103 protein-coding genes and 1 tRNA gene (1 of these 104 cut by a window edge) are annotated in these 115,343 nt (G+C 35.2%); 31 read left to right on the forward strand and 73 right to left on the reverse strand.

Annotated features, from left to right (window positions below; genetic code table 11):
• Positions 1-103: 103 nt before the first annotated feature.
• Positions 104-177, reverse strand: a tRNA-Met gene (locus tag ACFOWM_RS05195).
• Positions 178-1,013: 836 nt separating this feature from the next.
• On the opposite strand from ACFOWM_RS05195, the gene ACFOWM_RS05200 reads away from it, so the two are divergent.
• On the forward strand, positions 1,014-2,123 hold the full coding sequence (locus ACFOWM_RS05200) for a lactonase family protein (protein WP_379707619.1): 1,110 nt from the start codon (positions 1,014-1,016) through the stop codon (positions 2,121-2,123).
• Between the two features lie 136 nt (positions 2,124-2,259).
• On the opposite strand, the gene ACFOWM_RS05205 is transcribed toward ACFOWM_RS05200, so the two are convergent.
• From ACFOWM_RS05205 to gatC, 3 genes are read right to left on the reverse strand one after another with little or no spacing between them, the layout of a single operon-like run.
• The gene (locus ACFOWM_RS05205) at positions 2,260-2,826 is read right to left on the reverse strand and encodes a cob(I)yrinic acid a,c-diamide adenosyltransferase (RefSeq protein ID WP_379707620.1); all 567 of its coding nucleotides are present in this window, start codon (positions 2,824-2,826) and stop codon (positions 2,260-2,262) included.
• A 5-nt stretch (positions 2,827-2,831) separates the two neighbouring features.
• A complete protein-coding gene (locus ACFOWM_RS05210; protein WP_379707621.1) occupies positions 2,832-3,548 on the reverse strand; it encodes an ABC transporter ATP-binding protein in 717 nt (238 codons plus the stop codon).
• 15 nt (positions 3,549-3,563) lie between these two features.
• Positions 3,564-3,854, reverse strand: coding sequence for an Asp-tRNA(Asn)/Glu-tRNA(Gln) amidotransferase subunit GatC (gene gatC, locus ACFOWM_RS05215; RefSeq protein WP_379707622.1), 291 nt, complete (start codon positions 3,852-3,854; stop codon positions 3,564-3,566).
• Between the two features lie 113 nt (positions 3,855-3,967).
• Here gatC and trpS point away from each other — a divergent pair, with 113 nt between their 5' ends.
• Entirely contained in the window at positions 3,968-5,026 is a 1,059-nt protein-coding gene (trpS, locus tag ACFOWM_RS05220; protein WP_379707623.1) for a tryptophan--tRNA ligase, read from the forward strand.
• Positions 5,027-5,079: 53 nt separating this feature from the next.
• Positions 5,080-5,715, forward strand: coding sequence for a deoxynucleoside kinase (locus tag ACFOWM_RS05225; RefSeq protein ID WP_379707624.1), 636 nt, complete (start codon positions 5,080-5,082; stop codon positions 5,713-5,715).
• Here the strand turns inward: ACFOWM_RS05225 and ACFOWM_RS05230 are convergent.
• The 3 genes from ACFOWM_RS05230 to ACFOWM_RS05240 are packed head-to-tail and all read right to left on the reverse strand — an operon-like array spanning position 5,712 to position 7,545.
• On the reverse strand, positions 5,712-6,365 hold the full coding sequence (locus ACFOWM_RS05230) for a response regulator transcription factor (RefSeq protein ID WP_379707625.1): 654 nt from the start codon (positions 6,363-6,365) through the stop codon (positions 5,712-5,714). The genes ACFOWM_RS05225 and ACFOWM_RS05230 overlap by 4 nt on opposite strands.
• A 49-nt stretch (positions 6,366-6,414) precedes the next feature.
• Positions 6,415-7,245 (reverse strand): sensor histidine kinase, encoded by an 831-nt coding sequence (locus tag ACFOWM_RS05235; RefSeq protein ID WP_379707626.1) that lies wholly within the window; start codon positions 7,243-7,245, stop codon positions 6,415-6,417.
• The gene (locus tag ACFOWM_RS05240) at positions 7,246-7,545 is read right to left on the reverse strand and encodes a hypothetical protein (RefSeq protein ID WP_379707627.1); all 300 of its coding nucleotides are present in this window, start codon (positions 7,543-7,545) and stop codon (positions 7,246-7,248) included. It abuts the gene before it with no gap.
• 896 nt (positions 7,546-8,441) lie between these two features.
• Here ACFOWM_RS05240 and ACFOWM_RS05245 point away from each other — a divergent pair.
• The 4 genes from ACFOWM_RS05245 (at position 8,442) to ACFOWM_RS05260 (ending at position 12,080) form a co-directional block, all read left to right on the forward strand.
• A complete protein-coding gene (locus ACFOWM_RS05245; RefSeq protein WP_379707628.1) occupies positions 8,442-9,107 on the forward strand; it encodes a response regulator in 666 nt (221 codons plus the stop codon).
• Positions 9,108-9,157: 50 nt separating this feature from the next.
• Positions 9,158-9,832, forward strand: coding sequence for a response regulator (locus ACFOWM_RS05250; RefSeq protein WP_379707629.1), 675 nt, complete (start codon positions 9,158-9,160; stop codon positions 9,830-9,832).
• 67 nt (positions 9,833-9,899) lie between these two features.
• Positions 9,900-10,748: an aminodeoxychorismate lyase gene (pabC, locus tag ACFOWM_RS05255; protein ID WP_379707630.1), complete on the forward strand. Its 849-nt coding sequence runs from the start codon at positions 9,900-9,902 to the stop codon at positions 10,746-10,748.
• A gap of 21 nt (positions 10,749-10,769) precedes the next feature.
• Positions 10,770-12,080: a cryptochrome/photolyase family protein gene (locus tag ACFOWM_RS05260; RefSeq protein ID WP_379707631.1), complete on the forward strand. Its 1,311-nt coding sequence runs from the start codon at positions 10,770-10,772 to the stop codon at positions 12,078-12,080.
• Here the strand turns inward: ACFOWM_RS05260 and ACFOWM_RS05265 are convergent.
• Together ACFOWM_RS05265 and mqnB are read right to left on the reverse strand one after the other, a co-directional pair.
• Entirely contained in the window at positions 12,077-12,922 is an 846-nt protein-coding gene (locus tag ACFOWM_RS05265) for a 1,4-dihydroxy-6-naphthoate synthase (protein WP_379707632.1), read from the reverse strand. The genes ACFOWM_RS05260 and ACFOWM_RS05265 overlap by 4 nt on opposite strands.
• Positions 12,919-13,551 (reverse strand): futalosine hydrolase, encoded by a 633-nt coding sequence (gene mqnB / locus ACFOWM_RS05270; protein ID WP_379707633.1) that lies wholly within the window; start codon positions 13,549-13,551, stop codon positions 12,919-12,921. The genes ACFOWM_RS05265 and mqnB overlap by 4 nt, the downstream gene beginning before the upstream one ends.
• A gap of 145 nt (positions 13,552-13,696) precedes the next feature.
• Here mqnB and ACFOWM_RS05275 point away from each other — a divergent pair, with 145 nt between their 5' ends.
• The 4 genes from ACFOWM_RS05275 to fabD all read left to right on the forward strand — a co-directional run bounded on the left by ACFOWM_RS05275 (position 13,697) and on the right by fabD (position 16,267).
• Positions 13,697-14,131 carry a 6-pyruvoyl trahydropterin synthase family protein gene (locus tag ACFOWM_RS05275; RefSeq protein ID WP_379707634.1) on the forward strand — a complete coding sequence of 145 codons (435 nt, stop codon included), beginning with the start codon at positions 13,697-13,699 and terminating at the stop codon, positions 14,129-14,131.
• A gap of 79 nt (positions 14,132-14,210) precedes the next feature.
• Entirely contained in the window at positions 14,211-14,627 is a 417-nt protein-coding gene (locus tag ACFOWM_RS05280; protein ID WP_379707635.1) for a 6-pyruvoyl trahydropterin synthase family protein, read from the forward strand.
• Positions 14,628-14,647: 20 nt separating this feature from the next.
• Entirely contained in the window at positions 14,648-15,244 is a 597-nt protein-coding gene (folE, locus tag ACFOWM_RS05285; RefSeq protein WP_379707636.1) for a GTP cyclohydrolase I FolE, read from the forward strand.
• Positions 15,245-15,376: 132 nt separating this feature from the next.
• Entirely contained in the window at positions 15,377-16,267 is an 891-nt protein-coding gene (fabD, locus tag ACFOWM_RS05290; RefSeq protein ID WP_379707637.1) for an ACP S-malonyltransferase, read from the forward strand.
• 68 nt (positions 16,268-16,335) lie between these two features.
• Here the strand turns inward: fabD and mdh are convergent, their stop codons facing one another.
• From mdh to ACFOWM_RS05305, 3 genes are all read right to left on the reverse strand, one after another.
• Positions 16,336-17,271 carry a malate dehydrogenase gene (gene mdh, locus ACFOWM_RS05295; RefSeq protein ID WP_379707638.1) on the reverse strand — a complete coding sequence of 312 codons (936 nt, stop codon included), beginning with the start codon at positions 17,269-17,271 and terminating at the stop codon, positions 16,336-16,338.
• A gap of 277 nt (positions 17,272-17,548) precedes the next feature.
• On the reverse strand, positions 17,549-18,040 hold the full coding sequence (locus ACFOWM_RS05300; protein ID WP_379707639.1) for a TlpA family protein disulfide reductase: 492 nt from the start codon (positions 18,038-18,040) through the stop codon (positions 17,549-17,551).
• Positions 18,041-18,100: 60 nt separating this feature from the next.
• Positions 18,101-18,646, reverse strand: coding sequence for a hypothetical protein (locus ACFOWM_RS05305; protein WP_379707640.1), 546 nt, complete (start codon positions 18,644-18,646; stop codon positions 18,101-18,103).
• A 203-nt stretch (positions 18,647-18,849) separates the two neighbouring features.
• Here ACFOWM_RS05305 and efp point away from each other — a divergent pair, with 203 nt between their 5' ends.
• From efp to ACFOWM_RS05335, 6 genes are all read left to right on the forward strand, one after another.
• Positions 18,850-19,416 (forward strand): elongation factor P, encoded by a 567-nt coding sequence (efp, locus tag ACFOWM_RS05310; RefSeq protein ID WP_379707641.1) that lies wholly within the window; start codon positions 18,850-18,852, stop codon positions 19,414-19,416.
• 261 nt (positions 19,417-19,677) lie between these two features.
• Positions 19,678-20,166: an acetyl-CoA carboxylase biotin carboxyl carrier protein gene (gene accB, locus ACFOWM_RS05315; RefSeq protein WP_379707642.1), complete on the forward strand. Its 489-nt coding sequence runs from the start codon at positions 19,678-19,680 to the stop codon at positions 20,164-20,166.
• Between the two features lie 99 nt (positions 20,167-20,265).
• Positions 20,266-21,603, forward strand: coding sequence for an acetyl-CoA carboxylase biotin carboxylase subunit (gene accC, locus ACFOWM_RS05320; RefSeq protein WP_379707643.1), 1,338 nt, complete (start codon positions 20,266-20,268; stop codon positions 21,601-21,603).
• A gap of 18 nt (positions 21,604-21,621) precedes the next feature.
• Positions 21,622-22,467, forward strand: coding sequence for a methyltransferase domain-containing protein (locus tag ACFOWM_RS05325; RefSeq protein WP_379707644.1), 846 nt, complete (start codon positions 21,622-21,624; stop codon positions 22,465-22,467).
• A 129-nt stretch (positions 22,468-22,596) separates the two neighbouring features.
• Complete coding sequence (locus ACFOWM_RS05330; protein ID WP_379707645.1) at positions 22,597-24,660, forward strand: alpha-ketoacid dehydrogenase subunit alpha/beta; 2,064 nt, start codon at positions 22,597-22,599, stop codon at positions 24,658-24,660.
• 163 nt (positions 24,661-24,823) lie between these two features.
• On the forward strand, positions 24,824-25,522 hold the full coding sequence (locus ACFOWM_RS05335; protein ID WP_379707646.1) for an SDR family NAD(P)-dependent oxidoreductase: 699 nt from the start codon (positions 24,824-24,826) through the stop codon (positions 25,520-25,522).
• On the opposite strand, the gene ACFOWM_RS05340 is transcribed toward ACFOWM_RS05335, so the two are convergent.
• Positions 25,519-26,172: an ABC transporter ATP-binding protein gene (locus ACFOWM_RS05340; protein ID WP_379707647.1), complete on the reverse strand. Its 654-nt coding sequence runs from the start codon at positions 26,170-26,172 to the stop codon at positions 25,519-25,521. The genes ACFOWM_RS05335 and ACFOWM_RS05340 overlap by 4 nt on opposite strands.
• A gap of 208 nt (positions 26,173-26,380) precedes the next feature.
• Here ACFOWM_RS05340 and ACFOWM_RS05345 point away from each other — a divergent pair, with 208 nt between their 5' ends.
• Positions 26,381-26,602, forward strand: a complete 222-nt coding sequence (locus tag ACFOWM_RS05345) for a DUF2795 domain-containing protein (protein ID WP_255154173.1) — start codon at positions 26,381-26,383, stop codon at positions 26,600-26,602.
• Between the two features lie 128 nt (positions 26,603-26,730).
• Here the strand turns inward: ACFOWM_RS05345 and ACFOWM_RS05350 are convergent, their stop codons facing one another.
• The 11 genes from ACFOWM_RS05350 to ACFOWM_RS05400 form a co-directional block, all read right to left on the reverse strand.
• The gene (locus tag ACFOWM_RS05350; RefSeq protein ID WP_379707648.1) at positions 26,731-27,168 is read right to left on the reverse strand and encodes a VOC family protein; all 438 of its coding nucleotides are present in this window, start codon (positions 27,166-27,168) and stop codon (positions 26,731-26,733) included.
• An 84-nt stretch (positions 27,169-27,252) separates the two neighbouring features.
• Complete coding sequence (locus tag ACFOWM_RS05355; protein ID WP_379707649.1) at positions 27,253-28,062, reverse strand: enoyl-ACP reductase FabI; 810 nt, start codon at positions 28,060-28,062, stop codon at positions 27,253-27,255.
• A gap of 220 nt (positions 28,063-28,282) precedes the next feature.
• Positions 28,283-29,935, reverse strand: coding sequence for a DNA repair protein RecN (gene recN, locus ACFOWM_RS05360; protein WP_379707650.1), 1,653 nt, complete (start codon positions 29,933-29,935; stop codon positions 28,283-28,285).
• Positions 29,936-30,023: 88 nt separating this feature from the next.
• Positions 30,024-30,494, reverse strand: coding sequence for an META domain-containing protein (locus tag ACFOWM_RS05365; protein WP_379707651.1), 471 nt, complete (start codon positions 30,492-30,494; stop codon positions 30,024-30,026).
• Between the two features lie 127 nt (positions 30,495-30,621).
• A complete protein-coding gene (dnaJ, locus tag ACFOWM_RS05370) occupies positions 30,622-31,782 on the reverse strand; it encodes a molecular chaperone DnaJ (RefSeq protein WP_379707652.1) in 1,161 nt (386 codons plus the stop codon).
• 45 nt (positions 31,783-31,827) lie between these two features.
• Positions 31,828-32,394 (reverse strand): nucleotide exchange factor GrpE, encoded by a 567-nt coding sequence (locus ACFOWM_RS05375; protein WP_379707653.1) that lies wholly within the window; start codon positions 32,392-32,394, stop codon positions 31,828-31,830.
• 97 nt (positions 32,395-32,491) lie between these two features.
• Positions 32,492-32,842, reverse strand: a complete 351-nt coding sequence (locus ACFOWM_RS05380) for a T9SS type A sorting domain-containing protein (RefSeq protein ID WP_379707654.1) — start codon at positions 32,840-32,842, stop codon at positions 32,492-32,494.
• A gap of 97 nt (positions 32,843-32,939) precedes the next feature.
• Positions 32,940-33,416, reverse strand: a complete 477-nt coding sequence (locus tag ACFOWM_RS05385) for a redoxin domain-containing protein (RefSeq protein ID WP_379707655.1) — start codon at positions 33,414-33,416, stop codon at positions 32,940-32,942.
• Positions 33,417-33,562: 146 nt separating this feature from the next.
• Positions 33,563-34,600 carry a PorP/SprF family type IX secretion system membrane protein gene (locus ACFOWM_RS05390; RefSeq protein ID WP_379707656.1) on the reverse strand — a complete coding sequence of 346 codons (1,038 nt, stop codon included), beginning with the start codon at positions 34,598-34,600 and terminating at the stop codon, positions 33,563-33,565.
• A 96-nt stretch (positions 34,601-34,696) separates the two neighbouring features.
• Entirely contained in the window at positions 34,697-39,505 is a 4,809-nt protein-coding gene (locus ACFOWM_RS05395; protein ID WP_379707657.1) for a PKD domain-containing protein, read from the reverse strand.
• A 174-nt stretch (positions 39,506-39,679) separates the two neighbouring features.
• Positions 39,680-41,176 carry a carboxypeptidase M32 gene (locus ACFOWM_RS05400; RefSeq protein ID WP_379707658.1) on the reverse strand — a complete coding sequence of 499 codons (1,497 nt, stop codon included), beginning with the start codon at positions 41,174-41,176 and terminating at the stop codon, positions 39,680-39,682.
• 89 nt (positions 41,177-41,265) lie between these two features.
• Here ACFOWM_RS05400 and ACFOWM_RS05405 point away from each other — a divergent pair, with 89 nt between their 5' ends.
• The gene (locus ACFOWM_RS05405; protein ID WP_379707659.1) at positions 41,266-42,366 is read left to right on the forward strand and encodes a Nif3-like dinuclear metal center hexameric protein; all 1,101 of its coding nucleotides are present in this window, start codon (positions 41,266-41,268) and stop codon (positions 42,364-42,366) included.
• A 20-nt stretch (positions 42,367-42,386) separates the two neighbouring features.
• Positions 42,387-43,142: a zinc ribbon domain-containing protein gene (locus ACFOWM_RS05410; protein ID WP_379707660.1), complete on the forward strand. Its 756-nt coding sequence runs from the start codon at positions 42,387-42,389 to the stop codon at positions 43,140-43,142.
• A 52-nt stretch (positions 43,143-43,194) separates the two neighbouring features.
• Here the strand turns inward: ACFOWM_RS05410 and ACFOWM_RS05415 are convergent, their stop codons facing one another.
• The 5 genes from ACFOWM_RS05415 to ACFOWM_RS05435 form a co-directional block, all read right to left on the reverse strand.
• The gene (locus tag ACFOWM_RS05415; protein WP_379707661.1) at positions 43,195-44,910 is read right to left on the reverse strand and encodes a vWA domain-containing protein; all 1,716 of its coding nucleotides are present in this window, start codon (positions 44,908-44,910) and stop codon (positions 43,195-43,197) included.
• 176 nt (positions 44,911-45,086) lie between these two features.
• Positions 45,087-45,626, reverse strand: a complete 540-nt coding sequence (gene hpt, locus ACFOWM_RS05420; protein ID WP_379707662.1) for a hypoxanthine phosphoribosyltransferase — start codon at positions 45,624-45,626, stop codon at positions 45,087-45,089.
• An 18-nt stretch (positions 45,627-45,644) separates the two neighbouring features.
• On the reverse strand, positions 45,645-46,631 hold the full coding sequence (locus tag ACFOWM_RS05425) for a glucosaminidase domain-containing protein (RefSeq protein ID WP_379707663.1): 987 nt from the start codon (positions 46,629-46,631) through the stop codon (positions 45,645-45,647).
• Between the two features lies 1 nt (position 46,632).
• Entirely contained in the window at positions 46,633-47,271 is a 639-nt protein-coding gene (locus ACFOWM_RS05430) for an O-methyltransferase (protein ID WP_379707664.1), read from the reverse strand.
• The gene (locus ACFOWM_RS05435) at positions 47,271-48,731 is read right to left on the reverse strand and encodes a sodium:solute symporter (RefSeq protein WP_379707665.1); all 1,461 of its coding nucleotides are present in this window, start codon (positions 48,729-48,731) and stop codon (positions 47,271-47,273) included. The genes ACFOWM_RS05430 and ACFOWM_RS05435 overlap by 1 nt, the downstream gene beginning before the upstream one ends.
• 284 nt (positions 48,732-49,015) lie before the next feature.
• On the opposite strand from ACFOWM_RS05435, the gene ACFOWM_RS05440 reads away from it, so the two are divergent.
• A complete protein-coding gene (locus ACFOWM_RS05440) occupies positions 49,016-49,552 on the forward strand; it encodes an LOG family protein (RefSeq protein WP_379707666.1) in 537 nt (178 codons plus the stop codon).
• On the opposite strand, the gene ACFOWM_RS05445 is transcribed toward ACFOWM_RS05440, so the two are convergent.
• The 6 genes from ACFOWM_RS05445 to ACFOWM_RS05470 form a co-directional block, all read right to left on the reverse strand.
• Positions 49,549-50,202 carry a hypothetical protein gene (locus tag ACFOWM_RS05445; protein WP_379707667.1) on the reverse strand — a complete coding sequence of 218 codons (654 nt, stop codon included), beginning with the start codon at positions 50,200-50,202 and terminating at the stop codon, positions 49,549-49,551. The two genes, ACFOWM_RS05440 and ACFOWM_RS05445, sit on opposite strands and share 4 nt — an antisense overlap.
• A 46-nt stretch (positions 50,203-50,248) precedes the next feature.
• Complete coding sequence (locus tag ACFOWM_RS05450) at positions 50,249-51,670, reverse strand: FAD-binding oxidoreductase (protein WP_379707668.1); 1,422 nt, start codon at positions 51,668-51,670, stop codon at positions 50,249-50,251.
• An 82-nt stretch (positions 51,671-51,752) separates the two neighbouring features.
• On the reverse strand, positions 51,753-52,781 hold the full coding sequence (locus ACFOWM_RS05455; protein ID WP_379707669.1) for a PorP/SprF family type IX secretion system membrane protein: 1,029 nt from the start codon (positions 52,779-52,781) through the stop codon (positions 51,753-51,755).
• Positions 52,782-52,793: 12 nt separating this feature from the next.
• The gene (locus tag ACFOWM_RS05460; protein ID WP_379707670.1) at positions 52,794-56,417 is read right to left on the reverse strand and encodes a DUF7948 domain-containing protein; all 3,624 of its coding nucleotides are present in this window, start codon (positions 56,415-56,417) and stop codon (positions 52,794-52,796) included.
• Positions 56,418-56,518: 101 nt separating this feature from the next.
• Positions 56,519-58,639 (reverse strand): ATP-dependent DNA helicase RecG, encoded by a 2,121-nt coding sequence (gene recG / locus ACFOWM_RS05465; RefSeq protein WP_379708261.1) that lies wholly within the window; start codon positions 58,637-58,639, stop codon positions 56,519-56,521.
• Between the two features lie 44 nt (positions 58,640-58,683).
• Positions 58,684-59,892, reverse strand: coding sequence for a DEAD/DEAH box helicase (locus ACFOWM_RS05470; RefSeq protein WP_379707671.1), 1,209 nt, complete (start codon positions 59,890-59,892; stop codon positions 58,684-58,686).
• A gap of 147 nt (positions 59,893-60,039) precedes the next feature.
• Here ACFOWM_RS05470 and ACFOWM_RS05475 point away from each other — a divergent pair, with 147 nt between their 5' ends.
• Entirely contained in the window at positions 60,040-60,873 is an 834-nt protein-coding gene (locus ACFOWM_RS05475) for a CvfB family protein (RefSeq protein WP_379707672.1), read from the forward strand.
• Positions 60,874-60,881: 8 nt separating this feature from the next.
• On the opposite strand, the gene ACFOWM_RS05480 is transcribed toward ACFOWM_RS05475, so the two are convergent.
• The 9 genes from ACFOWM_RS05480 to ACFOWM_RS05520 all read right to left on the reverse strand — a co-directional run bounded on the left by ACFOWM_RS05480 (position 60,882) and on the right by ACFOWM_RS05520 (position 71,483).
• Entirely contained in the window at positions 60,882-62,600 is a 1,719-nt protein-coding gene (locus ACFOWM_RS05480; RefSeq protein ID WP_379707673.1) for an ATP-binding protein, read from the reverse strand.
• A gap of 37 nt (positions 62,601-62,637) precedes the next feature.
• The gene (locus tag ACFOWM_RS05485; RefSeq protein WP_379707674.1) at positions 62,638-63,762 is read right to left on the reverse strand and encodes a sensor protein KdpD; all 1,125 of its coding nucleotides are present in this window, start codon (positions 63,760-63,762) and stop codon (positions 62,638-62,640) included.
• Between the two features lie 28 nt (positions 63,763-63,790).
• Positions 63,791-65,146, reverse strand: coding sequence for an outer membrane beta-barrel protein (locus ACFOWM_RS05490; RefSeq protein ID WP_379707675.1), 1,356 nt, complete (start codon positions 65,144-65,146; stop codon positions 63,791-63,793).
• Positions 65,147-65,166: 20 nt separating this feature from the next.
• Entirely contained in the window at positions 65,167-65,727 is a 561-nt protein-coding gene (locus tag ACFOWM_RS05495; protein WP_379707676.1) for a K(+)-transporting ATPase subunit C, read from the reverse strand.
• Positions 65,728-65,734: 7 nt separating this feature from the next.
• Positions 65,735-67,798 carry a potassium-transporting ATPase subunit KdpB gene (kdpB, locus tag ACFOWM_RS05500; RefSeq protein ID WP_379707677.1) on the reverse strand — a complete coding sequence of 688 codons (2,064 nt, stop codon included), beginning with the start codon at positions 67,796-67,798 and terminating at the stop codon, positions 65,735-65,737.
• Positions 67,799-67,964: 166 nt separating this feature from the next.
• Positions 67,965-69,665 carry a potassium-transporting ATPase subunit KdpA gene (kdpA, locus tag ACFOWM_RS05505; protein ID WP_379707678.1) on the reverse strand — a complete coding sequence of 567 codons (1,701 nt, stop codon included), beginning with the start codon at positions 69,663-69,665 and terminating at the stop codon, positions 67,965-67,967.
• Positions 69,666-69,695: 30 nt separating this feature from the next.
• On the reverse strand, positions 69,696-69,773 hold the full coding sequence (locus tag ACFOWM_RS05510) for a potassium-transporting ATPase subunit F (protein WP_379708263.1): 78 nt from the start codon (positions 69,771-69,773) through the stop codon (positions 69,696-69,698).
• Positions 69,774-69,776: 3 nt separating this feature from the next.
• Positions 69,777-69,986 carry a hypothetical protein gene (locus ACFOWM_RS05515; RefSeq protein WP_379707679.1) on the reverse strand — a complete coding sequence of 70 codons (210 nt, stop codon included), beginning with the start codon at positions 69,984-69,986 and terminating at the stop codon, positions 69,777-69,779.
• 141 nt (positions 69,987-70,127) lie between these two features.
• Positions 70,128-71,483: a sigma-54-dependent transcriptional regulator gene (locus tag ACFOWM_RS05520; RefSeq protein WP_379707680.1), complete on the reverse strand. Its 1,356-nt coding sequence runs from the start codon at positions 71,481-71,483 to the stop codon at positions 70,128-70,130.
• 1,043 nt (positions 71,484-72,526) lie between these two features.
• Between ACFOWM_RS05520 and ACFOWM_RS05525 the strand changes: the two genes are divergently transcribed.
• From ACFOWM_RS05525 to ACFOWM_RS05540, 4 genes are all read left to right on the forward strand, one after another.
• Positions 72,527-72,943: a hypothetical protein gene (locus ACFOWM_RS05525; protein WP_379707681.1), complete on the forward strand. Its 417-nt coding sequence runs from the start codon at positions 72,527-72,529 to the stop codon at positions 72,941-72,943.
• Between the two features lie 11 nt (positions 72,944-72,954).
• Positions 72,955-74,070, forward strand: a complete 1,116-nt coding sequence (locus ACFOWM_RS05530) for a hypothetical protein (protein WP_379707682.1) — start codon at positions 72,955-72,957, stop codon at positions 74,068-74,070.
• Positions 74,071-74,307: 237 nt separating this feature from the next.
• Positions 74,308-75,381, forward strand: coding sequence for a protein kinase domain-containing protein (locus tag ACFOWM_RS05535; RefSeq protein WP_379707683.1), 1,074 nt, complete (start codon positions 74,308-74,310; stop codon positions 75,379-75,381).
• Positions 75,382-75,383: 2 nt separating this feature from the next.
• Entirely contained in the window at positions 75,384-76,937 is a 1,554-nt protein-coding gene (locus ACFOWM_RS05540; protein ID WP_379707684.1) for a tetratricopeptide repeat protein, read from the forward strand.
• 654 nt (positions 76,938-77,591) lie between these two features.
• On the opposite strand, the gene ACFOWM_RS05545 is transcribed toward ACFOWM_RS05540, so the two are convergent.
• The 6 genes from ACFOWM_RS05545 to ACFOWM_RS05570 all read right to left on the reverse strand — a co-directional run bounded on the left by ACFOWM_RS05545 (position 77,592) and on the right by ACFOWM_RS05570 (position 89,748).
• Positions 77,592-77,798, reverse strand: a complete 207-nt coding sequence (locus tag ACFOWM_RS05545; RefSeq protein WP_379707685.1) for a hypothetical protein — start codon at positions 77,796-77,798, stop codon at positions 77,592-77,594.
• 803 nt (positions 77,799-78,601) lie between these two features.
• Entirely contained in the window at positions 78,602-79,297 is a 696-nt protein-coding gene (locus tag ACFOWM_RS05550; RefSeq protein WP_379707686.1) for a DUF5004 domain-containing protein, read from the reverse strand.
• A 4-nt stretch (positions 79,298-79,301) separates the two neighbouring features.
• A complete protein-coding gene (locus ACFOWM_RS05555) occupies positions 79,302-83,708 on the reverse strand; it encodes a DUF6443 domain-containing protein (RefSeq protein WP_379707687.1) in 4,407 nt (1,468 codons plus the stop codon).
• 33 nt (positions 83,709-83,741) lie between these two features.
• The gene (locus tag ACFOWM_RS05560; protein WP_379707688.1) at positions 83,742-84,257 is read right to left on the reverse strand and encodes a hypothetical protein; all 516 of its coding nucleotides are present in this window, start codon (positions 84,255-84,257) and stop codon (positions 83,742-83,744) included.
• Between the two features lie 17 nt (positions 84,258-84,274).
• Positions 84,275-88,267: a DUF5977 domain-containing protein gene (locus ACFOWM_RS05565; protein WP_379707689.1), complete on the reverse strand. Its 3,993-nt coding sequence runs from the start codon at positions 88,265-88,267 to the stop codon at positions 84,275-84,277.
• A gap of 26 nt (positions 88,268-88,293) precedes the next feature.
• Positions 88,294-89,748 (reverse strand): hypothetical protein, encoded by a 1,455-nt coding sequence (locus ACFOWM_RS05570; RefSeq protein ID WP_379707691.1) that lies wholly within the window; start codon positions 89,746-89,748, stop codon positions 88,294-88,296.
• Positions 89,749-90,092: 344 nt separating this feature from the next.
• Between ACFOWM_RS05570 and ACFOWM_RS05575 the strand changes: the two genes are divergently transcribed.
• The 5 genes from ACFOWM_RS05575 to ACFOWM_RS05595 all read left to right on the forward strand — a co-directional run bounded on the left by ACFOWM_RS05575 (position 90,093) and on the right by ACFOWM_RS05595 (position 93,252).
• Positions 90,093-90,680 (forward strand): hypothetical protein, encoded by a 588-nt coding sequence (locus ACFOWM_RS05575; RefSeq protein ID WP_379707692.1) that lies wholly within the window; start codon positions 90,093-90,095, stop codon positions 90,678-90,680.
• A gap of 148 nt (positions 90,681-90,828) precedes the next feature.
• Positions 90,829-91,584: a hypothetical protein gene (locus tag ACFOWM_RS05580; protein ID WP_379707693.1), complete on the forward strand. Its 756-nt coding sequence runs from the start codon at positions 90,829-90,831 to the stop codon at positions 91,582-91,584.
• A gap of 96 nt (positions 91,585-91,680) precedes the next feature.
• Positions 91,681-92,286, forward strand: coding sequence for a hypothetical protein (locus tag ACFOWM_RS05585; RefSeq protein WP_379707694.1), 606 nt, complete (start codon positions 91,681-91,683; stop codon positions 92,284-92,286).
• A gap of 14 nt (positions 92,287-92,300) precedes the next feature.
• Positions 92,301-92,549: a hypothetical protein gene (locus ACFOWM_RS05590; protein ID WP_379707695.1), complete on the forward strand. Its 249-nt coding sequence runs from the start codon at positions 92,301-92,303 to the stop codon at positions 92,547-92,549.
• A 70-nt stretch (positions 92,550-92,619) separates the two neighbouring features.
• Positions 92,620-93,252, forward strand: a complete 633-nt coding sequence (locus ACFOWM_RS05595; RefSeq protein WP_379707696.1) for a hypothetical protein — start codon at positions 92,620-92,622, stop codon at positions 93,250-93,252.
• 305 nt (positions 93,253-93,557) lie between these two features.
• Here the strand turns inward: ACFOWM_RS05595 and mnmE are convergent, their stop codons facing one another.
• The 23 genes from mnmE to nuoF all read right to left on the reverse strand — a co-directional run.
• Positions 93,558-94,928: a tRNA uridine-5-carboxymethylaminomethyl(34) synthesis GTPase MnmE gene (gene mnmE, locus ACFOWM_RS05600; protein WP_379707697.1), complete on the reverse strand. Its 1,371-nt coding sequence runs from the start codon at positions 94,926-94,928 to the stop codon at positions 93,558-93,560.
• 43 nt (positions 94,929-94,971) lie between these two features.
• Positions 94,972-95,991, reverse strand: a complete 1,020-nt coding sequence (locus tag ACFOWM_RS05605) for a bestrophin family protein (protein WP_379707698.1) — start codon at positions 95,989-95,991, stop codon at positions 94,972-94,974.
• Positions 95,992-96,030: 39 nt separating this feature from the next.
• Complete coding sequence (locus ACFOWM_RS05610; protein ID WP_379707700.1) at positions 96,031-96,513, reverse strand: hypothetical protein; 483 nt, start codon at positions 96,511-96,513, stop codon at positions 96,031-96,033.
• 101 nt (positions 96,514-96,614) lie between these two features.
• Positions 96,615-98,000 (reverse strand): HAMP domain-containing sensor histidine kinase, encoded by a 1,386-nt coding sequence (locus tag ACFOWM_RS05615; protein ID WP_379707701.1) that lies wholly within the window; start codon positions 97,998-98,000, stop codon positions 96,615-96,617.
• Positions 98,001-98,008: 8 nt separating this feature from the next.
• Entirely contained in the window at positions 98,009-98,686 is a 678-nt protein-coding gene (locus ACFOWM_RS05620) for a response regulator transcription factor (protein ID WP_379707702.1), read from the reverse strand.
• Positions 98,687-98,780: 94 nt separating this feature from the next.
• Positions 98,781-99,290, reverse strand: a complete 510-nt coding sequence (locus tag ACFOWM_RS05625) for an ExbD/TolR family protein (protein ID WP_379707703.1) — start codon at positions 99,288-99,290, stop codon at positions 98,781-98,783.
• A gap of 109 nt (positions 99,291-99,399) precedes the next feature.
• Complete coding sequence (locus tag ACFOWM_RS05630) at positions 99,400-100,197, reverse strand: energy transducer TonB (RefSeq protein WP_379707704.1); 798 nt, start codon at positions 100,195-100,197, stop codon at positions 99,400-99,402.
• An 82-nt stretch (positions 100,198-100,279) separates the two neighbouring features.
• Positions 100,280-100,828 (reverse strand): ExbD/TolR family protein, encoded by a 549-nt coding sequence (locus tag ACFOWM_RS05635; RefSeq protein WP_379707705.1) that lies wholly within the window; start codon positions 100,826-100,828, stop codon positions 100,280-100,282.
• Between the two features lie 26 nt (positions 100,829-100,854).
• A complete protein-coding gene (locus ACFOWM_RS05640) occupies positions 100,855-101,514 on the reverse strand; it encodes an ExbD/TolR family protein (RefSeq protein WP_379707706.1) in 660 nt (219 codons plus the stop codon).
• 56 nt (positions 101,515-101,570) lie between these two features.
• Positions 101,571-102,428: a MotA/TolQ/ExbB proton channel family protein gene (locus ACFOWM_RS05645; protein WP_379707707.1), complete on the reverse strand. Its 858-nt coding sequence runs from the start codon at positions 102,426-102,428 to the stop codon at positions 101,571-101,573.
• 296 nt (positions 102,429-102,724) lie between these two features.
• Positions 102,725-104,005, reverse strand: a complete 1,281-nt coding sequence (locus ACFOWM_RS05650) for an ABC transporter permease (protein ID WP_379707708.1) — start codon at positions 104,003-104,005, stop codon at positions 102,725-102,727.
• Positions 104,006-104,164: 159 nt separating this feature from the next.
• A complete protein-coding gene (locus tag ACFOWM_RS05655) occupies positions 104,165-104,758 on the reverse strand; it encodes a hypothetical protein (RefSeq protein ID WP_379707709.1) in 594 nt (197 codons plus the stop codon).
• A gap of 78 nt (positions 104,759-104,836) precedes the next feature.
• Entirely contained in the window at positions 104,837-105,895 is a 1,059-nt protein-coding gene (locus tag ACFOWM_RS05660; RefSeq protein WP_379707710.1) for a hypothetical protein, read from the reverse strand.
• 52 nt (positions 105,896-105,947) lie between these two features.
• Positions 105,948-107,360, reverse strand: coding sequence for an NADH-quinone oxidoreductase subunit N (locus tag ACFOWM_RS05665; RefSeq protein ID WP_379707711.1), 1,413 nt, complete (start codon positions 107,358-107,360; stop codon positions 105,948-105,950).
• Between the two features lie 80 nt (positions 107,361-107,440).
• On the reverse strand, positions 107,441-108,922 hold the full coding sequence (locus tag ACFOWM_RS05670; protein ID WP_379707712.1) for a complex I subunit 4 family protein: 1,482 nt from the start codon (positions 108,920-108,922) through the stop codon (positions 107,441-107,443).
• A 3-nt stretch (positions 108,923-108,925) separates the two neighbouring features.
• The gene (gene nuoL / locus ACFOWM_RS05675) at positions 108,926-110,842 is read right to left on the reverse strand and encodes an NADH-quinone oxidoreductase subunit L (RefSeq protein ID WP_379707714.1); all 1,917 of its coding nucleotides are present in this window, start codon (positions 110,840-110,842) and stop codon (positions 108,926-108,928) included.
• A gap of 58 nt (positions 110,843-110,900) precedes the next feature.
• Positions 110,901-111,233, reverse strand: a complete 333-nt coding sequence (gene nuoK, locus ACFOWM_RS05680) for an NADH-quinone oxidoreductase subunit NuoK (RefSeq protein ID WP_379707715.1) — start codon at positions 111,231-111,233, stop codon at positions 110,901-110,903.
• Between the two features lie 2 nt (positions 111,234-111,235).
• Positions 111,236-111,817, reverse strand: coding sequence for a hypothetical protein (locus ACFOWM_RS05685; RefSeq protein WP_379707716.1), 582 nt, complete (start codon positions 111,815-111,817; stop codon positions 111,236-111,238).
• Positions 111,818-111,851: 34 nt separating this feature from the next.
• A complete protein-coding gene (locus tag ACFOWM_RS05690; protein ID WP_379707717.1) occupies positions 111,852-112,349 on the reverse strand; it encodes an NADH-quinone oxidoreductase subunit J family protein in 498 nt (165 codons plus the stop codon).
• A gap of 9 nt (positions 112,350-112,358) precedes the next feature.
• Positions 112,359-112,910, reverse strand: coding sequence for an NADH-quinone oxidoreductase subunit NuoI (nuoI, locus tag ACFOWM_RS05695; protein WP_379707718.1), 552 nt, complete (start codon positions 112,908-112,910; stop codon positions 112,359-112,361).
• Positions 112,911-112,969: 59 nt separating this feature from the next.
• The gene (gene nuoH / locus ACFOWM_RS05700; protein ID WP_379707719.1) at positions 112,970-114,019 is read right to left on the reverse strand and encodes an NADH-quinone oxidoreductase subunit NuoH; all 1,050 of its coding nucleotides are present in this window, start codon (positions 114,017-114,019) and stop codon (positions 112,970-112,972) included.
• A gap of 34 nt (positions 114,020-114,053) precedes the next feature.
• Positions 114,054-115,190 (reverse strand): 2Fe-2S iron-sulfur cluster-binding protein, encoded by a 1,137-nt coding sequence (locus ACFOWM_RS05705; RefSeq protein WP_379707720.1) that lies wholly within the window; start codon positions 115,188-115,190, stop codon positions 114,054-114,056.
• A gap of 111 nt (positions 115,191-115,301) precedes the next feature.
• On the reverse strand, positions 115,302-115,343 hold the 3' portion of the coding sequence (nuoF, locus tag ACFOWM_RS05710; RefSeq protein WP_379707721.1) for an NADH-quinone oxidoreductase subunit NuoF. Its footprint extends 1,314 nt past the window's final position; the window shows 42 of its 1,356 coding nt (coding positions 1,315-1,356); the start codon falls outside the window, past its right edge; it ends in the stop codon at positions 115,302-115,304.

Genomic DNA, 115,343 nt, shown 5'->3' on the forward strand with positions numbered 1-115,343 from the left:
GTAATGTTTGTTATATGCAACTGAGTACAAAACATAAACTGTAAATGACATGGTGCGAATTATTTTTGCATAAAAAAGCTCAAACTTTTTAGTTTGAGCTTTGTATCGGGGAGCAGACTTGAACTGCCGACCTTCGGGTTATGAATCCGATGCTCTAACCAACTGAGCTACCCCGACATTTTTTCCAAGTTTTCATTTCTAGCAGACTTGTACTGCCGTCCGCCGCGGCGGATATGAATCCGATGCTCTAACCAACTGAGCTACCCCGACATTTTTTCCAAGTTTTCATTTCTAGCAGACTTGTACTGCCGTCCGCCGCGGCGGATATGAATCCGATGCTCTAACCAACTGAGCTACCCCGACATTTTTTCCAAGTTTTCATTTCTAGCAGACTTGTACTGCCGTCCGCCGCTGCGGATATGAATCCGATGCTCTAACCAACTGAGCTACCCCGACATTTTTTCCAAGTTTTCATTTCTAGCATACTTGTACTGCCGTCCGCCGCTGCAGATATGAATCCGATGCTCTAACCAACTGAGCTACCCCGACATTTTTTCCAAGTTTTCATTTCTAGCATACTTGTACTGCCGTCCGCCGCTGCGGATATGAACCCGTTGCTCTAACCAACTGAGCTACCCCGACATTTTTTCCAAGTTATCATTTCTAGCAGACTTGTACTGCCGTCCGCCGCTGCGGATATGAACCCGTTGCTCTAACCAACTGAGCTACCCCGACATTTTTTCCAAGTTTTCATTTCTAGCAGACTTGTACTGCCGTCCGCCGCGGCGGATATGAATCCGATGCTCTAACCAACTGAGCTACCCCGACTTCATTTCAAAACAATACAAATATTATTTCGCAGTTTTGAGCGGCAAAATTACAATATTTAGTTAGAACTACCTCATTTTTTTACAAAAATATCTACAACCCATTGATTTTTATTACTTTCATTTTTTTTACCAACTTATTATTTGCATTACAACAAACATCCAAAACGCCAAAAATTGCCAATCATGAAATTAATTTGTTTTCTATTATTAATAAGTTACACTGCTACAGCACAAAAAAATTTCTTGATAATAGGCACCTATACTTCTGGTAAAAGTGAAGGTATTTATGTGTATGAATTTGATAGCAAAACGGCTGATTTTAAAAAAGTAAGCAGCATTGCTTCTCCCAACCCATCGTATCTATCCATAAGTAATGATCAAAAAAAAGTGTATGCAGTTTACGAAGAAGGTAATAACAATAATGTAGGAGGCAGTGTAGCCGCATATCAATTCAATAAAACAAATGGCACTTTACAATTACTAAGCAAACAACTTACTGGTAGTGATCACCCATGCTATGTAGCGGTTGATAAAACTGGTAAATGGGTTACGGCTGGCAATTATACAGGTGGTAGTATTTCTGTTATGCCTGTTGATGCAAATGGAATGTTAGGTAAAGCTACTGTTACCCAACATTTTGGGAGTAGTGTAAATGCACAACGCCAAGATAAACCACATGTACATTGCACCTATTTTTCAAAAGATGGTAAATATTTATTGGTACCAGATTTAGGTATTGATAAAGTAATGATTTATCGTTTTAATAAAAAAAATGGTACACTTACACCTGCCCCACAACCTTTTGCTACGGCTATACCTGGTGCAGGACCACGACATATTATCATTGCACCCAACAATAAGTTTGCATACTTAATGCAAGAATTAAGTGGCGTAGTAACTGCCTATAAATACAACGATGGAAGATTAACAAATATTCAAAATATTAGTGCTGCACCACAAGGATTTACTGGTTATATGGGTAGTGCTGATATTCATATTTCGCCTGATGGTAAATTTTTGTATTGTAGTAATAGAGGCGAAAGTAATAGCATCACTATTTTTAAAATTGATGCCACTACGGGTCGGTTACAATTTGTAAACAACAGCAGTTGCTTAGGTGAAGCCCCACGAAATTTTAATTTTGATCCATCAGGAAATTTTTTATTGGTAGCTAACCAAAAATCAGATGCTATCAATATTTTTAAGGTTGATAAACAAACAGGACTTATTATTAATACCGGTAAATTAATTGAAGTTGGCAACCCCGTTTGTTTAAAATGGATTACACAGTAAAACACCTACAAAGCTGATACATGCAAAAATGATGCACCTAGCCCAGATTGTAATGAAAGCCGTTCGCAAAAGCGGCTGTAATGAAAAGCTGGAAACCGCTGTTGCTATTGCAACTTATGTTGATGCTCCAAAAAAGTTACTTTTTAATACGAGGCACCCAAGCAACCTCTGGGGCTTGCAGTAAATGACCTACATAACGAGCCATTGTAAACAAATGATCACTGAGTCTATTCATGTATTGAATAACCAACGGATCAACAAATTCATTTACTTCTTGCAAATGCACACACAATCGCTCTGCTCTTCGGCATATACAACGGGCTACATGCAAGGTAGAAACAGCTGGGTGGCCACCTGGTAAAATAAATGATTTCATTTCGGGTAAAACCTCCATCATGGCATCAATATCTTTTTCTAAATATTGCACATCAGACTCGTTAAGGTCGGGTATTTTCAATGCTGACTCTTTTTCAGGATCGCAAGCCAATGAAGCACCAATGGTAAATAATCGATCTTGTACTTCTTTCAAAACCGAGTTACAATGTGCATCTGTTATTAAATCATTGCACAACCCTATGTAAGAATTTAGTTCATCTACCGTTCCATAACACTCAATACGAATATTGCTTTTAAGCACTTTGGTGCCGCCAATTAAACTGGTTTTACCAGCATCGCCTGTTTTGGTATATATTTTAAATGCCATGTTTATTATTGTGTGATCAAAGTTGGAGTTGCGTTGAGTTTATCGGTTTCAATTAAGCCATCTTTCAAACGAATAACCCTTCTTGCAAAACCTGCAATATCTTCTTCATGGGTAACCAATACAATGGTGTTACCATCATTATGTAAACGTCCTAAAATATCCATGATTTCATGTGATGTTTTAGAGTCTAAATTACCTGTTGGTTCATCAGCTAAAATAATGGCAGGGTCGTTAATAAGTGCCCTTGCAATAGCCACACGTTGGCATTGACCACCACTGAGTTCATTTGGTTTGTGGTGCATTCTATCTTCGAGCTTTACTTTACGTAATACTGCTTCTGCCCTTTCCATGCGTACTTTTTTATCAACACCACTATAAATTAATGGCAAAGCCACATTTTCTGCAGCGGTTAAACGAGGCAATAAATTAAACTGTTGAAATACAAACCCAATATCTTTATTACGAACACTGGCCAAATCATCATCTGGCATGCGACTTACATCTTTTCCATTTAAAATATACCTACCAGCAGTAGGCGAATCTAAACAACCCAAAATATTCATTAAGGTTGATTTGCCGCTACCACTTGGCCCCATAAGTGCTACATAATCATTTTTAAAAATATCCATGGTTATGCCTTTCAGCACAGGCAACTCTTGCTTTCCTAAAAAGTAACTTTTTCTAATAGCTTGTAATTGCAGTATGGGTGTATCTGTTGGCATGGGTTTTAGTTAAGTTTACTTTTTTATTACTTTAGGCACTACAAAATATGGCGCCTTTGATTGTGCTGCATTGTGCAATGCCGCTTCGTTAGAAATGCTACCTTGCAATACATCGTTACGCATTACGTTAACCGCATCCGTCATGTGCAACAATGGTGTAACATTATCGGTATTTACTTCGTTCATTTTTTCAATGAAGCCTACCATATTTTGTAAATCAACTTTAATTTTTTCAGCGGCGGCTTCATCAAATTTTAATTTTGATAAATGAGCCAATTTTGCCACCATTTCATTGGTAATTTCCATTGTACAAATTTATGGTTTTAAAAGTAGTGTAAGGTTGATTTTATATAGACGGAAAACAATGAATATGGATAATATGCTGAACTTTTTAAATTAATGATACACAAAGGTCAAAAATGGGCACTAGATTTTATTATCTTCGCCGCAATAAATACAACATGACGGAACTAATAAAAAATGATGATAAAAAAATAGTTATGAGTGGCATAAGACCAACCGGTTTTTTGCACCTTGGTAATTATTTTGGAGCTATACGCAACTACGTAAAAATGCAGCACGAGTTTGAGTGCTATTTTATGGTGGCCGATTTACACTCACTTACCACACATCCTGATACTGCTACACTTAAACAAAATGTATATAGGGTTATCGCTGAAAATATTGCTTGCGGATTAGACCCTGAAAAGGCTGCATTTTATTGCCAAAGCCATGTAAGAGAAACAGCTGAATTGTATTTGTATTTAAACATGCTGGCTTACAAGGGAGAGCTTGAAAAAACTGTAACTTTTAAAGATAAAGTAAGGCAAAACCCCGATAACGTAAATGCAGGTTTACTCACCTACCCTGTATTACAAGCGGCAGATATTATTATTCACCGTGCTAGTTATGTGCCCGTTGGTAAAGACCAAGAGCAACATTTAGAAATGGCTCGAAATTTTGCGAACAGGTTTAATCACCGCTATGGCCCTGTGTTTCCGGAACCTCAAGCATTTAATTACAATGCTGCATTGGTAAAAGTACCTTCTTTAGATGGTACAGGTAAAATGAGTAAAAGCGAAAACGAAGCTGCAACTTTATATTTGGCAGATGATGATGATACTATCAGAAAAAAAATTATGAAGGCTAAAACTGATGGTGGCCCCACAGAAAAAAACTCCGTAATGCCTGATTATATTGAAAATATTTTTAGTTTAATGGCGCTTGTCTGCAGTGCAGATAAAATTGCTAAATACAAAAACGATTATAACGAAGCCAATATTAAATACGGCGATTTAAAGAAAGAGTTAGCAGAAGATATGGTAGCTTTTATTACACCAATAAGGCAAAAAGCCAAAGATATTTTAGATGATGAAGCAGGCATTAAAAAATTGATGAAATTAGGTGCTGATAAAGCAAATGAGAGTGCTCACAAAACCATGAATTTGGTTAGAACAGCTATGGGAATGAATTATTAAAACATTGCGGTAATGAAATATTTACCTCATTAAAAAAAATTGTATTTTAGATAATGGCCAAAAATAAAAAACCAAAACATATTGCTATTGCAGGTAACATAGGTGCAGGCAAAACTACTTTAACTGAAATGTTGAGCAAACATTATAAATGGATTCCTCAATTTGAAGATGTTGACCACAACCCTTACTTAAATGATTTTTATGAGGATATGCCTCGTTGGAGTTTCAACCTCCAAATTTTCTTTTTAAACAGCAGGCTCAATCAACTTTTAGAAATTCAAAGAGGTACTGAAACCGTTATTCAAGATAGAACCATTTACGAAGATGCTAATATTTTTGCACCTAACCTGCATGATATGGGGCTTATGGGAAAACGTGATTTCGAAAACTATTACAAGTTTTTTGAAACCTTAAAAAGTATGGTACAACCGCCTGATTTATTGATTTACCTTAAAGCATCTGTACCAACACTTGTATCGCAAATACAAAAAAGAGGAAGAGAATATGAAGAAAATATCAGACTTGATTATTTAAAAAAGCTGAATGATTATTACAATGGCTGGATAGATAATTATAAAGAAGGTAAACTATTAATTATTGATGCAGATACAAACAAGTTTGCAGAAAATGAAAACCACTTCGGTGAAATTATTTCAGGTATTGATGCACAGCTGTTCGGTTTATTTTAATCGAGCAGCCTATTTTTCATGGCGTAAAAAACCAATCCAACTGAGTTTTTAACGCCAAAACGCTCCATAAGCCTGTCTTTTATTGCTTCAACGGTACGGGCACTAATAAACATTTTAGCAGCAATTTCTGTTGCAGTATATTCCATACATACCAACATCAACACTTCTTTTTCTCTTTCACTGAGCACAGCTTCGCTGGCTAACGAAGGGTTAAATTTTTGTTTGCTGTAATTCTTCTTTATTAAAATTCTATTCACAAAAGGGCTTAGGTAAAAGCCTGTTTTTTTAACATCATTAATGGCTTTGTATACTTCGGCTGGGTCAGCATTTTTTAATAAATAACCTGCAGCACCACAATCCATTAAATGGCCAACAAAGCGATCATCTTCATACATCGTTAATATAATCACTCTAATATTGGGGTATAATTTTGTAATGGCTTTGGTTGCATCAATGCCATCACGTAAAGGCATTTTTAAATCGCACAAAATAATCTCTGGCATAAATTCTGGGATTTTTTCGAGCAAATCATCCCCATTTTCAGCCTCCATTACAAATCGTAAATTGGTATATTGCCGCATAGAAAGTATAACACCCTTTCTAAATATTTTATGGTCATCTGCAATTGCAATTTTTATTTCTGGCAACATGTATGCAAAATAAACAAATGTGTTAAAAAAAAAGAAAATCTTTTGAAGATTATGCAATGGCATTTTTAGGAATCTCTAAAGTGATTTTGTAGTAGGTTTGACTAGCATCTAACTCAAACAAAATTTTACTACCCAACACTTTCATTCTACTAGCAATATTTTTTAAACCCAAGCCATTGCCTAAGTAGTTTAGTTTTTCATATTCAGCTTGTACCAAGCCTTTACCATCATGGTGTATTCTTATGTACACATTATTGTTGCTCACATTTTGGGTAAGATGAATGAAGCCGGCGTTGCTATGCTTTAATATATTATTGATCAGTTCCTGAACTACCCTAAATACCATCATTTCGCTTTCGGGCTTAAGGCGATCACGATAATCATGAAAACGAGCCGATGCTTTAATAACACCACTACCATTAATTTTTTGAAATAAATCGCTAGTAGCACTTTCTAAACCAAAGTTTTTTAGCGTTGGAGGCATTAAGCTATGGCTTATATTTCTGATGAGCTGTATAGCATCGTCAATAATTTGTTTTGCACTAAAAATACTTTGTATTTGTTGTGCTTTATCTTGGTTTACTAGGTTATCATTTAAATACAACCTTACAGTGGCTAAAAGCGGACCAGCATCATCATGCAAATCAGCAGCAATACGTTGGCGTTCTTCTTCTTGAAATCGTATACTTGCTTTTAAATAGATTTCTTGTTTTTCTTCTTCCAAGCGTTTCATTTCGTTATGATAACGAATAACTTTACGCTGGTGTATAGTAACAAAAATAATAATGACTATTGCTAAAATTAGCATAGCAGCTGAACCTATGAGCATGAGCTTGTTTCCAATAAGCGAATCAGACGCTTGCAATAAATACATATTCATCTAAGCGTTGGTTGAGTAATTTTGGTAAATATTATCGTCTAAAGATATATTATCGGGCACTTTTAATTCGTTGGTTTCTTTATCAATGTACTCAGTTGCTAATAATGCAAATGAAATAATTAAATCTTTGATAGTATTTACTACAAAGAATATTAATCGCATTTGAGTTAAAAATACTTTATCGGTATTATTGTTCACAAACAAAATATAAAAAAAGTTACCAGTGAAGTACAAAAATAATCCAACACATATCCAAAATGATATAGATTGGTACAAAGGATAATCCGTAACAATCTTCATTTTTTCGTAGAAATAATATATAAGTAGAAAAATAAAAATGATAAATTCTAAGAGAAAATGATAGTTATTTTGAAAGAATATTATGTTTACAATAGTAAAAATTGTAAAAACAGGCACCAGGCATATAATTAACCTTTTAAGTATAGTGGAACGTAATAAATAATAAAAAAATGAAGAGAGGATTAAATATTCAAGAACAATGTATGAATTAAGTACATACGCCGTTAAACCTGCTATTGAGTAATAACGAATAGTAATTAATAATGAAGCAGATATAAATAATAGGAGGGTGTAAATAAAAAAAGCCTTTAAGTATTTTGTGTTTATTTTCTTTGAAAAAAAAATACAAAATATTAAAGGTAGTAATTCTAATGAATAGATTATGTAAAATAGATTTTTCAGGTTTTGGTAGTTTAGGTTTTCCCAAATTTAACCAAACATTCACTATTTACAAAAAAATTCTATCCAAAGATTAAATCAAATACTAATTCTGATAAAGCGATTAACATTTTTTTAAGTTTTTTGTGGTTTAGTGAATTTTAAATTCTGATGTAAACTTGCAACTTTACGTACTATTACGCAACAGGGTGTGTAGAAATACGTATTTGAACAAAACCTACAAAAGCCTTTACCAATAAGCATTTGAGTATATTTTTCACAATTTACAAAACCAATAAAAAGGTAAAAACACATACTCAAAACAGTAAATTTACTATTCAAATATACGTAATATTACTTCGTGTTTTACCATAATTTTCTGTAACTTTCAGTTTTACAACAAAAGTTATTAACAGGGTGTTTGTAATAGTTTCGTAATAAAAAAAATATGCCCAATAAAAATTCGTTAAAACCGTATATATTTACTATTCTTTTAACAATATCTGTTTGATAAACAAATGGCGAACGCTAACCAAATCAAAATAGCCATAGCTGACGATCACAAAATTTTTCGTGACGGCATAAAAATGGCGCTATCTGATAAAGAAAATCTTAAAATACTTTGGGAAGCTGAAGACGGTAAGGATATGATGCATAAAATATCTATCAAAATGCCGCAAGTATTACTCATGGATATTAGGATGCCAGAAATTGATGGCATAAATGCCATTCAAATTTTACGTAAAGAATACGAATCAATAAAAATCATCGTTTTAACTATGTACGATGATCAGCAGATGATCAGTAAAATGATGGAAATGGGTGCCAATGCCTATTTAACCAAAACCACCGATCCAGAAGAAATTTATGAAGCCATACTCACCTGTATGAATGATGATTATTATTTTAATGATTTGGTGAATAAGGCTGTTATGGGGAAATTAATGCAAAAAAAGAATGTGCGCCAACATTATGCCGACAGTTTGCCCATTACATTTAATGAAAAAGAAATCAAAATTTTACAACTTTTAGCAGAAGATAAAACAACAGAAGAAATTTCAAAAATTATTTTCTTGAGCCCTCGAACAATAGAAACCATTCGCCAAAATATGAAATCGAAAGTGAATGCAAAAACAATCGGCGGTTTAATTATGTATGCTATGAGAAATAAAATAATAGAATAATAAAATTGAAACAAGTGTATGTGTTTCAAAATAACCATCAAAATAATAACATGAATCAAGAAAAACAGCCTATAAAAGTGATCATTGCAGATGATCATGTATTGTACAGAGCTGGTGTGAAAACCGCATTAAGTCAAAAAAAAGATATTGAAATTATTGCTGAAGCTGATAATGGTATGCACCTCATTAACGTACTAAAAACAATGAGTGCAGATGTTATTTTGCTCGACATTCAAATGCCTGTTATGGATGGCATACAAACTTTACCTGAAATAAGAAAAGTTTGTCCGCAAGCAAAAGTGATCATGCTAACTATGATGGACGATCATAGTATGATCACCAAACTAATGGAGATCGGCGCAAATTCTTACTTATCAAAAACAAGTGATAGTGAAGTTATTTACGAAGCGATTATTACTTGCCATAACGATGAGTATTATTTTAATTCGCTCACCAACCAAGCTTTACTTACTAATTTAAAGCAACGTAATGTGCAAATGCCACAACAAATGGTTACACCTGAGGCTCAACTCAACGAAAAAGAAACGACCATTTTACGTTTAATGTGTGAAGAAAAAAGTACTAAAGAAATTGCTGATATTGTTGATTTAAGTCCACGTACAGTAGAAGCTTTAAGAGATAAGTTAAAAGTAAAGACAGGTGCTAAAAGCACTGCTGGCCTTATTTTATATGCTGTAAAGCATAAAATAATTGAAGAAATGTAAAAGTGTTAATCATTTAATATTGAAATAAAAAATCTTCCTCCACGGAAGATTTTTTATTTTTATACCTATGCCTTACATCAATTACAATGGAAAAATATTTGAAGATGATACAGCTATTATAAAAGCCAATAACCGTGGTTTACGCTATGGCGACGGTATTTTTGAAACCATCAAATTAAAAAACAATCAATTAATATTAGCTGATGAACATTTTGCTCGTTTATGGAAAGGTATGCAAGCCCTACAATTCGAAATCCCCAAATTACTGCGTCCAGAATCATTAAATGATCAAATAATTCAATTAGCTAAAAAAAATAAATTAACAAACGCAAGAGTTAGACTCACCATTTTTAGAGGCGAAGGCGGCATATACGATGCAAAAAATAACACACCACAATACATCATTGAAGCCATTGCACTACCAGAAAGTGGGGATGTGTTAAACATGAACGGCTTACAACTCACCATATTTAAAGATGCTAAAAAGTCAATAGATGCATTTAGTAATTTAAAAACAAATAATTATTTGCCTTACTTTATGGGTGCCATGTTTGCTAAAAAAAATCACTGTAATGATGCCCTCATTGTAAATTGTAACGAGGCTGTTTGCGATAGTACTATTGCGAATATTTTCATCATAAAAAACAACTGCATTTACACCCCATCGCTCAAGCAAGGCTGTGTAGCAGGCGTAATGCGTAAATGGCTCATTAGTACCTTAAAAGCATTATCATATAAAATTGAAGAAACTTGTGTAACCATAGAAGATGTATTGAATGCAGATGAAGTTTTTTTATGTAATTCTATTTATAATATTAGATGGGTAGCAAGTGTAAATGAAAAAAATTATAGTTCAAATACCATACAATCAATCGTACTTACACTCATAAATAAATATCCTGGCATATATTGCTAAATAAAAAATAATCTTTAGAAAATGAAGCAGCAAGTAACCATATGTTGGTTTAGAAGAGATTTAAGATTAACCGACAATGCAGCCCTTTATTATGCATTAAAAAATCATAAAAATGTATTACCCATTTTTATTTTTGATACCAATATTTTAGATAAACTTTCTGATAAGAAAGATGCTAGGGTACAGTTTATTTATGATACTATTACTAACATTCAACAACAACTAAAAGCTACAAAAAGTAGTTTACATGTGTTGTATACTACACCACAAAAGGCATTTAACGAACTATTACATACCTATCAAATTGATGCTGTATACACCAACCACGATTATGAAAAGTATGGCATTGAAAGAGATGCAGCTATCAATAATTTACTAAAGCAACACAACATACCTTTTCATACCTATAAAGATCAAGTAATTTTTGAAAAAGATGAAGTAGTAAAAGATGAAGGCAAACCATATACTGTATTTACACCTTACAGTAAAAAATGGAAAGCTACCCTAACCAGTTATCAATTTAAACCTTACCCTAACGAAAAATATTTTTCAAACTTTTTAAAAATCAACCCAATAGATGTACCTACACTACACGACATGGGTTTTGAAAAATCAACCATCAACTACCCTCCCACCGAAGTGGCTGATACTTTAATAAAACATTATCAAATCCAACGTGATTTTCCGGCAGTAGCAGGTACTTCTCATTTGGGCATTCATTTACGTTTTGGCACCATCAGTATTAGGCAGTTAGCGGCACATGCTCAATCGCTATCAGAAACCTTTTTAAACGAATTAATTTGGAGAGATTTTTATCATATGATTACATGGCATTTCCCATACATCAACGAAGGAAAGGCTTTTAAACCTGCATACGACAAAATTCAATGGAGCAATAACATGAATGATTTTGAAAAATGGTGTGCCGGACAAACAGGATACCCCATTGTTGATGCTGGTATGAGAGAATTAAACAGCACTGGTTTTATGCACAATAGGGTACGCATGATAACAGCTTCTTTCTTATGTAAACACCTACTTATTGATTGGCGTTTGGGTGAAGCTTATTTTGCCAGTAAACTACTCGATTTTGATTTTGCTGCAAACAATGGTGGTTGGCAATGGGCTGCTGGTAGCGGTTGCGATGCTGCCCCATATTTTAGAATTTTTAACCCTTACTTACAAACTAAAAAGTTTGATGCTGATTTAAAATACATACGCAAATGGGTGCCAGAGTTTGAAGGCTTTAATTATGTACCACCTATTGTTGAACATACGTTTGCAAGGGATAGGTGCTTAGCAACCTACAAGGCAGCTCTTGGTAATACCTAAGGTAACGGTACCATAAAATCTGTTGTTAATAAAGCAGTTGTTGGTTTGAGTTGATGGTATACTTCCATCAACTTTTTTATGGCGGCTACACCTCCTGTACCGAGGTTAATGGAGTATTTATTCACATACAAATCAATATGGCTTCGCATTACATCTTCACTCATTTCTTGTGCATGCAACCTTATATAATCATTTAATGCAGGGTATTTTGAAAAAGCATATTCAATACTTTGCTTTATTAAAAAATCAATTTTTTGTTGTAGTGCAGGTGCTACAGTTTTCTTAATTACGATACCCCCTAATGGTATAGGCTGTTGCGTAACCTTTTCCCAATAATCGCCCAAATCAGTTATTTTATATAACCCTTTGGCTGCATAGGTAAACCTATTTTCATGTATAATTACCCCCAACCCTTTACCATCTAAAACAAACTGCTCAATTTCATCATACCGTAAAAACACTTTATTGGTAGCATGAGGGTATGCCAATGAAAAGAGTAAATGTGCCGTTGTATTTTCACCAGGCACGGCTATTAAAGCATTGTTTATAGCAGCTTCATCCATGGCGTTTTTTGATATCAACAATGGTCCAACACCGCTACCTAATGCACTCCCACTATTTAATAAGTTGTAATGTTGCAACACTAATGGCAACACTCCATAACTCAACTTAGTCACCATCAATTTTCCCTCAATAGCCCATTGGTTAAGGGTTTGTACATCTTCTAACACAGGTTCAAATTGTAAATTACCTGTATTAATTTTTTGGTTTACCAATGCATCAAAAATAAAAGTATCATTGGGGCATGGTGAAAAACCAATAGGTATTATTTGTGCATTCATAATGGAGTACTTTGTAATTGAGTAATAATTTGTTGCAGATGATGATTGAGTGAAGTAATAGATTCTTTTATTTTCCAATTCGTTTTTACTCGTTCGCCCACATAATTACTAATACTTCTCAACTGTAAAAAAGGTATTTGTTGTTGCAAACAAACGTAATGAAATGCGGCACCTTCCATTGTTTCAATATCAGCATCAAACTTCTTTAAAAATAAATTGGTTTGGGTAATTTGGTCAGATACTGTATTCACCGTAATGGCATTTACCCAAGGCAAGTTTACATCAATATTATAGTGATTATGCAACCATCCATTTTTGTAAGGCTGTTCATCTGCTGCAATGAAGCCTTTTTCGAAAAGCGTAAAAAATTGGTCACGTTCATATATACCCAAATCTGCAAAAACATCGTTTTTTACAAGTACTGTATCACCTAAAGCTATACTATTTTTAAAGGTACCAGCAATGCCAGCTTGTATAACCATATTGTATTGCTGGGTTAGCAAGTGTTGGGTTAACTTGTACATACAAGCTGGTGCCCCAACACCTGTTATCAGTACTTCTACATTATTTTGTTGCGCTATAAAAGGTGCAATTTCCATTGCTGTTGCAGCTACGACCAATATTTTCATTTACAGAAATTTTAATAACCAAAAAACAATTTTTAATATTGAAAACCATATTAAAATATCACCAATATTATCATCACTACTTTGTAAATTCAAAAGGCAAAGTTAGTTGCATCTGTTTTTAAATTGTTGTTAATAGCTGCTAACTTTGCAAATTAATATTGAAGGAACAATGGTGTACATTACTAGAATTGAACATTTTAACGCAGCACATAAACTCTTTAACCCTAATTGGAGTAAAGAGCAAAATGAAGCGGTATTTGGTAAATGTGCCAATGAAAACTGGCATGGGCATAATTTTAATTTACACGTTACCTTAAAAGGTGAACCTGATGCCGATACTGGTTTTGTGTTTGATGCCAAAAAATTAAGCAGTATTATAAAAGAACATGTAATTGATGTAGTTGATCATAAAAACCTCAATATTGATGTTCCTTTTATGAAAGATAAAATTTGTTCTATCGAAAATTTAATTATCGGTATTTGGAACCAATTAGCCCCACACTTGCCTGCCACTGCTACTTTACATGCCCTAAAACTGTACGAAACAGACCGCATTTTTGTAGAATATTTTGGTGAATAATCAAATTTAAATTTTCTATATAAATCATATTTACTAATTTTACTAACGAACGTTAGTTAAAACAACAACAACACCAAATTTGAACAATAAAGTAGCCGTTTTTAGAAAAGAGCATTTTAATGCTGCTCATAGATTGCATAACCCTTTGTGGGACGATGCCAAAAACACCCAAATTTTTGGAAAATGTAACAATCCGCACTATCATGGCCATAATTACGATTTAATTGTAAGGGTTACCGGTGTACCGCAAGCTGAAACAGGTTATGTGATGGATACCAAAATATTAAGCGATATTATTAAGGACAATGTTATAGACAAGTTTGATCATAAAAACCTTAATGAAGACTGTACCGAGTTTACAAACATTAACCCAACAGCAGAAAATATAGTTATTGTTATATACAATATTTTACGCCCATTAATTAATGCGGAACTTGATTTACACCTCAGATTATACGAAACAGAACGCAACTTTGTTGAATACCCAGTTGCATAATTAATAAAGAAAAATACACAATGGCATATAAAAAAGTAGAGAGCTACGATCAAAACATTACAGATGCTCTCATAAAAAATTATAAAGACAATATCACATTATTAGGAGAAGATGCTGAGAGAGAAGGCCTCATTAAAACGCCTGAACGTATTGCAAAAGCAATGCAGTTTATTACCCAGGGTTATACGCAAGATGCCAAAGCCATTTTAGATTCTGCTAAGTTTCATGAAGATGTGAGTGAAATGGTGATTGTAAAAGATATTGAATTGTACAGTATGTGTGAACACCACATGTTACCATTTTACGGAAAGGCACACGTAGCATACATACCTAACGGCTATATAACAGGGTTAAGTAAAATCGCTAGAGTGGTTGATGTATATGCCCGTCGTTTACAAGTACAAGAGCGTTTAACACACCAAATTTTAGACGCTATTAAAGATTCATTAAACCCATTGGGCGTAGCAGTTGTTGTAGAGGCTTCACATTTATGTATGATGATGAGAGGCGTAGGTAAACAAAATTCTGTTACCACTACATCAGCCTTTTATGGACAGTTTGAACAACATCAAACCCGTAGTGAATTTATGAAATTGGTAACGGCCAAATTGCATTAATAAATTCAACTAAATATATAAAAAAGCGATACCAATTTTTAAGGTATCGCTTTTTTCGTTTAAGCAACCTTTCAAAAATCAAATTTTACCTATATTTTTGAACCTTACTACTCACCAAAATTAAAATCATACATGAAACATGCATATGTATTTCCTGGCCAAGGTGCACAATTTAGTGGCATGGGAAAAAATTTATATGATACCAATGCCGCAGCAAAAGCATTGTTTGAAGAAGCGAATGATATTTTAGGTTTTCGTATCAGCGATATTATGTTTACTGGGTCTGATGAAGATTTAAAGCAAACCAATATTACCCAACCTGCGGTGTTTATACATGCGGTTGCTGCATTTAAAAATATTGAAAATGCACAACCAGCAATGGTTGCAGGGCACTCACTCGGCGAATTTTCGGCACTTGTAGCTAACCAAACCTTATCATTTGCCAATGCTTTACAGTTAGTAGCTATTCGTGCAGCTGCTATGCAAAAAGCTTGTGAAGCTAACCCATCAACTATGGCGGCAGTGCTCAATTTAGATGATGAAAAAGTGGAAGCTATTTGTAAACAAGTGGCTGAAAGTACAGGCGAAGTAGTGGTAGCAGCCAATTACAACTGCCCCGGACAATTAGTAATTAGTGGCAGCATTGCTGGTATTGATGCTGCATGTATTGCAATGAAAGAAGCTGGTGCCAAAAGAGCATTGGTACTTCCGGTAGGTGGTGCATTTCACAGTCCGTTAATGATGCCAGCTAAAGAAGAATTAGCAGCAGCCATTCATAACACCACTTTTAACGCTCCTATTTGCCCCGTTTACCAAAATGTGGTAGCTGCTCCGGTGGTTGACCCTCAGGCAATAAAAGCAAATTTAATAGCACAATTAACAGGCCCTGTACGTTGGACACAATGCGTACAAGCCATGATAGCTGATGGTGCTAATGAATTTACTGAGTGTGGCCCTGGCAAAGTGTTACAAGGTTTAATCGGAAAAATTAATAAAGAAGTAGTAGCTACTTCGGTAAGCTAGTCCACAGTAACAAACAAAAAAGGGTCGCCATAAAGCCGACCCTTTTTTTATTTATGAAATGAAATATATTAAATGCTCAACGTACTCAACACGCTGTTCATACTTCTTACCGCATCTGCACTTTTTACAAACAATGCTTGCTCTTCTTCATTCAAATTATAATCTATAATTTTTTCCCAACCGTTTTTACCAATAATTACTGGCACGCCAATACAAATATCGCTTTGGCCATATTCACCTTCTAAGTATACGCAACAAGGCATAATTTTCTTTTCATCACGTACAATAGCTTCTACCAAAGCTGCACCTGCAGCACCTGGTGCATACCATGCACTAGTACCCAACAAGCCTGTTAAAGTAGCACCGCCTACCATAGTATCAGCAGCTACTTTTTTCAATGTATCAGCATCTAAAAAATGCGAAGCTGGTACACCACTGTATGTAGCCAAACGTGTTAATGGAATCATAGTGGTATCGCCATGGCCACCTACCACAACGGCTTGTAAGTCGTTAGGGCTACATTGCATAGCAGTACTTAAGAAATAACGGAAACGAGCACTATCTAACATACCACCCATACCAATTATACGATGCTTAGGCAAACCGCTTTCTTTCAAAGCTAAGTAAGTCATGGTATCCATTGGGTTACTTATTACAATAATGATACAGTCTGGCGAATATTGTAAAATGTTTTTAGTAACCGTTTTTACAATACCTGCGTTAATACCAATCAATTCCTCACGGGTCATACCTGGTTTACGAGGCACGCCAGATGTAATAACGGCAACCGTACTACCAGCTGTTTTAGTGTAATCATTGGTACTGCCAATAATGTTGGTATCAAAACCTTCAAGCTGCGCCGTTTGCATTAAATCCATTGCTTTACCTTCGGCAACACCTTCTTTAATATCAACAATCACCAGTTCATCACACAATTGTTTACGGGCAATATTGTCAGCACAAGTTGCACCTACAGCACCAGCGCCTACTACAGTTACTTTCATTTTGTATAAGTTTTAATTATTTGATGTTTTTGTGCTGCAAAGGTAATTAAATAAGGTATATCAGCACTGCAATAAACCAATGTTTCACCTTAGAAAATAGGGGCTTTCAACAGCTGCAAAATGGGAACATTTGCTCCGGCTATTCGCTATACCTGCACCGCTTTGGCGGCTGCGGTGCCGCTACTATCCGGCAGCCATTGGGCATTGTAACATTATTCATCATAAAAAATGCAGTACCTTCTTATATGTACTGCATTTTTTATGTAACGTTGCTCGTTTATAATTGTTTAGCAATATCTTCAAACTTTGCATCGCTATTGAAGGCAGCTTTAAATTGCCCTTTTTTATCGTATAAAAAAATAGCTGGGTAACTTTGTACTTCAAAAAAAGTTCCTAAAAAATAAGGTACATCAACACCAACGGTTATGTTGGGGTATTTCGCCAATTGATAATCTTTATAAAATTTTTGTACATAACTATAGGCAAGGGGTGTACTCATCACAATCTGCACTTTTTTAAATGCATCAAAATGTGCCAACATATCTTCAGTTGCATGCAAACAATGATCGCACTCGGGGCTAAATACCATAATAATAGTAGCTTTCTTTTTTTGTAAAGCCTCTTTTGTAAATGCTGTACTATCAGGTGCTACCATTAATTTGAACGGTGGTATGGTTGTAATGCGTTTATAGGCTGGCTCGGCAGGTGTTTGTGCTTTCACAATGCTTGCACTACAAATAATTGCAATAAAAAATAAAATACGTGTCATGTTAGCTGTTTTATACTTTGCAAATTAGGTGATTCGTTTTTTATAGATCGTTAAAAAACATCAAGCCTCTTTACTTCCTTTTTCACCTACAAACCATTGATCTTTATTTTTAAATAGCACATTAAAAGTGGTAAGCGAACCATAGCAACGGGTAATGTATTGTTGTAGGTTCACCTTATCTTCATCTGTTAATTTTTTATGGCTGTTAACGTTTTGTTCCAAAACCCTTAATCGATCTCTCAACATCACTATTTTATGAAAAAAATCTTCAATAGGCACTTCCTTAGGTTTAAGTGTTTTATCTGCAGTTTGTAGTAATAATGTGCCTCCTATCCACTTATCGCCCAATGGCACTATTTCACCAACACCATTCCACATTTGTAAAATTTGAAGCAGCGATTGTTCAACAGCAGCAGTAGTTTCAATAGCTGTGGTTACATTTTCAGGTATAATTTCATCGAGTTGATCATCATTTTTATCTATTTCTTTCACTCCCACATGAATAAATGAAATAAGGTAAGTGGCATATTTTACGCCTACAATTACACCCGGGCCGTGCAATGTATGCTGTAACCGAGTACCAATGCCTAATGTTAGCTGTTCCATTAAAATACTTTTGTACGAAATTAATTGTTTGCAAATTGTTTTTTAAAAAGAAAGTATACAAATCAATTACATTTTATAGGAGCTATTAAAAGTAAGATGTTACAACAATTCGCAAAATAATATCTAAAAAATACAAAATACAGCAGGTATCAACTTTTGAAAATATTTTACGCTACTTTTGCAGCCAATTAAATTACATTAAAATGGCAACTACAGCAGACATGCGCTCTGGCCTCATCATTAAAGTTGATGGCAGCTTATACACTGTTATTGAATTTGGTCAAAACAAAACTGCTCGTGCAGCAGCAAAAGTGTGGGCAAAATTAAAAGGTGTTGATAACACCCGTACAATTGAACAAACATGGAACTCAGGTGAAACCATTTACCCTGTTCGTGTTGAAAAAAAGGCATATCAATATCTTTATAAAGATGATACCGGTTATAGTTTTATGGATCAAGAAACTTTTGAACAAATAACTGTAGCTGAAAGTATGGTAGATGCACCACAATTTTTGAAAGATGGTCAAGAGGTTATGGTATCTATTAACGGCGAAACTGAATTACCAATGGCAGTTGAGTTACCTGATAAAGTTGTTTTATTAGTTACTTACAGCGAACCAGGCATGAAAGGTGATACTGCAACCAAAACTTTAAAACCAGCTACGGTTGAAACGGGTGCTACCGTAAACGTACCTTTGTTTGTTAACGAAGGAGAGTTAATTAAAATTAATGCTAAAACTGGCGAATATGTTGAAAGAGTAAAATCTTAATACATTATATACACATTTAAAAAATGGATAATTATGAAAATAGTTATCCATTTTTTTTAAACAATTTTACGGCAATAGCAAAAATAAAAAAACCTATATTTTGTTCATTTTTAAGCCAAAAATGTACATTTTTGAACGTTTTAATAGCAAAAAAGCAGCATTTATTGAATTTTATGAAAATAAAAATTTGTTGATTTGTGCAATCATTTGCTATCTTAGCCGCCCATTTCAATATTGAAATTAACCAGATAATGAACTAATATGGACATTAAACAAATTCAAGAGCTTGTTAAACTAATTAACAAAACTTCTATCGGCGAAATTACCATTGAAGAGGATGGCACAAAAATCACCATCAAACAAAAAAAAGACCCTTCTCAAAAAATATACACACAAGCTGCACCAGCTAATTACAGTGCACCAGCTGCTGCACCAGCAGTACCTACACCAACAGCAGCAGCACCTGCAGCGGCACAAGCGGCACCAGCAGCAGCGCCAAAAGCAGATAACCTTATTACCATAAAAAGCCCAATGATTGGTACTTTTTACCGCCAAGCTGGCCCAGAAAAACCATTATTTGTAAACGTGGGTGATGAGGTTGCTCCAGGTAAAGTAGTTTGCATTATTGAAGCAATGAAGTTGTTCAATGAAATTGAAAGTGAAGTAAAAGGTACTATCGTAAAAGTATTAGTAGATGATGCTAGTCCTGTAGAGTACGACCAACCGTTGTTTTTGGTGGAACCAGCTTAATGTGCCGCCATTTGTTTGCTAACGTTACAACATCTTACATAGATATATACCCGTTGGTACAAATGAGCCATTTTCAAATTTTCAAATCAAAAAAACAAAATGTTTAAAAAAATATTAATTGCCAATCGTGGTGAAATTGCCCTTAGGGTAATACGCACTTGTAGAGAAATGGGCATTAAAACCGTTGCTGTTTACTCTACTGCTGATAAAGATAGCCTACACGTAAAGTTTGCTGATGAAGCCGTATGTATTGGTAAACCAGCTAGTGCAGATAGTTACCTCAACGTAGCACATATTATGGCTGCGGCTGAAATTACCAATGCTGATGCAATTCACCCCGGCTATGGCTTTTTAGCAGAAAACAGCAAGTTTGCTAAAATTTGTGGCGACCATGGTATCAAGTTTATTGGTCCAACGCCAGAAATGATCAACTTAATGGGCGATAAGGTTACCGCTAAAGAAACCATGATTAAAGCAGGCGTACCTGTTGTACCCGGTGTAGAAGGTTTGTTGAAAGATGCTGCACATGCTAAATGGGCTGCCAATGAAATAGGCTACCCAGTTATTTTAAAAGCAACAGCAGGTGGTGGTGGTAAAGGTATGAGGGTGGTTTGGAACGAAAGTGAAATTGAAAAAAACTTCGATAATGCCAAAACTGAAGCTGCAGCCTCATTTAAAAATGATGGTATTTATATGGAAAAGTTTGTGGAAGAGCCACGCCATATTGAAATACAAGTTGCAGGCGACCAATACGGTAATGTTTGCCATTTAAGCGAACGTGATTGCTCAATTCAACGCCGTCACCAAAAATTAGTTGAAGAGTCACCTTCACCTTTTATGACAGATGAATTAAGAGAACGTATGGGTGATGCTGCTATAAAAGCGGCAAAAGCAATTAATTACGAAAGCGTTGGTACCATTGAGTTTTTGGTTGATAAACACCGCAATTTTTACTTCATGGAAATGAACACACGTATTCAAGTAGAACACTGTGTTACAGAAGAAGTAATTAACTACGATTTAATTAAAGAACAAATTAAAATAGCTGCAGGCGAAAAAGTAAGTGGTAAAAATTATTACCCTCAAATGCATGCCATTGAGTGCCGTATAAATGCAGAAGATCCATACAATGATTTTCGTCCGTCGCCAGGTAAAATAACCGTGTTACACCAACCAGGTGGCCATGGCGTAAGGGTTGATAGCCATGTATATGCTGGTTATGTGATACCTCCTTACTACGATAGTATGATTGCGAAATTAATTACCGTAGCACAAACCCGTGAAGAAGCTTGCGATACCATGTACAGAGCTTTAAGCGAATATGTAATTGAAGGTGTTAAAACTACCATACCATTTCATTTACAATTAATGCAAAATGAAGATTTTAGGAGTGGCAACTTCACCACTAAATTTTTGGAATCATTTAAAATGAAATAATGCCAAAAGCATGTATAAATGTTTTCAAATAAAGATATTGAGCAATATTACGATGTAAGTGCTACACATTACAACAAAGTGTGGAACTTAAAAAAAAGTCGCTCATTACACTACGGCTATTGGGATGCTACTACCAAGCATTTTCATGATGCCATGATGAACATCAACAAAATATTATCTACTAAAGCCAGCATTACTAATACACACCATGTGTTAGATGCTGGCTGCGGTATTGGAGGCTCCGCACTTTGGCTTGCAAAAAATATAGGTTGTAAGGTTACAGGCATTAGCCTCAGTGCTAAACAAGTGGCTACCGCTAATCAATTAGCTTTATACGAACAAGTACAACATATAGCTCATTTTGAGCAACAAGATTTTACCAATACTACATTTGCTGATGCTAGTTTTGATATTATTTGGGCCATAGAAAGTGTTTGCCATGCCCCACAAAAAGCCGCCTTTATTTCAGAAGCGTACCGTTTACTAAAACCTGGTGGCAAACTCATTATTGCTGATTTTTTTAAGAAAGACCAACTTACATTAAAAGATGCACAACTTATAAAAAGATGGGCCGAGGGTTGGGCAATTGATGATTTTGATACCAAAGAAAACTTTCATGAAACCCTAATACAGAAAGGCTTTCATAATATTGATGTAGCAGATGCCACTACCAATATAAAGCCTTCAGCTAAAAGATTGTATTGGGCTTATTTCCCCGGTGTTATAGGTGGCTGGTTATACCGTATTACACATAAAAAAGTAACAACTTTTGGTAAAAAAAATATTGATACTGCATACTTGCAATACACTAGTTTACAAAAGCACTTATGGACCTATCAAATTTTTTGTGGTACAAAACAATAACCAATAGTTTATCAATACAATTTTTCCTTTTATAGCTATTCAATTGCAGTAAAAAATAAATATTTCCATTTTACAGCACGTAAATTTGTACCCCAACACCATACGTTTTTAAAAACTAATAATACGCTCTTGGATACAGCCATTTTATTAAAAGCATTTGAACAAATGTGCCAAGCAAAAGCTATGGCAGCAACATACGAAGCTAACAGAACCATCTGCAAATATGTACACAGTACTAGCCGAGGGCATGAAGCTATTCAATTAGCCACGGCATACCAACTGCTCCCCTGCGATTATGTGAGTCCGTATTACAGAGATGAAAGCATAATGCTAGGTTTAGGTTTTGAGCCATACACCTTAATGCTACAACTATTAGCTAAAGGAGCTGATGTTTTTACAGGCGGTCGTTCTTACTACAACCACCCCAATTATAGAGGTGCTGATAAACCTACCATCATTCATCAAAGTAGTGCCACTGGTATGCAAGCCATACCTACCACAGGTGTAGCACAAGGTTTAAAATATTTATCACAAATTAATACAGCACTTTACAAAAAAGGGAACAATAATGAAACACCTATTGTAATTTGTTCATTAGGTGATGCCTCAGTTACAGAGGGTGAAGTGAGTGAAGCTTTTCAATTTGCCGCTTTACACCAACTCCCAATAATTTTTTTGGTACAAGACAATGATTGGGGTATCAGTGTAACATCATCAGAAGCCAGAACCTGCAATGCCTATGAATTTGTGGCTGGTTTTAAAGGCATCAAACGCATTAGTATTAACGGCTACGATTTTGAAGAAAGCTATAACACCATGCAACAAGTAGTGCATGATGTAAGGCAACATGTTACACCTTATTTGGTACATGCAACTGTTCCATTATTAGGGCACCATACAAGCGGTGTTCGTAAAGATTTTTATAGAACTGATGAAGATCTGGCTAAACACAGCATTACCGATCCTTATATTCATCTTAAAAATAAATTAATACAACAGGGCATTGCTGAAGCTGTATTAAATGAAATTGAAAACAACGCAACTACATTTATTCAACAACAATTTGATAAAGCAGTTGCTGCTGCAGAGCCTAACCCAAGTAGTGTAAGCGATCATGTATTTGTTGCAACACCTATTACTGCAGAAAAAGGTGAACGTTCACCTGCAAACAAAGAAAAAGTATTAATGGTAGATGCTGCTTTGTTTGCTATTAGAGAAATTATGGAAGACTACCAAGAAGCTATTTTGTACGGGCAAGATGTGGGTAGACGTTTAGGAGGTGTATTTAGAGAAGCCGCTACCCTAGCCGAACAATTTGGCGACCACCGAGTTTTTAATACTGCCATACAAGAAGCCTACATTATTGGCTCTACCGTTGGCATGAGTGCTGTGGGTGCTAAACCAATTGTAGAAGTACAATTTGCTGATTATATTTACCCAGGCTTTAACCAGTTGGTAACCGAAATTTCAAAAAGTAGTTATTTAAGTTGTGGAAAATTTCCGATACAAACCCTCATACGTGTACCCATTGGTGCATATGGCGGTGGTGGCCCTTACCATAGTGGTAGTGTTGAAAGTACTTTACTTACCATTAAAGGTATTAAAGTAGTTTACCCTAGTAATGCTGCTGATATGAAAGGGCTTATGAAAGCTGCTTTTTTAGACCCCAACCCAGTAGTTATGTTAGAGCATAAAGGTTTATACTGGAGCAAAGTACCCGGTACTGAAGATGCTAAAAACATAGAACCATCAAGAGACTATGTAATACCATTAGGCAAAGCAGCAACTGTATTAGCTGCTGACGCAACCAAAATAAATAATGGTGAAACATGTTGCATCATTACTTACGGTATGGGTGTGTATTGGGCTAAAGCAGCTGCCACCAATTTTGCAGGACAAATAGAAATCATTGACCTCAGAACATTGTATCCGCTTGATGAAGCTACTATTTATGCTGCGGTACAACAACATGGTAAATGTTTAATTTTGACAGAAGAACAACAAAATAATTCGTTTGCCGAAGCTTTAGCTGGCAGGGTTTCAAAAGCTTGTTTTAAATATTTAGATGCTGCCGTAGAAGTTATGGGCGCCCTTAATTTACCGGCTGTACCTATGAACGTAGCTTTAGAAAAAGAGATGTTACCCAACCCTGAAAAACTAACGGCAAGGTTACATCAATTGCTGTTGCAATAATTAAAAATTACTTGGCAAAGTTGCATAACCATTGCGAACGCTAAAAAATTGTTGTAATGTTATTAGTAACTTTTTCATGGTGGTTATTTTAAAATGTGATTGAATGATATATGGACCAACTGATATTAAAATAATTTAAACACACACTAATAAAAATTTGTTAATGAAAAATTACTTAGTAGTAGGCGCATCGTCGGGAATAGGACAACAATTAGCGCAAACACTTGCTGAAAGCGGTCATCAAGTATATGCTACATACAACAGCCACACACCTACATTACAACACAGCAATATTCAATACCATCCGTTCAATGTTATTGATGAAATAGGCACATTATCATTTTTACCTGAAGTATTAGATGGTGTAGTGTATTGCCCTGGTAGCATTAGTTTAAAACCTTTTGGTAGAATTAAGCCTGAAGATTTTACTGCTGATTATCAATTACAAGTAGGCGGACTCATTAAAGTATTACAAGCAAGTTTTACTGCACTCAAAAAAAGTACGGATGCTGCTGTTGTGGTATTTTCAACAGTTGCGGTACAAGTGGGTTTACCTTTTCATACGCAGGTAGCTTCATCAAAAGGTGCTATTGAGGGTTTAACCAAATCATTGGCTGCTGAATGGGCACCATCTATTAGAGTAAATTGTATTGCACCATCATTAACTGATACGCCTTTGGCAGCATCGTTGTTAAATACAGAAGATAAAAAAACGGCGAATGCACAACGTCATCCTTTAAAAAAAATTGGTACTGCTGCTGATATTGCAAATATGGCGGCCTTTTTATTATCTGAAAATGCAGGTTGGGTTACTGGTCAAATTTTTCATGTTGATGGTGGTATGAGTACATTAAAGATTTAAGGCACCATCAATCCATCTTTCATTACCACTACACGGTCACTCATTTGAGCCAAGGTATCGTTATGTGTAACAATTAAAAAAGTTTGTTGCATGGTATCTCTCAAATACAAAAAAAGTTCGTGCAATTCTTTCCCATTGGCACTGTCTAAGTTGCCAGTGGGTTCATCTGCCATAATAATTGCAGGGTTATTAATTAATGCCCTAGCAACGGCTACCCTTTGCTGTTCACCACCTGATAATTGACTAGGCTTATTATGTAAGCGATGCCCCAAACCTAATGTGGTGAGCAGTTCTTGTGCTTTATCGTTTACCACTTTTTTCTTTTTACCTGCAATCCACCCTGGTATACATACATTTTCAATTGCCGAAAACTCTGGCAACAAATGATGAAATTGAAAAATAAAACCAATTTCATTATTTCTAAACGAGGCAAGGGCATTGCGTTTCATTGCATCAACCCGTTGATTATTTAACCATACTTCACCGCCATCGGGCATATCAAGTGTTCCTAAAATATGTAATAAAGTACTTTTTCCTGCACCTGATGAACCAACAATACTTACAATTTCACCTTTAGCAATGTTTAAGTCAACACCTTTCAACACTTTTACATCGCCGTACGCTTTGGTAATATTTTTTGCCACTAACATCTGTCGAAAATAATTAATAAAAACGAGTTGTACATCATTGTATGTCAATATTACAAATGCGTTATCTAAAATTATTTAGGCAAGGTAATTGTTCATATGGCTTTAGCGGTTTGTTATATTAACATCAATAAAAATGATGTTTATAAAACACTTTTGGTTATTTCGTACGAACTGCTACATTTGCAAAAAATTAAACCCTTTACAGACGATGTTTTGGACACTAGAATTAGCATCTCATTTAGAAGATGCACCATGGCCGGCAACTAAAGACGAACTTATTGATTACAGTATTCGTAGTGGTGCTCCCATTGAAGTTATTGAAAACTTACAAGAGTTAGAAGATGAGGGTGACCTTTATGAAGGCTTAGAAGATATTTGGCCTGATTACCCAAGTCAAGAAGATTTCTTCTTCAATGAAGATGAATATTAATACTTACTAAGTACGTTCGTTACTAGTTAGCGCATTAAAAAACCTTTTGACAAGCAAAAGGTTTTTTGTGTTTTTTATACTTTCTTATTGTAAAGTAGTTATAAAGTTGGTACTACATCATTGATATGTTATGATGCTGTACCGACTACATTTACCATCCATTGTATACCATATTTATCTGCCAACATACCAAAATGGCTTCCCCAAAAACTTTCAGCGAAAGGCATTTCTACAATACCACCTTGAGCTAATGTGTTAAAAATATGCTCACCTTCTGCTTTATTAGCCGCCGTAACTGAAATGGTATAACGGTTACCCGTTACCAACTCTTGATCCATAAACTGCTCCCCCACATCGCTACCCATTAATACGGTGTGTTCACCAATAGGCAAACTTATTTGTATTATTTTATTAGCTGCACTTTCTGATAATGGATGTTCGGGATCACTTGGAAAATCTTTCATTCGCATAATACCGGTTATTTCACCACCAAAAACGGTTTGGTAAAATTGAAACGCTTCTTCAGTATTACCTTTAAAAAGTAAGTGTGGGTTAATTTGTGCCATATTCAAAAGTTTTGGGTTTAAAATAAAAAACTGATGATGAAGTTAACATTTCACCATCAGTTTCATATAAAAAATAAAAGCTATTTATTTTTCCATTTGGTCAATTACTGCACCGGTAACACCTGTGTTAGAAAAACCACCATCATGAAATAAATTTTGCATGGTAACCATTTTTGTTAAATCACTAAATAAGGTTACACAATAATTAGCACAATCTTCAGCACTAGCATTACCTAACGGACTCATTTTTTCAGCATATGAAATAAAGCCATCAAAACCCTTCACACCACTACCGGCTGTAGTACGTGTAGGCGATTGTGATACAGTATTAATTCTCACATGTTTTTTAACACCGTAATGGTAACCAAAACTACGAGCCACACTTTCTAACAACGATTTTGCATCAGCCATTTCATTGTAATCAGGGAAAACCCTTTGTGCAGCAATGTAGCTCAATGCCACCACACTAGCCCACTCATTCAAAGCATCATGCTTCATACAAGTGGCCAATACACGGTGCAAACTCATGCTTGATATTTCGAAGGTTTTTAAATTATGAACATAATCTATTTCAGTATAATGTTTGCCCTTGCGTACATTTAAACTCATACCTATTGAATGCAAAATAAAATCGAACCCACCACCAAAATGCTCTTTTGTTTTTACAATTAAATTTTCAACATCGTCCGCACTACTTACATCACAAGCAATTACAGGCGCATTAATTTTTTCAGCCAATTGGTTAATAGCGCCCATACGCATAGCTACCGGTGCATTGCTCAATACAATTTCAGCACCTTCTTCATGGCATTTTAATGCAGTAATCCATGCAATTGATTTTTCATCTAAAGCACCAAAAATAATTCCCTTTTTTCCTTTCAATAAATTATACATAGTAAGTGGGTTGTTTGATATGTTGTTTTTTACAAAAGCTAAATTAATTAATAATTTTTAAACCAAATTTTGGCGCTGTTTTCAGCTAAACTTTAGGTAACATTTGTTGGGGCTATTCGCTGCAAGTCCTCGTTGCACCGCCTACGGCTTTGCACTGTGGGCTTTTCGCTGCTATCCCCCAGCGTTTGATCGTTTGTACATGCAGCAACAGTGTACAGCCTTACAACATCATTTCCTTTGCGTTTTCAATAGCGGCTGCAGTAGGTTTTTCGCCACTTAACATTTGAGCAATAGCATGTACCCTATCGTTGGTATTGAGTAACCTTACAGATGTTTGCACTGCATTTTGTACCATTAGTTTGTAAACAAAATAATGAGCATCAGCCTTGGCCGCAATTTGAGGTTGGTGGGTTATGGCTATCAGTTGGTGAGTCGTGCTTAAATCTTTCATAATAATACCCACTTGTTTGGCAGCTTCGCCGCTTATGCCGGTATCAATTTCATCAAAAATTAAAACGGGTAGTTGTAACTTTTTAGCCACTAACGATTTTACTGATAACATCAACCTACTTAACTCACCACCACTAGCCACTTTATGCAATGGCTCAAAACGGTTACTTTTATTGGCATCAAATAAAAATTGTACTTCATCGGCACCAGTTGCAGTTAATGCCGTTTCATGCAACACTACATTAATTTGTGCATTGGGCATACCAATTTGTGTTAATAAGGCATTTACATTTTTGATAAAACCTGGCAGTTGTTTATTTCTGTTAACCGTAATTTTTTGGGCAATTGATGTTGCTTTTTGATGTAAGGCTTGGGTTTGCAGTTGTAACTTTTCAATAGCGTTACCAATATTTAACACGGTACTCAAACGTTCTTCAAGTGTTGCTTGTATTTCAAGTAATTGTGAGGTTGTAGTTACGCCATGTTTTTTAAGTAGTTTGTAACCTGCTGATAGGCGTTCATTCATTTCATTCAATCGCTCTGCATCATAATGAATACCATCATCTATACGTTCTAGTTCATCAGCAATATCTTGTACTTCTACCTGTGCACTTTGCAAACGTTGTTGCAAACCTTCAATATCACCATGGTAGGCTTTTAAATTACCAAGCTTTTGTGCCAGTGCTTTTAATTGTTGTGATAAGGGCTCCTCACCTGCTGCAATAGCACCGTAAATACTACTCAGTTGCTGTTTTACTGTTTCGGCATTGCTTAATAATTTCAATGCAGCTTCTACCTCTTCTAACTCATTTGGCTTTAAATGAATGGTGGTAAACTCTTCTAACAAAAATGTATTGTAATCAACTTCTTTATCGGCTTCGGCTTGCTGCAGTTGTAATTTTTCAAGCTGTTGTTTTGAAGTACTATATTGACCAAATACTTCCTTCAGCTGTGTTAACAAATCTGCATTATCAGCCAATGCATCAATCACTTCTCTTTGAAAATTAGTGGAGCCAATTTCGAGTGTATCAAACTGGCGGTGCAAATCAACTAAATGGCTGCTCAGTTCTTTAAGCTGCGATACGTTTACAGGGGTATCATTTACGAAACTTCGGCTTTTACCAGTCGCTGCAATTTCTCTACGTATAATAATTTCAGCATCAGCATCTAAATCATTTTCGGTAAAAAAGTGTTGTACAGCTTGGTTATGTTGCACAGCAAAGTAAGCTTCAACAAAACATTTTTTATCAACGTTTTTTAAAACCGTTGTATCGGCTCTTTTTCCTAAAACTAAATCTAAAGCACCCATTAAGATACTTTTACCTGCACCTGTTTCTCCAGTAATAATATTAAGCTTATCATTAAAATCAATAGTTAATTCATCAATGATAGCATAGTTTTGAATACGTAATTTCTGTAACATAATTGATGGCTCAAATTACACAATAATGCCAATACATCATAAAACAAGTACAGGTTTTAGGCATTTATTTTAAAGCGAATTTTAAATACTACTGCATGGGCGTTGCAGTAAAAGTGCCGAGCACCTTTTCATTATTTAACAAGGTTAAAGTATCAGTTTCTACTAACCACGTATTGGTATTTTCAAGCATTTGTAAAAATGACGTCTCTAAAATATCTGTATTTAAACATGCCATTTTTGTTGATACTAAAGGACCAATAGCGATTGTATTAAAACTTTTAAAACTAAAAGTGCCACTAAAATTATTACAGCCTGTGTTACCAGCTATACGTTGTTCGGTACCGTTTAAAAATTGTACAAATGCTTTAGATTGAACACTTTTACCATCAAGCGTTTGTAACATCCACTTTTTATTATATAATTTTTGACTTGTGCCTACCGTTATATCCATTGTATTTTCAGTATCAGGTATTGAGGGTTGGTTAATTTTTTTGGTTGAATCACAACTATAAAAAAATGTAGTAGTTAAAAGAGTTGCAATAATTAATAGCGGCTTCATAATATTTTATTTTATTTACTATAACAATGCTATTCAAAGCATAATAACATATTTAAAGTTCCTAAAAATTAGTTAACAAAAAAGCCTTGCAAACATTGCAAGGCTTTTAATATTAAGTTATTAGTTACTAGCTAAACATTTCTCTTACCTTATCAAAAAATGATTTCTCATTTTTTTCTGGGTTTGGTATAAAGTTTTTGCTGGTGCTCATTTTTTCTAAAATGGCTTTTTCTTCATCTGTTACATTTTGTGGTGTCCAAATATTTACCTGAATTAATTGATCGCCTTTTTCGTAACTATTTACATGTGGAAAACCCTTACCTTTTAATCTAAATATTTTACCACTTTGCGTACCTGCTGGCACTTTTATTTTTGCCCTACCATCAATTGTAGGCACTTCTACTTGTGTACCAAACACAGCATCAGGAAAAGAAATATGTAAATCGTACCCAACATTTAAACCATCTCTGGTTAAATGAGGGTGTGCTTCTTCTTCTATCAATACAATTAAATCGCCTGGTGTACCACCTCTTTCGCCTGCATTACCCCTACCTGTTACACTCAATTGCATACCTTCTTGTACACCTGCAGGTATATCAACGGTTACTGTTTCTTCGCCATAAACCCTACCTTCTCCTTTACAACTGGTACATTTTGCTGTAATGGTACTACCATCACCTTGACAATTTGGACAAGTGGTAACGGTTTGCATTTGTCCTAAAAAAGTATTTTGCACCCGACGAACTTGGCCGCTACCACCACAAGTTCCACAAGTTTGTAAACTGTTTTTATCTTTTGCACCCGACCCTGTACATGTTGTACATTTTACGTGCTTTTTTACTTTTATGGTTTTGGTAACGCCCTTTGCAATTTCTTCAAAATTGAGTTTCATTTTCACCCTAAGGTTGCTGCCACGGGTACCACGGTTGTTTCCGCCGCCCCTGCTTCTTCCACCACCAAAAAAGCTACCAAATGCATCATCACCCCCACCAAAAATATCACCAAATTGGCTGAATATATCATCCATATTCATGCCACCGAAACCTTGGCCACCACCTCTACCACCTGCAAAAGCGTTGTGGCCAAAGCGATCGTATTGTGCTTTTTTATCAGCATCGTTTAAAATTTCGTAGGCTTCCGCAGCTTCTTTAAACTTATCTTCTGCGGCTTTATCACCAGGGTTTCTGTCTGGGTGATATTGCATAGCCGTTTTACGATATGCTTTTTTTATTTCTTCTTGCGAAGCATTTTTTGATACGCCTAGTATTTCGTAATAATCTCTTTTCATGAAAAATAAACCTTAGCAATAACGCTAATTTGAAGTATTTATAAATTATTTTCCTACCACAACTTTTGCAAAACGAATTAATTTATCGTTCATATAGTAACCTTTTTGCAACTCATCAACTACTTTACCTGCTTTATCATCACCTGCTACTATTTCAGTAACGGCTTCATGTTTCTCCACATCAAAATCAGTATCAATACTTACCATTGGCACAATGCCTTTTTGTTGTAAGGTAGTACGTAACTTATTAAAAATAATTTGAACACCTTCTTTTACAACATTGATATCATCACTAGCAACAAGTTGTTTTTCGGCCCTGTCCATATCATCTGCAACTTCTAACAATGCTATCGCCATTTCTTTACCGGCTGTTTGCATTAAATCGATTCTTTCTTTTGCGGTACGACGTTTAAAATTATCGAACTCTGCTAAAAGGCGAATGTATTTATCTTTTTGTTCTTCAACGTCTGCTGTTAATTTTTCAATAGCATCGTTAGTATCGCCCTCTTCGCTAACAGCTTCAGGATTGCTTAAATGGGTGTTTCCTGGAATATCAGCGTCGGCATTAATGTTCATTTGAGCTTCATCCATTGTATTATTTGTATCCTGCATGTGTAATTACTTTTTAAAATGTGTGCAAATGTACAACAGTCAAACATTTTGCCAATGCAGGTTATCAGTCAAAATGACACCAATAAAATATAAATGATTAGTTTACGATAAGAATTTTGCCAGATTCGATGACAAAACCATTTTTATCAATCAATTGATAAATGTAAATACCTCTGTAAAACTTTTCGGCTTTTAAATCAATTGTAAGGAGAGAAGGCATATTTTTTACCTCATACATTTTCTTACCAATAGAATTTAATATTTGTATAGAAAATGACCTGCTGTAGCCTTTTTGAAATTCAAAATTGACTACAGTACTTGCAGGGTTGGGATAAGATTTTATAAATTTTGCTTGAGGGGAACCGTTGTCGTTTCCTATTTTAATTTGAGCAGAAGATGTAAAATTTATTCCAATAAGTAAAATGAATATGGTTATTAATTGTTTCAACTATGTAAAAATAGCAAAATGTTTAAATATAAAAAAATAACGAGTATACGCTTACATTATTGCAAAACGTATACCCATTTTTAAAATAAATAAAATTTTAACTCAAATGAGCCAATGTTGTATTGATGGCTTCAAAATTAGGTACATCGCCTGCACTTTCTAATACTTCAGCATATTGAATAATGCCTTGCTTATCAATGATGAAGGCGGAACGTTTGCTTACTCCTTTCATTGCCATATTAGTAAACGAAGCATATATACTTTCGTAAGCGGTTGAAACCTCTTTGTTAAAATCGCTTAATAGCGGAAAATTATAGCTTTGTTCTTCTTTGTATTTTGCTAAGGTAAAAACTGAGTCAACAGAAATACCTAATACGGCTGCATTGGCATTTTCATATTTAGCAATATCATCCCTTACACCACACAACTCAGCAGTACAAACGCCAGTAAATGCCATTGGAAAAAACAATAACAATACATTTTTTTGACCTTTAAAATCTGCCAAATTAACTTTTTTCATACCCGAATCAAATAAACTAAAATCGGGTGCGGTTGAACCTATTTGTAATGCCATAAAATATTTTTTTACAAATATACTTTAATACGCTTTGTGTGGATTGATTTTGTGCAACAATTAATGTTACAACATTATACAAAACAAAAACCCTGCTTTGCAGCAGGGCTTGTTATCCAAACAATCCATAAAACAAAAAACCGTTATTAAAACTTAGGGCATTTGGTAGCATTGAGGCTACTTCTAAATTTATCTAAAAACTTTTGATAGGTTAACGATAACTCAAAACCACCTCTACCGGTACTCACCCTCTTTAAACCTGATATATTTACATCATAACTTACTGCAATGGAAATAGGCCTTGTTTCTACCTTTACCACCGGTATAATAGCATCTTTTAATCGCATGTAGGCACCACCATGAATTAAAAATTTGGGGTTATCTGGGTCATCTAACTTTTGGGTATAAATGAGCCCCCCAATAATTTCAGTACTTACCCCTTGTTTTGAATAATCGCCCTGAAAAGTAACGTAACTGTAATCATTTGTACTCATACGAATACCAGCTGATGCTACCCATTTTGGTCGAGCTTCAATATTATAATCAGTATAAAAAGATGCCTTTTTTGATTTATTAAAGTGATGATAAGCTAAACCTATGTACAAATTATCATCTACATTATCGCCTAACTGAGTGTTTAAACTAACACCAGCAGTACCATCAAAATAACCGTATCCATTTTTGGTGAAAGTTTCACCAGTTGCCGAGCCTGGCACATAAGCTGTTCCATTAAATTGACTATTGGTAGTTATTTTACTTCTATCAATACTGCGTTGTACCCAACCAGCCATTAAAGCCATTGATAAATAGGTATTTTTTTCAGCACTGAGTGATTTGTGGTAATTTAACACAGGTAGTATTTGTGTAGATGTTAAATCAACCGTACCGGCTTTATCGTACAACACTTGTCCGCCCAATGTTACATAATCATCTGTTTCGCCTACACCTATTTTAAACTCAGCATTTACTGAGCCTGTATGGTAAGCATTTGTAACGCTGTTCCATTGTGAACGATACACTGTTTGCACCCTTACATCGCCAGAAAATAAGCCAGCCAAAGCAGGGTTACGTAATAAAGGCGTTTCAAAAATTTGAGAGAAATGTATATCCTGCGCCCTTACTAAAGTTGCCATGCTCAATGCAAGCATAGTAACAAGTAAATATTTTTGTAAAAATGGCTTCATACTAATAATTGTGAAATTATTGATTTGGATATTGGTTTTATATTAAACGTGTTTTTTATAAAATTGTTTTATAAAAAAGCAACTATTTATTAACAATTATAGTATCAAAGCAATATTGCCTTTATACATCATGGTAGTATTGTTTTCACATTGAATTTCAAATACGTACACATAAACATCGCTACCTAATTTTTTGCCTTTATACGTACCGTCCCAACCTTTACTAGCATCATTTGCAGCAAAGCTATAACGTGAGAAAACCTCTTGCCCCCAACGGTCAAAAATTCTTGCTTGTTTAATGGTAAATAAACCGGTACCACGTGGGTAAAAAACTTCGTTAGCTCCATCACCATTAGGGGAGAAAGTATTTGGTATAAATACATTTGCACCGTTACAAAGTACTATAATATTAACTGTAGCGTTGGCCGTACACCCACCAGCATTTGAAACGGTTACTTTATACTGCATATCAGTAGTTGGCCTTATGTTTATTGAAGGGTATACATTACTCACTACGCCTAAACTTGGTGTCCAAACAACATTGGTTACATCGTTTGAAATGGTTGGAGTTAGTGTAATGGTTTGTCCTACATTAATGGTTTTATCAGCACCAGCCGTAACTGTTGGTATTGGATATACTTTTACAGGGAAATAAGCTGTATCCTTAAAACAATTTTTATCATCAGTACCTACAACCATGTAGTTTGTAGTTGTACTTGGTGTTGCAGTAACTGTTGCACTTGTGGTATTATTTAAACCTGTTGATGGGCTCCAGATATAACTAGCAGCGCCAGAAACATTTAAAAGTGCTGACTGCCCTTTACACAAAGTATCGCCACTTCCTCTTTGCATTTGAAACGGATATTTTACTGAAACTTTTATAACATCCGTATTACTACAACCTTGTGCTGAATAACCTGTTACGGTATACTCTCTTACAGAATCTGGCGTAGCAATTGGTGTGGCACAATTGGTACAGTTTAGCCCAATTGATGGCGACCAAGTGTAAGTAGCTGCACCCGTTGCTGATATAGGTTGACCAGTACCTTGGCAAATGGTGATATCATTTACTGCCACTACTGTTGGTTTAGCAAAAGCTTCAACTGATACGGTGGCAGTATCTTTACAACCGCTGCTATTGGTAGCATACATAGTTGCCGTATATATGCCACTGTTATTAAATGTTGTTGAAAAATTAGGAGTGTTCCCTTGCAAACCATTACTCGTTTCATACTGATAGGTAACAACTGATGTATCAGCATTTACCAATGTTGCATTAAAACTTGCAGTGAGTGGCATACAACCGTTGTTTGGTTGCGTAAAACTCAACTCTGGGGTTTTTACAACTTTAATAGGTACTGTTGCAGCAACTGTATTGTTACAACCTAATGTTGTATTAGCTGTTAAAGTTGGTGTATAGGTTCCAGTAGTAGCATAAAAATGTGTTGGATTTATATCTGTTGAGGTAGTACCATCACCAAAGTTCCAAGTATACCCTATAATATTATCATTACTTATAGATGCATTTGTAAATTGAATAGAACCGCTGTTACATCTCAATGTAGTATCAACCGTAAACAATGCCTGTACGCCAAATACCTTAATTGTGTCTATACCTTGTATAGGAACAGTACAACCAGCAGCATCTTTTAAAATCATTTTTGGAATATATATACCTGGTGTTGCATAGGTATGCGACAACATAGAATCAGTTGTGGCAATTGTATTACCATCATTAAAATCCCAAATAAAAGATAATCTATCTTGTGTGGTTGCAGTAAAATTAACGACAAGTGGACTACAACCAGTTAATGCAGTATAAGTGAAATTACCTTGTGGACCTCTTACTACAATTCGCCTAGTTTTTGATGTTACACAACCACCCGGACTTGTAATGGTTAATTTTGAAAAATAAGTACCAGGCGTATTATACAAATGCGATGGATTGGCTACTTGCGATGTACTACCATCACCAAAATCCCAAACATAGGTATCATAATTGGTAGATGTGTTGGTGAATTGCACCACTAAAGGCGGACAAGTACTTACAGAATCACTCACTGCATAGTTAGCAAAAGGCGTATTTATTTTGATGTACTGGTTTCTAATTTGTTGTGAAGTACAACCATACTGATCTGTAATATCTAATTGTATAGTATAGTTGCCATCTGCTGCGTATTGATGTGTTGGCTCAATTTGCGTACTCGTATTACCATCTCCAAAATGCCACACAAATGTCAATCCTGGACCAGTACTTTGGTTTAAAAAGTGAACGGGTTTGTTAGGACAAGATACTGTATCAATACTTGAAAAACTTGCTTGTGGTTGCGATATTGTCAATAAATTCAATTTGATAATACTATCCAAACAACCTGCCGCATCTTTAACAATTAAACTAACAGGGTAAATACCTGGAGCATTATAAGCATGTTGAAATGGAGGTGCCGTTAAAGTATCAAAAATATTGTCACCATAGTTCCAATACCAATGTGTAATTGCATTTACACCATCTGTTATTGATTGGTCAGTAAAACTGATGCTACTTTGCAAGCAACTTCCTACTGATGATGGTACAAAAGCTGCAGTTGGACCATTTACTCTGATGTAATTTGGGCGAACGAGTGTATCAGCACAACCATTGCCGTCAGTGATAATTAAACGAACACTGTAATTACCTGGTGTTGTATATGCATGGTTAACGCTAGGACCTCCAAATGCTGTTGTACCATCACCAAAATCCCAACTATAGGTAGCAATTGACGGTTGCGCTTGTTGTGATGTTGCATTAAAAGTAACCGGTATGTTTTTACAAGTAATGGGTGAAACAGCGGTAAACTGTGCCACTTCATCAGCAATTAAAACATTATATACTTTGGTATAGTCGCAACCGGTTGTATAATTTTTTACAAATAATGTAACTGTGTAAGTACCCACAGCAGCATAAGTGTGTGTAGGTTCTTGTAAAGTAGATGTAATGCCATCTCCAAAATTCCAATTCCATTCATCCGCACCTATTGATAAATCCCTAAATGTTCGAGTATACTTATTTACGCAATTTGTTTGGAATGAAAAATTAGCAATGGGTGCTTTAATATACACAAAATTGTTGAGCACCAAAGTATCATTACATCCGTTATTTGATACAACTAATGTTACATTGAAATAACCGGTATCGCTATATTCATGGTTAGGGTTTTGCACATTAGATTGTGCTCCATCTCCAAAAAACCATTGCCACGTGGTTGTAGGTAAAGTATTGGTACTTAAGTTTTGAAAACTAATTGGCAAGTTGGCACATGAAATTCGTGGGGTTGCGTCAAAATTAGCGATTGGTTTAATAGTAGCTATAACGCCATTGTTTACAATTACAGTATCAATACAACCATTTGTAGTTGTAACAATTAATTGTATGTTGTAACTACCTGCAGAAAAAACATGGGTAGGGTTGGTTTGGTTTGATGTGGTACCATCGCCAAAATCCCATTGGTAAGATGCTATTGGATCTGTACTATTAATACTTCCAGCAAAAGTTACACTTAATGGGGCACAGCCTTGTTGCGGTAAATTATTTATAGATGCAACAATAGGTGCAATATTGATATAATTTGTTTTCACCAAAGTATCGCTACAACCGTTACTATTGGTAGTTATTAATGTAACAGTATAGCTACCAAAAGTAGTATAAGTGTGTGTTGGGCTTGTTAATGTAGATGTACCACCATCACCAAATAACCATTGGTTAGTTACATTACTTGTACTGGTATTATTAAATGACACTGTTAATGGTGCAGAACAAGAACTAGTTGTATTTGCTACAAATGAAGCGGTTGGTTTGGGTAGCACTGTTACAGAATGCGTTATATTATCAGAACAGCCTCCAAAGTTGCTAACCAAGGTAACATTATAAGTACCTGGTGTGGTATATATTTTTATTGGATTTATTTGAGTTGATGTTGTAGCATCACCAAATGTCCAACTAACACTAGAAGGGTTAGGTGTTGAAGTGTTGGTAAATGTGATTGGATCACCTACACAAATTGTTGCTGGTGTTGTAAAATCTGCATGTACTGTACCAACACTTAATAAATTATTTTTAATGATGGTATCTCTACAACCGGTGCTATTCGTCACAATGAGTTGTACTGTAAAACTACCAGCTGTTGTGTAAGTATGCGAAGGGTTAGCCGATGTAGATGTTCCCCCATCGCCAAAATTCCATTGATAGCTCAATACTCCTGTACCAGTTGATTGGTTTTGAAATATAATGGTTTCGGGTAATGAGCAACCCGTAGGGGTACTATTGGTAAAGGCAGCTGTAATTCCGGTATTGGTTACAATATAATTTGCCTTTGTGAGTGTTTTTGAACAACCTGTTGAATTTGTTATTATTAGTGACACATTAAAACTACCTGCTGCTGTATAAATATGTGAAGGGTTTTGTTGGGTAGAGGTATTACCATCGCCAAAATCCCAAAACCAACTACTAATAGAGCCACTTCCAGGTGTACTACCATCAGTAAATTGAACATTTAAAGGAAAACAACCCGTAAGCGGCGTTGCTGTAAAAGCCACCGTTGGTGCAGCGTTAACGGTTATATATTGAACTTTTGTAATTGAATCTTTTGTACCTGCAGCATTGGTAATCACCAATTTTACAGTGTAAGTACCCGGGGTAAAATAGGTTGTTGAAGGGTTTTGTAAGTTAGAAATTGTGCTATTACCTAAATTCCACTGCCATTGGGTTGCACCGCCTGTTGACTGGTCAGTGAAGTTTACTACCAAAGGAGCACAACCTGACACAGGTGTGGCTGTAAACTGAGGCACTAATTGTGCGTTGGTTACAATAACTATAAAAGTACACAATACTGTTAAGTATATATACTTTAAGAGCGAATTGGCGCCCATTGGATTAATTTTAAGTTTGTTTGGATGGTTGGATGCCGCAACCCGGCTTAAACCAATAACTTAAAACTTTGAAAAAAATTGTGTAAAATGTTTAAAATTCTATAAAAAAGCTATTTTTTAGAAAAATTCTTACAAAACCATGATTTTTATAACTACTTTATGACCAACAAAGTATTAAAATTCGTAAAGTGTTCCGTATTTTTTTGATGCATAATCGATGAAATATTTACTGTTTAAAAACGACCCTGTTGCTTGTTTACATAATTCTGCTGATGTATAAAACCTTCCATATGGGTAAATGTTTTTTTGTAACCACTCCCAAATTGCATTTGTAGTTCCATTTGCAATACTATTTTCTATTGTGGGATGTTGCTGTTGAATGGTATGAAAAAGTTGAGCAGCATATAAACTGCCTACACTATAGGTTGCAAAGTAACCAAAGCTACCATGGCTCCAATGTACATCTTGCAAACAGCCATGCACATCATCGGTAACTGTAATACCTAAATATTTTTGATACAACTCATTCCAATAACTAGGAATATCTTTTGCCTGCATGGTGCCTTCAATCAACAATTTTTCTATTTCGTAGCGTATCATCACATGAAAATGGTACGTTAATTCATCTGCCTCGGTACGTATAAATGAAGGTGCTACTTTATTAATGGCTTTATAAAACTCGTACACATTTACATCATTAAATTGTGTTGGAAATACCTTTTTTACTTGTTCAAAATGATGTTGCCAAAATGCTAAACTTCTACCAATATTGTTTTCCCACAACCTACTTTGGCTTTCATGAATACTTAAGCTACAATATTCACCTAAAGGCAGTCCGTATTGATTTTCGGGTAAACCTTGTTCATACAATGCATGGCCTCCTTCATGTATGCAACTCCATAACATGTTACTAAATTCATGTTCATCAATACGAGTGGTAACCCTTACATCATTGCTACTAAAATTGGTAGTAAAAGGGTGTTCGCTTATATCTTGCCTACCTGCTTCAAAATCAAAATGCATGGCCTTTAAAATATCAATACCTAGTTGCCATTGCTTATCTTTTTCAAAATGCTGGTGTAAAAAATCGGTATTAGGCGTTGGCTTTTTTTGTATCTGCTGCAACAAATGTGTGATTTGTGGTTGCAAATCTGCAAATAAGGCATCAACAATAGTGGTAGTAAGACTTCTATCAAATTCGCTCATTAAAGCATCGTAAGGATGTTTATCATACCCAATAAGTTGTGCTTCTTCTTTTTTAAGGTTGATGATGGTTTGCAGTGGTGCTTCAAAAACGTTGAAATCGTTGTGTTTACGAGCTTTTATCCATGCATGAAAACTTTTGTTTACAGCTTCACTCACGTTGCGAACAAAGTGCGATGGCAATTTTTTACTACGTTCATAATCTTCAAAACTCAATGCAACGTTTCGTTGTTGCTGTGCATTTAAAGTAACATCATTTTTTAAATGTTGTAACAAATGCCCCATTGCTTCGCTGGTAAATTGTTGGTGTGCCCATTCGGTTAATGTTGCTATTTGTCTACCCCTTGCATCATTTCCTTTTGGTGGCAAATAAGTTTCTTGATCCCATTGCAGCACCGCTCCAGCATATTTTATATCGCCAATTTTTTGAAGTTCCGTAACGTATTGTTGATAGCTAAATTGATTCATATTTAAAAGTAATCATCAAAAACGTACCTAACAAATTGAATGAAAATATATTATCAAACTACATTAAATTGAGGCTTTAAAGCATAACTATGATCATTAAAGATATTGTTGCATTTTTAGAAACCATTGCGCCAACCTCATTGCAAGAGAGTTATGATAATGCTGGCTTAATAGTAGGCAATGCCCAGCAACAATGTAGCGGTGCAGTTGTTTGTTTAGATGTTACTGAAGCTGTGTTAGATGAAGCGATTGCTCATCAATACAATTTAATTATTGCCCACCACCCCATTGTTTTTACTGGGTTAAAAAAACTTAATGGTAAAAACTATGTTGAACGTATTGTAATAAAAGCCATACAACACAATATTGCTTTGTATGCTATACATACCAATTTAGATAACGTATTACAGGGCGTTAATGCTGCAATTGCAGCAAAACTTGGTTTAACCAATACGCAAGTGCTACTGCCCAAAAATGCTATTTTACAAAAACTAGTTGTGTTTGTACCACAAACCCATGTATCAACTTTACAAGAAGCCTTATTTAAAGCAGGCGCTGGTAATATTGGTCACTACAGTGAATGTAGTTTTACAAGTACTGGTATAGGTAGCTTTAAACCTGGTGATAACACTAACCCGTACATTGGTACTATAGGTGAAAGGTATACTGCTGAAGAAGTAAAGCTAGAAGTGGTATTTGAAAGCTGGCAACAAGCCAACATTGTTACTGCTATGGTACAAAATCACCCTTACGAAGAAGTTGCATACGAAATTTATACGCTGCAAAACACCTATCAGCAAATTGGTAGTGGTTTAGTAGGGCAATTAACTACTGCTATCACTGAAACAACTTTATTAGCATTGTTAGGCCAACAATTTAACCCACATTGCATAAAGCACACACAAAAAACTGGTAAACCAATACAAAAAATTGCCCTATGTGGCGGCGCAGGTAGCTTTTTAATTGCACAAGCAAAAGCGGTAGGTGCAGATGTATATATTACAGCTGACCTTAAATACCACGAATTTTTTGATGCTGATAATCAACTCTTATTGGTAGATATTGGCCACTATGAAAGTGAACAGTTTACAATAGAACTACTATTTGAACTTTTGAGTAATAAATTCCTTAACTTTGCACTCCTTAAAACGGGTGTGAACACTAACCCTGTTCAATATTTCGTTCCATAAAAATTAAAAAAAGGCATAAAATGGCAGCAACTAAAGAATTTTCAGTAGAAGAAAAGTTGATTTCACTGGTACGTTTGCAAAAAATTGATAGTAAACTGGATGAAATTCAGGTACTAAAAGGCGAATTACCAATGGAAGTAAAAGATCTTGAAGACGAAATTGAAGGGTTACATGCACGCCAAACAAGGGTTGAAGAAGAAATTAATGGCATTACTGAGTTTATTGAGCAACGCAAAGCTGCAATTGTTGAAGCACAAGCTTTAATTAAAAAGTACGAAAAGCAAAGCGAAAACGTAAAAAATAGCCGTGAGTTTGAAGCAATCAATAAAGAAATTGAAATGCAACAACTCGAAGAAAAATTATGTGAAAAGCACATTAAAGATGCTAATATTGAAATTGCAGAAAAAGCAAAACAATTAGAAGCTGCTAAAAAAGCAGTAGCTACTAAAGAAGCTAATTTAAGTGGCAAAAAAGGCGAATTAGAAAAAATTATTGCAGAAACTGAGAAAGAAGAAACACACTATAACAAAGAAGCTGCAGCTGCTCGTTTACAAGTTGAAGAAAGATTGTTATTAAGCTACGATCGTATTCGCAAAAACTACCGCAATGGTTTATCTGTAGTGGCTGTTGAAAGAGATAGCTGTGGTGGATGTTTCCATGCAATACCTCCACAAAAACAAAGTGAAATTAAATTACGTAAAAAAGTAATGGTTTGCGAAAACTGTGGTCGTATTTTAGTTGATGCAGAGTTGAACGACGGTATTGAAGTAAAATAAATTAATCTTAAAACTACACATTCAAGAGGTTGCTTTAGCAACCTCTTTTTATTTAAAACAAATTTTTCTTTTTCTTTTTTTTAGGTTCATAAATATTTACAGCTTGTTCCACTAGTGCTAAAAATGCTGTTTGTAAATAATTTTGATGATCAATAGCAGCTTGTGTTATTGCTTTCACTTGTTGCCAACTAATATGTTTTACAAAGGGTGATAATTTTAGCTTTAAACCAAATAATGCAATGGCGGCAGCCAACTGGGCATCTTTAAAATACTCGTTTTGGGTTTTACTAGTAATACTGTAATTAACCATTTTGTATTGTTGTGTAGCATCCTTTACATCATGATACTTTAATTGCAAAGTGGCCATGTTAAGAAGGGAATCGTTACTATTGGGGATAATTTCAAATATGGCAAAAGTGCTGCTACCACTGCCAATTTCGCCACCATCTACATCACTTGTGGCATCTTGTATGGCTTCCCTTTTATTATCGAACCCTATAAGTTTATATTGCTGAACAGCATCAGCATTAAATTCAATATTGATAAAAGCATCATCTGCTACTGCATACATGGTTTCAGTAATTTCATGCACCAATACTTTTTCAGCTTCTTGCAAATTATCTAAATAAGCATAATTACCATTACCTCTTTTTGCCAATGTTTGCAGCTTTGAATCTTTTAAATTACCCATTCCAACACCTAAACAAGTTAAATAAATGCCTGTTTGGCGTTGTTTTGTTATTAATGCATCAAGGGCTTTTTCTGAGGTTTGTCCTACATTAAAATCACCATCTGTAGCAATAATAACCCGGTTGTTACCACCCGGTATAAAATTGTCTGACGCCAATTTATAAGCAGCTACTATAGCAGCCTCACCGGGGGTATCACCAGCAGCTTGCAGCTTTTCGATTGCATCAATAATGTATTGTTGTTCGCTACCAAATGTGGGTGCTAACCAAGTGCCTACTACCCCACCATACGTTACAATGGAAACTTTATCAACCGGTCGCATATTTTTTACAAACAGCTGAAATGCTTCTTTCAACAACGGTAACCTATTGGGCATATCCATGCTTCCAGAAACATCAATTAAAAAAACGATGTTACTAGGAGGTAACGTATCAATATTAATTTTTTGAGCACTAATATTAAGGCACAATAATTTGTTTTGGTTATTCCATGGGCAATCAACTACCTGATGCATTACTTTAAACACTTCATTTTTTGAAGGTTGTTGGTACCCAATATTGAAATAATTAATGAGCTCTTCTATACGAACAGCATCGGGTGGCACCATACTATTACCATTAATAAAACGCCTCACATTGCTGTACGATGCCTTGTTTACATTCAATGAAAAACTTGTGTGTGGAAATTGTTGTGCTTTTACAAACTCGTTTTCAATGAGTTTAAAATAGGTTTCATCACTTACGTATGGATTGTACCTTGTATTACGTTCCGCATTTTTAGTAAATGAAATAAGCTTGGGCTTATTGATAGCCACTGTTGCACCATCATTTTTTAAAATAATTATTAAAGGCTGTTGGGCTGTTATAAGTAAAGTTTGCTTTTCAAAACCAGCTAATACAACATCTATAGTATCAATTGTATTTTTCGATACCATTTCAAACATGCCTAACACGTTGGTGTAAGCCGTACTGCTATTTGATTTTATTGTTATTTTAACTTGCTGTAACGGTAATTTTTTGCTGTTATAAACTGTTCCCTTATATACATACTGGGCCTGAACTGTAATTGCAGCAAGCATGAGTAAGCAATATATTATTTGCTTTTTCAAGATGTTAGTTATGGTTTTACCGGTTAATTACACTGAGTAACTATGGCTTATTAATTAAAACGTATGCTTTACAAAAACATTGTATTCGGTGTAACGTAGTACTAATATAAGCAAATTATTTTTTTAGTGTATTAACAACAATTCTACTATCCATCAACCAACGTGTAAATTTCTTTAAGATTTCTGGCCAAGCCATCATAATCTAAACCATAACCTAATAAAAATTTATCAGGCACATTAAACCCTAAATAATCAATTGTTACAGGGTGTGCTAATGCTTCTGGCTTATGTAGTAAAGCCACAATTTTTAATGATGTAGGTTGTTGATTGGCTAACTGCGGTAAAAACTCATACAATGTTTTGCCAGTGTCAACAATATCTTCAATGATGATTACGTGCCTATCTGTTAAAGTAGCATCTAAACCAATAGAAGTGATGACTTGCCCAGTACTTTTAGTGCCTTTGTAGCTGGCCAATTTTATAAAACAAATTTCAGCATCAATAGTAAGCTCCTTAAACAGGTCAGAAGCAAACATAAATGAGCCATTTAAAATGGCTATAAACAAAGGTTTTTTACCTTCATAATCTTTATTAATTTCAGCACCCAACCGTTTAACTTGTTCATCTATTTGTGCTGCAGTTAAATAAGGAGCAAATTTTTTATCGTTGACTTGTATAATTGACATGTACTTTTTTATAAGATGTTAATTTGATATTGATGATGGCCTCAATTTAATTTTTGTTCCTTTTTTAATCATATCATTTTCGTTAAGACCATTGTATTGCGCTATCATTTTTAATTGTACGCCGTTGTTTTGAGCAGCATCGTACAAACGTTCATTTTGTAATACAGTATAAAAATCTCTATTTCCTTGTTTTGCTTTACGTTCAAGGTAAATCAGTTGATCGGCTTTTAATAAACCATCGTTCATCAAATCATTATAATCTAATAGCTTTTGCAAATCAATATTTGCAGCAGTTGCAATAGCCAATAGTGACATGCCTTTTGTTGCAAAAACCACTTTCAAACCATTAACTTTAGTATTGCCTAAATCAACAGGTGTAGTGCTGGTAGGCAAGGTTACCGGTTTAATATTGCTTGTAGATACAACGGGTTCAACCATTTCAACTACCGCTTTTTGCTCAGTAACAATTGGTTTGGTATTTACAGCAACATCTGTAACAGTACCTAATTGATCATACTGTTGTAAATTATATTTTTCAATATTACTAATTACAATTTGTGGATACTTAGGGTTGGTAGCATAACCTGCCTTTCGTAAACCATAAGCCCAGCCTTTATAATCGCCTGGCGCTAACTTAAATAAATCAGCATACCTTGGTGTATTGCGTAAATAATCGCTATGATCTTTATAGCTATCTAATGCTGTAGGGTATTTTCTAAAACATTCATCAGGTGCATCATCAGTATGTGTTACGCTTTCACCTTTCCAGGTGCTTTTACATTTAATGCCAAAGTGGTTATTTGATTTTTTTACTAAGTCACTATTACCACTTTCTGTTTCTAAAATACCCTGTGCTAATGTAACAGATGCTGGTATACCCACTCGTTGCATTTCAGCTATGGCGGCATCTTTATACATAGCAATATATTCCTCAGGTGTAATTTTTTGAGCCGCCGCAGTAACACCAAATGCAATAAAACTTATAATCAACAAAAATTTGTACATACTATTTCTTTCTTATTAAAGTAATACCATCTCTTATGGAAACAATTACTTGTTCCGTTCTTTCATCAAGGGCCACATGTTGGTTAAATGCATCAATTGCTTTTGCATTTTTTCCCGTTATATTTTCGTCCAACACTTGTCCGTGAAACAATACATTGTCCACTAACAAAAATCCTCCCTGTTTTATATAAGGCAAAGTTAATTCGTAATAATCAATATAACTCAGTTTGTCGGCATCAATAAAAACCAAATCCCAGGTTTCTTGTAACGTAGGTATAATTTCTTTGGCATTACCCACATGCAATTTAATTTGTTGCTTGTAGGGTGATTGACTAAAATATTGTTGTGCGGTATGTGCATCTGCTGCTCTTAATTCAATAGTATGTAACAAGCCGTTTGGCTGCAACCCTGTAGCCAAACACAAGGCGCTAAAACCAGTAAAAGTGCCTATTTCAAGCACTTTAAAAGGCTGTGCCATTTTACTAATAAGTTGTAAAAATGTGCCTTGCACAGCCCCACTTACCATATGTGCATGAGGGTGATTGGCATAGGTATCTTTTAAAATTTGTTGTAACAAAGCATCGGGTGCCGTGGTATATTTTTCAATATACGCTTCCGCTTGTGGGGCTACAATATCCATTATGCAATATTTTGAGGTGCTGCTTTTTTTGAAATGATGTATAACCCTGCAAATGTAATAAAGCCATTGAGCAACAATAATTCTGAACCAATTTGCACATCGCCTAACAATACTTTTTGGTAGGTATCAATTACAAAACATATAATAGGGGCCGCTATACAAATAATTGGTACTATGGTATCATTTACTGTTCGTTTGGTTAAAATACCAAAAGTAAATAACCCCAATAACGGACCGTAAGTGTATGCAGCAACTTTTAAAATTACCCCAATCATACTTGGGTTGTTTATTTTATAGAATACCAACACAAATAATAAAAACAACCCTGCAACGCCTAAATGCACTTGCTGCCTTAATTTCTTTTTAGCGGCATCAGTCATGCTTGTATTTCGTTGCATACCAATTATATCAATACATATTGATGAGGTTAGTGCAGTAATAGCTCCATCAGCACTCGGAAACAAAGCTGATATCAATGCAATAATAAAAATGATAGATACAAATGATGGCATGTGGTGTAACGCAATTTCCGGAAACAATTTATCACCAGTAACGGTTATGCCTTGCTGTGCTCCATACAAATGCAACAAGCCTCCTAAAAATAAAAACAATACTAATACCGAAACTAAAATGATGGATAGTGTAATTATATTCTTCTGCGAATCTTTCAAACGCTTTACTGATATGGTTTTCTGCATCATTTCTTGATCCATACCCGTCATTGTAATCGTAATAAATGCACCAGCTAAAATTTGTTTCACAAAAAATAATTTACTAGCTGGTTCTGTGAAAAATATTTTTGAGTACCCCTTTTCACCCATTGCTTGCCAAGCCTCTCCTACATTCATATTCATAGCATACAAAATATATACAACACACACTACTAGTCCAGTCAACATAAACGATGTTTGTAGCGTATCTGTAAACACAATTGTTTTTACGCCACCTTCGTAGGTGTAAATTAAAATCATCAATAAAATAATAAGCGTAGTTACCCAAAACGGCACATGTAACTCAGCCAATATAGCATCTTGCAAAATTTTTACCACCAAATACAAACGAGCCGTTGCACCTAAAGTTCTGCTTAAAATAAAAAACGATGCCCCAGTTTTATACGATTGAAAACCTAACCTCCCATGCAAATAATTATAAATAGAAGTGAGGTTCAATTTATAATACAGTGGCAGCAATACGTAAGCTACCACTACATACCCAATTAAATAACCAATGGCAATTTGAAAGTAGGCAAAAGCTTCTTTACCCACACCACCAGGCACACTTACAAACGTAACACCCGATAATGATGTGCCTATCATACCGAAAGCCACGAGCATCCAGTTCGAATTTTTATTACCAATAAAAAACGAATCGTTGTTACTATTTCTGCTAGTGTACCAAGCCACACCAAGCAATAATAAAAAATAGCCAGCAACAAATAATAACAAAATAATAGGCGACATATAATTTAAACTTTTCTAAATTTTAATTTTTGTAGGGGCTCATTAACCATTGCATACGTATCAACATTTGTTACCGCTATTCGTTGCAAGTCCTCATGCAGGGCACTTACATAGCCCATGCATTCCGGGCTTTCCACTGCTATCGGTGAGCCATGCAACATAGTACTTTATTCAACTTTTGTTGAATCACAAATGCAATATTGTTTATTCAAATAAAATTAATGTATCAAAGGCATGAAAATAGGCAAAATCTTTGTGTCTTTGCATAATAATTAAAAAAGCACATGAGTTATAAAGCAATAGCCGTTTTTTGTGGTAGCAAGGTGGGCAACAATCCTTTATATGAAGCACATACCATAGCATTAGGACAACTACTAGCCGAAAAAAACATACGTGTAATTTATGGAGGTGGTAACAAGGGGTTAATGGGCGCTGTAGCCAATGCAGCCTTAGCAAACAATGGTGTAGTAACAGGCATTATACCTGAATTACTGAAAGATAGAGAACATTTACATGGTGCCCTTTCAGAAACTTTTGTAGTAGATGGTATGCACAGCCGTAAAAAAATGTTATACGAAAAATGTGATGCTGCTATTATTTTACCGGGTGGCTATGGCACGTTAGATGAAGTATTTGAAATGCTCACTTGGAACCAATTGAACATACACAGCAAAAAAATATTCATTTTAAATACTGCTGGTTTTTATGATCATTTAATGGCACATGTAACCAAAATGTATGATGATGGCTTTTTATATACACACCCAATTGAGCAATTAACCATTATTAACCACCCCGATGATTTAAGACAGTATTTTTAAAAACGTTCTCTTCGCCTATTCTTACGACCTCTATCACTGTATTCAAACAGTGCAACATTAATTCCTGCTCTAATAATTGGTGTTAATCTTCCAAGTTGATCTACATAAGGTGAATTTGCATTTTTAGCTACATCAAATAACACCGAAAAATAGTAAAATGACTTACCATCTTCATAACGACCGTTGGCAAAACCAGGCCCCACCAAAAAACTACCAACACTTCTTGTTTCTTTAGACGGTAAAAAATTACCATTATTAGCAGGTATATATTTTGATGTTAAAAAATTTTGTTCGTACTGTGCATGTGCAAATAAAAATTTAACTGGGTATACTCTTATAAAAGCACCGGGACCAATTACTGATTGGCGCAACTTATCGCCTAACTCAGCAAAATCTCTATACGATACATAATTATAATTCAACGATACGGCCACATCAAGGTATTTATTTAAACTATAACCAAAGTATGGCCCTACACCTACATTAAAACTACCCGAACCAAATCCTAATGCGACTGTACCCCCAGCAAATAATTTTGATTTATCAAACCCCTTTGTTGATACTTCGTCATCATCATCTTTACTCGATTGTGCAGTGACGGTGGCCAATGAGAAACTTATAAATAATATTGCTAACAATGCTTTTTTCATAAATACTTTTTTGAGATATGGTTAGATGTTGAAATGAGGGTTTAGTTTAGTGAGCATCAAAAATTTTTCCGCTATTTAAAATATTGTTTGGGTCAAATACTTTTTTAATACCCCTCATTATATGCAAAGTAATGTCATCAAAAACGATGGGTATATATTCTTTTTGTATTAATCCAATACCATGTTCGCCACTAATGGTACCACCTAATGACTTCACCAATTCGAACAATGCTTTTAAAGCTGGTATTACATCGGGGTTATTTAAACTGTAAATACTACCGGGCTTTTTAATACGTACATGTAAATTACCGTCACCTGCATGGCCATAACAAACCACATCAAAATTATACTGGGTACGCAAAGCTTTTACACCTTTAATAAGCGCAGGTAATGCAGCCCTCGGCACAACAGTATCTTCCTCAATAGTATACCCATCAATTTTAACAGCTTCAGCAACACGGCGACGTAATTTCCATAACGCTGCTTTTTGTTGTGCATCATCAGCAAAATATATTTCACCACAGTCAAAGTCCATTAAAACTGTTCCAATGGCTTCCATTTCTTTCATTAATACTTCAATATCATTACCATCAACCTCAATAATTAAATGTGCTGCCACATCATCGCCAATTGGTATGGTAGTATTGTCAATATATTTACTCACAATTCGTAGTGCATCTACCTCAACCAACTCCAAAGCACTCGGTGTAAAACCTGCTCTAAAAATAGCACTTACTGCTGCACCTGCTTTTTCTAAATCGTTGAAGGGTACTAACATCAACAAATCGTATTGCGGATGCGGTATCAGTTTCAACACAATTTTAGTTACAATACCTAAAGTGCCTTCACTACCTACCATTAGCTGTGTAAGATTATAACCTGTGGCATTTTTAAGCACATTGGCACCTGTCCAAATAATGTCACCTGTTGGTAACACTACTTCTAAATTCAACACATAATCTTTTACCACACCGTATTTTACTGCTTTAGGGCCACCACTATTTTCAGCAATATTTCCCCCAATAAAACAGCTGCCTTTACTACTTGGGTCGGGTGGATAAAACAATCCTTTTTCCTTTACAGCATTTTGCAATACTTCAGTAATAACACCTGGCTCTACGGTAACTTGTAAATTGCGTTCATCAATTTCAATAATGTTGTTCATACGTTCAAATGACAACAACACCCCACCAAAATGAGGTAAAGCGCCCCCACTTAAACCCGTACCAGCACCCCTTGGCGTAACAGGTATTTTGTGTTGGTTACAAATTTTCATTACAGCGCTTATTTCTTCGGCTGTACGTGGCTTAATAACGATGTCAGGTAAAAAATAAAGATTTTCTGTTTCATCTTTAGCAAATACATCTAAAGTTTCATGATCAGTAAACACAAACGACTCTCCCACAATTGCTTTAAACGCCGCCACATTTTGTTGAAAAATAGATAGCTCAGTAGTTGCTATAGACATGTAAATTTTATTTATTTCAAAGTTGCAAATAAATAGCAATCGCACAAAGAAAAGTTATGCGTAAAATGTTAATAGCATGGTATTAAAATCGAGGACAAAGGGTTTGCCTATCAACATTACCAGGGTAAAAGCCTTTTTTAATAATACTAAATTCAAAAGCACCTCTGTAATTATTGAAACTACGCAGTGTTGATACAGTAGCATCGTAACTAAATGTGAAGCTAATATTTTTTGTTTCGAAACCGGCAGTTGGTATTACAGCATCTTTATTACGATAATACAAACCAAATATGAGTTGACTTTCGCCATACTCTGCTAAATTATAATTAGCATTAATACCGCCGCTTAACTCCACTGCTTTTGCTTGCGTTGTGAAATAAACATTGGGCCTAATTATAACCCTTGGGTTCACTTTAAAAATACCGTTCAAAAAACCAATATGGCGAATAGGAATACGACCAGCATCTGTATTATCGCCAAAAAAAGTTTCTCTTGGTTTATTAACGTGCATTATAGAATACCCAGCGTTAATGTAAATATCTTCTTGTGGAAAGTAAGCATAGTTAACACCTGCTTGCAAATCAAAGTAATCAACATTAATGTTTGTAAAAGCTACAGTGGTTGGCAATGTGCCATCAAAGAAATTACCATTGAATTGGTCAGGAAATTTAAGGTTGGTAGGATCAACTCGTTTTGAAGCATAGCCTAAATTAAACCCAGCACTCAATAAACTACTTAGCCCTAACATTTGGTGATAAGCCACTGAACCATAAAATTTATCTGATCGCAAACTACCACTACCAGCTTTATCACTTAAAATTACACCACCAACACCTAACCAACCATTTTCTAGTTTATCTCTAAACAATTGAGCATCGGCCCAAGCACTCATAGTTTTATAGGGCGCATTTAAAATACTACTAAATTGATTTCGATAATTAACCCCCAACCTATAATCAGCATCAGGGATAAAGCCCGTGTTTGCAGGGTTTGTTGTGAGGGGCGAATTATAATATTGAGAAAAATGAATATCTTGTCCGTAAGCCACATCAATACTACACAACAGTGCAATAGCGCCAGTTAATTTAAGTATGTTTTTCAATAACCTCATCTCTAAAAATTTTTAACGTAACAAAGTAATATCACCTGTTTTCCTCACTTTTCTACCATCTGTCAATTCTGCATCTAACGTATAAGTATACACATCATTGGGTTGCAACTTGCCTTTGTAAGTTCCATCCCAACCTTGCTTTTTACTAGTTGATTCAAATATTAATTGACCCCAACGATTATAAATACGCCATAACATTTTACCGATACCAAAACCTCTTACAGTTACCACTGCATTTTCGCCAAACCTGCCAGGTGTAAAGGCATTGGGTACATCTAATAATGGATTGATTAACGTTTCTACCCTTAAATTAAACGTATCGCTACAACCTGCCACACTAAAAGCAACAAGTTTTGCATCAAAAAACCCTGTTGAATTGTACTCATGTTTTGGGGCAAAGGCTGTAGAGGTTTCACCATCACCAAAAATCCACAAATAAGTATCAGCAGCTGTTGAAAAATTACTAAAGCTTACTGGCACGTTCACTTGCGGTGGGTTAGGTCCCCAACTAGCCAATGCTTGCGGTTTTGGAACTATTTTAATCTCAAAGAATTCAGAGGTATCTACTTTATTACATGTAGTAGAATCAAACGCAATTAAGCGATAACGATAGGTACCTACATTTTGATATACATGCGTAGGGGCAAATGCTGTAGAGGAGTTTGCCGCACCTGATGCAGGGTCGCCGAAATCCCACTGCCATGATAAACCACCTAAAGAATTATTGCTAAATGGCGCTGTAAAAGGAGCACAACCCAATGCAGGTGCTGATGGACGAGCATCTACTAATGGATTAATTCTTAAAGTATCAAGAAGTGAATCAGGCGCATTACAAAAACGAGGATCAATTACAAATAATTTTACAATATAGGTACCCGGACCCGGATACACATGTGTACGCACAGGTGTTAAGCCTGCGGTATCTTTGGGTGAACCATCACCATAATCCCACACAAATGATTGACCCGTAAATGATGAACCTGCTGTTGAAGTACTCGTATTGGTGAACTCATAGGTGCTGCTCGTACAAGGATCAAGCTTACGTTTGGTAAAACTAGGTATAACCCTATTAGTACCAGCGTTAATGGTGATGTAAGATGTATCTCTAAGATTACAAGTATTTAAATCTTCTGCAATTAATCGTACTACAAAGGTTCCTGGTGTATTAAATGTAAAAGATGTTTGTGGTACAGTGGTGGTTTGATCAACACCTGTAGGGTTTGCCGAACTATTAAAGTTCCAATAGTAAGTAACTCCTTTACGTATCAAATCTTGAAAATTTACTGCAAAAGGCACACACCCAATGGTATCATTTACAATGCCATTTGCTTCTGATTGAATTTGTGCACCAACCCCTGAAAAGTTCATATCGATTTTTACTGCCGCTTCATTACAAGCACTGCTGCCATTTAACCTAGCCCATGCACCAGGCGTTGTTGGAAAAGTAACGGGTGGTGTAGAAACCCTGCCACCGCAGTTGGCACAAAGCGCTTGATAAATAATACCGTTTGCATCAAACCGACTAGTACCACCATCCACATGATCACCTAAGCCACCAAACTGACCAAAATGCGAACCAAACAATTGGTTTTGTGCATCTTTACGTAATACAAATAAGTAAAAATCAGCTCCATCAGCTTGCGGAATATTCGGTAATGGATCAATTTCTGGCAAGTTGGCTGTATTGCCTGTTTGATAATTTTGGTTATTATTGATACCACCACCCCAGCCAGATACATACACATTTTCACACCTATCTACTAAAAAAGCAATTGGTGAAATGCTTGGTGACGGCGCATTTTTTCCAAAAATGGTTGAGTATACATAATTGGACAAATCAGGCTGTAATTTTGAAATAAATTGCTTGGCACCTGGTACACTATAAGCTGCATTAAGTACCGGCCAATTACCTTTTGTAGTACCCATTACATAAGGGAAACCTGCCCTATCTATTTTTAAACCATACACCAAATCATCGGCATTGGTACCCAAATAAGTTGTTCTTAAAAAAGTTCCACCATTAGGAGGTAATACAGTTACAAAACCATCAATACCACCTTGGGCTGTTGTACCAATAGTACCACCAGTACTGCCATTAAGGTTGGTACTTTCTGTAGCGCCACCAATAAAAATATTACCTGTTGTAGGACTAACGGCTGCTACAAAACAAGCATCGTTACCGGTTCCGCCAAAATAAGTAGAAAATATAATGCTATTTAAATCAGCTGCAAATTTTAAAATAACCCCATCTTGTGCACCCCTTGCCGTTGCTTGTGCAGGCACAAACACCGGAAAGTTGGTTGATTGTGTACATGACGCTAAAATAACATTATTAGCAGCATCTAAAATAACTTCACTCCTTGCATCATCGCCATAGTTTTGTCGTAAACTTTGAGCACCTAAAGCGCCTAAATATTTAGGACGAATATTAACACCATCATCAGCTGAGCCACCCATTTTTACAGAACCAATTAAAGCATTGCCTGCTGCATTGAGCTTCGTTACTACTATATCGTAATTGGCGCCTGTAGCTGGTATCGCTGTTCTTCTTGGATAATTAGCCGAATTACTTCTGCCAGCAATAACTAAATTACCAGCCGCATCGGTAATCATACTATGTGGCTGTTCATTACCATTACCCCCTAAATAAGTTGCATAAAGCCTACTTTGTCCGTTGGGTGAAAATTTAAAAATAGCCATATCAACCCCACCAAAATCACCTTCGGGTGAACCTCCATTAAAGGTAGTTTGATAAGCCCCAGGCGATGTAGGATACCCAGTACCAAATGCAATACCACCTGCATAAAAGCTACCATCAGGACCAGGCGTTGCAGTGTAACCCCAGTTATCAACAGTACTACCGGTGAGTGATGAAAATATTAATTGAGGATCAATAATAAGCGTCGCAGAAGGGTCATAATCATCTACTTTAAAAGTAACTACATTATCCCTCAACACATATTTAGTAGCTACATCTTTTGAGCCGGCAGTGGTCGCTTGATATGAGTAAGGCGCCATTTCAGTAACATCACCAACTGGTGTAGTTATTATGAGCGCTTTATTTTTTATTTGTAAACCAGTAACACCATCATACCTTAAAGCGATTAAAGCAGGGTTACCTCCGGGGCGAACAATAAAATCATATTTTAAAGCATCACCAGCGGTGTAATACCTTACATCTATATTAGGATAAATGTTTTGGTAGGTAATGGCATTGTATATTTTACAATTTGATGCCCATTTGGAAGGATCATTGCCAATAAAATAATTGTTGTAAGATGATTGTGGTTTTTCTGGCTGTAACAAAGCTTTATCAGAAGCGCCCAAAAAACGTACGTTGTATACAAATGAATGAATGGTAAATGAATCTTGCTGTGGTACTTTCGGATTTTTTTGTGCAGTAGGGTGCGTAAACTCAGTGATTCTATTCATATCTGCCTCTTTATGCAGCAACACACTAAACCCTTTATTTTGTAAAGAAAATGAACCATTGATAAAATCAGTTTTGTAGGTAATGCTATTATCCCACTGACCTTTATTTTGAACAAAATTGAGTTGTGCTTTTACATCGTTACCGATCAAAAGCAATAAAGTGCATACAATAAATGCAACGGAATTTTTTAAAATGGTAATCAACGTATTTTTATTTTCAATTTAATTAAATAAACGTAAACACTCATCGCTTCGTTTTTTGTTTCTACAATGAAGACTCAATCTTTAACTTTCCATTACAAATTTTAGGCTATTTTACTCCATTTTGTTTTTCCTTTTTGCGATATGAGGAAATTCTTGATGCATTGGTGAGCTTCCATTTCAATGTCAGCATCTGCCGTTAACAGTTCTTCTACTGCGGCCCTTGCAAATTCAAGCATGGCTTTATCGTTTACAATACTAGCCAATCTAAAATTAATTGCTCCACTTTGTCGGGTACCTTCAATTTCACCTGGCCCCCTAATTTCTAAATCTTTCTCTGCAATTTTAAATCCATCATTCGTAGCCACCATTATACCCATTCGCTCACGGGCATCGTTAGAGAGTTTACTACCCGTTAATAAAACGCAATAACTTTTTTCAGCGCCACGGCCCACCCTACCTCTTAACTGATGCAATTGCGACAATCCAAACTTTTCAGCACTTTCAATCACCATAACGGATGCATTGGGCACATTTACGCCCACTTCAATTACAGTGGTGCTAACCATTATTTGTGTATCGCCACTTACAAAGCGTTGCATATTGGTTTCTTTCAACTCAGGCGGTTGCTTGCCATGCACCATACTGATCCAATACTTTGGTTCAGGAAAAAATGATTTTACTTCTTCGTACCCCTTCATCAAATTTTCATAATCGAGCTTACTACTTTCTTCTATTAAAGGGTAGATGATGTAAGCTTGTCGCCCTAATGCTATTTCACTTTTTATAAAATCCATTACCTGAGGCCGTGCCGTTTCATTGCGATGCGTTGTAACAATGGGCTTTCTTCCTGGAGGTAATTCATCCATTACACTATAATCTAAATCACCATAAGCGGTTAGCGCCAATGTTCTAGGTATGGGTGTGGCCGTCATTACCAATACATGCGGCGGAATGGTATTTTTTTCTCTTAACTGTGCCCGTTGTGCAACGCCAAATTTATGTTGCTCATCAACCACAGCTAAGCCAATATTTTTAAACTGAACTTTATCTTCAATAACAGCATGTGTACCAATCAAAATATGCAGCGTTCCATCAGCAGCATCTTGCAAAATTTGCCTGCGGTTTTTTGTTTTTACAGAACCTGTTAGCAAGGCCACTTTAACATCCATACCCTGCAACATCTCCACTATGCTATTGTAATGCTGTGTTGCTAAAATTTCAGTAGGTGCCATTAACACACTTTGAAAATTGTTATCAGCTGCAATGAGCATACAAAGCAGTGCTACCATGGTTTTTCCACTACCAACATCCCCTTGTAAGAGGCGGTTCATTTGCTTGCCGCTGCCCGTATCTTTCCTAATTTCTTTCAACACTCTTTTTTGAGCGTTGGTTAAAGTAAAAGGTAAATGGTTGTTATAAAATGTGTTAAAATAAGCGCCTACTTTATCAAATATATTCCCCCTGCTAAAACGGTTGCGTTCTAACTTTATTAGCTGCATACGCAGCTGTGCAAAAAACAATTCATCAAACTTTAAACGGCGTAACGCATGCTGATAATGTTTTTCTGAAACAGGAAAATGTATTTGCTGGTACGCATCGTAACGCCCCATTAATTTGTAGGTAGACAATAAATTTGCTGGTAGGTTTTCAGGCAAATCTTGCACACTTAATTTAGACAATAAAGCGGCGGTAAATTTTGCTAATAGTGTACCAGACAAGCCCCTCGATTTTAATTTTTCTGTTGAGGGATAAATGGGCTCTAAACTGGCTTTACCAGCCATTTTTTCGGCACTAAACAATTCTATTTCAGGGTGGGCAATTTGAGGGTTACCCATAAAAAAACCGAGTTTGCCAAATAACAAATATTGGTGCCCAATCACCAACATTTTTTCAATAAAGCTTATACCTTGAAACCACACCAACTCAATAAACCCGGTATTGTCTTTTAACTTGGCAACTAACCTTTTGCTGCGGCCTTCGCCTACAAGGTCAACACTCAATAACTTACCAGCCACATAAGCGTACTCGTTTGATGGCGTAAGCGACGCAATAGCATCTACCTTGGTTTTATCAACATGCCTAAATGGAAAATGATGCAACAAATCATGAAACGTGTGAATGTTCAACTCTTTACGCAACAGTTCTCCCCTTTGGGCAGATATGCCCGTAAGGTATTCAATAGGAGTGTTTAATATGTTGTTATTGCTGTTAATAGTACAAATATACTATGTACTTAGTTTGCGGATTATAACCACAACAAGGCATTTTACGAACGCTTTTTAAAATAACGTTTCTTTTTAAACCCACCTGATGGTTTTTTATTGATTTCGTATGGAGGCTGCTCCCCTAACACAGCAGGTATAGGCATTTTAGGCACTTCCTTATCAATAAGTTTTTCAATTTCGGCAAACTTGTATTGCTCTTTTACATTTACCAACGTGTAAGCGGTACCCTCAGCCGAAGCCCGAGCTGTACGGCCAATACGGTGTACATAATCTTCCCCATCATTCGGCACATCAAAATTAATCACCAAATCAATGTTATCAATATCAATACCCCTACTTAAAATATCAGTAGCCACTAATATGGGTAGGCGATTGCTTCGGTATTGCATTAAAATAGCTTCACGTTGCTCTTGCTCTAAATCGCTGTGTATTTCGCCTGCATTTATGCCATTACGTTTTAAATCTTTAGTTAGTTGTTTTACATTTAATTTACTACTGCAAAACACCACTACTTTACTAAACGATTTATCTTTTAACAAGTGAACAATTAATGGTATTTTTTGTTGATCATATACCAAAAATGCTTGTTGAATAATTTTTTCTGGCGGCTTGCTAATAGAAATATTTACCTCCTCTGGCTGCTGCAAAATACTCTTTGCTAATGCCCTAATTTTAGGTGGCATTGTGGCTGAAAACAGTAGGTTTTGTCGCTTTGCTGGCAAATGCTTTATAATAAAATTAATATCATCATAAAAGCCCATATCGAGCATTCTATCGGCTTCATCTAACACCAAATATTTTAAGTGATCTAGCTTTACATAACCCATTTTAATATGGCTCATCATTTTACCTGGTGTACATACCACAATATCGGCACCCATACTCAAGGCCTTTTTTTCTTGCACAAAAGCATTGCCATCGCCACCACCATACACAGCAATAGAACTGATTGAGGTGAAGTAAGATAATCCTTCTAAATGTTGTGCAATTTGTATAGCCAATTCTCTGGTGGGTACAATTACCATTGCGGTGATGCTCGTTGGATCATTGTTTTCACCCAAAATTCTATTAATAAGTGGCAATAAAAAAGCAGCTGTTTTTCCGGTACCGGTTTGAGCTGAGGCAATGATATCTTTTCCGGCTAAAATATGTGGAATAACTTGTGCCTGAACGGGTGTGGCGGTTTCGTAGTTAGATGCTTGAATGCCCTCTAATAAACGGGCATCAAAATTAAAATCAGTAAAATTCAAATTGTATATATTTTATGTGAAGATACTATATCTATAGCGAAGCCGAACAACCCTACACTTGTAAAGCCCTTTAGAGCTGGGTTTTAAGGTTATTAAGGTAGATGATGTTGAAGCAACTTATCTTTACAGCGTTTTAAAATGAGCATTATGATACTAGCCGGACAATACAATGAAATGAAAGTACTGCGTACTGTAGAATTTGGTGTATACTTAGATGATGGTAACGAAGGTATTTTACTGCCAAAAAGATTTGTACCAGATGGCTTGGTAGAGGGCGACACCATTAATGTATTTGTATACCATGATAGTGAAGATCGTTTAATTGCCACTACACAACAACCATTAGGCATTGTGGGTGATTTTGTAAAATTGAAAGCCGTTTCAGTAACACCCTTGGGGGCATTTTTAGATTGGGGTTTAATGAAGGATTTATTTGTACCGAAAAGCCAACAAATAACGGGTATGCGACCATTGGGTGAATACCTTGTAAAAATTTATAGAGATGAACAAACAGGACGTACCGCTGCAACAGAACGTATTGAACAATTTTTAAATAATGATGTTTTAACCGTTGCAGAAGGCGATGAGGTAGATATGGTGGTAATGCGTAGAACGGATATTGGTTATTTAATGATTATTAATAAACAACACACCGGTGTGTTACATTTAAATGAAGTGTACAGAACCATTGGTGTGGGCGACCATTTTAAAGGATTTGTTAAAAAGATTTACCCTGATAATAGAATAGATGTAGTAGCCGGAAAGAAAGGCTATACAAGGGTGGAAGATGAAACTACCAAAGTTTTAAGGCTACTCAAAGAAAACGACGGCTATTTACCTTATAATGATAAAAGCGACCCTGAAGCAATTTACCTGTTTTTTGGCATGAGTAAAAAAACATTTAAAATGACTACCGGTAACTTATACAAAAACAGAAAAATTAGTTTTGAAAAAACAGGTATCAAATTAGTAGAAGATTAATATTGATATTAAGCAGCAGGAAGCGACACTGTAAAACTGCTTCCTGCGCCCAAATCACTTTCAACCGTGATGTTACCGCCCAAAGCCTCTATAAACTCTTTACTGATAGATAAGCCCAAACCTGTTCCTTCTTTTTTACTACCCGGCACCCTAAAATAACGATCAAATATTTTGTGAAGGTATTGGTGTGGTATCCCCTGCCCTTCATCTTGCACTACAAATTGCACTATTTGAGCTACCTGTTGTACTGTTATTTTTATGGCAGCATTTTCGTAAGAGTAACGAACAGCATTAGAAATAATATTGGTTAATACCCAAACTGTTTTATCAAAATCAGTGATTACGTTTATATGATCAGCTACTTTTAAATGTATTGTAATTTGTTGCTGTGCTATGGCGGCTTGATTCGCCTCTATAGCATACTGCACCAACTCCTGAGCGTTGCATATTTTTGATGATAATTGTAGTACCCCACTTTCTACCTGCGACATATTCAATAACTCACCTGTAATTTTTAATAACCGATTTGCATCATCTTCAATACTTGCTGTCAATTTTTGTTGCTCAGTATTTAAAGTACCAACGGCCTTGTTAGCCAATAATTGTAAACTCATTTTAATAGCTGCAATCGGTGTTTTTAGTTCATGTGATACGGTTGCAATAAAATTTGTTTTAGCAAAATCAAGCTCTTTAAATGCTGTAATATTACTCAGCAAAATTACATTACCCATCAACTTTTCATCTTGTTCACCAACAGCAGTAATTTTAATAGGTATCACATCTTTTTCAAAATAACTTTCTTTGTTGTTGGCATAAATTTTTAAAGTTTGATTTTTTACATTGGTCTGTTCAAACACAGCTTGCATTAAAGTATGCAGCAAATCATTTCGTTGCGCTAGTTGCTGAATGGGTTGCTGTAACACATCAGCTAATTTAAGGCCACAAATTTGCAAAGCACTATCGTTTATAAATATAATTTGATGTGTTGCATTCAAGCCTATAACAGGGTCGTGCATGTTATTGATAAGCGTTTCAAAACGCTTTTTCTCCAACAGTAATTTTTCGAGGTTACTCGTTTTATAATCAGCCAGTTTTTGAGCCATTACATTAAAGGCAGTAGCCAAATCACCAAATTCATTTTGCTTATCAAAATGCAAACGCTGTGCATAATTTTCGGCAGCAATTTGTTGAATACTAGCGGTGAGTTGTTTAATGGGGTTGGCAATATTACCCGGCAAATTAAATAACAAAACAAATGCAATGATAAAACAAATAGCGCCCACAAAACCAATCCAAACCTTGGCTGCATCTGCCGTAGTGGCGGCAATGGCTGATTTACGCTTAATGGCTTGCATATTCAACAACATAATATCAGTGATAGATTGTTGTACTTTTTTATGCAAGGCCGTATCGTTATTATGAGCTTTTAATAGTGTTACGTTTTGTACCAATGTTTGGGTTAATGCAGCTTCACCCACTTCTGAAATATTATTTTGTTGTAAGGCAACATTTTCATTTAACAACTGTAACTGAGCTGTATCATTTAAACCATTATTAATGGCTGTAAGCATTTTTCTAGCATAATCAATAGAGTTGTAATTGGCTACTAAAATATTTTTTGACTCGTTAGCCAACTTATTTATAAAAAAAGTGCCTAATAATATCATGGCTACAATCATCACAAATAATGATCCTATACCCAATATTAATTTCGCTTTAATTTTCATTACAAAGTATTTACGTTAAATGCTAAAACGTGCAACATCAACTTAAAATTACCAAATCAATTTGTTGCGATGTTAAATGATGTAGTAAATCATTAAACACATTAGTGGCTAAAATTACTTTAAACAAATTGATATGTGGCTTACCAATACAAATAGTAGTGATATGGCGTTCCACACATTGTTCAATAATAGCTTTGGCAATTTTAGTATGTGCTACTTTGATAATTTCGGCACCAGATTCAGTGGCAAGTTTAAAGTTATTAATTAAATGACGTTGCTTATCTAAAGCAATGTTACCATCGCTTTCAGCAGGTGTTTGTACATATAATACATACCATTTGCTGTTGTAATAACTGGCTAAACGAGCTGTTTTTCTGATAACGTTTTTGGCTGTTTTTTCATTGCTGCTAATACAAGCTAAAAACCTTTCATGTTGTATGGATGTTACATTGGTTACCTCATTTTCTACTTTTCGTACCACTTGCGATGCTACTTCTTTTAAAGCCAACTCTCGTAATTGTAATATATGATGGGGTTGAAAGAAGTTTTTTAATGCAGCAGCTACTTTATCTGCCGTATATATTTTTCCTTCTTTCAACCTAGTTATTAATTCATCTGCTGTTAAATCAATATTCACCACTTCATCAGCCATAGCCAATACTTTGTTGGGTATACGTTCGTTTACTGAAATACCTGTAATGGTTTTAATAGCCTCATGCAAACTTTCAATATGTTGAATATTCATGGCAGATATAACGTTGATACCTGCTTCTAAAATATCCAATACATCTTGCCAGCGTTTATCATTTTTACTGCCCTCAATATTAGTATGTGCCAATTCATCTACAATAACAACTTCTGGCCTTAATGCAATAATACCTTGTACATCTAACTCTTCTAACGATTTGCCTTTATAAAATAATTTTCTACGAGGCACAATGTGTAAACCTGCTAACAACGCATGGGTCTCAATACGGTTATGGGTTTCTATATAGCCTATTTTTACATCAATGCCATTACGTTGTAACGCATGTGCTTCTTGTAGCATGCGGTATGTTTTACCAACACCGGCACTCATACCAATGTAAATTTTAAATTTACCTCTTCGAGATTTTTTTATTAAATCTAAAAAATGTTGTACCGATGTTGATTGATCTTCCATCATTTATAATTTAAATAACTTCAAATATTTATAATCTAAACAACAACGCAAATACTACCCTATCTTCTGACTTTACTAAATCAGGACGCCAATCTGCTGGCAATGGTGTAAACGTATAACCTGTTGGTGATGTTACCCCTCCTTTGCCAGCAAAATAAGGCACATTGGCATTACGATGTACATACTCTGCTTTTACTGAAATACTTTGGTTCATCATATACTCCACACCGGCTGATGCATCCCAACCTGCAAACTTATCGCCAGGGTTTGCACTAAATGGATAGGCACCTTCTGTTTGTGTGGGGTTGTTGGTGTTGGGTAGCGGACTAGCTTGACCAGTAGGGTACAATACCAAATACCTACCAGGGTTTTTCATAACACCACCACCAACTGTAACGGCTACTTTATTTTTAGCAAACCATATTCTATTATAAAACATAGCACTAGCAAAATATTGGGCTGGCCCCTGAGCCCCATCTTTAAAACCATTAACACCGCCACCTTTTTCAAAACCAACATCAGCTGTAATAGAAAAAGCCGCTCTAGTAATACCCTTACTAGTAGGATTATTATAGTAGCGCATTAAAAAACTATTGTCAGAATGAAAACGTTTTCTATTAGGAATACCAGCAGCATCTGCACCATAGTAATTATTGGTTAACATTTTTATATTACTGTTAGGCATGTAAGTGATGTTAGCACCAACGCCTGGCTGTTTATTAAAGCGACCATAACTTTGCCAGCCATTAATAATCCATGGTTCAATTTTTAAATGTTTGGTAGGATAAATTTGTACCCGTATACCATTAAAAAACCAAGGTGTATTGTCAGATGTAAAAGAAGCTTGGTACTCCCAATTTTCAGTTTGATAATAAGAATTTAAACCAATGTAGGAAAGAAACAAACCAGCATCTACATTAATACCGTACCATTTATTAATATGAAAACCTGCATAAGCTTCACTTAAATAACGGTACACATCTGCCAATTGATATTGCCCTCTATACGGACTCACATCATTACGTGGAATAACAATGGAACGGTTACCCATTTGTAACATTACCCTAGCATGAGCATTTTTATACATAAAATCGCCCCCTACATTTAAGTGCGATAATTGCACTTCGTTGTTACGAGCCAATGCCGTAGAACCCACTACGGTGTTGTCATTTGGATTATTAAAGGAGTGGGTATAATTAACATCTAACATAATAGATGGAACAAAATACTTGCCATGAAATACGGATGAATCCCTGCGATCACTTCCATTTTGCCAATTGGTTTCTATACCTTCAAAAGGTATTTTTTCGGTACTGTTGCTACTTTGTGCTTTGGTAGCTTGCGATGTAAATAACCATGCTGCTACTACTAAAAAACGTTTCATACTGTTTATTTATATTTTATTTATTTGAGTTGATCTAATGCGATGTTGATCTGTATTACATTTACTTTTTCTGTACCCAATAAACCAAACAAAGGCTTTTCAGTTGCTGTAATAACCAACTGCTGTAAATTGGGCACAGCTATTTTTCTGATGGCCGCAATTCGCTCTATTTGAATATTGGCAGCCTGTACAGATATATGAGGATCTAAACCACTACCACTTGCCGTAACAATATCAGCAGGTATTTGTGAACGTTGTACAGTTGGGTTGTGTTGTAAAAAAGTATCAATACGTTGTTGTATTGCTTGTAAATAGGCTGGGTTACTTGGCCCCTTATTACTGCCGCCAGCGGCAGCTGCGTTGTATTGTACTGCAGAAGGTCGACTATTGAAATAAGCATCACTGGTAAATGATTGCCCGATATTACGATAGTATTTTTTGCCATTGAAATGCACTACATCACCTTCACCTTTGTTAGGCACCAATTGAGCTACACCTAGCACTAATACTGTGTAAACACCCACAAATAATACCATACAAACGAGGGTTAATTTAATAGCTATAAAAAAATTTGATTTCATAATGATATTATTTAAAAAATAGGGAGACAAAAACATCAATTAATTTGATACCAATAAAAGGCACTGCTATACCGCCTAACCCGTAAATAAATAAATTACGCCTAAGCAATGCCGAAGCCCCAATTGGTTTATAGGCAACGCCTTTTAATGCCAACGGAATGAGTAATGGTATAATAAGGGCATTAAATATTACGGCGGATAAAATTGCGGTTTCAGGGCTATGCAAGTGCATTACATTTAAACTTTGTAATGCAGGAATTGCGGTGATGAACAATGCAGGTACAATCGCAAAATATTTAGCTACATCGTTGGCAATACTAAAAGTGGTGAGGGTACCCCTTGTCATTAAGAGCTGCTTACCTATTTCAACAATTTCAATCAACTTAGTAGGGTCGTTATCTAAATCAACCATATTACCAGCTTCTTTTGCGGCTTGGGTACCGCTGTTCATAGCAACACCAACATCTGCCTGTGCTAATGCTGGCGCATCATTGGTACCATCGCCCATCATGGCAACCAACCTGCCTTGTTGCTGCTCATGTTTTATGTAATTCATTTTATCTTCTGGCTTGGCTTCTGCAATAAAATCATCAACACCGGCTTTTGCTGCAATAAATTTTGCAGTTAAAGGGTTATCGCCAGTCACCATCACTGTTTTAATACCCATGTTGCGTAACCGTTCAAATCGTTCACTAATACCGGTTTTAATTATATCTTGCAACTCCACTACACCCATTACTTGCTGGTTAGCAGCTACCACTAAAGGCGTACCACCATTACTTGATATGGTATTTACTTGTTGTAATACTTCATCAGGAAAAGTATGGCCAGCACTTTCAACCCATTTTTTGATAGCGTCAGTAGCGCCCTTTCTAATTTTTGTAAGTTGCTGTTGTGCATTAAAATAATCAATGCCAGAGCTACGGGTTTCGGCGGTGAAGCTTATATAGACAGGCCGATGCACTTCAATACCATCAACATCGATATTTGCTAACTCAATAATTGATTTACCTTCTGGCGTTTCATCAGCCAATGAACTTAACACAGCAGCTTCAATAAACTTAGTTTCACTCACCCCGTTTGCTACATAAAAGTGAGTGGCTTTTCTATTACCGATGGTGATGGTACCTGTTTTATCTAACAACAACACATCAATATCGCCAGCGGTTTCTATTGCTTTACCACTTTTGGTGATAACGTTGGCACGTAAGGCCCTATCCATACCTGCAATACCAATGGCAGATAATAAACCCCCAATAGTAGTGGGTATTAAGCACACAAATAATGAAATAAATGCTGCAATCGTAATGGGCGTATGTGCGTATGCAGCAAAGGGTTGCAGTGTTACGGTAACAATAATAAACACCAACGTAAAGCCTGCTAATAAAATAGTTAATGCAATTTCGTTAGGCGATTTTTGGCGACTAGCCCCTTCTACCAAAGCAATCATTTTATCTAAAAAACTTTCACCCTGTGCTGTAGTTACCCTTACTTTAATATGATCAGACAATACTTTTGTGCCACCCGTCACACTACTTTTATCGCCGCCTGCTTCTCTAATAACGGGAGCACTTTCACCCGTTATGGCACTTTCATCAATAGTAGCTAAGCCCTCTATTATTTCGCCATCAGATGGAATGATATCACCCGGTTCACATAAAAATAAATCGCCTTTTTGTAATTGTGATGATGGTATTATTTTTATTTCATTCACATACATATCACCCACAATTTGAATAAGTTTGGCAGGCGTAGCTTCCCTTGTTTTACGCAAACTATTGGCTTGTGCTTTACCCCTAGCTTCGGCAATACCTTCTGCAAAATTGGCAAATAATAAAGTAATAAAAAGTACAGCAGTAACGGTACTATTATACCATAAACTACCCTGCTGTGTTTGCCCAGTGGCAATCCAAATACAAACGCCTATCATGATAACGGTACCAATCCATACTGTAAACATGACTGGGTTTTTTATCATTTTAGCAGGATGCAGTTTTACAAATGATTGTGCCAATGCCTCTTTAACAAGACTACCGGCTATTTTCGTATTTTTTGATATTGTTGTTCGCATGATGTTATTTTTTGTAATCAACGTAAGAGCGTTGATGGGGCTGCAGTGGCGACGCTCCGTTGAAAATTTGTACTACTATACTGCATTGCTGAACATATAACCAACCGTTGAAGTGTGCGACGCAACCAAAGCTACATAGCAGCACTACAGCTGGTTACCAAAGTATTTAATGCATGGAAAAATGTTCTGCAATAGGACCTAAAGCCAATGCCGGAAAAAATGATAAGGCAGCTACCAATGCAATAACTGCACAAATCATTAAACCAAAAGTGGCCGTATCTGTTTTTAAAGTGCCGTTACTTTCAGGTATATATTTTTTTTGGGCCAACATACCTGCAATGGCCACCGGACCAATTATAGGTAAGTAACGAGCCAGCAACATCACTATGCCACAGGCTATGTTCCAAAAAGGCGTATTGTCACCCAAGCCTTCAAAACCACTACCATTATTGGCACTGCTAGAGGTAAACTCGTATAACATTTCACTAAAGCCATGGTAACTAGGGTTATTGAGCCAGGCAGCATAAGCAGTAGGGTTATGGGCGTATACATGACTAGCCAAAGCCGTACCTGTTAATATTAATAATGGGTGCAACAAGGCAATCATCATTGCAATTTTCATTTCTTTGGCTTCAATTTTTTTGCCTAAAAATTCTGGTGTTCTACCCACCATTAAACCGCTAATAAAAACGGCTAAAATAATGAAGATGTAAAAGTTTAAAAAGCCTACACCTACGCCACCATAAAAGCAATTCACCATCATGCCCAACATGGTGCACATGCCTGTAAGGGGTGTCATACTATCATGCATGGCATTTACACTTCCATTGCTGGTAGCAGTAGTGTTAATAGCCCAATAAGCTGATGCAGCTGAGCCAAAACGTACTTCTTTACCTTCCATACTACCCATAGGCTGTGCAATACCCATAGCGGTAATGGCACTGTTACCTTTCATTTCGTTGATTACAGATGGAATTAATAAACATAAAAACCCGATTGTCATCACACCAAAAATTACCCAAGCCAGCTTACGTTTACGGAGTATAAAACCCATCGCAAAAATCATAGCAATAGGTATGAGCACCAACGAAATCGTTTCTACCATATTTACCAAGTAATTGGTATTTTCAAATGGGTGTGCCGAGTTAGGACCAAAGAAACCACCACCATTAGTGCCTATTTGTTTAATGGCTACAAACGCTGCTACTGGGCCACGACTTACTTGTACCGTATCGCCTTGTAAAGTAGTGATGGTATCTTTCCCAGCAAAAGTCATGGGTGTACCATTCAATACTAAAATAGTAGCTACTACTAATGCAATGGGTAATAAAATTCTAGTACAGCTTCTTACAAAATACTGATAAAAATTACCCAACTCGTTAGTAGCGGATGTTTTCATAGCCATAAAAACCACGGCACAAATAGCAATACCTGTACCTGCGCTGATGAACTGCCAAAGCATGAGAGAGAGTTGTCCTAAATACGACAAACCCGTTTCACCTGAATAGTGTTGCAAGTTGGTATTGGTGATAAAACTTATGGCGGTATTAAATGCTAAATCGCCGCTCATAGATGGGTTCGCATCAGGGTTTAATGGCAGCCAACTCATGTTGGTTAACACAAACATGGCGATGAGGAACCAAATAAAATTGATGGTTAAAAGAGCGATCAAGTGTTGTTTCCAATTCATGGATTTACGTACATCGATACCACTGATTTTATAACAAAAATGATCAATAGGATTGATGATAACATCTAACCAAGTTTTTTGATTTGATAATACTTTACCCATATAATTACCCAACGGAATGGCTAACAGTAGCAACAATATAAACATGGCTACAATGCCCATAATTTCTGTGTTCATATAAAAACTGTTTAATAGTTTGAGCATCATTTAAAATTTTTCTGGCTTTACTAATACATAACACATATAGGCAAACACAGCGATTGATATTATAAAAAGTAGGAGCATTGTTTATATATTTTCGAAATAATGAATGGCTTTATAAAAAATAAAAAAGAAGATGGTGGTAGTGATGATTAAAATGCTCGTCATGACTAATTGTTTTTGATGAGTTGATAAATAACACCAGCCAATACAATACAGCCATAAAATAATAATGGTAGGTGTTTGGCTTTTAGTTTTTGAAAAGGTTGTTGTTGCATATAAAAGTTGTTGTGCCAACGATAGGCAAATAAGCAACCACTTTATATAAAATATGCCCAAACACCTACCAGTACTGCATTTTAAAAAATGAAGTGGAAGTAGGCAACATAAAAAACCCTTTCAAAATGAAAGGGTGATCATATCAAAACGATAGTGTATTTAGGAAATATTATGTTCTTCTAACTTTCGGTACAAGGTTGTCAAAGCAATATTAAGCAGCTTTGCAGTTGCTGTTTTATTACCATTGGTATAATGAAAAACTTTTTCAATATGCAACTTTTCAGCACTAGCTAAATCAAATGTAGGTAAGTTGTTATTGATTTTACTACCATCACTTTTAAGAAATTCCATCGGCAGTGTATCCACATCAATAACGGATTGGGTAGCCACAATAACCGAACGTTCAATAATATTTTTTAACTCACGAATGTTGCCTCTCCATGGGTGTTGCTGTAAAGCGTTGATATATGGTTCGGTAAAAGATTGTAACCGCTTGTTGGTTTTATTTGCAAAAAATTGCAAATAGAAATTAGCCAAAGCAGGTATATCGCTGCTACGTTCAGTGAGAGAGGGCAATGCAATTTCAAAAACAGCGATACGATAAAAAAGATCTTGTCTAAAATTACCTGCATCTACCTCTTGTAATAGGTTTCTATTAGTGGCAGCGATGATACGAACATTTACTTGTGTTACTTTACTATCGCCTACTTTTAAAAAAGTACCAGTTTCTAACACCCTTAATAATTTGGCTTGTAGGGCCAAGGGCATTTCACCAATTTCATCTAAAAAAACAGTGCCGTTATGGGCTTCTTCAAAAATGCCCACCGCATCTTTAGTGGCTCCTGTAAAGGCACCAGCTTTGTGGCCAAACAATTCATTCTCTAATAACTCACTACTAAATGCAGCACAGTTAACGGCTATAAAATTATGGTTGGCTCTACTACTGCCATAATGTATGGCTTGTGCAAATACTTCTTTACCGGTACCTGTTTGTCCGGTGAGCAACACAGTAGCATCCGTAACAGCCACTTTTTGTGCCGCTGAAACGGCGTTTTTAATAGCTTTAGATTCGCCTAAGATAGTGTCAAAAGAGGTCTTACTACCCAAGAGTTTTTCGAGCCGCTGTACTTTTTTGGTAAGCGCTACTTTACTAAGTGCATTGTATAATAGCGGAATAATTTTATTATTATCATCACCTTTGGTGATATAATCAAAAGCCCCATTTTTAATAGCTTGTACACCATCTTCAATATTACCATATGCTGTTAATAGAATCACTTCAGCAATGGGTTGTGTTTTTTTTAATGCAGGTATAAGCTCAATACCAGTAGTATCAGGCAACTTTACATCGCAAATAATCACATCAATGGGTTGCGTTTGTAATTTTTTAAGCCCTGCCTTTCCATCACCAGCTTCGTGTACATCAAACCCTTCCAAGGTAATAATACGTGCCAATAACGACCGTAGTTTAGCTTCATCATCTATAATTAAAATATGGCCTTTCATGGTTGTCATACATTGTTATGAAAGTTCAAAGATATTGAGTGTGGAGAGGATTGAGTGAAAATAAATTTGACAACCAAATTAAATTGATAATTCTTTTTGATGTAAATAATTTTACATTATGCTTTCAGATACACATTTTAACGAATGTAGTATTGTTAAAGTTATTGAGCCATTTTGAACACATTAAATGCGACTCAAAAGCAAATAACATACTAGAATAATGGAGAAAACATCAATCAATGCTTTATTTCTTTGCCTAACCAAACACCGTATTTTTTCCATTGTTCATAAAAAATTATCCACTCACTAATCCGCTCTTCGAGATGTTAGCGAAGCGCATCTAGAAGTTTCAATAAAAAAGATATCTATCTTTCCTAACCCCTTCATATTTCCTTATCGGTTGGTGTCCTCACCAACCGAAATCAAAACGTCTATCTTAATCTCTATATTCAGTAATAATACCGCTCTTCGAGGTGTTATCAAAGCACATCTCAAAGTTTCAACACCGCTCTTCGAGATGTTAGCGTAGCGCATCTCGAAGGTTTAATAAAAGAGATATCTATCTTTCCTAACCCCTTCACATTTCCTTATCGGTTGGTGTCCTCACCAACCGAAATAAAACGTCTATCTTAATCTATATATTCAGTAATAATACCGCTCTTCGAGGTGTTATCAAAACACATCTCAAAGTTTCAATAAAAGAAATGTATCTTCCCTAAGCTCATCACACAGTATGTTAGCACAACACAACTCAAATTTCATTTTAAACAAATGTAGCACCATCAAACCTACAAATACCAACGCAAATTTTTCTACACAAATTTCTGATACCCTTGCACTAAATATTAATAATATTATATATATTTGAAATAAGTAATTAGCAATACGTCAACAAACCTAATAAGAGCAATACCCAGCCGTTAGGTACCATGTTGTTACACATTGCAGCCTATGTAAAACCAACAAACTGTTTGCTATATAGCGTAAATCATAGTGTGCTGCCCCCACTCCTACACTTGGTTATTTTAATTAATAAACAAAAACTACATCTTATGGCACGTTATCGCATTTTCCCCGACAATCTTACGAGTAAAAAATCTGAATTGCTCGATGCACAACCGCTCAACTATGTAAAATACCTCATTGGGTTTGCATGTGCAAAAAACGAAGGCTTCAATGTTGTAACAACACAAATGCGCTTTCTAAAAACCGAACCTTGGCAAATCATTAGTTCCAATATTCCAAGTTCGGGTGGACAAGTAGTACTAGAGCTAGGTTATTTTAACCCCGGGCAAACCTTATCGGTCTTTTGGGTGGTGAGGGCAGTAACAAAAATAGCATCACTATCAGTTTACATTATTAACGACCAAACAAAAGTAGTGAGAAAAATAGCCCCCTCAGGTGCGCCAAAAAAAATGGAACGTGGAGAAGATTGGGGCGATGAAAAAATCGATATTATATTATTCTAAAAACTACTTTTATGAAACTGCTACTCTCTATATTATTAAGCATAGCAACAACGATGAGTTTCGGTCAAGGCAGACAAGATGCTAAAAATCTATCAGAAAAACTTACGCCAAAATATACAAACGATAATACATCAATGGGCACCTCATACCTATTCGACGAAACCAACCCCAATGGGTTCGATTTATTATCTGCCAACGTTTCGTTTAGTGATAAAAACCAAACACAAAAAATTGGGTTTGCACCTTTTCGGCTATCGAATAAATATATCTTTTTGTTATCCAATTTAAGAATCAACCTTACCCATACTGGTGGGGCATTAACCAGTGGCTTAAGTGTAGGCAACGATAATGCAGCTTTTGAAAGCAAACGGGTGCAAAAAATATTTAACGACATTTATGCACCATCAAATTTGACAGATAGTGAGCTGCCTATTGCACGTCCACGTAGGGCAGATGAAACGCTAAAAGAATACATGGAATACTACAACACATCACCTGAAATGAAAGCGTTTCAAGATAAACTATTGGCAAACTTTGACAGCCGTAGACTCAAACATGTTTTTAAATACAGCGTTGGGTATAACATCCAGTTCTTCCCTGTTTTAAAAAGCGAATCAGCAGCCGGCAATTTCGATAGCTTGAATTACCATGCAACAAAAGCAAACAACTATTTCGCAAAAGGTAGCTATAGTTTTAAAAACGGGTTCATAAATATAAATGGCGGCTACAATTATTTTAATAAAAGAAAAGCAGCTGATTCTATACAACCAAAAAGGCGTTATGACGGATTTACGTTTGGTGCATCAATACGTATTCCCATCATGAAAAAAGAAAACTTGGTAAAGAAAGATTTTTATAAAAACAGTTTATTTGTACCCGGTATTTATGTAGGCTTTATTTACGATCGCATCAATTACAAAGGTGCAGAAGCAAAGTTTGCTGAAGACAATACAAAGTACAAAGCTACCACAACCATTACGCTTGATTTTTCCATTACACCTGCAGCCCAATTTAGGTTAGCATTTCCAATTCAAAAATCAGAAGTATTCAATACAAATACCAAACTAACCAACAACATTGCTATTTTACAATACAACTTTAAACTAATTAATTTAAACGATAATTGATAGTTAGGTGTCTGATTTAATCAATATTATTATTTATATTTGATATATGTGCCTAATAATCTGTAACCAAAAACAAAATCTAACAATACTCAACATTTAGCTATAAGTATTTAAAACAGCATTCAATTTGAGGATACTTTCAATATTACGTAAATCGGGATGTTGTTCATCATGCAATTAGCCCCCTTTAAAAATTATGTTTCTTAAAAAAATTAACGACCAAATAATTTCTTGATTATGACTAATCCATTTCTAGACTTACCTGAAGACCAAATCAGTGCTGTGCATGCCTTAGAAGGCAAAACTTTAAGTACAGGTTGGAAAGTAATTGAAAAGGCAAAAGCTAAACCGGGTTCAACTGGTGGCGGTTTTTCCGTTTGTTATATAGTTGAAAAAGGTGGTCAAAAAGGATTTCTTAAAGCATTAAATATTTTATCATTTCTGAGAGATGATAAAAAAGATGTTCTAAATGCAATGACCGAAATGTTAAACACATTTAATTTCGAAAAAGAAATACTAATTAGATGCGGAAATAGGAATCTATCAAAAATCTCCAAACTACTAGAAGCTTCTCAAGAAAATTTTCCAGGATACATTGCAGCAAATGTATATTATATGATTTTTGAAAAAGCAGATAGTGACGTAAGAAACCATTTAAATTTTACCAACGAAATTGATTTAGCTTGGAAACTTAGGTCATTGCATAATGTTGCTACTGGAATAAAACAACTTCACAGTATAGAAATTTCCCATCAAGACATAAAACCTTCGAATATTTTCGTTTTTGAAACTTTAATCTCAAAACTAGGAGACTTAGGTCGTTCACTTTGCCAAACATTAGCATCGCCACATTCCGAACTGGATTTTGCAGGTGACAATAGGTATGCTCCACCTGAAGTTTTCCATAGATTTATTCTACCTGATTGGAAAGACAAAGTATTTGCAATTGATTGTTATTTACTCGGAAGTATGGCGTCATATTACTTCACTGGCCAAAGTATGACAGCCTTATTATCTACAAATCTTAGTAGACAAATCAATATCTTGTCTTTAGATTTTGAAAATGCTTTGCCATATTGGCAAGTTGCTTATGATGCGGCTTTAAATACAATTAATCAGCATCTAGTAGGATACAATCAAGCTGAGAAATTAATCGAAACAATTAGAATGTTATCTAATCCAGACCCACGAAAAAGAGGTCATCCTAAAAATTTTAATAATAATGGAAATGGGAACCATTTTCAACTAGAGAGATTTGTCGAAATTTTTAATTTACTTGCTACTAAAGCAGAATACAATTTAATCAATTAAAAGTGGCTCATTTATTCGAAAAAAAAGATAGGCATGTAATTCCCAATTGGAGAAGTTTCGATAATACAGCGAAACTTGGCGAGCTAAATGGAAGTAAAGGAATTGAATTAGTTTCTACATTCAAACCAGACATTTCAGATTTACTTGACGATTGGACAGAAATTGACAACCAAACAATAGGTGTAGCTGGTGATATACTTGGTGTTGCCTTAGTTAGCAATCAAAAGTCTGACCCCAAAATAATTGAAATTGCAAAATTTGTTTTACAAAACGAAAATGTTTCACCAAAAGCTTTGTCTTCCGCCGCAAAAGAAATCCTCAAGCCTTCACAAGACAAATTAATAAATTTAGATTTTAATACTATTGAGTTATTTCAAGACCCCACTAGTTTAATTATAATTCATAAAAAAATAAATGAACTAAAAAATAGATTAAAAAATAACCCAAAGAATTCTATTAATTGGATTGAAATAGGTAGATACTATGCAATAATTGGTCAGTCAGAAAAAGCTGAAAGAGCAATTAAAAACGCATTATTCCTTTCGCCAGAAAATAGATTCATATTAAGAAATATGGCTAGGTTTTTTGTTCATTTAGGAGATGGCGGAATTTCTTTTGCTCATGATATACTAAGAAAATCCCAATTAGTAAACTCAGACCCTTGGCTACTCTCAACTGAAATATCGCTTGCTACATTAAGAGGTCGTAATTCAAGGTTTGTAAAGCAAGGATTACAAGTTATAGAATCAGATTCTTTTCACCCCTTCAATGTTACTGAACTTGCAAGTGCATTAGCAACCGTTGAACTAAAAAATGATAGCCTTAAAAAAAGTAGAAAATTATTTGAGAAATCACTTAGAAAACCAAACGATAACTCTCTAGCTCAAGCAGAATGGGCGTCGCAAGAAGAGAACAATTTGTTTTCTCTAGACTCAAGCAAATCAAACCTAGCAAATTCATTTGAAGCTAAAGCAAGACATTATGCAGAAAAAGAAAATTGGAAAGAAGCTATAGAGTATTCAAAAAAATGGTTTTTAGATTTGCCTTTTTCTAAAGGTTCAATACTTTTTGGAAACAATATTGCTTTAAACAAGTTGAAGAATCATGATGTCGCTATTGAAATCGGCAAACTAGGTTTGCTTTCTCATCCTCATGATCCTCACTTATTAAATAACATAATTTATTCTCTTTGTTTAAATGACAAAATTGAAGAAGCTGAATTATTATTCCAAAGAGTAGACAAGTCAGACTTAACATCAAAAAGCATTCATAATATTTGCTTATTAGCTACTCAAGGCCTTTTAAATTACAGAAAAGGCAATCCTGAAAACGCAAGAGCATTATACTTGGAGGCGATGGAACTAGCTAAATCAACAGGCCACAAATCTTATATTTCAAAAGCTCTAGTAAATATGACCCGAGAGGAACTTTTATTGGGGCAACAAGACATGTCAGATGTAATTCCAAAATTAAAAGACATATTAAAAAAGACAGATGACCCAGATTTAGAAGAAGACATAAAGGAGGTTATAGAGTTATACAATAAAAAGTCGTGAAAGCACGAACGCAGGACATGGTTATTGCTAGCCAGTTGGGCTATACAAGCAAACCCCACTGACGAATGTGTTCCGCTTTACCGGCTCACTTGTATCATTTTAATTCGCCTGATGGTATCAGGTATAAACCTTACAACTGCTCAACCATTAACAACCGACATTCATTAGTATAATAATCAATAGCGCTGCTATATTTATAAAACTTGGTCTCCCAAATTAATACGTTTCTTACAAGTTTTTAATGGAAGTAGTTAAAACATAGTTTACGTCTTTTTGATGTATTTAGTACTACAGGTTAATAGTCCTCACTCACCGCCTTGTCTACCTTAAAATAATAAAATCAAATACTATTCTCCAAACTTTGTACTTTATTCAAGAAAAAAAATTTGCCCGAATTATCATTATTAAAAACAAACAATATCGAATTCCTTAGCTTATAAAATTCACAGTGCTAAAAAAAATCTACATTAACATCCACATTCATCATTACTAATTCATCATTCCTCCTCCGTAATTAATAATTCGTAATCCGTAATTCAACATCCCCCATACATCATTCCTAATTCATCATTCCTAATTAATCATTCGTAATCCGTAATTCAACATCCCCCATTCACAATTCCTAATTCATCATTCCTAATTCATCATTCCTAATTACCCCTCCCCCGGCTCCCCCAACTTCTCAAAAATAATCCTCACTTGTGCAATACTATAATATCTTCCTATCCTTTCTCCTATGGCTGCTTCAAAAGGTTTCAACCACTTTTTAAAAGTCTTATCACATACGCCATATAATTTGGCTAGATCAACAGGTGAAGAAGGTTTAATACTGGTAGTTTTTGTTGTTAATTCAGTTTTCATAACAATTATTTTGGTACTTAAAAGTTATTGAACTGCATCAGTTAATGTATTGGTCTTTTAATTGTATACTAACGCAGTTATTCGTTATTTCATTTTGGTATAATGAAATTATTTACCAATCATTGTTAATCAAAATTTTACGTTCTAAAAAATTGTTAAACAAAGTATCAACGGATAATGGTTGCTTTACTTAGAGTACATAAACGCTAAAGCATAATATTGCAGTTACATATTTACGCATAGGGTATGCTGAACAAGACAAAGTAAGTGGAGAAGACAATCAAAGGCGTAAACAGTACAAATAATGAAACGAAAACAGCTTGTGTTTTTTTGACATTCGTAACTAATATCTTACATCAATTATATATGCAGATAAAAATCTGCCTTATCTTTCTTCGAGATGCGCTACGCTAACATCTCGAAGAGCGGAAGTATGCTTAATACAAATAAAAGTAAGCGGAGTAGGCAATCAAAAGTGTAAACATACAGATAGTGAAATATAAACAGCTGGTGTTTTTTTAACATTCGTAACTAAGCTCTTACATCAAATCTATATGCAGATATTAATCGGCCTTATCCGCTCTTCGAGATGCGCTACGCTAACATCTCGAAGAGCGGATTTTGGTTGTATCTACAAAATTAATGAGCGTATACTTACGCAACGTCCAGCAAGGGCCGAGACGTTGCTGCGAAGGATTGAGTTGCAAACTCATTACAACTATCCTATAACTTTTATTCTCTTTACTTATTCAGGAACACTTATCACAACGGGGGAACAGTAGAACCACTACCCCACTACCACCCTATCTTACTTTAGTTAAAAAGTATTTTGTATTTCTTGTAAGTAGCCTAGTCTTATTTTTGAGTTGTTCAGTTCCATATAGCTTATTACCTACTAATATAAACTTCTCTTTATCATAAAATATATAGCTATCAAGTGCAAAAGGTACATCTAAAGTTATTTCAATATGGTTAATTCTGCTTGATTTAATATTTTGCCATTTTGAAGTAACATTATTGCTAAGTCTTACTTTGAGCTGCATTAATTCCCCTACTTTTATTTTACAATCACTGTCAAAAGTAGGCATACAACTTTTAGAAGTATCGCCATTAATTAATATCTCTGCGTCCTTAACAATATCTCCTGCAGTATTCTTAACCCAATCTATTCGCAAATACTCTGAACTAGTTTTAATACTATCAGCTTTTACTTTAACAGGTAAACTATTTTTTTGAATAAAACTATTTAATGTAAGTGTATCTTTTTTTATTTCCCATTTGCCTCCTGAAGAAAAACGTTGAAGATGATTGCTTAATAAATAAGTATAGGTTCTATCTTTTTTTAAAATTAGAGATATAACACCATCATTACTTGGTGAAATATATCTATACTCGACAAAAATATCTTCACCTATAATTTTACTTTCTTTATTTTCCTTTTTATTAGTATAGAATAAATTTAATAAAGGGAATAAAAATATTATTGATAAACTTTTCATACAATTATCTATTTTTTAAAGCATCACCAAATACATATGTTGCTGGTCGTGGTGGGTTTGCTTTTGCATCCAAAGCGTTTACAGCTTTTAAAACATCACCAACTGTAAGATTTACATTTGCTAGATTACGAGTAATGTAACTTTTTATGTAGGTATCATTTGTATAGTTTAGAAAAACTGCTGCTGGAGTGTTTAATGTAAGTTGTGCCTCTTTGCCTGACAGGTATGAATATGTAGGATTTAGTTGATTTTGTTTAAACCAATCAAGGTTTACTTTCTTATTAAAAAGCATTGAAGTAGCAGCTTTATTTGACAATGCAAATCCATTTTTATTTGCTACAACTTCATCCATAATATCATACAATGGGTCATTACTTCTAGAACCAACCAATTCCCCAATCAGATACCCATACCCATGCCTAATCTCATGTGCCATGTGTGATATATTTTTTTCATTCTTACCCATTCTTATCGCAATCCTATTTTTATCAGCATCATATCTTGTATCGGCTGCGGCACCTTTTTCTGGAGACTCACTACTAATATTAAATTCTACATCTGATTTCTCCATTTCATCCCATTGACTATCCATTTGTGAATATGTATTAAACTGAGAAACCAAGGACTCCATTTCTTTGTCCATTTTTTCACCCGATTGAGCAAGACTCAGAATTTTAGAGAGTGCATCATAACTTCGCTGTGTATTTTCCTTACGCATATCATTATATGTATTTTCAACAGTAGAATTAGCAAATGTAAAATAGTTACCCAACCAATCTGTATTTCTTATTGGATTGTTTCCCATCATTACGTAAGGGCTTTCGTCATGAGTTGAAACTGGGTCTACCTGTAAAAACCTTCCTATTTGTGGGTCTGCTGTTCTATAAAAAGCTTCATAGTAATTTAAGCCAAAATCATTCTCCTGTTCTATACCGTTAAATTTGTATTTGTTTTCTAATGAAGTTGCAGCTTTAGATGAGATGCCACTCATCGTCAACCCGAATGGATAATAATGCGTCTCCTCCAAAATAGCACCTCTATTATGTATCACTTCCATATTATCAAAATAAACATTAATATTACTTTCGTTGCTACAATAAAAGTAAATATAACCATTTTTCGGTATTGGTATATTAGGCATTACATGGCTTTTTAAACCACCTGCGGTATTACTACTTACGGCGTCATAACCACTGTTCACATACTTAAACTGCTCATCAAATATAATGTATGCAATACCTGCTTTTACATTGTTACTACTATTGGGGCTATTACTATTGATAAAACTATTTAAAGGTGCTACCGTACCACTGGTATTATTGCTTAAAATAGTAGTGGTGGCTCCATGGGCATAGGCTGTATTACTACTACCGCCTACTCCTAAAAAACCTGTAATTAAGGCAGTAGCATCCAAAGGTGCATTGTTAACAGTACCACCATTATACTGATAATACGATTTTGCCAATAAGCTTAATTGATCACCAGCCATTACTTTCAGCACCATACCCAACCCAGTTTTATTGGTAGCGGCATTGGTTTTGTACATTTTTATACTAGTAGCCCCATTATTACCAAAAGTTTGGGGGTTATTGGTGCCGTTATCGTTAATATAATGATTACCTGCTGGTTGTATTTCTTCAACATATGCACTATTAATATCGTAATAGGCTTGTTCATTCACTAAAGGGCTATTGGCACCATTGCCTTCTAAAGTAGCAGTGGGGTAATGGTCAACCTGCTGTTCCTCCGTTAACACCATTCGCACATTACCCAAATGATCTTTCAACATATAATCATATACAAAAGTGGCTGCTTGGGTACCTTGCTGCGGTTTAAAACGTATCCTTCCTTCTTGCTGTGGTGCAAATTGTAATGCATTATTTTCATATACTAAACCGCCTATATAATCGGTAACGGTCGTTTTAGTGGGTGTAATGGTATTATCAGTTACGGTTTTACGAAGTTTATTACCTAGCGCATCATATACATATCTAATAGTTCCTTTATTAGGTATGGTGATCAACTCTGGTAAATTCAAATAATTATAACTAATAGATTGAATATTTTTATTGGCATCACTTTGCATATTACCATTAATATCATAGGAATAATCAACAGCTGTTTTAGTACTTACATCATATTTAAAATCACCAAGTTTACTGGTATTATCATTTGCTGCATCTACTACAGCTTTGAGCTTATTACTATTTGCAAAATAGGTATAATTCAGTTGATCGATAAACGAAGAGCTATTGATTTTTAATCCCTTTTGTTGCATGGTAAGTATATTACCATTGTCATCATAGGCTAAATTACTTACACTAAAATCTACACCTGACTCCTTACTAAAAATACCATTATCTTTTTGTAAAAAATCAGCGTAAATCAACCTGTTAACAGCATCGTATTTAAAATTATATAACCTACGTATGCCATCTCCTTTACTACGCCATTGCATATCACCTATATTACCATTGTATTGAGGCGTAGGCGTTACAGTTACGGCCTCAGCTTCAGTAATATTAGTAAGTTGGTTGTACCCTAAGTTAAATCCAAAATAATGACTGTTATTTAACCCTTTAGTATAATCTTGATTTACGCTACTAAGCCACCCCCTAATATTATATTGATATTGTAAATTTTCTAATCCATTTTGACCATAATTCGGCGCTAGCTTTTTATTAACCAATTGACCAATTTTATCATAATGTAATGTTGTAGTGGTATGCCATGTTTGTGGTATAACGCCATTGTTCACTAAGCTACCTCCAATAATATCATCTTGTTGTATAGGTCTATTTAATACATCATAAATAGTTTGTGTGGCATGAGTTAGTGTTTCAATGGCCGTTGTATTTTTCTCAATTTTTTGCACACTAACTAACTGCTTGCCAAGCCAATCATATTGCTGAGTTTGTACCACAATACCATTGCTCAAATGGTTTCCTCTAGTTTGTATAACCCTACCCTTATCATCAAAATAGCTAATAGCATTCAAGTAGGTGGGAGTTCCCATATTCAATACCTGCGTTTTTACACCGGTGATTGCATTTCTATTAACTGGAACTTTTTCAAGTGGTAATCCCCCTGGCTGTGTACCCAAATTTAGGATAGGGGTGGCTTGTGTAATATCAAAGTTGATAAGCGTATTCGGTAATCCTGATGAAGCGATCCACTCATAGTCATCATAATAATTTACGGTAAGTTCCTCGGAAGCATAATTAGCTACATTCGGATATTGCACACTATTATAAGCTGCCGTTAAGTGATAATTCAAATCATTGTAGTGTGCATCGTCTACTATTTTACTAGTACCAATTACCCTATTTTGTACATCATACAAAGTAACAATCCATTTGTGCTGCAGCCTTAAATTCGCATCTTGCGTCATAACAAGTCGATCCCTGTTATCATATACCATACATACAGGCCCAGCACCAGGCACCTGCTTTCTAATCATTCTATTTCGCTGATCATATTGATACCTAAAAAATTGCTCTTTCAATAAATTATCATCCATTGCATTGATCCCACCTAAAATAGCTTTTAAGCCCTCAGGCTGTAACACAGCTCGTAAATTATTTTGAATATCATAAATATAATAGGTACATAACCAACCTTCATATCCGGCACCACTTCCATTGTCATTTTCAGCAGTTAACTGTACTTTTTTTAGAATAACCTTCCCCTCAAAATCTTTAAATTCAATAACTTGTTTATTATGCTCATCAATCGTAATGGTCTTATCTAATAAGCCTGCATCATAGTTTTTAATACTACTATAAATACCAAAGTTGTCAATATTACTTTCTGTAACATCCCATATTTTTACTGCATCAATCTCAGTATTAAAATAAAACTTTGCTTGCGTTGATTTATTCAAACCTGTCCACATGCCTGGTGCTGTGTTTTTTATCACCCTATTTAAAGGGTTATCTTCCCATATAGTTTTTGCATAAAAATAGGTTTCACCTACGTATTGATTGGTAGAAAATGAGGCCTGCTGCTCAAATGGATTTCTTTTAAAATAACCATTATTCACAGCAGCATTACCCCCAGCTGTATTGGCTACAAAAGGTAAATATTGCAAGGGTGTTCTTCCGTATTGATCAAATGAGTTTGCTGTAACTAAATCGGCACTTTGTTGGTCATTAGTTTGAAGTGAACCATTTTTTACAACAGTTTGCACATTTCTTCCCAACCCGTCTAAATATTGAGTGGTAATGATGGCTTTATCAATGTTGTTTAATACGTTTAGTTCAGATGTCTCTTGTGTTTTTTGTTGCGGTGTCCATACCCGAACATAACTAACAGGAACAGTTGCATCATATGGTATTGGTAGAGGCGCAACTTGCGCTTTTATTAAACCAACAGATAAAAACAATGATATAATGATGTGTGTAAACTTCATATGTATATTATTAAAATAAGGGTACAAAAAATATTAATAACTATTAATTGCATTGATAATTTTTAAATCTGTTGGTGCAACATTAGCTGAAAAAATGCCGACTAAATTACCTTCTCTATCAATCAAAAATTTATTAAAATCAGATGAAAATGCATTTCCATAAGCACCATTCTCAGAAATATGTGTAAGCCAATATGGTAATGAATGTATACTTGATTGTATAACATCCATTTTTTCTGTTATAATAAATGTGCTATGTATTTGCGAAGTACAATAGGTTTTTATAGCTGCATTGCTATTAGGTTCATTACCAAAACTATTAGAGGGTATAGCAATAATGACCAAACTATCACCCAATTGTTGTTGCAACTGTTGTAAACCAACTAACTGGTTTGAATAAGGTCCAGTTGTAGCAATATTAACTATTAAAACTTTTTTGCCAGAATATGTATTTACTGATACAACATCTCCATCGATATTTTTGTATTGTAAACTGTAAAAATTGGTTATTATAAAAATTAAGATACTCGATAAAATATTTGTTAACATATAGTTGAATTTAAAATTTAAGGACAAGGTGAAGGAGGTGCTGTCTGTCTACACTCTGCTTCAGGTGTACCACCAGGAGCGTAATAAGGAACTGATGTACCATCGCTAAAGCACCTTTTCCAGTCACATTCCCAGACCCATACCCACTGTCCATCTATTAATTCTTTATGTCGCATTTTTGATACTAATACTATTATGCCTTGTTCACAAACACCATTAATACATTGACCACTACAATTAGTTTCACTACATACAGTAGGCACACAAACGCCATTATTATTAGCATATGCTTGCCCATGTTGATTAACATCATCAATGGCTAATTGGTCAGCTGCAGATTGTGAAACTGTTGAGCTATAAGTATTCGCTGGCACAGCATAGGTTAAAGGTGCAGAAGAGGTACCTGAAGGACAATCATTTTTTGTAAATACACCTGAAGCAGCGGCACTAAAGTACCTAATAACACCACAATTTTCTGGTTGTCCTGCATAATTGTAACATATTTTCTTGATGATATTTTTATCAATATCTCTAACCAAATACAATCTTGAAAAACCATCGTATTCATAATAAACAATATTGTTATTAATATCACATTCACTACTAATACCAACAAATGGAAAATGAGTGATAGTTTTCATCTGAGCAGTAACAGGATAAGCTCTTAGCTCATCTATTTTTCCACTTCCGTTTACAGATATAATAAAACCGTTAATTCTATGCTCATATAAATACCAAACTTCATTACCTCTTTTAGTTGTTTTTATTAACTTAGGCCAACCTGGCATAGTACCAGATACAGTATATCCATTACTATTGTTACCCCAATAGGTAACTACATAAACATCACCATTTGTTCTTCCAAGAAATTCAAAATTTTGTTGTTCATAAATCTTTTTGCCAGTTATTGCTTGTGAAGGGTCCTCAATAATGTTGGCATTAATAACACCACTCCACGGTGCTTCGTCTGTATAATCTTCAAAAGAAGTGTAGTGTACATTTGAATTTGTATTAATTTCAGCTACAGGAAAACTATGATTATAGCCCCATAAATATCGATGCATAACATCATTTTCTTTACTTACTATAGTTGGATTTCCTTTTATATTATATGCATAATAATGTAACCGAGTTTCTACAGGGTTATTTAATGTAGCAACCTGAATTAACTCAGGGAGTATCAAATTACCATTGCTCAACCAATTTCTAAATTGTGTAGTGGTAGTATTTACGAGTTGGTTATTTTTTGTAACCGTTGTGCTCACTACAGTCCCTAACATATTTCGTTGAGCCATTGTTTGTAAAATAGTAGGGTTAGTATAGTCTAAGGGATATTTATATCTTGTAATAATTTCAGCTCCTTTACTATCCTTAGTTCTTGTTAAGGCAATATTAGTCATTAATGGTGCAATACCTGGCTGCTCCGTATATTCATAATCTATTACCTGCACTTTAGCAAGTCCATTAGCAAAAGTGGTAGTTTTTGTATGTTTTAATATAGGCCATTGCGAAACAAAAGTATAACTAGTTACATCAAATGGATCAGTAGTATTTTGCCAATGCAACTGACTTGTTTCAAATTTTCTTCTAACTATTTTTGAGGTATAATATTTTTGTGTATTCCTTGCTACGCCATAATCATGCTCTACTTTAATTATATTCTGTAATCCCTTATTAAAAGTAGTTGTTTCCAATTCGTAACCATAGGTAAAGTCGGCAATATGTCTCGGAACGTCTCTCACAGGGAAACCTAATAAAACATTTCTTTCAAAAGGAGAAGTAATATCAAATCGGTGTTCAACTCCCCCATTTTTAAAACCGATATCATCACTTTCAATAACGTATTCATAGCACAAAGGGTCGTTTACTATTGCGGAAGACACAAGCGTATTAGTACTTAAAGTAAGTGTATTAAAATCGCCTGTTGCATAATAGGTAGTAGTGGTAGCTGGGTTGTAACATAATAACTCATCTCTATAATATGAGGCCTCTTCGTATTCAACTTCAAAGGTACTGCTTCCAGAACTTTTGTTGAGTAAATCTTTAGATGCATAGGTATAATACTTCGTATTGGTTTGTTTAGAAAGTGGGTCATAAAATTCAATAGATTTTAAACGTACACCTCCTATTTCTCTATTCACCCAATCATAAGCTTGATCATCTGTTTCTGATCTATCGTATGTTAAATTGATTTCTCCAGCAAATCCTTGTTTTACTGAAATCATCAACTTATAATCGCCTGGTGTTAATGCGATATTGTTTGATGAGTTTAATGCACCCCCATCCGCCTCAATTGCATTTGGTGTCAACCCAATTAAAGTCCCAAAAGTACCAATACTATGATTGGTTGGAGTACCTTCATGTCCTCCACTCATACTAAGAGTAGCAATTTGATTTTTATAAACATGAAATATTCCACTTTCATAAACCCTTCTTTGTGGGATGCCATTATCGGAAAAACCTTGTCCACCAGCAGAAACTGTTACAATACTTTGAACAGGTTCCCACTTGGCAATAGTATTGGGTTCATAATTATACTTTTCATAACCTCCAGTTGGGTATGTTATTTTTTGCAACATGCCCATTTGAGCATAATATCCATTAAAATCTCGGTTTGCGCTTGCTGCAATACCCCAATTAGTATCATTCGGCCTATGTGCTAATAGTGTGGTATTTACGCTTCCGTTATAATAACCTAAAAAATCTTGTGAAAATGATAAATGTGATGGTAATCCTTCCGTTTGTGTATAATCAAGTTTATATCTTACAGTTTCTGGATAACTAACGCCTGGCATTGTATAGTTAACTTCTTTTAGAAAAAATCTTTTTACAGAAGCATCTTCAGCAGCAGTGATTCCATTGCTGGTTGGTAACATGGCTGGAAATTCATATACTAAATTGAATTCACGATGAAAATCTATTGAATTTATATTAATTTTCTTAAGATAACTGGTAGAGAATCCAAATGCATCATCAGGGGTATTGTCATATATAAAATCAGCAATTTGACCTTCAGAAGTCTCAATTTTTGTGACACCTAAATTATTGAATCTTACATAATTTACTTTCTTAACCAATTTTGATAAATCAGCAACAAATGGTATTCCAGTCCTCACGTTTGGAGTATTTTGACTTGGAACGGGTTCACAAGTTATTGATTGAGCTGGAAAATCGCCCCCTTTGGTCAATGATTCTGAAACGCCAGAATATCCAAACTCAAAAAATGAGTTATATGTATAGGTAACATATTTACCATCAGGCATTGTAATTTTCTTCAGATAAAAACTGGTTATAGTACCATTTCCTAAAACAATGCCACCTCTTAAGTTTAAATTTGAAGAAGTAATTCTTTCTTTACAACCCGTACCACCAAATTCATAAATAACACCATCTGTATTGGTTACAATAAATTTATCATAACGCCTAGGTAATGAACCACTAGGGTCTCGTATAACCTCAATTTTAATTTTTGAAAATGGAAATTGAATAATGTCTCCATTTTCATCAAATATAAATTTTGTACTTAAACCTGGTGCACTAATATAAAATTCATCTGCTTCCGAATCATAATGCCTCAAATTGCTAGTGACATCTTCATAATAAGCAATTTCATCTGCTAATGATGGCGGAGCACCATTTACACTAGAAGGTATTTCAGTTTTTCTAATAATACCATTATCATCATCTGGTTTACCCCTTACAACCCTGTTTAATACACCAATAGCACCTAAGCTCCATCCAAAACCTTCTTTACTAGAAGTTTGTCCTATTTTAAATCCACCACTAGCATAATTAAGCGAAATGGGGATACTTAAGCTACCGATTTGAAAAGTATTTAGTGGTATACTTGATGAAACCTTACCACTAAAAAGTGAAACATTACCATGTGCATTCTCAGTTAAGGAACTAGCCTCTGGACTCACAGGCAAAACCGCAGGCAACAATGGGGCTTGCGAATATCCACATAAGGTAAATAAAGTGAGAAGTGTACTAAAAAAAAATTGCTTCATTTAATTCCGGATTTATTACAAATGTTTTAAAATTCATACCCCACCCTAAATACAAATGGTTGAGTAGGTACTGCATGTTGGTTATGCAGCATATCATAAAATAATTTAAATTGTGTGCCTTTTACAAACTTATTTTTTATAGGCAATTTCTTGCCTATACCTAACAAGCCAGCTTGTTGCCAACCTGCTGTTTGCTGTAAGTTTCTAATGCTCGTAAACTGGTTGCCGTAATTCAGCTCATAACCACCACTTATCAAAAAACCCTTTTTCAGTTTCAAATCAATATAACTTCTTAGACCAATGCCTTCATGTCGTAAACGTAAACGTTGTATACTACCATACCCTAATTGGTAGGCGGCACCAATACCAATTTCACTGTTGTTATTTAATTTATAACCCAATGACAACGCAATATTAGCCTGCGAATTGGCTGCCCTACTAGGCTTACCAAATTGTACGTTACTGCCAAATACCAAACGCTGTTTCAAAGTTTTACTTTTCTGCTCATTGGGTTTAAAATCGGGCAATTCGCCCACATCGCCATTACCCCCATTTTTAAAAATTTCATTCTTCAGCTGCTGTAGTTGTGCCTGTGCAGCTTGCATATTTTGTGATACTTGAGCGGCCGCATTAGGCCCTCCTGCAGCAATCCTACCCTGTATCAACTGGTTTACACCAGCTCTAGTTTGCAAGCCTGCTAAATTAGCCGTCACAGCACCTGTACCATTATTGGCCGCATTGCCGAACAAATTAGTGAGCATACTATGCTGTTTAAAAAATTGTTTAAAAGCAGGTATTTTATCAATAATGGCTAAAGCGGTTGCCTCAAACTTTCCCGGCTCCTGAAACAAAGCCTTGTAGTTTTTTAAGGTAGCCGCATAATAGTAGGCCTCTTTATTAATTTTGCTGAGGTACTTACTCTTGCCTAAATGCTGCAAAGCCGCTTGCACCAATGCCTGTTTCCTAGCTTTAATTTGTTGTTGCATCACTGCACTCACTTGTTCAACAGAATCTAAATGGTTGATAGCGGTTTTTGCGGCACTAATAGGTTGTATAAATTTTTTATCAAGGGTGGCTTGTTGTGCAGCAACAAAGTTTAATTGAGTTGTGAGTTGATCTTGATAAGCATCATATTTGGCTTGGTAGCCTGCAATGCTTACCTGTCCTGCCTTGGCTGCTGCTAACATTGATGCAAAACTGATACTACCATCTGCAAATAGTTGTGCAGCAGTTGCAGGACTAGCTTTTTCAAGCAACGTTTTTATCTTGGCTTCCCACTTAGCTAACTTAGTAAGTGTTTTGATGGTCTTTGTAGTAACCCTATCTGTATAGGTAGTAATCTTTACCTTGGTGGAAGTAATATATTTTAAAGGAACTTTCGTAACAGTTACAACGCTATCAACAACCCTTGATTGTGCACCAGCATGGGGCACAATTTGTAGTAAAAACCAAATTAATGAGATGAGTGTACGAATACTCATAGGGCAGTTATTAAGGTATTAAAAGCAGGATAAAAATAGAAAGAAAATTGATATCACCAAATATTTCTGTATTAATTTTTGATGATGTACCAACTTTTATAACAGCAAATCATACTTAAAAAATTAAAAATCAATACTTTCTACTAAAAAATAATTTTGTAAAAAACAACCAACTATGATGTATTGCCGAATACAAATTTATTTATTCAAAAAAATAAAACCACATTAAAGTATTGATAAGCGTAATAAAGAATACTACAAAAAAATGCTGCAAAACACAGAACCAAAAAGCAACGCCATTTCAATACCATCCTATGTTTGTGTGGTAATTAAAATCTACCCACATGAAACAACCAACACTCTCGGTGCAAAAATCTGCATCCGATTACCAACACCAATTACAACAATTAACCAACACCGCTTTCTTTATTGCTTACACTGCTTTGTGGAACGCACAATATTTCAGCGCTGCTGAAATAGCTAAAACCAAAGCAGCCATCCAACAAATCATCAGCGAACAACACAACCCCATAAAACAATACAATAGCCTCATCCAACGTATTTTATTAACCCGGCAATATTGGCTATCACATCCAGGTCATACCATCCATAGTCCGAGCAATTTCTTTAACCCTCAAAACAAACTGGGCTATCACCAATCAGCCACTTGGTTTCAAACCGTACTACAAACCCGAGAGGCAATGCCACTCTTCAAAATACACCTCAAAGCTTTTGCGGAAGCAGCACATGAAATACTTACCACACAAAAACCTTCAGACTTCCATTACTGGCGTTCGTGGTTTGCTGAACAAAACAAACATACCCTCCTCAACTTATTACTCAGCACCATCGCAAACGCTCAAAATACCGAATTACAACTCGACAACGCAGCTACCGAAAACTGCAACATTGTCACTTTACAGAGAGCTTAGCAACAGCTTTAATACAGCTTTAATACAGCTATGTAACAGCTATGTGAAAGCTATCAAAAGTTTTACAGCGTAAGCATACCCATGCAACTGTAAAAAAGGCAGTAAACAAACCCCTACTGCCCTATTTTTTCACCAATAATCATCCATTATGGCAAAACAAAAAGGTATCATAAAAGTACAAGGTACCATCGGCGACATCACCTTTTCCAAATCACGTTTTGGGTACATCATCAAAGAAAAAACCACTTTAGATAAAAACCGATTCAATGCAGATCCTGCATTTACTCGTACCCGAGAAAATGCCAGTGAGTTTGGTAAAGCTTGTAAAGCCAGCAAACTCCTACGTACTGCACTATTTGCATTATTAAAAAATGCGAAAGACAGTGACTTACACACTCGTTTGGTTACACTTTTAATGAAAGTAATCAAAGCAGATGCTACCAGCACCCGTGGCTTCCGCAATGTAATGGATGGCGAAACAGAAATGTTACAAGGCCTTGAGTTCAATAACAATGCGCAACTCACCAATACCTTGTACACGGCCTATACGCCTACCATCAACAGGGCAACAGGTTTGTTAGAAATTGAAATACCTTCTTTCATTCCTGCCGATGCCATCATCGCTCCTGCTGGCGCTACACATTACAAAATGGTAGCAGCTGGTGCCGAAGTCAATTTTGAAGCAGGCAACTTCGTTTCTACTACCAGTAACAGTACCATCTTACCAATTGATACGCTGGCAAGTGCGCCCCTATTGCTGTCCAACCAAGTCACAGCAAACAGCACCAGCCCTTTGTTCTTAATCATGGGTATCCAGTTCTTCCAACAAGTGAACGATACCTTTTATGAACTTCGCAATGGTGCCTTCAATGCACTCAGCATCGTTTCTGTAAGTGGTATATAAACCACCAACTACCAACAGTAACCAACGCCTAGGCATTGGTTACTGTTTTCTAAAAAAGCAAGCATTTGTTCCTATCACTTCTTTTAAAACAATCCTATGTACCCAATTGATCAATTGTTGCAATACCTTGCTGCTTTAAACTACATAGTGTATACCCAGCCATGGCAACTCAACATAATAGGTGTTCGTGCTAGCATACAACCCAACAATCAATTTAATGATGTATTGGTAGTGGCGTATAAAAACCAAGTGCAACAATGGGTGGTACATTATTGCAAAGGCACCACACTACCGGGTAGGCATTGGTTAACACAACCCATCAACCCAGCAGGTACGGCTATTCTACAACCCAACCAATATGTGGATGCCTACCAAATCGGTTGGCACAGAGGTGCCTATAAAGCCTTGGTTCAAGTAAAACCAGTAACGGTTTATAGAGATACCAATCGCAATGAAGTGCCTGATACGGTGCACATGCGTACACAAACGGGTTTATTCGGTATCAATATCCATCGTACCCACGAAAAGCAACCCCCACAATGGGTCAATAAAAATACAGCTGGTTGTCAAGTCATGCAAAGTCGTACTGATTTTGATACACTCATGCAACTAGCTATCCAGCACCAATCATTGTATGGTAATCGCTTTACCTACACGTTAATTGAAGAAAGGGCTTACAAGCAGTACTTCCAACTTTTATAACTAAAAAAAATACAATGATAACAACACCCAAAAAAAACTGTTGGTGCCAACTGCTAAAAGATAAAGATGGCTGCTACAGCCTTCGTGAAATAGCCATCGCAGTCATGCTCATCGCTATGATAACAGCTTGGTTAGCTACCCAGTTTTTTCAAAAATCCATACCCGAGTTCATGTTTTATTCCTTTGCTAGCCTTATCGGTGCAGGCTGCTTTGGGTACTCCATTGAACGAAAGACCAACAGCTCCAACAGCACCGAATCATAAACAACCAACCGCCGTAGCACTGCACCAGCAGTAGCTACGGCTTTTTAACAGTACCCTAAATAATACCATCATGCGTTATAAAATAAATACCAAACTTGTAGGTATAAGCCTAATCATTATTGTTGGCATCATCTTATGCATAGCCACTTGTAATCGTAATAATAACGATGTACAATTACCTATACCGGTTTACATACCCAATACAGATAGCAGCAACCAAGCAATAGCTCATCAAATAAAACCATTGCAGAAAAGCAACCTACAATCTAAAATAATTGTACAGCAACAATACAAAAAGCTACAAAGCCATACCATCAAAACAAAACAATTGGCCGCCCAATTAGCAACACCACCTTCATTAAAAGTAGTGGATGATACTTGCAGTAAAGAAGCAATAACAACCTATTTTAACAATACCCAAGCCTACCTACAATACAATACTGCAAATGAGTTATTGGCAGACAGTATCATACAAAACCTACAAACCATTATTATCAAAGATGATAGCATCATCCAATTAAAAGACCAACAAATACAACAACTCAATAACGCTATAGATCAAACCAAACAACAACTCATTTTTCTCAACCAACAATACCAACAACTACAACAGCAACAAAACAAAAACCATAAACACCACAAACGAAAAATAGCAGCAGCCATCATAATCACAGCTGTAACAGCTATGGTGCTATCAAAATAAACAAACTAAAAAACCTATAAGATGTAAAATCTTATAGGTTTTTCCAGTAATAAAATAAACATTAAAAAAAGTGCAATAATAATAAGTAGTCTTTGAACAGATCAATACCTATGACACAAAGCATATATGCCTATACCCTATGGAAATGTCTCCAACAAAAAACTACGCCTCATTTATTAAGCTTCCTTCGTATTTAATAATTCGTAATCCTTAATTCAACATCCCCCATTCATAATCCCTCATTTATCATTCCTAATTCATCATTCCTAATTCATCATTCCTAATTCATAATTGAACATTCAAAATTACTTCCCAATACAAAACTTACTAAAAATAAAATCGAGTTTATCTTCATTACTCACTTCGCCTGTAATATCACCTAAGTAGTACAAAGCCGTACGTATGTCAGATGATAACAAATCGCCAGATAAGCCAGCATCCAAGCCTTGTTTGATATTGTGTAAAGCTGATAAAATTAATTGCAATGATGCTAAATGCCGAGCATTGGTTACAATATTATTTTCAGCATTGGTATTAGATTGTACGGTGGCGTTGAACAAAGCTTTCTTAAGTTCGTCAATGCCCTCTTTATTTTTTGCAGCAATATATTGTATGTTATTAAATTCAAATGTAGGGTGTTGACCTGCATCTGCTTTATTACCAACCAATAAATATTGCAACTGTTCTTGTTCAAATAGAGCCACTTGTTGGGCTAATGTAGCAGCGGTTTCGGTATGAACATCAAATATATACAATACCAAATCAGCCGTTCGCATTTTATCTAAACTCTTTTCGATACCAATATTTTCAATAACATCAGTGGCATTATCCCTGATGCCGGCGGTATCAATCAACCTAAATAAAATACCATCAATATTCATCACTTCTTCAATAGTATCTCTAGTAGTGCCGGCAATATCGCTTACAATAGCCCTATCTTCATTAAGTAACACATTGAGCAAGGTTGATTTACCTGCATTGGGTTTACCAATAATAGCAATGCTTACCCCATTTTTTATAACGTTGCCTAATGTAAAGGATTGTATTAATTGTGCAACGGCTTGTTGCAATGTATCTATTAATTCGTAAAATTGAGTACGATCAGCAAACTCCACATCTTCCATAGCAAAGTCAAGTTCTAACTCAATAAGTGCAGCAAAGCCTATGAGTTGCTCTCTCAATATTTGTAAAGTGTTTGAAAACCCTCCACGTATATTATGCAAGGCTGCTTTTTGAGAGGCAGCAGTGTTGGCTGCTATAATATCAGCCACCGCTTCTGCTTGGGTTAAATCCATTTTGCCATTCAAAAAAGCTTTTTGGGTAAACTCTCCAGCCCTTGCCAAACGAGCACCTTTAGCAATACATGCTTGTAAAATTTGCTGTTGAATGTAGGGGCTACCGTGGCAACTTATCTCAATAGTGTCTTCACCGGTAAAACTTTTAGGTCCTTTAAATAAGGCCAACACTACTTCATCAATTAACTGATCATCATCTTTTAAAAAACCTACATGTAATGTATGCGAAGGTTGTGAGTGTAAATTTTTTGACGGAAACAAACTATTCACAATGTCAAAAGCTTTGGCGCCTGATATACGTATAACAGCAATAGCACCCACTCCGGGTGCCGTTGCTATGGCTACGATAGTTTCATCCCAACCAGATAACTTGTTATTCATACCGCAAAGTTACGTAAAGCTTTATGGTATGTATGGCCATCGATTACAAAATATAATAAGCCGGTTGCTCTTTTACAGGTTGACTGCTATCGCTTGTTTTATTAAACAACTTATCGGTTAAAGTAGTGGTGTGTTGCTGAATAGTAACATCACTATAGTTTTCAAATACTGATGATGGCTGCATATTATTTTTATGAGCATTCATCAAATAAAGTTGTACTAAATTCTTTTCAATAGTTTGAGCGATGGAGGTCATAGGCGTATCAGTTGGCTTATTTTCAAATGGATCTTGCAAGTGAATCGCCATTTTTTCTATTAATAAAAAACAAGCTGATATTGCAATAACCAATGGTATTTCAAACATACCCACAAACTCAATAATACTAAAGGGTAGCAATATAATAAACAACATCATCGCCAAATGAATGTATAAACTGTACGTAATGGGGAACACCGTATTTTTAATACGTTCGCATTTTCCCATGGCATCGCAAAGACGGGTAATTGTTTTATCAATTTCAACTTGTTGAAAGCGATTGATCCAACCTTCATCTAACGCCAATTGAATATCCCTGCCCATCAAATCGAGTATGGCTGCTGGTTTATTATCAAATTGCTTGAGGTATGCCCATTCATTTTTATCAAGATATTTATCTAACCCCGTTAATGTTTTTTGATGGCGTAAATGGCGACCCAAACAATAGGTCCATGCAATTTGTCGATTAATAACTCGTTGTTTAAACGCCTCTAAATTATCATCTTGCACATTGGTAGGTGTAAATGAAATTATTTGTCGAGCCAATGTTCGAGAATCATTTACAATGGCACCCCAGATATGCCTGGCTTCCCACCAACGATCATACGCTTGGTTGCTCCTAAAACCTAACAATAATGAAATAACGGTACCCAATACAGATGGTACTGAAATTGGTATGGAAATATGGGTAAGTTCGTACACCCTATACAATACCGTTATAAAGATGGCATACAATGAAATAAAAATAATTTCATATTTTATTTTGCCAAACACATATTTAAACGGAATATTTTTTTGTAATAACATAAGTTACGTTTTAAATAAAAAAATCAACCTCACTAAATACTACGCTGTTACGGCTGTAGTATTTGCAATAGTTTTTGACGTAAAAACATAAGGCGAACTTGTAGTAAGTTCTTTCACTACTGGCACACCGCTCTTTTTAAATAAAGTAGTTGGGTTAATGCTTTGTGGATGTATTGACATATAATTATAAGCAACAGGGCAACAAATAAAATCAATATCTTTTGCATCAATAAAGTTGCGGAACAAGGCTTTGGTATTACCCTGCATACAGCTGATGTTTATTTTGTTGATGATGTTAGGGTAACTGTCTTTCAACTGTTTACAAGCTTGCCTAAATGGTTCGTTTATTAAACTGTACTCAGGTTTTTTGTAAGATGGCGATAGTAAATCATGCGGAGAGCTGGGTAATTCAAAAGCATGAAATAAAACAATGTTTACTTTTTTATCGCTTTGCTTAATTGCTTGTTCAACTAACTGTAGTGATGCCGCTGTAAAATCGGTTGGTATTAAAATGTTTAACATAATAGTGTTTTTAATACCTCAAAGTTGTAACATGAGTATTAAAGCCACCTAAGCATTACATTATATTGGTATTAAAATCACATTAAAATGAAATTAAAATATTAGAATGATTTTAATAATGGTAGTTGTATGGTAACCGTTGTTCCAACATTGATTGCGGAACGAACTGATATTTTACCTCTATGTAACTGTATAATATTGTTCGATAAAGGCATTCCAATACCAAAGCCATCATAGTTTTTTGTATTAGAAGCTCGGAAGAAAGGATCGTATATATTTTTTAACTCATATTGTGGTATACCAATACCACTATCTTTTATAATGATTTCGGCTAGTTGTTGTTGCACACTGAGTGCAATGCTTACAACATTATTATTTGAATATTTACATCCATTTAAAACAATATTACTAATAGCAATTTTTAATAAATCAGCATTACCTTTTATACTAACTGCCGCTTCATCTGTAGGTAAATGTTCAAAATAAATTTTGATGTTGTTTTGTGGAAGTATAGCATCGCAATTATTTTTTACTTCAATAATCAATTCGTCAATACGTATGGTTTCCCATAACTGTTGTTTACCATCAAAGCCCGTTTGTGCCAAAGCTAATAGCCCCTTGGTTAGCTGTTGCAACTTTTCAGCCTGTGTAATAATTTGTTGTAAACTTTGTTGATAATGTGCTACAGAACGTTCTTTTGCCAAAGCTAAATCAGCCTCAGCAACTATGGCTGTAAGTGGCGTACGTAACTCATGTGAGGCATTGCTTATAAAGTTATTTTGTATTTCAAAAGCAGCTTCTAACCTACCTAGCATTTCATTAAATGTACTCGTTAATTCTGCAATCTCATCTGAGCTATCTAATTCTTTAAGGCGAAAATGCAACTTACCTTCACTGATACTTTTTACACTATTAATAACACTACGTATAGGCTCAAAAGTTTTTTTAGAAAAATACATGCCTACACTATAAATAATAAGTACCCCTGTTGTAAGTGAAAACAATTTAATAAATAACAAATATTGCATCATTTTATTACCATATTCATTGGTAGCAGAAGCTACTACAATAATATCCGCATCTGCGTTTTTATAAAGAATACCAGCATAATTTACCCCCTTCATTTCATAAAAAACAGTAGCTCCTTTACGCTCTATAATATCTTTAAAAAATGAAATAGGTAATGGCCTTGTGGCATTTGTTATGGTTTTATTTTTTAATGGCAGGGTAGCTACCTTAAAAAATACGGCTTCTTCTTTAGGTAATTTTTCAAGGTATTGTTGCTTTAATTGTTTAAAGGCTTCGGTAGATGTTGTAGCTTCATCAAAGGTTAATTTTGCAGCAATTTTTGCCCTTAATTCTAATCGCTTTTCAAAATCATTATTAGCAAATGACTTAACAAAAAAGTATACCGCTACATTTAGTATTAAGAAAATGGTTGCAGTTAGTACTGTAAAAAGTATGGTGGTTTTGGTTTGTATTTTCATGACAGCATTTAAACTTTAAAGATGTAGCCCATACCCACCACTGTTTGTATAAATTTGGCTGCTTTATTAGTAGCTATTTTTTTACGTAAATAATTTACATACACATCTACCACATTAGTACCCATATTAAAATCTATACCCCAAACTTTTTCCAATATTTCCATACGTGATACTACCCTGTTTTTATTACGAACAAAAAATTCCAATAGTCTAAACTCGGTTGAAGTTAGTGCTACTTCACTACCATCTACCTCCACTACTTTATTGGTAAAATTTATAACCAACGTATCAAATTGAAATACATCATTTTCTTCTTTTGCCAATAAATGCTTCCTTCTATTGAGTGATTGTAGCCGAGCTTCTAATTCAATAAACTTAAACGGCTTTACCAAGTAATCATCACCTCCACTATTTAAACCTAGTACCACATTTTCTGTAGTACCCAATGCCGTTAGAAATAAAATAGGCGTATGGTTGTTTTGCGACCTTAACTGTTTACATATTTCAATACCACTTATGCCCGGCAACATAATATCTAATATAATCACGTCAAATTGATTGTTATGAGCCATTTCTAAGCCTGTTACACCATCCAATGCTACCGATACACTTAATCCATTTTCTGATAATCCTTTATTGATTAAACTGGCAACACTAGGCTCATCTTCTACTAATAATATTTTCATTGAATATAATTTAATACACTAGGCACACTGTGTAAATTTAATCAATAATAGCGTTGCATCATGCACCAACATTTGCCTTTACAGGTAACCAATATTACAAGTGATTTATTGTAGCCAGTTCAGCTGCATTCAATGTATCGAGGTAATAACGTTTGTATAAGCAGATGGTATGCTCATCAATAATATCAATTAAGTTTTTAAAAGAGGCAGTTGTAGTGGGCTTAATAATGAGTATAGGTTCACGTTTGATGCTGTTGGCTGCCTTCATTTTATTTGATAATAATGCACGTATACCTGTTGCTGAATAATCAGTTCTTTTTATAACGGCAGTTGCAAAATTACCTTCATAATAATAAACAACGTTATTGGCTGTTGGTATTATTGTAATGGCACAACTTTCACAAATAAGGTCATTTACATCAATCACAGTATCATTGGGGCTTACCATATCCATTGCCTTTGGTTGAGCCATAGATGTAGTGAAAACAAAAAAAGTAATTAATAAAAATCCCAAATCTACCATAGGGGTTAAATCTACCCTAGTTGCTTTTTTATGAAACTTTTTATTGGGTTGCTTTCTTTCGGAGCTGATATTTTCTGCCATAATAGTTGTTTATTATGGGATGATGTTCACCATTAAATTCCACACCGTTACACAATAAAAAAAGCTACCTCAAATGAGATAGCTTTTTTATTATTTTTAAATGAAGTGATTATTCTTCTGTTACAACGAAACTAATTGGTTGTCTACGGTAAGCCTTTACAATGTTACCATTTTGTTGTGCTGGTTTCCATTTAGGACCTTTCTTAATTACCCTGATAGCTTCTTGTTCCATACCATAACCAACAGATGTTTCAGGAGTCACGTCACTGATACTACCATCTTTAGCCACAATAAAGCGAACTACTACAGTGTAAGTACCAGCTGGTGCACTATTATCAGAAGCCACTTGACCATTCAAGTTTTTTCTAAGATAATTACCCCAAGCTCCTTGTCCACCAGGGTACTCAGCTTCAATTTCTACTTTTGTAAAAATCTTATCTTCTTCTACCGCTTGTGTTGGTACTTCAACCGCTTTCGAGTTATCTTCTACCGGTGCTTGTACAATTTGTTTGGTATTATCTACTTCTACAGTTTTTGTACTAATCGCCGCATCATCTTCAATTTCCTTGATTTTTTCATCAGGTTTGACCTCTTCATCTTTTACAATTTTTGGAGGTGTAAATTGAATTTGTTTGATTTCCGGCGGTGGCGGTGGCGTTGGTGGCGGTGGTGGTGGCGGTGGTGGAGGTGGTTCATCTTTTTTCACTTCTGCCATTTCGGTATCCTGTACATCTAATAATGAGGCATCCTTTTTTTCGCCCAACTTATTGGCCAAAACAGAACCTATTAAAAGTAATAGTACTAAAGATCCAACCGCAATCATAGCTTTCGCTATACGACCGTTGTAGGTCTTTCTTAATTCATAAGCACCATACGCTTTATTCTTTCCTTCGAAAAGGATGTCCAAAAAATCGGCGCTTAATATTTTGTTGATGTCCATAATAAAATTATTTTATAATAAGATGCAGTACTTGTTGAAATTCCACAAATTATTGTATACCATTTGCTTGTTCTGTTGCTTGAATTAATTTCTTTTCTGTATCAGAAATTTTATCTTCAGCATAGTGACCAGGTTTTACCCCACAAATGGTCATTTCATCTAAAATGTTGATAGCATTTTTAAAGGTTGACTTATCATCAGATTTAATTACATACATCAAATCGTCTTCTGGTGTACTTTTCTTTTTATCTGTTATAATTTGTCTTACATCTTTAAAATTGGTGCTTTTAAATTGCTCTGAAATTTTGTTAGGATCTAACTGACCAAAGTAGTAATAAACTTGATCTGCCTTACCTAATAAAATTGTCATTGCACCTGATTCTTTTACTTTCACTTGTTCATCTTTACTATCCTTTGGTTCGTTCATATTCATGGCCGTTGATTGGCTCATGGTGGTAGTAAATACGAAGAAGGTAATTAACAAGAAACCTAAATCAACCATTGGTGTTAAATCAACCCTCGTTGATTTTTTTACCGCTTTTTTTACGCCGGGTCCTTTTTTATGGCCGCCACCCGACGAAGTATCCATTTCTGCCATGTCAATATAATTTTATGTGTAACGAATTATTTTTCTCCGCCGCCACTTGCCGCTTGTTTAGCTAACTCAGAGCCAGCAGGCGGTGCAGCACCATTTGTTACAATTCTAAATTTAAAAATATCATTTGCTTTAAAGGCATCTTTAATACTCTTGAATGAAGGGTACAATGCATCATTGTCACCTTTCACCAAAAGCATTTCTTGTAGTTCCCTCATATCGCCACCTGCATACACATTGGTCACACTTTTAATCCAATCTTTCATTTCGTTATTAGTGCTATCGGTTGGTATACCGGGCATTCTTACAGGATCTAACTCTCTACCTGAAGCCAATGTACTTTTAATGGTACCTAATGGTTGACCAATGAATGGTTGTTTACCCCAAGCTTGCAATTCTGCAGGTGATAAACCCAAACCTTTGGTTAAGTTTACGTTGGCTAGAATATCAGCTTTCTTAGTATCATCACCTAGCATTAAAAAGGCTTTACCTTCTTTTGTTAAGGTTACTAATATAGCTTTATCTGGCGCTACTTTACTTGATACCGAATTAGGTGTTTTTACAGCTAACACTTCTGGCGGCTTTTGTTTGGTTGCCAATATAAAAAACGACAACAACAAAAACGCCACATCGCACATCGCTGTCATGTCAACAGCAGTGCTCTTTCTTGGTATTTTAACTTTTGGCATGTAATTGATTTTTATTGTTTTACTTAAGATGCATTACTGCATAAATTCCACACCAATTATTTGTATAATGATGCAAATGATTGTGTTAAAGTAAAACCTGATTCATCAATACCGTAAGTGATACCATCAATTTTTGTAGTAAACATGTTATAGAAAATGATAGCGATTGCTGAGGTACCAATACCTAAAGCGGTGTTGTATAACGCCTCAGAAATACCTTGTGATAATTTACCAGCAGCAGCACCACCACCACTATCTTCACCTAATGCAGAGAATGAACGAATCATACCCATTACCGTACCTAATAAACCTAATAAGGTTGCTACTGATGCGATGGTTGATAAGAACACTAAGTTTTTCTCTAACATTGGTAATTCTAATGAAGTTGCTTCTTCTACTTCTTTTTGAATTGCCATTACTTTTTGATCAGTACTTAATTCATTGTTAGTAGTCATTTCTTTGTAACGGTGCAAACCAGCTTTCATTACATTACCTACGCTACCTTTTTGTTTGTCGCACTCAGCTAAAGCTGCATCAACATTTTTATTTGCTAAATGATATTGCACTTTGCGGATAAAATCAGCGTTACTTGAAGTACCACCAGCTTTTGCAATAGTTAAAAAACGCTCAATTACAAACGTTAATACGGTTAACATACAACCAATCAAAATAGGTACAATAATACCACCTTGATACATTTTGTAAAGACCGCCTTTTGCGCCTTCTCTTTCTGGCCAAAAGCCATTACCTACAGCTGTTTCAAAATGAGAGGCATCTCCCAAAACAAAACGCCAAATGATGTACCCAACAACTACGCATAACAATGGAGCTAACCATGAAATTGAATTGCCAGATTTTTTTGCTTGTACGGATGTTACCGGTTTTACTGTTGCAGTTGGTCTAACGTCTGCCATAAAATTCAAGTTTTTGTAAGTGAAATTTAAAAATGTTTGTGATAAAAAAACAACTAACAAATTGTTTAAAAACAAAATGCCCCTCTTTATGTGGAGGCACAAGTTAATAAAATATTTGAAAGAATTTCTAAGGGTTAAAAATATTTTATTTTATTGAAAATAAAAATATTTTTTGCTTTAATAAATTATAAATCTTTTTTGGTTGTATTTGATTTTCAATTATATACATTGAATTTCAAACGTTTGAAATTTTATATGTTCCAACATTGTATTTTAATAATTAATAAAATAAAAAATTATTCATAACGCAATGCCACAATAGGATCTAATTTACTTGCTTTTACAGCAGGCAAAAGTCCTGCCAATAATCCCACTAGCGTACAAGTTATTACTGCAATACCGATCCACATCCATGGTACTACAAAGCCTGTTTTAAAAATGATCGCAACAATATTACCAACTAGTATTCCTAAAATAATACCAACTACTGCACCTAATAAACTAATGATTACACTTTCAAAAAGAAACTGTGTACGAATATCATTTCGTGTAGCGCCCAATGCTTTGGTTAAACCAATTTCTTTAGTACGTTCGTTTACTGCAACCAGCATGATGTTCATCAATCCGATAGCGGCACCAATTAAAGTAATAAATGCAATACCGATGGTTCCCTTCTCTAAAAAGCCTAAGTTGGTTAATAATGATTGAGCAATGCTATCGCTTTTATCAATAAAAAAATTATCATCATCTTTAACACTTAATCTTCGTATAGGCCTAAACGTTGCTGTTGCTTCACCTACGGCTAAATCCATCAACTTTAAATCACTCACCATTATGGCAACAGTATATGATGATGCTTGTGTAGCATATTGACGTCTGATATTATTTACAGTTGTAATAACGATTCTGCTTGTATTAAAAAATGCACTACTCGATTTTTCTTCTAACACTGCGATAACCCTAAATGGTATGTGATCAACATTAATAACTGCATCAATCGCTTTAGCATTGTTATCAGGAAAAAGTTTTTGTGCAACACCACTACCTATTACGCATACGTTACGACCAGCACTAACTTCCGCTGGCGTAAAGTTGCGGCCATACAAAATTTTATACCCATTTAATTCTAAATAATTTTCATCGCCACCAAATACACTCACATCAGGATTTGTTTTTTTTGAACCAGCATTCACCACAATATTATTGGTACCTCTTAAAGCAATACCCACTTTTGCTCCAGGAAAATTAAAACGATCTTTAAACAACCTTGCTTCATCAAATGAAATGGGAATACCGTTGTTTGATTTTTTTTCTTTTTGACCGGCTTTTGTTTTGGTTGTTGCACCACCACGTCCACCTCCAAAATTGATATTTCTATCTTTATACCTTATACCAAAAGAGTTTGCTCCCATAGTTGAAAAACTATTGGTTAAACCAAGACTAGCAGCTTTAATTGCAGTGATAATTAATATCAATGCAAAAATGCCTAAAGCCATAATAATAATAGTAATGGCAGTACGAAGTTTATTACCTTTTACATTTTTCCACGAAAGTGCCAATGAATCTCTATTAGTCATTTTTATGATTGTAGGTTAAAGGTAATACGCTACTTCAATATAAAGTGTAAGATTTTATAGACGGTAATGATGTAAATTGATGATTATTGTAACAAGCAAAGAAATGATCTTTTACATTTAAAAACAAGAGATTACTATTTTAGTTAAAATCTATATTTATTAATGTTTAACTAAAGGCTTTTCATTCAGAGAGTTGCGCATTAAATAGGTGATTACTTTGTGCTCAAGCCAATGATGTAATGGCAATAAAAAACCTATAATAACAATTTTAATTAGTAGCAGTGGCAAAGGTTCACCATGTGTTAAAGCATGTAATTGATGATCAATTAATAATATTATAAATTCAAATAATAATATAAATGATAAAAAGCCTAGTGCTCTTATAAACCAAGGCTTTACTTTAAACTTACCCATTGCAGCTAAAGCTATAAACAAAAACAATATAAAACCTACAATACCCATGTATTGTAAGTTATTTCTTCTTTCAGTTTTCAGTTGCTTTTCCAATGCCTCTCTTTCGTTTCGTTTATTTTCAATATCTATTTCAACGCCTAATAAATCATTCGCCTTCTGTTGCTTGTTGATGCTGTCATTTATACTAAAAAGTAATAACTTATTCAACACCTCTTTTTCTTTGTTTCCTGCTTTTATATACATTGAATCTAAGTATTCATAACAACTTTTTTCAAAGGATAGGCTTTGCATTTTTTTGGCTATCAAAACATTCTCTTCAAAATATTTTGCAGCTTCCATGTACTTTTTATTTTGTTCTAAATAATAAGCATATGATTGGTTCCAATTTAATACAGCACTTAAATTATTGGGGCTTATTTACGTTTTAGACAGCTGTAAATAATAATAGGCACTATCGTAAATTTTATCAACCGTAAAAATGACTCCTTTTAATCTATACAATTCGTATTGCATACCATACTTTTCATAATCTTGCAATAACTCTTTATTTTGCCTGATAAATGCAGGTAATTTTTTTAAGTCTTCTTGACTGATGATACTACTTTCAGCAGACAAAGTGTACTGCTTATAAAAACTACTTACCTTTTCTTTTTGTTTTAAAATGTTTAAATATTCCCTTGCTGATGCAAAATCTTTTTCACTTAAATATAAAGAAATTAAACTTTGGTAAATACTGAGTTCTTGGGTACTATCTTTTAACCTAAAGGAAGTGTTTAAACTTTTTTGGTAATAATCTTTAGCCTTTTCATTTTGCCCCACTTTTACGTAAAAATCACCAATACGTTTTTGAATAAGACTCTGCAGTTTATCATCTTTTAAAATTTCAGCAAGATTGAGTGCATGCATATATTTTTTAAAGGCAGTAAGGTTTTCATCTTTCTGCATTAAGGTATTGGCATGTGAAACTTCACAAAATATGATGATAGAGTCACTCTTTGAAAGTGCTGCATAACTAGAAGCTTCATCATTAAACTTGAGTGCTTCCGTAATATTGCCTTCATTGCGATAGGTTACAGCTTTTCGAACCAATAGTATGGCAACATTTTTATTTAATTGGGCTTCTTTACCAATTTTTAACCCTTTCTCAATGGCGCTTAAAGCCAAAGCCCTTCTTTCTGGTGTTGGAAAACTATTCCATTGATCAACAATTTTTATGCAATAATCAGTAATGATTGCTCTGTCACGACTTTGATCTGCAGTAAAAATAACTTTATTAATATACTCCGTTTCTTTAACAGGATTTTGTGCAGTGTAGAGTTTTGCAATACTTAAATATGCATCGCAGGTAGTATTAACATTATTAGCGTTCGCAATTTTTTTTAAGATACTATCTTCCTTATTCGTTAGGTTGTTTTGGGCAAATGCACCACAATTAAATGATACACAAAGAAGTAGCAATGAAAAATACTTTTTCATTGCAATAATGTAGTTTTTGGTATGAACCTATGAGTTAAAAGAAATCTACATATTAATGGTACATCCAGCCCACAACCAATTCAGGATTGATACCAATTATTAAAACCAAAGCAGCTGTTACAACCAACATAATTTTATAGCCAGTTGTAATGGCAACGTCTTCTACCAATGATTCTTCAGTAGCAGCATCTTTAAAGTACATAGCAATAATTACCTTAAAGTAGTAGTAAGCACTTATTGCAGCAAAAATAACCGCTACAATAATTACCCAAAATTTACCGGTATTTTCAGCAGCTGCCATTAACATAAAAAACTTACTTTGAAAACCTGCTGTTAATGGTACGCCTGTTAATGACAATAAAAATACTGTTGCACATAATGCCAACAATGGTTGTTGTTTTGCTAACCCGTTAAAACCATCAATAGTAAAATCCTTCATCTTAATTAAAACAGCAAAAATACCAATGGTAGCTAAACTGTAGGCAGCAGCATAAAGTAGCAAACCTTCTTTAGCTCTTTCATTTAAAGCCAACACTGCCAACATCATAAAACCAGCTTGTGCTATACTTGAGTAAGCCAACATTCGCTTAACGCTTTGTTGAAATACTGCGGTAATATTACCGATAAACAAGGTTAAAACGGTTATAAATACAATTAAGTTTTGCCATTGTGCTTGTACTTTTCCAAATGAATTTTCAAACAAACGAACAAATGCAAAAAAGCCAGCCACTTTTACAATGGTACTCATGAATGATGTAAATACCGTTGGTGCACCATCATATACATCAGGTGTCCAAAAATGGAAGGGAGCTGCTGATACTTTAAAAGATAGTGCAATTATTAAAAATACCAAACCAACTGCAATGAATACAGGTATTGGGCCTTCTCCTAATTGTATATTGTTAATAAAGAAAGATCCATTGTTATTACCGCCGTAAATAAAAGCAATACCCATTAATAAAATACCAGTAGAAAAAGCACCCATTAAAAAGTATTTTAATGAAGCTTCGTTGCTTTTTAAATTTCTTTTATCACTACCTGTAAGTATGTATAATGGAATAGAAAGAATTTCAATACCTAAAAATAGCAATAACAATGTATTGTAAGTTGCTACAATACTAGCGCCACACAATACAAAAAAGATTAAACCAAAGTATTCGCCTACATGCTCCCCAACTTGCTCAATATCTTTTCCATTAAGTAAAAAATAAACCAATGTACAAATCAAAATCACTCCTATAAAAGCTAAATTAAAGCTATTAACGCTGAGCATTTCTTTGGTATCAATGTTAAAAAACAGGGGACCACTACCAATATTAAATGCGTTAATTTCAAGTGCATTGGCAATAAAAACTACGATGATACCCACAATTGCAAGGTATTTTGGTGTGGTTTTGCTTTTTACAAACACACCTGAAAACATCATAATTACACCCCAAATTGCAGATAATAAAATTGCGTTCATATTTATAAAAAATTACTGATGCTTCTCTCATCGTAAAGATGATGCCCACATTAAAAAATATCATTTAATTCAACGTATCATTATCGAGCTAAACCTGATACTACTATTTTAGTTAAGTCGATCATCGGTTGTGGAAATACTCCAAAAATAAAAATCATTACAACGATTAACGACAACCCTACCTTAGTGCCCCAATTAATATCCACTACCTGTTCTGTAACGGTATTTGTAGAACCATAAAATACTTTTTGCACCATATTTAAGGTGTAAACGGCAGCTAAAATGATGCTTAGACCGGCAACCGCTGCAAGCCAAACACTATACTTATACAAACCTGCAAACATCATAAACTCACCCACAAACGCATTGGTTAACGGCAAAGCAATATTAGCGAAAGCGATAATAACTAATAAGATGGTAAGTACGGGTGCCTTGTGTGCAATGCCACCTAATTGTGATAATGATTTTGTACCTGTTTGTTTTTCAATTACATCAATTACAATCCACAAACCAATGATATTGATACCATGGCTAAACATTTGTATCATAATACCTTGTAAACCCACTTCGTTCATGGTAAATATAGCTGCACACATTAACCCAATGTGAGCAATGGATGAATAGGCGACGAGCTTTTTCAAATTATCTTGTACCATAGCAATACAACTTGCGTAAATGATACCTATCACTGATAAAATGATAACAACACATGCATATTTTTCTGACGCTAATGGTACTATTGGAATTAACCATTTAATTACCCCAAACAAACCCATTTTTACCATAATACCACTTAATACCATGGTTACCGATGTTGGAGATTGATCATAGGTATCGGGCTGCCAAGTATGAAATGGAAAGATGGGCATTTTAATAGCGAAGGCTACAAAAAATAACCAAAACAACCAATTTTGTGCGCCTGCTGTTAATGATGCAGTGTAAAATGATTGCATGGCAAATGAATGCATAGACTGTGAACCATCTTCAAAAAACCTTGGAGTGGTGTGTAAGTATACATAGATGATGCCTGTTAACATTAACAATGAACCTGCAAAAGTGTATACAAAAAATTTGAAAGTAGCTTGTACCCTTTTTTCGGCGCCCCACTTGCTACACAAAAAGTATACAGGTATTAATGCCAATTCCCAAAAGAAATAAAATAATAACGCATCTTTTGCAAGGAAAACACCCATTAAACCACATTCTGATAACAACATCAAACCAAAAAATGCTGCTGCGTTTTTGTAGGAATTTTTATTTGTTGCAATAAAAATAATAGGGAAAGCAATAGCTGTTAAAAGCGTTAATATTTTACCTGCCCCTTCAAGGGTAATATAAAAACTGGCTCCAATATTTTGCAACCATAAATAGTTTACTGCATTATAAGTTCTGTATGCATCACCAGTATAGCATAATGAGCTAAGTGATACGCCTAATACAAGTAAGGAGCCTAGCAATGCAATTGACTTTGCCATTGATTCGCTTTTAGCGAAAAAGCACAAAATGGCTGTTAACAATGGAAGCCATAACAATAATTCAGGAAAAGTGATATAAGTACCCAAAGCCTAGTTTTTTATAAAAAGTTGTATAATAAATAACAGTAACATACCAATAACCATCAGTAAAATATAAGCACCTACTTGTCCGCTTTGCAACCAACGTAATTGCCTGCTGCCATAGTTTACAAATTTACCAGTACCGTTTACCAAGCCATCAATACCTTTTTTCTCTATAATGTTATTGAAAAAGTTAGCAATAGCTTTTAATGGTTTTACAATTATAGTGTTGTATAATTCATCAACATACCATTTATTTTCTAACACTTTTGCAATACCCGTTGCTGGTGCAGTATTTTCTTCTTTATTGTACTTGCTATAGATAACTACACCTGCTATTAAAGCAACTAACGCTGCAATAACTGATACGCCCATTAACATCCACTCTGTGCTATGAGATAATTCATGCTTTGCTACCATGGCATTGCTATTGGCAAATACCGGTTCTAAAAATGCTTCTAATTTATGACCACCATGTGCCAATACTTCCGGTATACCTATCCAACCAGCTGCAATGGCTAATAATGCTAAAACAATTAATGGAAATGTTATGGCTAACGGACTTTCGTGTAAATGATGTTCTTGCTCATGTGTACCTCTAAATTTGCCTAGGAACGTCATTCCATATAAACGGAACATATAAAAAGCCGTCATTACTGCACCTAGCACACCAATTATCCAAAGTATAGGGTTGGCAGCATAAGCAGCTGCTAAAATTTCATCTTTAGAAAAGAAACCAGCAAAAGGCGGCATACCAGCAATAGCAATACAACCAATTAAAAAGGTGATATGTGTAGTGGGCATAAACTTTTTAAGTGCACCCATGTTACGCATATCTTGCTCACCACTCATTGCATGTATTACACTACCTGCGCCTAAGAATAATAAAGCTTTGAAGAAGGCATGTGTCATTACATGAAACACAGCCCCAGTGTAGGCCCCAACGCCCAAGCCCAAAAACATATACCCTAACTGACTTACCGTTGAGTAAGCCAATACTTTTTTAATATCATTTTGTTTAAATGCTATTGTTGCCGCTAAAATAGCTGTAGCTAAACCCACAATGGCTACCACATGTTGTGTAGTTGGGGCCATAGTGTACAAGATGTTGCTACGTGCAATCATATAAATACCTGCGGTAACCATGGTAGCCGCATGTATCAAAGCACTTACTGGAGTAGGACCAGCCATCGCATCAGGTAACCAAGTGTATAAAGGTATTTGAGCACTTTTACCCATAGCACCTACAAACATTAATAAGGTAATACCCGTAATATCACTAGCCGTTAACTTGGCTAAGTTGGTAGCTGCAAAAACTTGATCGTAGCTAACAGTGCCTAATTTTTGTAACAACCAAAATACCGCTAACAAAAAGCCCAAATCACCAATACGGTTCATGATGAACGCTTTTTTAGCGGCGTTGGTATAATCGTTATTTTTAAACCAAAAACCAATTAATAAGTAAGAGCATAAACCTACCCCTTCCCATCCAAAAAACATTATTACATAATTACCACCTAATACCAACATCAACATTGAGAAAACGAAAAGATTGAGGTAAGCAAAATACTTAGCAAAATCTTTAGTACGCTCTTCGTGCATATAAGAGGTAGAGTACACATGTATTAAAAAACCAACACCCGTAATAATTAATAAGAATAGAGAAGATAGTTGATCAATTTTAAATTCAACCGGTATTATAAACGATTTAATGTTTACCAAATCGAAATAATGGGCAACGAAAGTGTTGCCATTTTTCACCTGCAAAAAAGCAAAAATACTCACCGCAAATGCAGCTAAGATGGCACCGCTGGCAATAATACCAGTAATGGCTTTTGGTAAAAAGTTTCTACCAAGGCCTGTAATAAGAAACCCTATTAGTGGCAAAATTGGTATTAACCAAACGATTTGTAAAACATTGTTCATAAATAACGCTACTCTTTTATCAATTCGTAAAACAATATATCAAAATGAAATACTGTTATTAATTTTTTAACCTGTTCAAGAAATTAATATCGATGTTATGGGTGTTTCTATACAACATCACTATGATAGATAAACCAACACTTACTTCTGCCGCAGCAACTATCATTATAAAGAAAACAAAAATTTGAGCATCACTAGCATAAGTGGGTAATGCCTTAGCTGTTGCACTTGCGGCATGCATGTTTGAAAATGCCACCAACAATAAATTCACTGCATTGAGCATAAGTTCAATACACATAAAAACGATGATAGCATTTCTTCTTAACAATACCCCTGCTATACCCACAGAAAATAAGGTTAATGATAATGCGATATATGCTTTAATATCCATAATTATAATTTCACAAATATGCCTACACCAGCTGTATTAGTAGCAGGTGCAATTGAAAAAATATCTTTTACTTTCCTTTTTACAACACCATTAAAAATATCAACAGCTTTGTATGATGCCTTTTTGGTTAAAATTTTTGTAACAACCCCAGTTAATATTGATGTAATGGCTGGAGTTAAAACAGCTTTTACCGTTTTATCGTCAAACTTATTTTCAGCAGCTATACCTCTTATTGTACTGTAAGTTGCAGCTACTGTACCAGCAGCAGCCAAAACTTTATATACTACTAAGCCTGTTTTGTATGTTTTGTAAAGTTTCGTAACATCATTAATGCCCTTGCTATTAAATATGTTTCCTAAAACTTCTACTCCTTTTAATTTTTCACCCAGCAAACCATTTTTATTGATTTGTAATTTACCTAACGAAAACACTGGGTTAAAACCTTTTCTAACGGTTAAAATTTCTTTTTTACCTAGTAGTTCTGTTACCTTACCCAATACATCATCCACCTTAATTTGAGCATGTACATTGATCTGCATCGTAATGATGAAGAGGGCACTGCAAATAATTGATTTAAACGTCATGTTGATGTAGGTTTCTTTTTATTGAAAATGAATTTTAATCTTTTTTACCAATAACTACCGCACCTACCATTGCACTCAAAAATAATACACTACTAATTTCAAATGGCAACACATAATCAGTGAACAATACTTTGCCCAACGTTTTTATTAAACCTGCATTACCACCTGCAACCATTACGGGTTGTGCATTTTTAGCTGTCATTAATGCTGATAACAATACTAACAACAAACTACCGCCAGATATTATGCCAATAAATTGTAACCGCTTGTTCTTTGCTGGCTCACTTTCTGCATTCAGGTTCATTAACATCACCACAAAAAGAAATAATACCATTATGGCACCTGCATAAACAATGATATTTACAATGGCTAAAAATTGAGCGTTTAATAAAATATAGTGGCCAGATATGGCAAAGAAAACTACCACCAACCAAAGTATACTATTAACAGGGTTTTTACTGCTAATCATCATGATGCCACTACCTATAGCTAGCAACGATAATAAAATAAATGAAATTGTAATGATTCCCATTGCTATAAATTATGCCGTTTCTCTTTTTGGTCTGTTTCCTAATGCCTTTTCGTATGCCTCTTTATCAGTTACCGGGTTAGGTATCAACAGTTCTTGTTTGTTATATACAAATTGTTTTCTTTGATAATCAGCTGGTGTAAAGGTTTCGCTGAGGTAAATCGCATCTTTAGGACAAGCCTCTTCACACAAACCACAAAAAATACAACGCAACATATTTATTTCATACTTAGCTGCGTATTTTTCTTCTTTGTAAAGATGTTCTTCACCAGGTAAACGTTCTGCCGCTTCCATAGTGATAGCTTCAGCAGGACAAGCAACTGCACACAACCCACAAGCAGTACAATTTTCTCTGCCCTCTGCATCTCTATTTAAAATGTGTAACCCTCTAAATACCGGACTAAACGGACGTTTTTGCTCCGGATACTGTACTGTTGGGTTTTTAGTAAAAATATGCTTAAACGTAATAAACATGCCTTTTGCTATGGCTGGCAAATACATACGCTCCAAAAAGTTCATTGGCCTGCGATCTACACTTCTAGCTTTATCAGTTAATGCTTGCATAATTTATAATGTTTGCAAAAATAGCGGTTTAATATGCTTATTTGCTTGCGTTTAAATTTTTATTTTCCGAAATATAATATACCTGCACCAGTAGCTAACATATTGAAAATAGCTAGTGGTATCAATATTCTCCAGCCTAGGTGCATAAGCTGATCGTACCTAAACCTTGGTATCGTCCAACGTACCCACATAAACACAAAAATGAAGAATATAATTTTTATTAATAATGTACCAACACCAATAAGTGCTAACCAATTGCCCATATCTGTAGCATGTGCAGCTTCATCAAAAAACGGTAAATCGTACCCACCAAAATATAAGCTTGCCATAACAGCACTGCTAATAAACATATTGATGTATTCAGCAAATAAGTAAAAACCTAATTTCATTGATGAGTACTCTGTGTGGTAACCACCAATTAATTCACTTTCAGCTTCTGCTAAATCAAAAGGTGTACGGTTACACTCAGCAAAAGCACAAATAATAAAAATTAAAAAACCGAGTGGTTGGTAAATAATGTTCCAATGGCCTGCTTGTTGTTGCTGCACCATATCTTTCAAACTCAACGAACCTGTTACCATTAATAATGCAATTAATGAAATACCCATAGCCAACTCGTAGCTAATAATTTGTGATGCTGCCCTTAAACCACCCATTAAAGAGTATTTGTTGTTACTAGCCCAGCTACCAATCATAATACCATACACCCCTAAACTCACTACACCAAACACATACAAAATTCCGATGTTAACATCTGCAATTTGTAGAGGAATGGTTCTGCCAAACAATTCAACAGTATCGCCCCATGGTATAACAGCACTTGTCATAATAGCGGTCATCATTGCTAATGCCGGGCCCATTATGAACAATAATTTTGATGAAAAGTTTGGAATAATTTCTTCTTTAAAAAATAGCTTTAAGCCATCGGCCAATGGTTGTAACATACCAAACGGACCTGCCCTGTTTGGCCCTGGTCTATCTTGCAACCAACCAGCTACTTTACGCTCAGCAAATGTAGTGTACATGGCTATTACCAATGAGCCCATTACTACAATTACAATGAGGGCTAATTTTTCTATTATTAATGCTAATTCTATTGATAAAAACATGATATATGAATAAGTTAAGCCGCTTTAATTATATTTATTTTGATCTTGGCATATTTTTGAAATCGGTAGAGTGCGCTGGGCCATTAATGTCGCTCAACTCTATATCTTTAGCATTTACTTCACTTACATCATGAATATCCATCAATAATTTTGGATTTCTACCACTTAATACTTTGCTAATCGTTTCAGTAGGTTTTACCAAAGTTTTGTATTTGTTAGCCCCAACTACAGAGTGACGACTGATGGTGGTAACACCTTCTACTGTCCAATCTGATGTTGATTTTTTATCGAAACGGCAGGTGTTACAAATCCACCCGGTTTTACCATCATAACTTTGTACTTCACCCCATTCATCTTTACGAGCCGTTACCCTAAACACTTCATCGCCACGTAACCACAATGTTGCTTTACCACAACATTTAGGGTTTTCACAATTACGATGTGCATCAACTGGTTTGGTGAACCAAACCCTATTTTTGAAACGGAACGTTTTATCGGTTAAAGCTCCTACTGGGCAAACATCAATCATGTTACCACTAAAATCGTTATCAATTGCTTTTGCAATGTAGGTTGAAATAGCTGCATGATCGCCTCTATCAACCACACCATGTACACGTTTTTCGGTAATTTGATCTGCAACATAAGTGCAACGGTAACATAAAATACAACGGGTCATGTGCAGTTGTATGTACGGACCTAAATCTTCTCTTTTAAATGTTCTACGAGCAAATTGGTAACGAGTACCAGCTTTGCCATGGTCGTACCCTAAATCTTGTAAATGGCATTCGCCAGCTTGGTCGCAAATAGGGCAATCTAATGGATGGTTTAAAAGCAAAAATTCCACTACGCCATTTCGTGCATCAACTACTTTTTCGCTGGTAATATTTTTTACGATCATACCATCCATAACAGTGGTACGACAACTTGCTACCAATTTTGGCATCGGCCTTGGGTCAGCCGTTGAACCGGCAGCCACTTCTACCAAACAAGTACGGCATTTACCACCACTACCCTGCAACTTGCTGTAATAGCACATAGCAGGTGGTGTAACATCACCTCCAATCATTCGAGCAGCATTGAGTATGGTTGTACCCGGCGCTACATCAACCGTAATATTATCAATCGTTACTTTAAAAGTTGCAGGCGGTGCTGCTTTTATTTCTTCTGCCATAATTTTATTTCAATTGAAAGTATACATTTTTTAATGGTCGATAATTTTAATGATGTATACTCACTATTATCATTTCTATTCCCCATTACTTTTAGGAAACACTGTTAAAAGTTATACTGCTACTGGTACATGAATAGGATCGGCATAATGCCT

Source organism: Ferruginibacter yonginensis (genome assembly GCF_042651465.1).
Lineage (GTDB): Bacteria > Bacteroidota > Bacteroidia > Chitinophagales > Chitinophagaceae > Ferruginibacter > Ferruginibacter yonginensis.

Excerpts from the sequence above, each read along its gene's own strand:
- ACFOWM_RS05200 (WP_379707619.1), top strand. The coding sequence starts at position 1,014 with ATGAAATTAATTTGTTTTCTATTATTAATAAGTTACACTGCTACAGCA.
- ACFOWM_RS05205 (WP_379707620.1), bottom strand. The coding sequence starts at position 2,826 with ATGGCATTTAAAATATATACCAAAACAGGCGATGCTGGTAAAACCAGT.
- ACFOWM_RS05210 (WP_379707621.1), bottom strand. The coding sequence starts at position 3,548 with ATGCCAACAGATACACCCATACTGCAATTACAAGCTATTAGAAAAAGT.
- gatC (WP_379707622.1), bottom strand. The coding sequence starts at position 3,854 with ATGGAAATTACCAATGAAATGGTGGCAAAATTGGCTCATTTATCAAAA.
- trpS (WP_379707623.1), top strand. The coding sequence starts at position 3,968 with ATGGGCACTAGATTTTATTATCTTCGCCGCAATAAATACAACATGACG.
- ACFOWM_RS05225 (WP_379707624.1), top strand. The coding sequence starts at position 5,080 with ATGGCCAAAAATAAAAAACCAAAACATATTGCTATTGCAGGTAACATA.
- ACFOWM_RS05230 (WP_379707625.1), bottom strand. The coding sequence starts at position 6,365 with ATGTTGCCAGAAATAAAAATTGCAATTGCAGATGACCATAAAATATTT.
- ACFOWM_RS05235 (WP_379707626.1), bottom strand. The coding sequence starts at position 7,245 with ATGAATATGTATTTATTGCAAGCGTCTGATTCGCTTATTGGAAACAAG.
- ACFOWM_RS05240 (WP_379707627.1), bottom strand. The coding sequence starts at position 7,545 with ATGAAGATTGTTACGGATTATCCTTTGTACCAATCTATATCATTTTGG.
- ACFOWM_RS05245 (WP_379707628.1), top strand. The coding sequence starts at position 8,442 with ATGGCGAACGCTAACCAAATCAAAATAGCCATAGCTGACGATCACAAA.
- ACFOWM_RS05250 (WP_379707629.1), top strand. The coding sequence starts at position 9,158 with ATGAATCAAGAAAAACAGCCTATAAAAGTGATCATTGCAGATGATCAT.
- pabC (WP_379707630.1), top strand. The coding sequence starts at position 9,900 with ATGCCTTACATCAATTACAATGGAAAAATATTTGAAGATGATACAGCT.
- ACFOWM_RS05260 (WP_379707631.1), top strand. The coding sequence starts at position 10,770 with ATGAAGCAGCAAGTAACCATATGTTGGTTTAGAAGAGATTTAAGATTA.
- ACFOWM_RS05265 (WP_379707632.1), bottom strand. The coding sequence starts at position 12,922 with ATGAATGCACAAATAATACCTATTGGTTTTTCACCATGCCCCAATGAT.
- mqnB (WP_379707633.1), bottom strand. The coding sequence starts at position 13,551 with ATGAAAATATTGGTCGTAGCTGCAACAGCAATGGAAATTGCACCTTTT.
- folE (WP_379707636.1), top strand. The coding sequence starts at position 14,648 with ATGGCATATAAAAAAGTAGAGAGCTACGATCAAAACATTACAGATGCT.
- fabD (WP_379707637.1), top strand. The coding sequence starts at position 15,377 with ATGAAACATGCATATGTATTTCCTGGCCAAGGTGCACAATTTAGTGGC.
- mdh (WP_379707638.1), bottom strand. The coding sequence starts at position 17,271 with ATGAAAGTAACTGTAGTAGGCGCTGGTGCTGTAGGTGCAACTTGTGCT.
- ACFOWM_RS05300 (WP_379707639.1), bottom strand. The coding sequence starts at position 18,040 with ATGACACGTATTTTATTTTTTATTGCAATTATTTGTAGTGCAAGCATT.
- ACFOWM_RS05305 (WP_379707640.1), bottom strand. The coding sequence starts at position 18,646 with ATGGAACAGCTAACATTAGGCATTGGTACTCGGTTACAGCATACATTG.
- efp (WP_379707641.1), top strand. The coding sequence starts at position 18,850 with ATGGCAACTACAGCAGACATGCGCTCTGGCCTCATCATTAAAGTTGAT.
- accB (WP_379707642.1), top strand. The coding sequence starts at position 19,678 with ATGGACATTAAACAAATTCAAGAGCTTGTTAAACTAATTAACAAAACT.
- accC (WP_379707643.1), top strand. The coding sequence starts at position 20,266 with ATGTTTAAAAAAATATTAATTGCCAATCGTGGTGAAATTGCCCTTAGG.
- ACFOWM_RS05325 (WP_379707644.1), top strand. The coding sequence starts at position 21,622 with ATGTTTTCAAATAAAGATATTGAGCAATATTACGATGTAAGTGCTACA.
- ACFOWM_RS05335 (WP_379707646.1), top strand. The coding sequence starts at position 24,824 with ATGAAAAATTACTTAGTAGTAGGCGCATCGTCGGGAATAGGACAACAA.
- ACFOWM_RS05340 (WP_379707647.1), bottom strand. The coding sequence starts at position 26,172 with ATGTTAGTGGCAAAAAATATTACCAAAGCGTACGGCGATGTAAAAGTG.
- ACFOWM_RS05345 (WP_255154173.1), top strand. The coding sequence starts at position 26,381 with ATGTTTTGGACACTAGAATTAGCATCTCATTTAGAAGATGCACCATGG.
- ACFOWM_RS05350 (WP_379707648.1), bottom strand. The coding sequence starts at position 27,168 with ATGGCACAAATTAACCCACACTTACTTTTTAAAGGTAATACTGAAGAA.
- ACFOWM_RS05355 (WP_379707649.1), bottom strand. The coding sequence starts at position 28,062 with ATGTATAATTTATTGAAAGGAAAAAAGGGAATTATTTTTGGTGCTTTA.
- recN (WP_379707650.1), bottom strand. The coding sequence starts at position 29,935 with ATGTTACAGAAATTACGTATTCAAAACTATGCTATCATTGATGAATTA.
- ACFOWM_RS05365 (WP_379707651.1), bottom strand. The coding sequence starts at position 30,494 with ATGAAGCCGCTATTAATTATTGCAACTCTTTTAACTACTACATTTTTT.
- dnaJ (WP_379707652.1), bottom strand. The coding sequence starts at position 31,782 with ATGAAAAGAGATTATTACGAAATACTAGGCGTATCAAAAAATGCTTCG.
- ACFOWM_RS05375 (WP_379707653.1), bottom strand. The coding sequence starts at position 32,394 with ATGCAGGATACAAATAATACAATGGATGAAGCTCAAATGAACATTAAT.
- ACFOWM_RS05385 (WP_379707655.1), bottom strand. The coding sequence starts at position 33,416 with ATGGCATTACAAATAGGTTCAACCGCACCCGATTTTAGTTTATTTGAT.
- ACFOWM_RS05390 (WP_379707656.1), bottom strand. The coding sequence starts at position 34,600 with ATGAAGCCATTTTTACAAAAATATTTACTTGTTACTATGCTTGCATTG.
- ACFOWM_RS05395 (WP_379707657.1), bottom strand. The coding sequence starts at position 39,505 with ATGGGCGCCAATTCGCTCTTAAAGTATATATACTTAACAGTATTGTGT.
- ACFOWM_RS05400 (WP_379707658.1), bottom strand. The coding sequence starts at position 41,176 with ATGAATCAATTTAGCTATCAACAATACGTTACGGAACTTCAAAAAATT.
- ACFOWM_RS05405 (WP_379707659.1), top strand. The coding sequence starts at position 41,266 with ATGATCATTAAAGATATTGTTGCATTTTTAGAAACCATTGCGCCAACC.
- ACFOWM_RS05410 (WP_379707660.1), top strand. The coding sequence starts at position 42,387 with ATGGCAGCAACTAAAGAATTTTCAGTAGAAGAAAAGTTGATTTCACTG.
- ACFOWM_RS05415 (WP_379707661.1), bottom strand. The coding sequence starts at position 44,910 with ATGCTTGCTGCAATTACAGTTCAGGCCCAGTATGTATATAAGGGAACA.
- hpt (WP_379707662.1), bottom strand. The coding sequence starts at position 45,626 with ATGTCAATTATACAAGTCAACGATAAAAAATTTGCTCCTTATTTAACT.
- ACFOWM_RS05425 (WP_379707663.1), bottom strand. The coding sequence starts at position 46,631 with ATGTACAAATTTTTGTTGATTATAAGTTTTATTGCATTTGGTGTTACT.
- ACFOWM_RS05430 (WP_379707664.1), bottom strand. The coding sequence starts at position 47,271 with ATGGATATTGTAGCCCCACAAGCGGAAGCGTATATTGAAAAATATACC.
- ACFOWM_RS05435 (WP_379707665.1), bottom strand. The coding sequence starts at position 48,731 with ATGTCGCCTATTATTTTGTTATTATTTGTTGCTGGCTATTTTTTATTA.
- ACFOWM_RS05440 (WP_379707666.1), top strand. The coding sequence starts at position 49,016 with ATGAGTTATAAAGCAATAGCCGTTTTTTGTGGTAGCAAGGTGGGCAAC.
- ACFOWM_RS05445 (WP_379707667.1), bottom strand. The coding sequence starts at position 50,202 with ATGAAAAAAGCATTGTTAGCAATATTATTTATAAGTTTCTCATTGGCC.
- ACFOWM_RS05450 (WP_379707668.1), bottom strand. The coding sequence starts at position 51,670 with ATGTCTATAGCAACTACTGAGCTATCTATTTTTCAACAAAATGTGGCG.
- ACFOWM_RS05455 (WP_379707669.1), bottom strand. The coding sequence starts at position 52,781 with ATGAGGTTATTGAAAAACATACTTAAATTAACTGGCGCTATTGCACTG.
- ACFOWM_RS05475 (WP_379707672.1), top strand. The coding sequence starts at position 60,040 with ATGATACTAGCCGGACAATACAATGAAATGAAAGTACTGCGTACTGTA.
- ACFOWM_RS05480 (WP_379707673.1), bottom strand. The coding sequence starts at position 62,600 with ATGAAAATTAAAGCGAAATTAATATTGGGTATAGGATCATTATTTGTG.
- ACFOWM_RS05485 (WP_379707674.1), bottom strand. The coding sequence starts at position 63,762 with ATGGAAGATCAATCAACATCGGTACAACATTTTTTAGATTTAATAAAA.
- ACFOWM_RS05490 (WP_379707675.1), bottom strand. The coding sequence starts at position 65,146 with ATGAAACGTTTTTTAGTAGTAGCAGCATGGTTATTTACATCGCAAGCT.
- ACFOWM_RS05495 (WP_379707676.1), bottom strand. The coding sequence starts at position 65,727 with ATGAAATCAAATTTTTTTATAGCTATTAAATTAACCCTCGTTTGTATG.
- kdpB (WP_379707677.1), bottom strand. The coding sequence starts at position 67,798 with ATGCGAACAACAATATCAAAAAATACGAAAATAGCCGGTAGTCTTGTT.
- kdpA (WP_379707678.1), bottom strand. The coding sequence starts at position 69,665 with ATGAACACAGAAATTATGGGCATTGTAGCCATGTTTATATTGTTGCTA.
- ACFOWM_RS05510 (WP_379708263.1), bottom strand. The coding sequence starts at position 69,773 with ATGCTCCTACTTTTTATAATATCAATCGCTGTGTTTGCCTATATGTGT.
- ACFOWM_RS05520 (WP_379707680.1), bottom strand. The coding sequence starts at position 71,483 with ATGACAACCATGAAAGGCCATATTTTAATTATAGATGATGAAGCTAAA.
- ACFOWM_RS05525 (WP_379707681.1), top strand. The coding sequence starts at position 72,527 with ATGGCACGTTATCGCATTTTCCCCGACAATCTTACGAGTAAAAAATCT.
- ACFOWM_RS05530 (WP_379707682.1), top strand. The coding sequence starts at position 72,955 with ATGAAACTGCTACTCTCTATATTATTAAGCATAGCAACAACGATGAGT.
- ACFOWM_RS05535 (WP_379707683.1), top strand. The coding sequence starts at position 74,308 with ATGACTAATCCATTTCTAGACTTACCTGAAGACCAAATCAGTGCTGTG.
- ACFOWM_RS05545 (WP_379707685.1), bottom strand. The coding sequence starts at position 77,798 with ATGAAAACTGAATTAACAACAAAAACTACCAGTATTAAACCTTCTTCA.
- ACFOWM_RS05550 (WP_379707686.1), bottom strand. The coding sequence starts at position 79,297 with ATGAAAAGTTTATCAATAATATTTTTATTCCCTTTATTAAATTTATTC.
- ACFOWM_RS05555 (WP_379707687.1), bottom strand. The coding sequence starts at position 83,708 with ATGAAGTTTACACACATCATTATATCATTGTTTTTATCTGTTGGTTTA.
- ACFOWM_RS05560 (WP_379707688.1), bottom strand. The coding sequence starts at position 84,257 with ATGTTAACAAATATTTTATCGAGTATCTTAATTTTTATAATAACCAAT.
- ACFOWM_RS05565 (WP_379707689.1), bottom strand. The coding sequence starts at position 88,267 with ATGAAGCAATTTTTTTTTAGTACACTTCTCACTTTATTTACCTTATGT.
- ACFOWM_RS05570 (WP_379707691.1), bottom strand. The coding sequence starts at position 89,748 with ATGAGTATTCGTACACTCATCTCATTAATTTGGTTTTTACTACAAATT.
- ACFOWM_RS05575 (WP_379707692.1), top strand. The coding sequence starts at position 90,093 with ATGAAACAACCAACACTCTCGGTGCAAAAATCTGCATCCGATTACCAA.
- ACFOWM_RS05580 (WP_379707693.1), top strand. The coding sequence starts at position 90,829 with ATGGCAAAACAAAAAGGTATCATAAAAGTACAAGGTACCATCGGCGAC.
- ACFOWM_RS05585 (WP_379707694.1), top strand. The coding sequence starts at position 91,681 with ATGTACCCAATTGATCAATTGTTGCAATACCTTGCTGCTTTAAACTAC.
- ACFOWM_RS05590 (WP_379707695.1), top strand. The coding sequence starts at position 92,301 with ATGATAACAACACCCAAAAAAAACTGTTGGTGCCAACTGCTAAAAGAT.
- ACFOWM_RS05595 (WP_379707696.1), top strand. The coding sequence starts at position 92,620 with ATGCGTTATAAAATAAATACCAAACTTGTAGGTATAAGCCTAATCATT.
- mnmE (WP_379707697.1), bottom strand. The coding sequence starts at position 94,928 with ATGAATAACAAGTTATCTGGTTGGGATGAAACTATCGTAGCCATAGCA.
- ACFOWM_RS05605 (WP_379707698.1), bottom strand. The coding sequence starts at position 95,991 with ATGTTATTACAAAAAAATATTCCGTTTAAATATGTGTTTGGCAAAATA.
- ACFOWM_RS05610 (WP_379707700.1), bottom strand. The coding sequence starts at position 96,513 with ATGTTAAACATTTTAATACCAACCGATTTTACAGCGGCATCACTACAG.
- ACFOWM_RS05615 (WP_379707701.1), bottom strand. The coding sequence starts at position 98,000 with ATGAAAATACAAACCAAAACCACCATACTTTTTACAGTACTAACTGCA.
- ACFOWM_RS05620 (WP_379707702.1), bottom strand. The coding sequence starts at position 98,686 with ATGAAAATATTATTAGTAGAAGATGAGCCTAGTGTTGCCAGTTTAATC.
- ACFOWM_RS05625 (WP_379707703.1), bottom strand. The coding sequence starts at position 99,290 with ATGGCAGAAAATATCAGCTCCGAAAGAAAGCAACCCAATAAAAAGTTT.
- ACFOWM_RS05635 (WP_379707705.1), bottom strand. The coding sequence starts at position 100,828 with ATGGCAGAAATGGATACTTCGTCGGGTGGCGGCCATAAAAAAGGACCC.
- ACFOWM_RS05640 (WP_379707706.1), bottom strand. The coding sequence starts at position 101,514 with ATGCCAAAAGTTAAAATACCAAGAAAGAGCACTGCTGTTGACATGACA.
- ACFOWM_RS05645 (WP_379707707.1), bottom strand. The coding sequence starts at position 102,428 with ATGGCAGACGTTAGACCAACTGCAACAGTAAAACCGGTAACATCCGTA.
- ACFOWM_RS05650 (WP_379707708.1), bottom strand. The coding sequence starts at position 104,005 with ATGACTAATAGAGATTCATTGGCACTTTCGTGGAAAAATGTAAAAGGT.
- ACFOWM_RS05655 (WP_379707709.1), bottom strand. The coding sequence starts at position 104,758 with ATGGAAGCTGCAAAATATTTTGAAGAGAATGTTTTGATAGCCAAAAAA.
- ACFOWM_RS05660 (WP_379707710.1), bottom strand. The coding sequence starts at position 105,895 with ATGAAAAAGTATTTTTCATTGCTACTTCTTTGTGTATCATTTAATTGT.
- ACFOWM_RS05665 (WP_379707711.1), bottom strand. The coding sequence starts at position 107,360 with ATGAACGCAATTTTATTATCTGCAATTTGGGGTGTAATTATGATGTTT.
- nuoL (WP_379707714.1), bottom strand. The coding sequence starts at position 110,842 with ATGAACAATGTTTTACAAATCGTTTGGTTAATACCAATTTTGCCACTA.
- nuoK (WP_379707715.1), bottom strand. The coding sequence starts at position 111,233 with ATGGATATTAAAGCATATATCGCATTATCATTAACCTTATTTTCTGTG.
- ACFOWM_RS05685 (WP_379707716.1), bottom strand. The coding sequence starts at position 111,817 with ATGACGTTTAAATCAATTATTTGCAGTGCCCTCTTCATCATTACGATG.
- ACFOWM_RS05690 (WP_379707717.1), bottom strand. The coding sequence starts at position 112,349 with ATGGGAATCATTACAATTTCATTTATTTTATTATCGTTGCTAGCTATA.
- nuoI (WP_379707718.1), bottom strand. The coding sequence starts at position 112,910 with ATGCAAGCATTAACTGATAAAGCTAGAAGTGTAGATCGCAGGCCAATG.
- nuoH (WP_379707719.1), bottom strand. The coding sequence starts at position 114,019 with ATGTTTTTATCAATAGAATTAGCATTAATAATAGAAAAATTAGCCCTC.
- ACFOWM_RS05705 (WP_379707720.1), bottom strand. The coding sequence starts at position 115,190 with ATGGCAGAAGAAATAAAAGCAGCACCGCCTGCAACTTTTAAAGTAACG.